Origin of the sequence: Terrirhizobium terrae, from assembly GCF_030323265.1 — a bacterium.
In the GTDB taxonomy this organism is placed as follows: Bacteria; Pseudomonadota; Alphaproteobacteria; order Rhizobiales; family Rhizobiaceae; genus Neorhizobium.
Window position 1 is genome coordinate 170815 of the sequence record NZ_CP104991.1, and the last position, 115343, is coordinate 286157.

The following is a 115343-nucleotide window of genomic DNA, read 5'->3' on the forward strand; positions in this document are numbered from 1 at the left end:
TTGAGCCAGACGAGAAGACGCTCGGTCGTTTCAGCAAGGCGTTCATGATGAAGATTGCGGCCGCCTTTGGCGAAGCTTCTAGAAATTCAGGCCGCCGGATAAACAGAATGGATTGAATCGCTAGATTCGATTTTCGCGGGTTCACTACCCACCACCATTCCGGCTAGTGTTGGAGCAGCCACGCCCACCGATGACGGTTTTGCTCTTGAAAGGAATCGAACCTCTGCCCCCGTGAATTTTCTAGGGAGCTGTTACTTCGCTAAAATGAACTATCCTGGCCAAACCTAGCGTGCCTCAGCCTCGCGCAGCGACAGGAAAACCACCACAGCAAGGATGCCGATCGCGGTTGCGACTGCGATCAGAACAGTCCCGTGCGCATCGACGAAAGACGTCCTCGCGGCATTGGCGATCTGCATGCCAAGATCCCCAGTAGCGCTCTTTGCGGCAGTCATCGCCTCCCCGATCGAGTTGGCCGAAGCCTCCGGAGCACCCGGCGGTGTAATGAACGAGCTCCGATAGATCGAGTTCACCAGAACCCCGAAGATAGTCACTCCGAGACCGCCGCCCAGTTCGTATCCGGTGCTTTCGATCGCACCCGCTGCGCCCGCCTTCTCTTCCGGAGCGCTGCCCATGATGGCAATCGACGACGCCAGCAGCCCCACGCCAAGCTGCAAAGCCCAGGATCGCAGAAGGGTTGGCACCAGAACGCCCGGATCCTTGAGGTCGAACATGGCAAGCGCAGCAAGCGCCGCGGCAGCCACGACGAACGAGCCGGACGCAACTAACCTCAGGACAAACCATGTCGCCAACTTGCCACCGATCGGACCACCGACTGCTGCTGCAATGACGAGTGGCAACATGAACAGACCAGCCTCCAACGGCGATTTTCCGAGGACGAACTGAAGCTCCTGCGCCAGCACCAGCTCGAACCCTGCCAAGGACCCACTAGCCACAAATGCCATCATGAAGCCGACGGCAATCGCAGGCTTGCGAAGCAGCTCGAGATCCAGCATCGGATGCTCCGACGCGTTCTGGATCCTTGCGAACCATAGGAGCAGCAGCGCTCCCAAGAGGAGTGGGCTGATGGCGCCGATGTCTAGACCGGACTTGAACACGGTTTTGATGCCGTAGACAGTGAGCATCAGTCCCGCGATGACGATGACAGCTTGGCCCGGCTTCCACACCGCTGCAGGATTTCCGGAACGTTCCGGCACCAAAAACCAGACGATGGGAATGACGAGCGTCATCACCGGGATGTTCACGAGGAAAACCGAACCCCACCAGAAGTGTTCGAGCAGCAATCCTCCGGCCAGCGGGCCGATGGCGGCACCAGCCATGCCGACGACACTCCAGATGCCGAGAGCCGTCGCACGCTCCGCATCATCGGCGAACGCCTGACGGATCACCGCCAGCACTCATGGCATGATCATGGCCGATCCCACGCCAAGGGCCGCGCGTGCGGCGATCAGCGCGCTGACGGACGGCGAGTAGGCGGCAGCAAGGGACGCGATGGAAAATATGCCGAGGCCCAGCAGCAGAATCCGGCGCTATCCGATCTTGTCTGCGAGCGTGCCCATCGGAACGAGCAGACCCGCCATCACCAGCGGATAGATGTCGATGATCCACAGAACCTCGGTTCCTGACGCACCGAGCGCCAGGGTCAGCGAGGGAACTGCAATGTGCAGGATTGTCATATCCACGACGACAGGCGGGAACGCCAGCATGGCCGCCACGAGGATCAGCCAGGGATTACGGGACGTCGCTCGCCTTCACGCTTGGCGTGGTGCCGCTGGCAATCGCGACCGGGCCGAGCGCTGCCAGCCAGAACGCCATCGGCACTGCGGTGCTCGGCGGCATGATCTCGGCGACGGTCCTAGCAGTGTTCTTCGTCCCGGCCTTCTTCGTCTTCGTGCTCAAGCTGCTGCGCACGAAGCGTCCGGTCGAGGACGACGCCGCTTAAGTCCGCACAGCCCGCCCATCCTTGACCGGATGGGCGGAAGCCCGACACCCCGTTCTCTGTTTCAGGAAATACCCATGCGCCTCGAACCGCGTAAACGAGCCATCGTTGCAGTCCTCTCCCTCACAATGCTCTCCGGCTGCGTTGTTGGCCCCGACTACCAGACCCCCGGATCAGTCTTGCCAGCATCCTGGTCATCCCGCCAAGGGAAAGAGGCGGAGAAGCCAGCCCAACTGAGCCATTGGTGGCGCAACCTGAACGATCCGCTCCTAAATTCCTATGTGGATCGGGCGATGGGGGCGAACCTCAGGGTTCAGGCGGCGATGGCAAGGGTGACGGAAGCCCGCGCGCAGCTCCGCCAGGATGAAGGGGGCCTGCTGCCCACGCTTGGGAGTTCCTCCTCGGTCCAGCGATCCAAGGTGGCGGAGCAAAGTGCTGCTGTCGGTGACAATCCGGCAACGCAGTGGCGCAGCGGCTTCGATGCCGGATGGGAGATCGATCTGTTCGGCGGCAGGCGCAGATCAGTAGAGGCGGCCCGCTACGGCCTCGATGCATCGCAGGAGGATCTGCGCAACACGATGCTCGTGCTGATCGGCGATGTGGCGTCGAACTACGTCCAGGTCAGAGGTTCGCAGGCGCAGCTCGCCCTCGCGCGCCGAACGGGAAGATCCCAGCGAGACACCGCGGCGTTGACGAGAGCGAAGGCGGACGCGGGCACCGCGACCGTTGCGGAAGTCGCACGATCGGAGGCATTGGCAGCAAGCACCGAAGCGCAGATCCCCGCCATCGAGATCAACAGGTCTGCTGCCATCCATCGTCTCGGCGTGCTGCTCGGCTTGCCGCCAGCGTCACTGGCGCTTGAACTCGAGAAAAGTAGACCGATCCCGCGCCCGAAGCTGCCGATGCCCGTCGGGATCCCGGCGGATTCCATACTTGCACGACCCGATGTGCGCATGGCCGAACGGCAACTCGCCCAGTCGACGGCAAGGATCGGAGTTGCGGAGGCCGCGCGGTATCCATCCCTCAGTCTCACGGGCAACATCGCGTCCCAGGCGCTCTCGCTCGGCGATCTCGCAGAGAAGTCGACGATGTCGTGGGCGATAGGACCGGCACTCACGATCCCTCTCTTCCGAGGCGGACAGCTTAAGACGGCTGTCGAGGTCTCTCGTGCCCGGCGGGATGCGTCTGCTGCTGCCTACCAGACGGCGGTGCTCACGGCGATGGAGGATGTCGAGAATGCGATCGTTTCCCTGAACCAGAACCGCATCCGTGGCGCCAAGCTGACCCAGGCGGTCTCGTCCTACTGGACCGCGTATCAGGCATCGCGCGTCCAGTACGAGAGCGGCACGCTGGACTATCTCAACCTGCTGGATACGCAGAGAGCTCAGTACGATGCCGAAGCATCACTGATCGACAGCCAGATTGCGCTGACGAAGGCTTACATATCCCTCAACAAGGCGTTGGGCGGCGGCTGGTCGGGTCAACGCGCAGGCGTAAAGGTGGCGAGTAACGAGGCGTCGCCTGCTACAATAGAGGCGTCACGATAGCCGGTTGTTGATGCGTTCAGGCCTTGGCCGGACCATCTGCCCGGCGACACTCTGCCGTGACGTGTAGAATGGAGCAAAAGCGCCGGCCACGTTTAGCTCTTGAACCATGTTTTTTCGGCATTGGTAGCGACGTCGTCCAACGTCGCATCTAATTGCTCGAGCCATCGCCGAAGGAGCTAAAGCGTCATGCTCGCTATCCTGGAAGCACTCGGTTCGCAATGCCACGTTACACGGGCATGAGTAGGCAAGAGATATTTTTCCAGCCTCCGCATCTACTAAAATGCTTATCGAAAACGGTCGGTACAAAAATCGGCATTATGCTCACAATTTGCATGCTGTTGACTTATTGATACGTAGCAGTAGTTTACTGATACGTATCAATAAAGGACTGAGATGCGCGGGCGGAGAATTACCCAAAGGGAAGTTGCAGAGCTTGCAGGCGTTGCCCAAGCAACAGTGTCGCTCGTTCTGAACGGTGGGCGAGACAAGGTATCTGTCGACACTGCCGAACGGGTGGAGAAAGCAATCACAGAGCTTGGCTATCAGCCAAATCGCTTCGCTCAGGCCCTTCGCACACAGCGCAGCCATGTGATCGCCTGTGTCGTGCCTGATCTCGCCAATCCGTTCTATCCTTCGCTCGTCGTTGCCGTGCAGCGTGTGGTTCGCGCTGCGGGATATGAAGTCATAACCATCGACACCGAAGGAAAATTGAGTAACGAGAGGCAGGTCGTCGCCGCGGCAAAGCAAGGCCGGTTCGATGGAATTGTTGGTGTATTCTTCAATCTCGGCGCGAAGGAGCTTGCTCCGCTTGGAAAGTCGGGAGTTCCGGTTGTTCGGATCGAAGTCAGTCGCAAGGCTGGCGGTTCGCTGCCAATTGATGATCTGTTCATAGACAATGAAGCGGCGGCGCGGGCGCTAACAGAACACCTGTTGCACATCGGTCATCGCGCAGTGGCGATGATCGCAGCACCCGGTGGCCCGCAACAGGTCCGGCTGAGAGGCTATTTGAGCGCGATGGCCACCATCGACGCGGCTCCGATCGTGCTGGAGGCCCCTCATTTCACGGTCGAAGGAGGCCGCAAGGCGGCCGACAACCTGATTGCAAGCGGCAAAACCGTGACCGCGATCGTTGCCGCCAATGACCTTATGGCGATCGGCGTGATGCAGAGCCTGATCTCACACGGCCTATCGATACCCAGGGATATTTCCGTGGCCGGCTTCGACGACATCCTCGCCTCCGCGCTCGTGACGCCAGCCTTGACGACAGTGGCCCAGTTCCAGGACCAGATCGGAGCGCGGGCCGCAGAACGACTGCTGGCGCGCCTGGCCGACGGGAAGACGGACCCGGGCCGCGCCGAGGAGATGCCATACGAGCTCATCATCCGGGCTTCGGTGGCGTCGCCGCCGCATAGGCAGGAACAACATCATTCGACTAGGGAGAGAAGTCTATGACCAAGAACCGGCTTTTGATCGCCACCGTCCTGCTCGTTGGCACGGCTCAGGCGGCAGTGTCTCAGGAACGCGTATCCTGGTGGTATGAGCAAGCAACGCCCGATCAGCAAAAACTCATCCAGCAGAACATCATCGAGCCATATAACAAGGCCAATCCGGATTATGCATTGAGCGTCGATTACCGCGGCAGCGAGTTGGACAAGCAGTTGCGCGTCGCCATGCTGTCCGGCAACGGCCCCGATGTCGTCTATACTGCGGGGCCGAGCTATGTTGCGCCGATGGCCCAGTCCGGCCAGTTAATGGCGCTCGACGACTATGCGGCGAAATACAAGTGGCAGGACCGCATCCTCCCGGTCTTCCTGAAGATGGGAGAATATGACGGCAAGCTCTACGCCCTGCCGAAGACCTACGAGACCGTCGGCCTGTTCTACAACAAGACGCTGTTCGAAAAAACGGCTGGCAGGCACCGAAGACGCTCGACGAACTCGAAAAGGTCGCCGACGCGATGCTGGCGGCCGGGGTCACGCCGTTTGCGGCCGGCAATGCCGATTGGCGCGGTGCCAACGAATGGTTCGTGACCCTGGCGCTCAATTCGGTCGCAGGCCCCGAAAACCTCAACAAGGCACTCCGCGGCGAGATGCCCTGGACGGCCGAACCCTTCGTGCAGGCGATCGATCGTCTGAATGGCTGGTGGCAGAAGGGCTATTTCGGCAAGAACTATTTCTCGCTGACCAGCAGCGAACAGGCGGCAGACATGATGGCATCTGGCCGGGCCGGCATGATGCCGACCGGCACATGGCAATTTCAGAATGTGGCCACCTATGGCAAGAAGGCAGGTTCCGAAGCGGGCTTCGTCGGCTTCCCGAGCGCCAGCGGCGATCCGGTCTTCCCGCTCGGTGTCGGCTCGACCTTCTCGATCGCCACACGCGCCAAAAATGCGGACGGCGCGGCTTCCGTCATCAACTACGTCTTCTCGCCGGAAATCTACGGCTCGATGAACTCGGCCTGGCAGGGTGAATGGAACGTGCCGCTCAAGGACATTTCCAACGTCAAGATGACGAGCGAGGTGGCACCGCTCTTCACGGAGACCATGCAGACATTGTCGGCCGCCGTGAACGAGGGCAACTATGGCTACACGACCTGGACCTTCCTGCCGCCGGCGACGGACAGCTACGTGATCAACGGCATTGAGGAGGTCTGGCTGAAGAAGGCCACGACGCAGGATTTCCTCACCAAGCTTGACGCTTCCTTCCAGAAGGAAATGAAGGCCGGAAAGGCGCCCGCCGTCCCGGCCCGCTAACCTCGATTGCAGATTGCGGACCGCTTTCCGGTCGCACGCTTTCACCCTCCGCCGTCGACCGGCGGGGGACAAGGACCGGTCGGTCTCGAAAGGTTAACCTCATGCATCGCCTCTACGTCTTGCCGACATTGGTCATCAATGTCGTCATCATTGCCATACCGGCGCTCTTGACCGTGATGCTCGCGTTTTTCGAGTGGGACGGCATCAGCGATCCGATCTTTGTCGGTCTCGACAATTTCCGTGCGCTCTGGGACGACAGCGTCTTCTGGACCGCTCTGACCAACAACATCATCTGGACGATCATCTTTTTGATCGTCCCGATCACGATGGGCCTCTTGGCGGCGACGATGATGCTCGTCGCCCGGCGCAGCTCAAATTTCTTCCAGGTCATCTATTTCCTGCCCGTCATCATTGCGACCGCAATCACCGGCCGTGTCTGGCAGGGCATGATCTATTCGCCCGTGACGGGCGTGACCGGCCTCTTGCAGAGATACGGTATCGATATCGCCAATCCCCTGACGGAAACCTCGAGCGCACTCTACGGCATTGCAGTCGTCGATCTCTGGCACTGGTGGGGTTTTCTTTGCGTCATCTTCTTTGCCGCACTGCGGCAGGTGCCGGCCGAGCAGATCGAGGCCGCCCGCGTCGAGGGGGCAACTTTCCTGCAGACGATCCGCTACGTGCTTCTGCCCGGCATCATGCCGACGATCACGCTAATGATGATCATGACGGTGATCTGGTCATTCCTGGTCTTCGACTTCGTTTACATCCTCACCCAGGGCGGCCCTGCCTACTCCTCCGAAGTCCTGTCGACCTTCGCCTATCGATCCGCCTTCTATGACCTGGCGGTCGGCAAGGCAGCGGCGATCTCTGTCGTTATCAGCCTGTTCGGTCTGGCCGCAACCGTCTTCTACATCCGTGCCCAGGCCAAGGAGTTCGACCAATGAACATGTCCGAAAGCCGCGTAACACGGTGGCTGGTTCACTTCACGCTTGCAGTGCTTTTGATCATCACACTCTTCCCGATCGCGCTTATGGTGTTGAATTCGATTAAGCCGTCGGCAGAGATCGTGCAGAACCCGCTAGCCTGGCCGTCGCAACTGCGCTGGGATAATTTCTCTCGTGCTTGGAGCGACGCCAATTTCGGGCGCACGCTTTTGAACTCCGCCGTCCTCACGGCAATGACGATCGTGCTCGTCTGCACGACGGGCTCGCTGACCGCCTATGTTTTGGCGCGACGCAAGATCAAGACGTGGAAAATCCTGACATTCTATCTTCTGGCCAGCACCACCGCGCCGATCCAGCTGTTTCTCTTCCCACTTTACTTTGGGTTCGCCCGGTTCGGTTTGATCAACAATCCAATTGCCGTCTCCTTTATCTACACGGCGGTGTACTCCCCTTCGCGATCATGCTTTTGCGCACCTATTTCCTGGCCGTACCGAAGGAACTGGAAGAAGCTGCCCTGATCGACGGTGCCACGCACTGGCAGGTCTTCACCAAGGTCTTCCTTCCCATTGTCTCGCCCGGGATCCTGACGGTCGCGCTGATCATCGGGCTCTATTCGTGGAACGAGTTCCTGATCGCCACGACCTTCCTGCAGGGACAGGAGCAGCTGACCGCGGTCGTGTCCTTCTTCCTTCTCTCCGGCCAGTACTCGTCCGACTGGGGTGTGATCATGGCCGCCGCACTCATCATCATCCTTCCGATCGTCATTCTCTTCGTTCTTCTGCAGCGCCGCTTCATTGACGGCATGGCCGGCGGTTCGGTGAAGGGCTAACAAGGAGTATCGCATGTCCATTCCCGCAGACTACAACAACCGCGTCTATGCAGGCGTCCTCGGCAAGCTGATTGGCGTTTATCTCGGCCGCCCGTTCGAGAACTGGCGCTACAAGGACATTCTCGAAAAGCTCGGTCCCATCACCTATTACGTTCACGACCGGCTGGGTGATCCGCTCGTCGTCACCGACGACGACGTCGCCGGAACCTTCACCTTCCCCCGCGCGCTCGACGACTACGGTATTTCTCCGGATCTGTCGGCGGAGGATATCGGCAAGGCCTGGATGAATTACATCATCGAGGAGCGCTCGATCCTCTGGTGGGGAGGCGCCGGCAACTCCACTGAGCATACCGCCTGGCTCAATCTCGCGCGTGGCATCCCTGCCCCGGCGTCCGGCTCGATCGAGACCAACGGCGCAACTGTCGCCGAACAGATCGGCGCACAGATCTTCATCGACGGCTGGGCACTTGTCTCCCCGGCAACCCGGCACAGGCAGCCAAGCTCGCGCGGGCCGCAGGCTCCGTCAGCCATGACGGCGAGGCGGTCCACGCAGCAGTCCTGTGGGCCGCGATGGAAGCCGAAGCATTTCTCAGCAAGGACGTCGACCATCTGCTCGATACCGGCCTTGCCCATATCCCCAAGGACAGCCTGATTGCCAAACTGATCGCCGATATCCGTAAGTGGACGTCCGGCAACGAGGACTGGGAAGCAACGCGTCAGAAGATCGAGGACAATTACGGATACGACAAATATCCGGGCAATTGCCATGTTGTACCGAACCACGCACTGATGATCATGGCGCTCCTGCACGCCCCGCACGATTTCCAGCGCGGCCAAATGATCGTCAACACCTCTGGCTGGGACACCGACTGCAATGCCGGCAATCTCGGCTGCCTTCACGGCATCATGCTCGGACTGGACGGACTTGATGCCGGTCCGGACTGGCGTGGCCCCGTCGCCGACCGGATGTATATCTCGTCTGCCGACGGCGGCCGCTCGGTCAATGATGCCGTCGATACCGCGCTCTGGCTCGCCAACCTCGGCCGCAAGCTGGCCGGTGTTACCGCGGAGCCTGCTCCGAAGAACGGTGCCAAGTTCCACTTCTCGCTGCCGGGCGCCGTCCAGGGCTTTCGCGCGCAACCCGGCCAGATTGCGCTCGATGGTCTGACGGTAACCGGCACCGGCAAGGCGCTGGCACTCGATTTCCGCGCACTGGCGCCTGGTCGCGAAGCGGCGGCGACCACGCCGGTCTTCACGCCACTCGACGTCCTGAAAATGCGGACCTACGATCTGATGGCGAGCCCGCGCATCCATGCCGGCCAGACACTGCGCGCCTCTGTCAGCGCCGAGGCCGGCAATAGCGGGTCAGTCGAGGCAAAGCTTCGCATCCGCCATTACGATAGCAACGACAAGCTCGTTGACATCGACATGCCGACCGGAAAACTGCTTTCGGCGGGCGAGACCGCAACGCTCGAATGGATCGTTCCAGAAACCGGCTTTCAGCCTATCGCCGAGGTCGGCGTTGTCCTGTCGGCCGCTGACGGTCGCGCCAACGGCCGCGTTCTCGTCGATTCGCTGACCTGGGACGGATGCCCGGACGTGACCTTCCGGCGGCCGGAGGGTGCGGGCGACTTCTGGCGTCGCGCCTGGGTCTCCAATGTCCATTTCTTCTCCAAGCATTTTCCGCAGGACATCCGCATCAGCCAGAACCGCGGTTCGGGCCTGATCCTCCAGGGCACACGCGACTGGACGGACTATGCCGTCGAAGCCGACCTGATGCTACATCTCGGCGATTTCGGTGGCCTCGTGCTGCGCGCGGAAGGACAGCGCCGCTATTATGCCGCCCGCCTCACCCGCAAGGGCGAACTGCAGATCGTAAGGCGTCGGGATCAGACGGAAGAGATCCTCGCATCGGCAGCGCTCGATATCCCGTTTGAGACCGCCTTCACCATGGTCGCATCGGCCAAGGGTGAACAGATCACCGTCAAGGTCGGCGATCTCACGCTCGAGGCGCAGGACGGCATGTTTGCCGGAGGTTCGGCGGGCATGGAAATTCACGAGGGCGCCTTGTCCTCCACACGCATCCGCATCCGGGCAGTTTGAGGAGACGATCATGGCCAGTGTTACAATCGACAAGGTCGTCAAGAAATACGGCAGCCTGCAGGTGGTCCACAGCATCGACGCCGAGATCGCCGACGGCGAATTCGTCGTGCTTGTCGGCCCGTCGGGCTGCGGCAAGTCGACCCTGCTGAGGATGATTGCAGGGCTCGAAGAGATCTCCGGCGGCAGAATTTCGATCGGCGATCGCGTGGTCAACGACCTGCCGCCGAAGAGCCGCGATATCTCCATGGTCTTCCAGAACTACGCGCTTTATCCGCATATGACGGTGGAGGAAAACATGGCCTTTTCGCTGACGCTTGCCGGCGCCAGTAAGGAGGAAAAGGCGAAGAAGGTTCGCCAAGCCGCCGAGATTCTCGGTCTCGTTCCGCTTCTCGACCGCAAGCCGAAGGCGCTTTCGGGCGGCCAACGGCAGCGTGTCGCGATGGGACGTTCAATCGTCCGCAATCCCCAGGTCTTCCTGTTCGACGAGCCACTTTCCAATCTTGATGCGAAGCTGCGGGTTCAGATGCGTGGTGAGATAAAGTCGCTCCATCGTAGGCTCCGCACGACCATGATCTATGTCACCCATGACCAGATCGAAGCCATGACGATGGCGGACCGGATCGTCGTCATGCAGAGCGGCATCATCGAGCAGGTCGGTACGCCGTTGGAGCTTTATGACCGGCCGGCAAATGCATTCGTGGCGCAGTTCATCGGATCCCCCGCAATGAACCTGTTTTCCACGGTGGTCAGGGGAACGGATCTGGTCCTTGAGGATGGGAGTGCAATCGGCTTATCGCCCCCGACGGCGGCGCGCGACGGTCAGGAAATCCTTGTCGGCAAACGACCGGAAGAAATCGATGTTGCAACAGGGAGCGGGCTTCAGGCGACCGTCGAGAACATCGAGCCAACCGGATCGGAAACGTTCGTCGAGATGTCGGTCAACGGTCAGATGATTTCCGTCGTACTTCGTGCCCGTCCCACTTTCGACGTTGGGAACCGTCTATCTCTATCGCTGGCTCGCGGTGCAACACATTTCTTCGAAAAGGATAACGGCAAGCGAATTGGGTGAAGAGAAACGGATAAGGGCGCGATGTCGTCTTCGACGGGATCTACGCCGACCGCCTGCCTTTTCCGCTGACATTATACGCTTTGGCCGGACCAGCATGTCCATCGGCGCGTCCGCCGGCTGGCCAAAGGTTAACTGCGAGACTTTAGCACGGCGCCCCTCTGCGCTTCATGAAGAAATCGAACGCCGCGCCGTTGCCGGCATCTCAATGCTCGTGCCGTAGGAACCGCTTCATTTTCCCATACTATCAACTATGGTCTTGAACGGAAACAAGCCGCGGCCCAGACGATGGCAAACATCCGGAAATGCACACTCTTCTTTGATTGGAATGGTTCGGTTACCCGCAGTGATATCCGCCGTCGACCGGCAAGGTAACTCCAGTCACGAAGGTTGCGGCAGGTGAACACAGAAAAAGGACGGGCCCGACCAAATCCTCGGTGGTTCCCCAACGCTTCAGCGCTGAACGATCCGCGATCTTCCTTTCGCTTTCGGCGACCGACCAGAGCGGCTTCGTCATTTCCGTCCTGTGATAACCGGGGCCGACGGCGTTAACGCGCACGCCGTCGCGGCCATATTTATGCGCAAGCGCACGTGTCAGTCCGACAATGCCGGTCTTGCTCGCGGTGTAGGAGGGCACGCTCTCATCGGCGAGATAGCTCAGCATCGAGGCAAAGTTAACGATGCAGCCGCCGCTTGCCTTCAGCAGGGGAAAGCCGCGCGCGACAGGCGCATGGCGCTGTTGAGATTGACGTCCATGACGTCGAGAAAGACCTCTTCCTCCCATTCGGCGTCGGGCCGGGCGATGCCCTGGCAATTGACCAGCACGTCGAGCTGATCGAGCCCGGCAAAGAAGCGAGATACCGCTTCACCATCGCGAACATCAAGTTGCTCGAAGCGAAGGCCCTTAGGAACCTCTCCCGAGGCCGCTGCCTGCAGCCTGTTCTGCGAACTGCCTGTGGCGATCACCTCAGCGCCGGCTTTTGCAAACCCCTCCGCGACGCTGAGCCCGATTCCGCTCGTGCCGCCGGAAACAACCACGGTCCTGCCGTGCAAAAATGGTCCGAACGCCGAAATCTCCTGCATGGTTTCCTCCCCTCATGCTTTCAGATCAGTACCTTCAAGGCAGCGACGACCATTGCTTCCGTCACCGTAATGGGCTCGTTGTGAATGATTTCGCCGGGCCGGCAGGCGCGTTTTGCGACGATCGCGAGTTTTGCCTCGGAAGCATCGACGATGCCGATATCGGCGAGCCGGGTCGGCAGGCGCACCGACAGGCAGAAGTCGCGGACCTTTCGGAATTCCTCATCCTGCCCGTGAAGCTTCAGGCCTGCCAGAACACCGATTGCGACCTTTTCCCCGTGCAGATGGTGGTGAACATCCTCGAGTTCGCAAAGGCCATGATGGATCGCATGCGCTGCCGCCACGCCGCCGGATTCAAAGCCGATCCCCGAAAGAAGAATATTCGCTTCGACGATCCGCTCCAGCGCAGGGCTCGCCTCTCCCGCATCGCAATCCGCCAGTGCGGCTGCGCCGAATTCGAAAATCGTGTCCCGGCAAGCCCTCGCGACTTCGAAGGCAAGGCTGACACCCGGCATTTTCATGCAGTTGAACGCACCGCTGCGGCGGCAGGAATCCGCCTCGTAGAATGTCGCCAACGCATCGCCTATTCCGGCCGCGAGAAAACGGGCTGGGGCCTTGGCGATCAGGGCCGTATCGACCAGGACAAGATCGGGGTTTCTTGGCAGGAACGTGTCATAGGCGACGGTACCGTCATCGTTGTAGACGACGGCAAGCGCGCTGCAGGGCGCATCCGATGCCGCAATCGTCGGAAAGATGATGACCGGCAGGCCGAGATCGCGGGCCGCGGCCTTTGCCGTGTCGAGCGCCTTGCCGCCGCCAACACCGATGATGACCTCGGCTGCGCCATCGCGCGCCGAGGCGGAGAGTGCGGCGATCTGGCTCTCGGAGCATTCGCCGCCATGGCGGATCAACCGGGCCTCGACATGTCCTTCAAGCGCTGCAGAAAGAGTAGCTTCCAACATGTCGTAGATACCGCGATCGACGAGAACCGCGGCGCGATGGCCGAAACCGGCGGCCTCCGCACCCAGCATCCCGATTGCGCCCGCCGCCTGGATATAACGCCCGGGAAAACGGGCGCCGCGGGCGGTGCCGGCCAAAGCGTTTACCAGCATACATATCCTCCGTCAGCAAGCACGATCGAGCCGGTCATCAGGCTGGATGCTTCGCTGGCAAGGAAAAGGATGACGGAGGCCACCTCGTCGGTGCGGCCGAGCCTGTTCATCGGCGTGCCGCCGACCCAGTGGCGGTACATTTCCGGGTCGTCGTAGACGTATTTGTTCATTTCGGTGTCGATATAGGTCGGCGCCACGGAATTGACGCGCACGCCCCGCGCACCCCATTCGGCCGCAAGCGACTTCGTTAGGTGATGAACGGCGGCCTTGGAGGCGTTGTAATTTGCCTGTTCCTGTGGTCGGTTGACGATGAAGCCGGACATGGATCCGACATTGACGATGCTGCCGCCCCCTGTTCCAGCATGGTCTTGCCGAAGGCGCGGCAGCACCAGAACACGCCGTTCAGGTTGACGTCGATCACCTTGTTCCAGACCTCGTCCGCCATGGTTTCGGCCGGATGATTGCTGATGGCGATGCCGGCATTGTTGACGAGGACATCGACACGGCCGTGGCGAGCGAGGATGGCGTCGTGGACGGTTTTCACGCCTTCGACATCGGTAACGTCGAGCAGTTCGCCCTCGACCTTGAAACCCTTGGCTTTAAGTTCGCCGACGGCCTTTTCCAGCAGTTCGGCATTCATGTCGGTCAGCACGACCGTCGCGCCGGCCTCGCAAAGGGCTTCGACAGCGGCATAGCCGATGCCTCTTGCCGCTCCCGTCACGACGGCGATCTTGTCGGTCAGCTTGAATCTATCGAGATACATGGACAATTTCCTTTGCGGGTGTTTTCGGCGCCGTGGCGAGGCAAGCGCTCAATGTCGGCATCAGATCATGCGGGTCGGCGAGGATTGCGTCGGCCGGAAAGACGAGGTCTTCGCGGCCCGGCTCCGGCCAGGCAATCACGGTCATGCCCGCGGCAAGGCCGGCAACGGCGCCGGGAACGCTGTCTTCCACGACGATGCAATCCGCAGGATCAAGCCCGAGCAGGTAGACGGCGCGGAGATAGGGCTCCGCATGCGGCTTGCCGTTGCGCACGTCGTTGCGCGTAACGGAGACCAGGCCGGGCCGCTGCAGGTCGATGGCGCGCAGGTTCGCATCGACCAGAATGCGGTCCGAATTCGAGACGATCGCGTGGGGAATACCGTCGCGCTTCAGGGCAGCGATCACAGCCTCGGCCGATGGCCGCCATGATAGCGAGGCGGCCATTTCCAGATAGGTCGTATTTTTGGCGGCGGCATGGTCAGTGAAGGAAAGCGCAAGCCCCAGCCTGTCGCACAGCAGCGCATGGCATGCTTCGCCGGTCATGCCGGTGATCTCTTCCGAAAGCCCGTCCGGCACCGTATGGCCGTGGTTTCGAAGCACCGCCACCATGGCGGCAAAATGGGTCGGCTCGCTGTCGACAAGCGTCCCGTCCATATCAAAGAGTACGGCACGCGTCGTCATTGCGGCAGCCTGTCGAGGTCGTCGTAAAGCGTCTGGCTGTGCTGATAGAGCTTTTCGAAGAAGGTCTGCATGGGACGATAGGTATCCGCCCATGCCGGATCGGGCCGGATCTCCTCATCATAGGCGACATAGGCATCGGCCGCCGCCTGCAGATCGGAAAACCGCCCCGTGGCCGTCGCTGCCATGATGCCGCAGCCCACAAGTCCGCATTCGGCTTCCCGCGGCACGAGGATCGGGATGTCGTAGACACTCGCCTTGATCTTCAGCCAGAGTTTAGTCTTCGCGCCGCCGCCCGAGGCAATCACGCGCTCCAGCGGTGCGCCTGAAATCCTGTCTAGAATGTTGATATGCCGCTTCACCGCGAAGGCGACGCCTTCGAGGATCGACCGGTGCATATGCGCAAGGCCATGGCCGGCGCCGATCCCGAAATATTGCGCCCGGGCGTTGCGGTGGTCTCCCAGCCGTTCGCCGGTGAGATAGGGCATGAAGAACAGCCGTTCGGACCCGGCCGGCGCTTCGGCCGCCTTTGCAACGATATCCTCGTAGGAAAACTGCTTGTCATGGAAGGCGCGGCGCGCCCAGCGCATGGCATCGCCGCCGGATTCCAGCAGCATGAAGGCACCCCAATTGCCCTCGACGGTGCCGACATTGCAGACGGAGGGATCAAGCAGGGGCTGGCTGGCGATCGCTGTGATGATGGCGGATGTGCCCATCACTTCCGACCCGACGCCCGGCCGGCAGACGCCGGAGCCGAGAAGTGCGACCGGATAATCGGCACCGCCGACCAGAACCGGCGTGCCTTCCAGAAGGCCGGTCTCCACGGCAGCCTGTGCCGTAACCGAGCCCAGGATCTCCACCGGATTGCGCAGCGGAGCGAGTTTTTCACGATCCAGGCCAAGCAGCGCGACCATCTTTTGCGACCAGTCGCCGGTGCGGGGATCCATGAGAAAACTTGCCCCGCCGTCACCGCGGTCCATAGCGATCTCGCCGGTCAGGCGCAGATTGATGAAATCCTTCGGCATCAGCACGGCTGCGGTGTTGCGATAGGCAGAAGGATCATTGTCGCGCAGCCATTGCAGCTTGAAACCCGGCCAGGCCGGGGTCGGCGGATTGGCGCAGTCCGCAAGATAGCTTTCGGGACGGTTTTCCGCTTCGAAGGCCGTTACATGGTCGACTGTGCGCTTGTCGTTCCAGAGTGGTACCGTCTCGCGCACCAGTTCGCCACGATCGTCGACCAGAACCGTTCCGTGCATTTGGCCGCAGGCGGCGACAGCCGCAATCCGGCTTGCTGCATCCGGCAGTTCGGCAAGCACCGAGCGCGTTGCGGCGGCAACGCCCGCCCACCAATCCCGCGGCCGCTGTTCCGACCATCCGAACTGGGGAACGATCTGGTCATGTTCGCGGCTGGTGACGGCAAGGATCTTGCCGTGTGTATCGAGCAGCGCCGCCCGGACGCTGCCCGTCCCGACATCGATTGCGAGAAAGAGGTCTTTTGACATGTCTTTGCTTTGGATTGCGGCTTACTTGCGGAACCAGTTCGAGGCGTATTGCAGCAGCATGGCACCGATGATGATGCATCCCATGAACACCTGCTGGTGATAACCGGGCACGCGCGCCAAGTTCATCATATTCGCGATAATCCCGAGCACAAGCACGCCGATGAAGGTGTTGACCACACCGCCGCGGCCGCCCATCAGACTGGCACCGCCAATCACCACGGCCGCAATCGCATCGAGTTCGGCGCCGACACCGATATTGGCCGAGCCGATGCCCGTGCGGCTGGTGGAGACGATACCGGCCGCTGCCGCAAGTACGCCGGAGATGACATAGACCGAGGTCGTGTAGAAGGCGACCGGAATGCCGGACAGGCGGACAGCCTCGACATTCGAACCGATCGCCTTCACCAGCCGGCCGAAGCGGGTCAGCGACAAGACGATGCCGGCGACTACGAAGACCGCCGCCATCAGCCAGACCGGATAGGGCAGACCGGCAAACGACATCGATCCAAAGTTGACGATCATCATGCCGGCATCACCCATCTGGATCGGCTGCCCCGACGAGACGGTGAGCGACAAGCCGCGGGCAACCGTCATCATCGCCAAAGTCGTGACGAAAGGCGGCAGTTTCAGAAATGCCACAAGGATGCCCGAGACGAGCCCGCAGGCACCGCCGGCCAGAAGTGCTGCGCCAATCGACATCCCGGTCCCATATTGCTGGATGAGGATGGCGCAGATGACGCTGCCGAGTGCAGCGATAGAGCCGACAGACAGGTCGATCCCTCGGGTGAGGATGACAAAGAGCAGGCCCATCGCCATCAGACTGGTGCCGGCACTCTGGCGCAGCACGTTGATAAGGTTCCGCTGGGTCAGGAAAACGTCCGACATCAGCGTTGCGACGATCAGGAGCGCGATCAGGATCGCGACCGTGCCGTAGCGGTGCAACAGGTTGCCGATGTTCAGCGAATGCGAGCGGGGTGCGGTTTCTGTGATATCTGTCACGGCATTACCCAATCATGGTGTCGGAGCGGTCTCAGGCCTGGTCACGGAATTGACCATTGCGAGCCGCAGCAGGTTTTCTTCGGTATAATCGTCCGGCTGAAGCGATCCGGTCAGCTGTCCCTCGCGCATGACGAGAATGCGGTCGCACAAGCCGAACAGTTCCAGGTGCTCGGAGGAGATGACCAGGATCGCGCGGCCCTCGGCGGCAAGCGACTTGATCAGCGAGTAGATCTCCGACTTGGCGCCGACATCGACGCCGCGCGTCGGTTCGTCGAAAATCAGGACGTCGCCATCGGCATGAAACCACTTGGCGAGCACGACCTTCTGCTGGTTGCCGCCGGAGAGGCTGGAGGCCGGGTCGTCGAGGCTGCCGGCCTTGAGACGAAGGCGGGATGCGAGCTTTTCGACCGTGGATTTTTCGGCCGAACGCCGGACAAAGCCGAACATGTTGACGAGAGGAGAGAGCCGCGCCATCGTCGCGTTGACGCGGATCGGGAAGTCGAGAACGAGGCCCTGTTCCTTGCGGCTTTCCGGCACGAGACCGATGCCTGCCCTGATGGCGTCACGCGGGCTCTTCATCTTCACCTCGCGGCCGCGGATGAAGATTTTTCCGGATCGCGCCTTTTCCGCCCCGAAAATCATGCGTACGAGTTCTGTCCGGCCGGCCCCGACAAGACCGCCAAGCCCGACGATCTCGCCGGCGCGCAGGCTGAGCGAGGCGCCCTTGATGCGGTTTCCATCCGAAAGTTCGTCGATCCGGATGGCTTCGTCGCCAACCGCGCGCTCGACATCCTCGCCGAACAGCGCCTTCAGCGAACGGCCGACCATCATGCGGATCACGTCGTTGATCTCGACATCCGTGCGCTGGACGGTCGCAACCGATGCGCCGTCCTTCATCACCGTGATGCGATCGGCGATGCGAAAAACCTCATCGAGACGGTGGGAGATATAGATGATCCCGACGCCGCGTTCGCGAAGCGTCGCAATGATCTTAAGCAGCCGTTCGGCATCCTGCGTCGAAAGCACGGCGGTCGGCTCGTCGAACACCATCACGCTGGCATTGTGGGAGAGTGCCTTGGCAATCTCGACCACCTGCTGATGGGCCACAGACAGATCGGAAACAGTGGCCGACGGCGATATGGAGAAGCCGAGGCTGTTGATCAGTTCCTTTGCCCGGCGATTGAGGTCCCGCCACGAGATCAGCGAGGGGATTTCGGCGAGAAAGATGTTTTCGGCGACGGTCAGATCGGTTGCCAGCGCCATTTCCTGATGGATTATGGCGATACCCTTGCCGAGCGCATCCATCGGGCCGCGAAACTGCCGGCGCTCGCCAGATACCACGACCGTACCGGCATCCGGCACGTGTTCGCCGCCGAGAACGCGCATGAGCGTCGATTTGCCGGCGCCGTTTTCTCCGAGCAGCGCATGAACCTCACCGGGGCGCAGGGTGAAGTCCACGCCCTGAAGAGCCCGGACGCCACCGAAGGATTTGCGGATACCGCTGAGTACTACCAAATTTTTCATAGCCGAATTCTGATCCCTGTACCGTCGGCATCTCTCATGTGCCGACAGGACATCGCGGCAGGGAGAAAGCCCTCCGCTCAGTGACAAGGATGCGGCCGGCCTCGTTCGACGCCGGCCGCGCGGGACGATGGTGCTTAAAACACCGCATCCTTCTTCAGATACTGCTCGACGTTATCCTTGGTGATGGCCATCGGCGTCGTATAGGTGATCTTGGACATCCCCTCCGGAAGCTCGCCATCGACAGCCTTCTTGGCGAGGTCGACAGCCGTCGCGGCGACGATCGCTGGATCGTTCAGACCAGTCGCACCATACTTGCCATCCTTGATGGCCTGGAGCGCTTCCTTCTGACCATCAGCAGCGGCCAGCAGCAAAACGTCTTTCGTGTCACCAAGCGCCTTTTCCGCGCCGAGGACCATTGAGTCGTTTTCACCGAGAACGACATTAATATCGGGATTGGCCGTAAGAAGGTCTTCCATCGCCTTCAGGCCCCCTTCATTCGTCCAGGCACCCCAGCCCTGGCCGACGACCTCGAAACGCGCGCGGCCTTCATTGCGAAGCTGACCTTCGAGCAGGCCGGCCAGCACACCGAGGCGCCGTTCCTGGCCGACTTCATTGCCCTTGTCGCCGGAGATCAACCCAATCTTCAGATCCTTGCCTTTGGTGGCATTGGCCAACCACTGGCCGACGAGCAAACCGTTCTGCGTATTCGAGGACTGAACGAGCGTCACAAAATTGGCCTGCGGATCGATCGTGGAATCGATGACGAAGACATGCACGCCGGCTGCCGTTGCGGAATTGACCGCCGGTACAAGCCCCTTGCTGTCGCGCGGATTTATGATGAGAGCATCGATCCCCTGCGCCACCATGTCCTCGACATCGGCAACCTGTTTGTTGAGGTCATTCTGGCCATCGACGGAGATTACTTCGCAACCGAGTTCTTCGGCCTTCTTCTTAGCCGAAACTTCCTGGGCAGCGAAATACGGCGCGTCCAACGTCTTCATTGAAATGCCGATCTTGCAATCGGCGGCCTGGGCCGCGGTCATTGCCACCAACGAACCTGCGGCGGCCAGTGCGAGCCGCAATGCGGCAGTTTTCACAGTCTTCATAATCTCTCCTCCTTAGGGCGAATCTGAGCTCCCACGACCCTTCTGGGTCCGCCATTTCTCAAAAGCCATATGTAGCGTAATTACATAAAAACCATCCGTCAACGTTATTTTCCTACGTAAAACGGAAATTTGATGCTGCAACGCAGCGATAAATAGGACTTGCACGTCTCATTATATCATTTTATGTAGTTTTACTACCGATTGGAGGAGATCTGCATGTTACGAGAGCCTGTTACGAGCGTCGTGGACGCAATCGCCGGGGGATGAGCGGCAATACGGGCCGTTACGAGAAGCGCTTGAGCGACCTGACGGGTCTTTATGCGGATGCCGATGCCCATGAGGCGCTTGTCAGATCCACTGGCGATCCGGTCGTCTACGACGTGGAAGACTTCAAGCCCGGCACCCATAGCGGCGATCTGATCTACGGCGTCACCCGCATGAATCCGGGCCGCATCGGCCGCGAATATTTTATGACCCGCGGTCACATACATGCGAAGGCCGACAGGCCGGAGATCTATTACGGCCAGAAAGGCCGCGGCCTGATGCAGCTCGAATCGCCCGAAGGGAGACGCGCATCGTCGAGATCGGCCCGCAGACGATTTGTTATGTCCCACCATTCTGGATCCACCGCTCGATCAATGTCGGCACCGAGGATCTGGTCATGGTCTTCGCCTACCCGTCCGACAGCGGCCAGGACTACGGCATCATCGAGAACTCGAACGGCATGCGCCATCGCGTCTACGCGACCGACACGGGCGGCTGGGAACTGGTCGAAAATACAGCCTACACGCCGCGCAGCAGCGAAACCGCCCGCGGCCTGATGAAGACCTATGCCTGATCAGGGCAAAAGACAGGAGTTTCCATGAAAGATCCAATCGACATCATCGCCGGGCTTGGCGTGGTCCCGGTCATTGCCATTGAGCGTGCAAGCGATGCGGTTCCGCTGGCCGATGCGCTTCTTGAGGGCGGCCTGCCGGTTGCCGAAATCACCTTCCGCACCGAGGCCGCCGCCGATGTGCTCGCCGCCATGCGCGATGCACGTCCTGAACTCTGCATCGGTGCCGGCACAATTCTCGAAAAACCGAACCTCGACCGCGCAATCGCTTCCGGCGCCCGTTTCGGCCTCGCGCCCGGCTACGATCCTGATATCGTCGATGCGGCGAAGGCCGCAAACCTTCCCTTCTGCCCCGGCATCATGACGCCCTCCGACCTGACGCTTGCAGCGGCCCGCGGTGTCCGTCTTGCGAAATTCTTCCCGGCCGGGCTTGCCGGTGGCCCGAAGGCACTTTCCGGCATTTCGGCGCCGTTTGCGCATCGCGGCATCCGCTTCATTCCGACCGGTGGCGTTACCGAGTCGACGATCGGCGACTGGCTTGCCATCCGCCAGGTCGTTGCCGTCGGCGGAACCTGGATCGCCAAGACCGAAGACATTCGCGACGGCCGTTTTGCCGAGATCGCCAAGAATGCCAAGGCGGCGGTGAAGGTAGCCCACGAAGCGCTGGAGAAACGCCAGTGAGCTCCTATCAGCCGGCCACTCAGCCCACGCTCTATTTCATCGGCGTGACCACGGGCAAAAGTTCGATCATGAAGGTGTTTCCCGCCTGGGCCGAATATCTCGGCCTCAAGGGTGCGGTAATCAAGGGCATCGATTTCAAGCTGCATGACGATCCCGCCGCCTATCGCAGGGCAGTGGAATTCATACGCGATGATCCGCTTTCGCTCGGCGCGCTTGTCACCACCCACAAGATCGACCTGTTTCACGCCTGCCGCGACCTGTTCGATGTGATCGACCAGCATGCGCTGCTGATGGACGAGACGAGCTGTATCTCGAAGCGAAACGGCAAACTGATCTGCCACGCCAAGGACCCGATCTCGTCGGGTCTTGCCATCGACGGTTTTCTCGGCGAAAACTATTTTGCCGAGCACGATGCCGACCTGTTCTCGATGGGCGCGGGCGGCTCGACCATTGCCATCACATGGCATCTGATGCGCAGCAGTCGTGGAAAAAACGTACCGGGCCGGATCGTCGTCACCAATCGCAGCCGGCACAGGCTGGATGAGATCAGGCGCATCCACGCCCAGATCGAGACCGACGTGTCGGTCGAATATCTTCTGGCCGAGACGGCGGAAGCCAATGATGCCGTTCTGAAGACGCTGAAGCCCGGATCGCTGGTGATCAATGCCACCGGCCTCGGCAAGGATGCACCCGGATCGCCGCTGACCGATGCGGCTCAGTTTCCGCAAAAATCCGTCGTCTGGGACCTGAATTACCGCGGCGATCTCGTCTTCCTCGATCAGGCCCGCCGGCAGGAAGCGGAGAAATCGCTGCAGGTGGAGGATGGCTGGACCTATTTCCTGCATGGCTGGACGCAGGTGATCTCCGAGGTTTTCGACGTGGCGATCCCGACCTCCGGTCCGGCTTTCGACGAGATTTCCAGGATCGCTCTTCAGGCTGCGGGGAGATAGGACATGAACCAGCGCATTCTCGTAACCCCTCGCTCGCTCACCGCGGAACCGCATCCCGAAGTCGAGCGCCTTCGGGATCTCGGCTTCGAGATCGTCTATTCCACAGCCGGCGCCATGCCGACCGAGCAGGAACTGATGACACTCGTTCCCGATTGCGTCGGCTGGCTGGCGGGTGTCGAGCCGGTGACGCCAAAGATTATCGCCGTTGCGGAAAAGCTGAAAGTGATCAGCCGCAACGGCGTCGGCGTCGACAATTTGCCGATCGAGACCCTCAACCAGCGCGGCGTGCAGATCATGCTCGCCGAGGGCGCCAATTCGCTCGGTGTCGCCGAACTGACCATCGGCCTGATTTTTAGCGCCATGCGGTCCATCCCGCTCGCCGATGCCGGCATCAAGTCCGGCGGATGGCCGCGCGTGCGGGGCATGGAAGTGCGCGGCCGCACCATCGGTGTCATCGGCTGCGGAGCGATCGGCCGCGAGGTCGCGCGCATGGCGATTGCGCTCGGCGCCAATGTCATCGCCTTCGATCCGGTAAGGCCAAACCTCGACCTACCCTCCGCATCCTTCACCTATGCCGAGGTCGACGAGATCGTTGCGCAAGCGGACATTCTGTCCCTGCATTGCCCGCTTCCCCGTGACGGCAGCGCGCTTCTGACCGAAGAGCGGTTGGCAATTTGCAAACAGGGCCAGGTGATCATCAACACGGCCCGTTCGAAGCTGATCGACGAGGCCGCCCTGATCGAGGCGCTGGAGGATGGCCGCGTCGGCGCCTATGCGACGGATGTCTTCGATGAGGAGCCGCCGGCATCGTTGACGCTCGCCGCCCATCCCCACGTCATCGCAACGAGCCATATCGGCGGCTTCACCACCGAAAGCGTCGAGCGCGCCACGCGTATTGCCGCCGACAATCTCCTGACCGCATTAGGGGCATGACGATGGCAGGCCGGCTGGTCGAGACCGTATTCGATGGCCCCTTGGCGGAGCGGCTTTCCGGGCCCGCTGCCGATGGTGTCCGCTTCTACTGGCTCGGCCAGGCCGGTTTCGTTCTCGAAATGGACGGCCGGCGGCTTGTCATCGACCCCTATCTCTCGAATTCACTGGCGGAAAAATATCGCGGCACCGCACGTCCGCATATCCGAATGATGCCGCCGCCAATCCTGCCGGAAAGTCTTGGCCGGGTGGACCTCGTTCTCTCCACCCACGCCCATACCGACCATATGGATCCCGGCACGCTGCCGCCTTTGCTGAAAGCCAATCCGCAGGCAAGGCTCGCGGCGCCCCGTGCCGCCCTCGCCCAAGCGCTGGCCCGTTCCGGTGTTGCGGAAGAACGACTGGTCCTTATCGATGCCGGCCAGACGATCGAGCCTTTCCCCGGCCTTTCGATCACGGCAACTCGCGCAGCCCATGAAACGCTGGAAACGGACAGTGAAGGTCACCATCGGTTTCTCGGCTATGTTTTCGAGGCCGCTGGCATTCGCATCTGGCATTCGGGCGATTGCGTCCCCTTCGACGGCCTCATTGAGGAAGTCGCTCCCTACGCACCCAATATGGCGCTTCTGCCGGTCAATGGGCGCAGGCCTGAACTGTCGGACAATGGCGTGCCGGGCAATTTCACGGTTGCCGAAGCCATATCGATCGCCGACGCCATCGGTGCCCCCCATCTTGTCGCGCATCATTACGGCCTCTTCGATTTCAATACCGAAAGCCCGGCAAATATCGATGCCGCCGCAGCCTCAAGTCAAACGACGGATCTTTTCCGTGCGAAGGTCGGCATATGCTACGAATGGCACGGCGCGTGATGTCAGGCGGCCGGTTCCATTTTCACGACACCGGATTTAGCTTATGAACGGGCCGGCACAGAAGGCAGAACCCGATGGATACTGAAGTCATACGCAATAGCGGCCGCAACATTATCGAGGTCATCAGGACGATGCGACCGGAGCTTCGCAAGTCCGACCGCAAGGTCGCCGATATCGTGCTCGACGATCCGCGCCGCATCATGAACGCGACGGTCGGTGAGACCGCGCAGCTGGCGGATGTCAGCCAGCCGACCGTATTGCGCTTCACCACTGCGATCGGCTGCAGCGGCTTTCAGGACTTCAAGATCAAGCTTGCCCAGAGCCTCGCCTTTGGCACGCCGGCGACCCATTCGGTCCTGCTCGACACGGATGAGCCCGAAATCGTTGCCGAGAAGATTTTCGATTATACGATGACCAGTCTCGACTGGGCGCGCTCGCGGCTGAACAAGGAGGCGCTCCACAAGGCGATCGATATTCTTGCGGCGGCAAGAGCGATTGTTTTCTTCGGCTTCGGAGCGTCTGGCATCGTTGCACGCGATGCGCAGCAGAAATTTCCGCTGTTTGGTGTGCCCTGCGTGGCGGAGCTCGATTCTCACCAGCAGCTGATGGTCGCCTCGATGATGAAGCCAGGCGATGTGGCCTTCGTCATTTCCAACACGGGCACGACGCGCTCAATAATCGAGATTGCCCGGATCGCCCACGAGAATGGTGCGACCGTGATCTGTCTGACCGGTTCGGATTCGCCGCTCACCCATTATTGTGACGTCTCCCTGATCGTCGAGACGCTCGAGAACACGAATATGTACACGCCAACGATCTCTCGGATTGCGGCCTTGGTCGTCATCGACATTCTCTCAACAAGCGTCGCGATGCGTCGACCGGCGGATGATCAGGCTCGCATACATCAGATGAAGCGACAGCTCAGTGACATGCGTAAGATGCAACCGATTTGACCTGCTTACACAGTTCAACCGGGTTTTGAGGTCTTGATCGGGTTCGGACTTGTGTCCAGTTGTGCCCCCCGATCACTAAGTTGCTTTAAAGAACCGAGGTTCGCATACAAGACCTACATCGGCTCGGGGTTACGTGGTCAGCACAAACACTATCTAATCTCGTCTCTCCCAAGAGGGCCACGTTCCTGTATATCTCCGATTTCAAAATCTCCGCAGCCTTGATGATTCCTGGCGCGCCACCGACGGCTGCGGCATGTAGAAACGGTCGGCCCACAAAGGCGAAGTTCGCGCCAAGAGCAAGAGCCTTGATCACGTCGGTCCCACGGCGAAACCCGCCATCGATCATCAGCGGCACGCGTCCATCGAGACGATTGTGAATCTGTTGCAAGACCTGAAGCGGAGCGGCTGTTCCATCAAGTTGGCGTCCCCCGTGATTTGAGACGATGACGCCGTTTGCGCCGATGTCCACAGCCATCACCGCGTCGTCGGGATGCATGATGCCCTTGACTACAAGGTTGCCCTGCCACCGCTTGCGAATCCGTTCGAGGTGGCTCCAATTCAGATGATCCTTGCGCCCGAAGTCCCGCATGACACTGGATGAGACAATCGGCGCCCCACGGGTCGCGTATGAATTTTCGAAATGAGGGATGCCGTGTTTAATTATCGTGCGAAGGAAGGTGCCAAGAGTCCATCGCGGATGGGATATCCCCTGCCATGCCAAGCGAAGGCTCGGTCGAAGTGGCGTCGAGAAACCTGCACGGATATTGTTCTCGCGATTTGCCAGCGCTGCCGTGTCGACGGTAAGAACCAGTGTCGTGAACCCCGCGGCGGCCACGCGATCGACCAGAGCATCGATCTTGTCATGCTCGCCCGGCAAATAGGCCTGGAACCATGTCCGCGGCGCCACTGCGGCCACCTCTTCCATGCGGATGAGTGATGAGCCACTCATGATCATGGGGATACCGCTCTGAGCGGCTGCCGTCGCGAGCGCGATGTCGCCGCGATAGGCCATCAAGGCGCTGATCCCCATCGGGGCAATCCCAAATGGCGCCTCATATGTTTCGCCGAATAATTTGGTCTTGATGCTGCGGGCGGAGACATCGCGTAGAACGCGCGGCACGAACGCGTAGGCGTTGAATGCTTCGCGGTTATGACGCAGCGATGCATTCGTCTCGCTTGCCCCGGCTATGTATCCGAAGAGTGGCCCGGGCAGATGCCGGCGTGCGGCTTCCTCGAAGTCATCAAGGCACAAGATGTTGGCAAGGCGGCGCGCCGACCCTTTTGACATAGAGGTCTTCCAGCGTTTCTCAATCTACTAGGAACTACCGGCGCGGCGGCTGTTCCGCGCCGGGGTGACTTGCAGGGATGGTCTAGTCTTCGCTCGCCTCGAAGGCCTCCTTGCGGCCCTTGCGGATTGCCGGAAGGATGAGTGTCAAAAGCATGCCAGCAGTAATCAGCAGAAGCACAGCACTAATCGGGCGTTCGACGAACACGAGCGGATCGCCCTGCGAGAGGAGGAGCGCGCGACGCAGGTTGGTTTCGAGAAGCGGGCCAAGCACGAAGCCCAAGAGAAGCGGCCCCGCCTCGCAGCGCGCCTTGCGCAGCACATAGCCCAGAACACCGAACAGGATCACTAGGGCGACGTCGAAGCCGCGATTGTTGACGCTATAGACGCCAATGCAGCAAAACAGCAGGATCGCCGGATAGAGAAGCCGGTAAGGCACTTTCAACAGACGCACCCAGACGCCGATGAGCGGCAGGTTGATCACCAGCAGCATCGCATTGCCGATCCACATCGATGCGACAAGCCCCCAGAACAGCTCCGGCTGGTTTTGGATGACGGACGGGCCTGGCGTGATGCCGTGGATCGTCATGGCTCCGAGCATCATCGCCATGATCGAGTTGGATGGAATGCCGAGCGTCAGGAGTGGAATGAACGAGGACTGAGCGCCCGCGTTGTTTGCCGCTTCCGGTCCTGCAACACCTGCGATCGCACCGTGGCCGAACTTCTCCGGCGTTTTGGAAATTTTTTCTCGACCGAATAAGCGCTGAACGCGCTCAGCGTCGCGCCGCCGCCCGGCAAGACACCGAGGATCGTGCCAACGCCCGTGCCTCGCAATACGGCGCCCCAGCTCTCCTTAAACTCCTGCTTGGTCGGCCACAACCGACCGATCGTGCTTTGCAGAACGCCGCGTGCCTCCTTGAACTCGAGATTGCTGGCGATTTCGGCAACTCCAAAGAGACCGACGGCAATGACGACAAAATCAATGCCATCATAGAGTTCGGTCGAACCGAAGGTCAGGCGCGTCGAGCCGCTGTTGACGTCGATGCCGACCATGCCGAGGACAAGGCCGAGGCACACCATGCCGATCGCCTTGATCACGGAGCCATGCGCCAGGATGGTTGCGGCAAGCAGGCCGAAGATGCAAAGCGAAACATATTCCGCTGGCCCGAACGACAGCGCAAAGGATGACAGCGTCGGACCTGCAAAAGCCAGGCCGATTGTTGCAACGGTGCCAGCGAAGAAAGACCCGAGTGCCGCGATCGCCAATGCCGCTCCCGCCCGCCCTTTTCGCGCCATCTGATAGCCATCGATTGCGGTCACCACGGCGGACGCCTCACCGGGCAGATTGACCAGAATTGCCGTCGTCGATCCGCCATACTGTGCACCATAGAAAATGCCCGCGAGCATGATCAGAGCGCCGAGCGGAGGCAGAAAGAATGTGACCGGCAGAAGGATAGCAACCGTTGCCGTCGGACCGATCCCCGGCAAAACGCCGATCAGCGTGCCGAGCAATGCGCCAATAAAACAGAACAACAGGTTGGTCGGCGTAAAGGCTTCGGAGAAGCCCAGCATGAGGACATCGAGAAATGCCATTGGATTTCCTCCCGGGCTCGATCAGAACGGCCAGACCGGCATTTGAACGCCGAGGCCATAGATGAAGACGAGCGCACCAAAGATCGTCAGCAGAAGCGTGGAGATGGCGATCTCGCGCCAGCGAGATTCCTGATCCGCGAGGCTGCCGATGACGAGGAGCCAGATTGTCGAGACGACAAAGCCGAGCGTCTCCGACATGAAGGCGAAACCGGCGATCGCAGCCACCAAAATGAGTAGCGGCTTAATGTTGGAATCCCCGATCGGTTCGTATGCTTTCGCAAATGCCTTGATGAGGACGTAGCCGCCGATGGCGATCAGCATGCCGCAGATGACATCAGGTAAGAAACCCGCCCCCATCATCGCTGCAGAGCCGAACCGGAGGTCGCGCCCGGCCCAAAGGCCAAGCGCTCCCAGTCCGATCATTACCGCCCCCGCCAGAATATCGGGAACGTCCCGTTTCATGTTGGAGGAGCCACTCATCACTGCACCCAGGGTGTTTCGTTCCAGATCTTCTGGAAGCGGGCCAGTCGGTCGGGCATCTGTTTTTCCCAATCCGGACCGGACAGATAAGCGAGCGGAAGCGCAAGCTGCTTGGCCTGCTTCTGGAACTCGGGGTTATCGAGCACCTTTTTCATCGCCTCGCCAAACTTCTGGGTGATCTCGTCGGGCAGTTCGCGCGGAGCGGCGATACCGCGTTCCGAGGCCATCTCGACGTCGAACCCCTGCTCCTTGGCGGTCGGAACATCGGGAAGCTGGGGCGAGCGCTCCATGCCGAAATGCGTGATCATCCTGAGACCCGAATGGTCGTTTCCGGCAAACTCGCTGACATTGAGGCCGCCACCACTGACCTGCGAACCCAGGATCGCTGTGCGGGTTTCGCCGGCACCACTGAAGGGGATATGCGTATAGGTCGTGCCTGTGCCTGAGCCGAGAAGAATGATGGCGAGATGGTCATCCGTCCCGACACCGGAGGATCCGTAGGAGATGCCGCCCGGATTGGCCTTGGCCGCCTCGACGAAATCCTTCAGGGTTTTGATCTCGGAAGCCGCCGGGACGACGATGGCTGTCGGGTCGTCGACGATACGAACGATCGGCTTGATCGTCTTCGGATCATAGCCAAGCTTGCGCTGAACCTGCATTGACAGGTAGCCGGGCGTGTTGATGTAGGAAAACGTATAGCCGTCCGGCTTTGCTTTCGAGAGCGCCGTGTAGGCGATTTCGCCCGATGCGCCCGGACGGTTCTCGATGACGATGTCGGCTCCGAGCTCCTTTTCCAGGAACGGCTCGATGGCGCGTGCCATGACATCGGTGCTGCCGCCTGGCGCGAATGCCACAATCATCTGGATCGGGCGGTCGTTCGGCCATTCGGCATGTGCATAAGAAGCCGACGCCGCGAATGCCGCGGCGGCCATTGAGAGCTTGATCCTGCGATAGTCCATGTCCAATCCTCCGTTGGAATGGCGGGCCCGGTTCCCGCCTTATGGTCCGGGGTCTCCTCCCATGGCGACGGAAAGTTTCCGCGCGGCCACCTGAAGAATTTCGAGATTTTTCTTGATCGCCTCGTCCGAGAAGCGCGCCGGGGGACCGGTCAGTGCCAGTGATCCGAAGAGTGCATCGCCATCGCGAAAGATCGGTACTGCGAGACTGGCGACCTGCGGATCACGTTCGCCCGAGGTGGCAAAGTAGCCAGCCTTACGGATGTCATCGTAGATTGCGCCGGAGCGACCGGCGAAGGCCAGAATGACGCGGCCCGGCGCGCCCCGTTCCAGTGGATAGGTGCTACCGACACGCGCCGAATGACGGATCGCCTGATGGGAATCGTGGCGGAACAGACATACCCGTTCGTCACCCTCGCGGACGTACACCGCGGCGCTTTCACCAGTCTTCTCAACGAGGTCCGCAAGCAGCGGTTCGATGATGTCGGAGGCCCGGAACGTCGACTGATAGATGTTGCCGAGCTTCATCAGCTTCGGCCCGAGACGCCAACTGGCATCGTCGTTACGGACAAGCAGCCCGGATTTGGCGAGCGATCTGGCAATGCGGAGAACCGTGGACTTATCGAGCTCGACGCGGCGCGCAAGCTCACCGAGCGGCAGCGAAAAATCGCGGTCGGTAAAAGCTTCCAGCAAAGATGCGGCGCGCTCTACGGCAGCAACACCGGCTGAATTTCCAGGCATGATTTCCTCCCAAAAAGGTGACGTACGTTGTACATAGTACAACACCTTTTCAATTAGTACAATACGCGATAAATGACGTTCGTCAACAGGGCGCGCCCTGTCTGACGTTCGTGTCGATGCAAATGCAGGAGGAGCATATGAGCGCGGCAATCCAAACCGGTAAGGGCCGGTCCGCACGAGTGATGATCACAGGAGCCGAGCTCGTCGAGGAAGCGAGGCACTTGCTCGCCGCCCACGATGTTGAGGCAATTTACGCTCCCGCCTATTCCACGCCTGAAGATCTGGCCGCAATTGCTCGAGACAAAGAGGTCGATGCAATCCTCGTACGCCAGGGCCAAATCAATCGCCTGGTCATATCTTCTTCACCCCGCCTGAAGGTGATCGCCAAGCACGGTAGCGGTGTCGACAATATCGACCTTTCAGCCGCAACCGATCGACATGTCCCTGTCTTGCGTGCCCTGGCCGCCAACGCCCAGTCGGTCGCCGAACTGGCGATCAGCCTGACCGTCTCCCTGATGAAGGATGTCGTGCCGCTCGACACGGCGGTGAAGGGTGGCGGGTGGCCCAAGACCAAATATGTCGGCCGCGATCTGGCTGGCGCGGTATTCGGCGTCATCGGCTTTGGTGAAATTGGCCAGCGCGCCGCCGGGCTCGCGCGCGGCCTTGGGATGCAGGTGATTGCCTACGATCCGTTTGCCAATGATACGGCAGAGGTTTCGGTCAATCGCGATCTCGACGTCATCTTGAAGGCTGCCGACATTGTCAGCCTCCACTGCCCGCTTATGCCGCAGACGCATCATCTGATCAACGCAGAACGATTGTCGCTGATGAAGCCAACGGCTTTTCTCGTCAATACGGCGCGCGGTGCAGTCGTCGATGAGGCAGCACTCATTCATGCCTTGAGGGCGCAGACGATTGCGGGAGCTGCGCTCGACAGTTTTGAGGTCGAACCACCTACTGCGGACAACCCACTGTGGTCGCTGCCGAATGTGATTGCCACGCCACATGTTGGAGGCGCGAGCCGCTCCGCCCTGCGCAATATGTCGGTTCAGAGCGCCCAGCATATCATCGACGTTCTCGAAGGCCGCGCCTTCGACAATCAGGCGCTCGCCAATCGCGAGCTCATTGCAGCCGCTTGATCGGCAAGAATTTCAGAAGGAGGAATGGAATGATTGGTTTTCGTATTTGCAAGCGCGAGCGGAAGGTTGAAGTAAAATGGGTAGAGGCGTTCCGTACGCTTCCTGTCGCCAATGTGAGCGACGTCATGAGCCGCATGACGGCAGGCGGTGCAGCGCTGCGTCCCTACTACACTGGAGGCGCGATGGTTGGGCCTGCCATTACCGTCAAGGCAAGGCCCGGTGACAACCTCATGGTCCACAAGGCGTTGGATATCGCAGAGCCCGGCGACATCGTCGTCGTCGACGCAGGCGGTGACCTTTCGAACGCGATCATCGGCGAACTGATGGTCGCGCACGCTGCCCAGCGTGGTCTTGGCGGGATCGTCATCCATGGTGCAATTCGCGATAGCGCCGAACTTCTGGCCGGCTCGTTCCCGGTCTTCGCCACCGGCGTTACTCATCGTGGTCCTTACAAAGACGGTCCAGGCGAGGTGAACGTTCCCATTTCCATCGCAGGCATGGTGATCAACCCGGGTGATCTCGTCTGCGGTGATGCCGACGGACTGCTCAGCATTGCCATCGATGACGTAGCGGCGATCCATGCTGCGGCCACGAAGAAGCACGAGGCTGAGACGAAGCAAATGGCGAACATCATGGCAGGAGCCAACGACAGAGGTTGGGTCGATGCAACATTGGCAAAGCTTGGTTGTGAAGGTCTCTAAAGGGACGAGCGGTCGCTCCGGCGGCCGCTTCTGCTCTCGAACCATGAACCGATTTAATATGCGTCCACAGCCGGCGGCATCTCACCACCCGACTTGATCAAAATTGACCTAAACCACTGATGCCCACGGTCCCGGTGGGTCCGATCATGCCAGACCAAGATCTTGGAAAAACTCGCGACGGGAATAGGCGGTTCCATGGTTACAAGACCGGGATCACGTTTTGCCAGCCGACTTGGAACCACAGCGATAAGGCCGGTTGTTTTCAAAACATCAACGAGAGCGAGGAAGCGTGTGACCGATAAGACAACGCGGCGCTTCCTCCCGACCTTCGCTAACGCGACATCCGTTACACCGCGAAAGCGCTCACCGGAAAACGAAACCACCGCCTGATCAGGTGCGCAAAAGCCATCGAGCGAAATCGCTTGGCTGCTCGCATCCGGATGGCGCTATCTCATCGCACAGACGTAGGTCTCGTTGAATAAATGCGCAGAATGTAAATCCTGCGGCGCGGTCTCAGGTGTAACCAGACCCAGATCGATTTCACCCCTTTGGAACCGCTCTTGTTCGTGGCCATCTCCAACTGAAGAGATCGCGACCCTTTGCCCGGAGCCACGGATCGGGCTGGGTTTATGTTGGCTCGGTCGAAACCGGCTTCAAGGAACGCGATGCGGCCTACCCCAGAACGACACTTGATAAACTGAAGACGAAAAGCCTGTCCTGCCACTCAAGGGCAAAAATCTCGTCTTTGCGCAGCCGACCCTGATCACCGAAATCGAGTTTCGCGGCTGGACCGATGATGGCAACTTGCGCCACGCATCTTACAAAGGTCTTCGCGAGGTTCAGGACAATGCGGCGGTCTTCGACATCAATGAAAAGCCGTGAAACGAAAAAGCCTGCCGCGGGAGGAGGTGCGGCAGGCTTTTCGAAAGATCTGAACAGCGACTGGGAGGAGGATGCCGCCATTCTGTCAGGTGCCCTTGGGAGGAGGAGTAGGTCACCTGAATGACGAAGCTTCGCGGGAGGAGGATGCGTCGCTTCGTTGGAAGTCTTCTACCCCATCCCGCCGTGCTTCGAATATAACCAATACCACAGCACAGCCATGCCAAAATCGCATATCCGCTTGGACGCCATCAGGTCGCCGCCGGCCAGTCGTTGGCCGGCTCTTCGATTTCGCTTGGCTCATCGGCCGGATCGGGATCTTCATGATAGGCCCGCCGCATGTCTTGCAGCTCCGTTTCCATCGCCGCAATCACGTCCGGCGCCTTTGATCCCGAAGTCACATAATGATCGACAAGCTGTTCGAGTTTGAGGCGAAGGTCGCCGGCGATGCTGGTCATGGTTTCACCCTCAGTCCTTCGCAGGGCGATGATCGCCCTTATCACCCTCGCCGGGCTTGGCCACAGACTTCGCCTTTTGCCGCCTGTCGGCGGAGAGTGAGCGACCGACATCGACGCTTTCCTTAAACTGGCCCTTGTCGTCACGGCGGACGTAGCGCTTGTCGGTTCCGGTATCGATCAGTTCTCGCTTGGACATCTGCCTTCTCCTCGGTTGCGGTAAACGAACAACTCGCGCGCGGCCGAAAAGATGCATCGAATCCAGACGCTTGATTTGAATCTCATGGTTGCAGTGGAAAACTGAATCAAGCCATTGAAAATGATTCATTTTTCGAGTCGGAACTGAGTCGCGAATGACGCAGTTGAATCGCATAAGTTGCGTCTTGTGCGAGGAGTTCGATATGGCCGGTCAGCGCGCTCAATGGAAAGGCTTCATCAAGTTTGGCGAAGTGACGTGTGGGGTAGCGCTATACACGGCCGCTTCAACTTCGGACCGGATCACCTTCAACACGATCAATAAAGCCACTGGAAACCGAGTTAATCGCGTCTTCATCGATAGCGACACGGAGGAAACCGTGCCGAAGGAAGCCCAGACCAAGGGTTTTGAGGTCGAGAGTGGCCAATACATCATCATCGATCCCGATGAGGTGGCAGCCACTATTCCGGAGAGCAACAAGACACTGGTGATTGAGGCCTTCATTCCCTGCTCAGACGTGGACGATGTCTATTTCGACAAGCCGTATTACCTCACGCCCGACAAAATGGGAACGGATGCTTTTGCTGCTCTGAGGGACGGCATGCGCAGATCGAAAGTTGCAGCGATCGCCCGAACTGTCCTGTTTCGGCGGATGCGCACCGTTCTCATCCGCCCACACGGCAAGGGGCTGATCGCCACTACGCTGAACTACGACTATGAGGTCCGCTCATCGAAAAAGCCTTCGAGGACATGCCGAAGATCAAGACCCAGAGCGAGATGCTGGATCTCGCCAAGCACATCATTTCTACGAAGAAAGGCGACTTCGATCCCGCGGCCTTCGACGATCGGTACGAGGCAGCGCTCGCCGAACTGGTGAAGGCCAAGATCGAGGGTAAGGCTCTGCCGAAGCGCAAGAAGGTCGAGGTCTCCAAGCCGAACGACCTTCTGGCAGCGCTGCGCGAGAGCGCCGGCCTCGGCAAATCCGCCGACGACAAACCGAAACGCACTGCGGCCAACGCCAACAAGGGTGGTGGCAGGCAGCGCGCCGCGCGCGGGGCGGCATCGAAGACTGCCTCTTCGAAAGCTGCCTCGCAGCGCAAGGCAGGGTGAGGGAACAAGATCATGGCACTCCGTCCGTATTGGAAAGGCTACCTGAAACTCTCGCTTGTAACCTGCCCGGTCTCAATGATGCCGGCCACGTCGGAATCGGAAAAGGTTCGGTTCCATACGCTGAACAGGGAGACCGGCAATCGTGTCGTTTCCCAATACATCGACTCATTGACCGGAAAGCCGGTGAAAGACGAGAATGAAGCCAAGGGCTACGCACGCGGCGAAAACGATTACGTGATCCTCACCGATGACGATCTCGATGCGGTGGCGCTAGATACAGTCAAGACAATCGATATCGAGAAGTTCGCACCGTCTGATAGCATCGAGTGGGTTTTTCTCGAAAAACCCCATTATCTGATGCCGGACGATCCCGTCGGGCACGAAGCCTTTGCCGTCATCCGCGATGCGATGAAGGCCGACAAGGTCGTCGGCATCTCGAAACTTGTCATCGGTCGCCGGGAGCGCGCGGTGGTGCTCGAGCCGCGCGACGATGGCATCGTCCTGTGGTCGCTGCGCTTCGGCGACGAAGTGCGGCCGGAAGAAAATTACTTCGAGGAGATTGAGGCGGAGGCCGACAAGGACCTCGTTCCGCTCGTGCAGAAGCTGATCAAACAGAAGACGGCTCGCTGGTCACCGGATATGGTCAGCGACCCGATCCAGGAAAGCCTGTTGAAACTAATTGCCCAGAAGAAAAAGCAGCTGAAGCCTAGGAAGGCGGCGAAGGGCAAAAAGGCGGAAGCTGGTCCTGCCTCGAATGTCGTCAATATCATGGATGCTCTGCGCAAGAGCGTCGAGGCAGATCTCAAGAAAAAGAAGGCAGGCTGACATGCGGGAGGAAACCGAGATCTGGCTGTGTGAGCCTGCGCCATTCCTCTATTTCGAAAACGGCCAAATCGCCGTTACCGATGGGTCCTCCGTCTGGCTGGTGATCGTCACATGCGAGGCAATGAAGGCCACCGCGGCTCCTCCGGAGAAATCGCTGCGGCGGCTCGTACGTCACGCCGAGTTCTACTGCGACCTGGCGGCGTCCGCTATCCGGCGGGGTGAGGATATGGATGGAAAGGTCTGGGTACGGGAAAGCGACGTCCTTGCCGCGAAAAGCGCTGGAGGGACTTTCGATCGGTCGACCCGAGCACAGGGGCGCATGTGACGAAGCGTGAACCGTTTCCGCACACACCGGACGGTCGTTACATGGTCGTGCGAGGGCGGCTGTGGAGGTTGAGCAATCCGAACCTCAATCAAGACGAACGACAGGTGCTCGTCTCGGAGCTTATGAATGCGCGCAGGGCGGTCAAAGACGCAAAAGACGATACAGAGGCAAAAGCTGCTGCCCGAAGTCACGTTGATGCCGCGAAAACGGCGTGAGGCGAGCGCGGTCCGGTGTGGTGGACGGATGGCGCACCTGACTACAATCGCAAACTCGCAAAGAAAACGCCCTACCGAGAATGGTTCGAAGCATTGCACGCTTAGTCATTAGGGATTCTGACCCACCTGAGGGGTTGGCTGGTGCCGCCAAGTTCTCAGGTTCGCCTTGTGCGGGCGCCGAAACGGTCGATGTTGTGCGAGGATTGGTGGCTGGGCCAATGAGATAACTTCCTAAAATGGCCGCGATCGCAACAGTCACCGCGATTGCCACAAGTCGTAAAACTCTTCTGTTCGTCCGGCTAACGTCCGTCATACGGCTTCCTCTCCTCTACCTCATCCGGTTGCCCCGGGGTGCGATTACCCTCCTAGTGATGGCTCGACTGCCTCGGCGCCCGCATCGTCTCCTGAGGGCCGCCCTTCAGACGTGTTCTTTGGGGACTTATCTTTACTGTCTTGCCTCTGCAGGTCGCGCTCAATCGTCTCACGCGAACCTTCGGCAGGATCCTGTTCGGGGTGGCCTTTTGGCTCGGTCATATCAAATCTCCTCTGTCCGTGACGAACCAGATCAAAGGTTGAAATGTTCCGCGCGAACCGCCTCAGTGCTTGCATTCTTCCAGTATCTTGACCGAAGGCGAGCAAGCCACATGTCTTAGGTATGAATCGTATAGCCGCGCCCAAGACTGACAAGCACCCGGATCGTTTTCTGCAATGTCAGGAAGCGATGGCTGGAGCATTCGTCGATGTGGCCATGGCAGCTGTCGAAGCTGGCGGGAAACCGGAGAAGTTGCCGCGGCCATGGTCGAGCTTGCCGATCATTTGATGCTAGGGTTGATTGCGAACCGCGACGTCGATCGCGACCTCTCGATCCTCAGGAGACGATGATCCGATGTGCGGCAGATTTACGTTCGAGCATGAGTGGCCAGCCTTTCTGGATCTGTACGACCTAGACCTCGCCCAGGAGCGCGGACGCAACACCCAGCCTCGATATGACATTTCCCCGACGCAGGATGTTCTGATCGTTCATAACGACGTCAAGGGCAAACAGGTAGCACAGAACGCGCGATGGTGGCTGGTGCCATTTTGGGCGAAGGAGCTGCCCAAGGGTGCGATGTTCAATGCCCGCATCGAGACGATCGGAACATCGCCGGCGTTTCGAGATGCGTTTAAATCTAAGCGATGCCTGATGCCGGCCGATGGGTTCTACGAATGGACCGTCAATCAGGATGACGGCAAGAAAGATCCATGGCTCATCACCCAGCCCGGCGGCAGCCCTTCTCTTTTGCCGGACCTTGGGCCGCATAACGAGAAACTCGGCATCACAAGTTGTACCATAATCACCATGCCCGCGGCAGAACCGATGACCCGGCTGCACGACAGGCAGCCCGCAATTCTCGATCCGGCGGCCTATAAGGAGTGGCTCGAGCCATCAACAAGTGGCGCGCGCAAAGGAGCTCCTCGAGAAACAGAATATTGACGGCGTATTTGAGTATCATCGGGTCTCGCGAGACGTGAACTCGTCGAGGTTCGCCGGGAAACCGGAGATCAACCCACTGTAGACGTAGGTTCGCCGGATGAGTGCAGGTGGCTTCAAGAGGTTGAGGATCGCGGCGGACAGGTTAGGTGCTCGCCTGGCGCTTCGTTGCCCGCATCGAGAAATCGAAAAAACCGATGCGTTCACCGTCTCCGTCGTGTCCAATGTCACGCCGCGACCTCGTAAAACGAACCCAGCTAAAGCGGAAATGTTCCACCGTCTCTTACTGGCTCTCTTGGCTGGCTGGTTCGACATCGCTCGGCGTCATATCCTCGGATGTTTGCGGACTTCCGACATGGGCCACAAGTTCGCGGGGATCGAAATATGCCCTAAAGGACGTTATCCGATCGTCTGCAAATTCGAGAACGCTGACACCGCTATAGGAAACGGCCTGCCCCCGAAGTGTTCCGTCGCTTCGCCATTCCAACATCGCGCTGCTATCGCCTTCCGCGAGGTTGACGAACTCGGAAGATATTTTCTCGAACGGCGCACGATATGCCGTCCAGAAAGCTTTCGCAGCTCCGCCATCTTCTGCGTCATGAACTGCCAGTGGATTTGATAGAACCGCGTTGTCAGAAAAGAGCGCGGTAATGCCATTGACGTCCGATGTTTCCTCAAGCTGATGAAGCGCGGTGATGAAGTCGTCTGCGAGCTTGCCCATGTGTTTCCCTTCCTGTGTCTGACACGAGAACAGGACCAAGCTCTCATTGTTCCAGCGTCAGTGGGCGCCAGCGGGCCGTTGGTGTGCTTGACAGCGCGCTACAACCGCTTAGGTTCACCAGGCCTGGACGTGGCTCTTGCCTTCCGAGGCTCTCATTGGACTGGTTGCTTTGGGAGGAGCATCCAGTCCAATGAAATCATTTGCGTCGATGTATTTGGACGTTTTGTTTCAGTGGAAATTCCTGCTCTTCACCTTCAGCGTATCGATGTGAAGATCCGGCACGAAAATATCGCGAACCTTGTTTGGTTTCGGCCGATCCCGGGCATCCCCACCGCCCGGTGAACCATGGGCGAATTCATCCCCCTCCCCGTTGAATTCTTGAACTCCACATCGCGATCAGCCAGTGCCGACAGATCTCCGGACAAGTCCTCGAGCTGCCTTGCAATCAGATGAACGACCTCGCCCTCGCGCTGGATCTTGCCGTGGATCGCCATCATGCTGGCACCGAGCACGACCCGTCGTCGCTTTTCGAACAGGCTTGGCCACACGACGATATTGGCGATGCCAGTCTCATCCTCGATGGTGATGAACATCACGCCTTTGGCGCTGCCCGGTTTCTGACGGACCAGCACGAGACCGGCGGTGCAGACGAAACTCTTGTCGCGGGCATTCATTGCGTCAGCGCAGGTGACGATCCGGCGAGCCGAGAGATCCCTGCGGAGGAAGGATATCGGGTGGTCCCTGAGCGTCAGCCCGACATGGGCATAATCCTCGACGACGTTGTGACCTTCCGTCATTTGCCTCAATGTGACCTCCGGTTCCTGCTGCTCGGCCACGGCCCTCTCCTCTCGGCTGGCGGCCGCCGCAAACAGCGGAAGCGGCTCGTCACGAAGGGCCTTGATCGCCCAGAGCGCATCACGCCTTTCCAAGCCAAACGCCGGACGGAACGCGTCGGCCTCGGCGAGCTGGACAAGCGCCTCGGCCGGCACCTCTGATCGCCGCCAGACATCATCGACGCTTTCGAACGGCTGCTCCATCCGCGCGGCGACGATCCTTGCGGCATCCGCAACCGCGAGGCCGGCAACTTGCCGCATCCCGAGTCGGATGGCGTGCCGGTCAGTGCCTGGAATTTCCTCAAGCGTGCAGTCCCATCGCGAATGCTGCACAGAGATCGGACGAACCTCGACGCCATGTTTGCGGGCATCGCCGATGATCTGTGCCGGCGCGTAAAAGCCCATGGGAAGCGAGTTCATCAGCGCGGCCGCGAAGGCATCCGGAAAGTGGCATTTGATGAAGCAGGAGGCATAGGCGATGAGGGCGAACGAGGCTGCATGGCTCTCCGGGAAGCCGTAGGAGCCAAAGCCTTCCAGCTGCTTGAACGTCCTCTCGGCGAATTCGCGCGTGTAACCGTTATTGATCATGCCGTCGATCAGCTTGGCCTGGAACCGGGAGACGCCCCCGGTGAACTTGAACGTCGCCATCGACTTGCGCAGCTGGTCGGCTTCGCCCGCCGTAAACCCGGCGCAGACCATCGCGACCTTCATTGCCGATTCCTGAAACAGTGGCACGCCCAAGGTCTTGCCAAGGACGGCTTCGAGCTCAGGCGTCGGATATTCGACCGGTTCCTTGCCCTCACGGCGTCGAAGATAGGGGTGAACCATGTCCCCTGGATTGGCCCGGGCCGGACGATCGCCACCTGAACGACGAGGTCGTAGAAGGTTCTGGGCTTCAGGCGCGGCAGCATCGACATTTGCGCCCGGCTCTCGACCTGGAACGTCCCGAGCGTATCGGCCTTGCGGATCATCGCATATGTGGCGCTATCCTCCTGCTTGACCCTGGCGAGATCGAGATCCTCTCCCTTATGCTCCCGGATCAGGTCGAACGCCTTCTGCATACAGGTCAGCATGCCGAGCGCCAGCACGTCGACCTTCATCATTTTCAAGGCTTCGACATCGTCCTTGTCCCATTCGATCACCTGGCGATCTTCCATGGCTGCCGGCTCGATCGGCACGAGGTCGTCGAGGCGCGAGCGCGTCAGCACGAAGCCGCCGACATGCTGACCAAGGTGCCGTGGCGCCCCCATCAGCTCGCGGGCAAGCCGAAGCGTCATCACAAGGCGGTAATCGTCCGGATTTAGGTTCAGCTCGCGGACATTGCGCTCGGTAATCTCTTCCGACCATGACCACAGACCCGACGAAAGGGCCTTGGTGACATCCTCGGGCAAGCCCATGGCCTTGCCGACATCTTTGATGGCGCCTTTCGCCCGGTAGCGGGTGACGGTGCAGACCAGCGCTGCGCGGTCGCGGCCATAGGTCTTGTATATCCACTGGATGACTTCCTCGCGCCGCTGGTGCTCGAAATCGACATCGATGTCCGGCGGCTCGTTGCGCTCCTTGGAAACGAAACGCTCAAACAGCAGGTCGTTGGTCTCCGGATCGATCGACGTAATGCCAAGGATGTAGCAGATCGCGGAATTCGCAGCCGATCCTCGCCCCTGACAGAGGATGCCCTGGCTGCGAGCGAAGTGGACAATGCTGTAGACCGTCAGGAAATACGGCGCATAGTCCATTTCCTTGATCAGATCGAGCTCGTGCCTGACCGACCGTAGCACCTTTTGCGGCAATCCTTCCGGATATCGGATCGGAATACAGTCACGGACGCATTGCTCCAGCGACTGCTGAGCATCCAACCCGTCGATCAGGGCCTCCTCGGGATATTCGTAGGTCAGCTCTTCCAGCGAGAATTTGCACTGCTCGACGATTTCCATCGTCCGGGCCAGTGCTTCCGGGTAACGTGAAAACAGGCGCTCCATTTCTTCCGGTGGCTTCAGGTAGCGGTCGGCGTGTCGTTCGCGGTCGAAACCCACATCATCGATCGTCGTGTTGTTGCGGATGCAGGTGACGATATCCTGAAGCTGCCGCCGGGACGGCTCGTGGAAAAGCACATCATTGGTGACGACGGTCTTTACCTTAAGCCTTGCCGCCATATTCGACAGTTCGTGCAGCCGCATCTGGTCGTTCGGCCGACGGCGCAGGCTGAGAGCCAAATAGGCGCGCCTGCCGAAAATCTCCGAGACCTTGCGCATTTGAACGGCGCAGACATCATCGGGAAGATCGGGCACGAGAATGCCGATCATGCCTTCGCAATAAAGAGGAAGATCCTCGACATGGAGGATGCAGTTGTCCTTGCCACCCCTGCCCTTGCCCAGCGTGATCAATCGCGTCAGCCGGGAATAGGCAGCCTTGTCGGTCGGGTAGACGAGAACCGACATGCCGTCCTGCAAATCCAGGCGGCATCCGACGACAAGACGCAAGCCCGTGTCCCGGGAAGCTTCAAGAGCACGGACGATCCCGGCAAGGGAATTTCGGTCGACGACGCCGAGAGCCTCGATGCCGAGCGCCTTGGCGGTCTCGAACAACTCATGCGCGGAAGATGCGCCTCTCAGGAAGCTGAAATGGGTCGTGACCTGGAGCTCGGCGTATCTCATGCGAAGATCCCGTGCATAAACCACTTGTGCGATCCCGTTTCCGGATCGACGCCGTCGCCGGACCGAAAGATCCAGAAGCGCTCGCCGTCATCGTTCTCGATCACGAAATAGTCCCGAACCGCTTCGAGCTCATTTGGCCGCCTCCACCATTCGCCGAACACGCGCTCCGGTCCGTCGGCGCGTTTCACGCGATGACGCTTTCCTCGCCACGTAATCGTCGCCGGTGGATAGTCTGGCATCATCGCGATCGCCTGGATCAGCTCAGGTCGGTCGAACAGGCGCACCGGTCGCCGCCAGTGACTGACCCAGCTTGCATCGATATCCTCCGCCACTGCGGAGATCCGACAGAGGCTGCGTTCGGGTACGTCCGAGACGTAGGGTGCCATCCGGTACACACGTTGCCCACGGTTCGCGAACACGTCGATCAGCGGCGTGATATCGCTGTTTTCCTCCTCGACCAGCGACGACGCTCTCTGCTCCTCCGCCAAAGGTTCGGCCGATACAGCGACCAAGACCAGCTTCTCGATGCCGAAGCCGGGGTCGATCTTTTCGGTCCGATCCCTGAAGAGCTTGGTCAGCCAAGCCACGTCGCGAGCGGGCCTGGCCGTTCCCGCACGGATTGCCTGGATCGTATTGTCGACCTTGTGGACGATCAGGTCCGTGCGGCGAGCACCAAGCCCTCGCCTCTCCAGTTCAGCGACCAACTGCACGACCAGCCGGCCAACATATTTGTTGATGGTCTCAGCCGCCCCTATCGGTTCCTGGAAGGAGCGCGAGACCTCGACGAGGTCCGCGGTACGGATAGGATCGATCGGGTCCGACATTCGCCCGAACATCTGATCGAGCCGTCGGCCGACTTCGGGTCCGAAGCGCAGCGCCAGAGGCGCTCTGGGTGTGGCCGACAGCTCGCCGATTGTCTGAAAGCCGAGAACACGCAGATCAGCGATGACCTTTTCCGGCAGCCTGAGCAAAGAGATCGGCAGCTTCTCGACGGCCCGGACGATCTCGCCGCGGGGCACGATGACCGTGTCTCGTTTGATGGCTCGCACGCAGGCGTGCGCGGCACCCCAGGTGTCGGCAATCACCACCCTTGCCGTGAGTTTACGGGCGCGAAACATGTTCACGATGCCGGTGATCATCGGCAACTCGCCACCCTGAAGATGGTCGGCACCTTCCGTATCGAGGACGAGACCATCGGTTCCGTCGACGGCGACGATCGGTGAATAGTGCCCAAGCGCCCAGAGGCCGAGCCGGTCGAGTGCCCGTGCATCAGCCACAGGGTCGGCCTTGACAAGCATCAACCCTTTGAAGATTGCCTGCGCTTTTGCCGCCGGCATGCCAACGCGAACCCCGATCTTCTTTGCCTGGGCATCGGCGGCCGATACCCAGCGTTTCGATCCGCTCCTGGCGATGACAGCAATCGGCTGGTCATCCGGTATCGCGGGATCGTCCCGCCTGATCCGATCGGTCGGCAGATCCGGTAGAAAGATGGATACGACCCTTGTCATCACACGCTCCGACGTAAAACTCAGCACACTCGCCCGCACGCGATCTCATTAATTCCAGAAACCATCTTGGCCGCCCGATCCCGGGAACCGGAAGCGCCTCTGATGGCAAGACACTCACCCGCCAGCGCGTCATCGCCGCCGTCGGCTGACCGAAATCATTCGCTTCGGTTTGCCGGCGCCAACGCCGCACAACGAGAGCGATGGTCCCGGTTCGCTCCGCCACAAGTTGAAGGCGCCGGCTGACGACCATCGGCAGCCTGACCATCTCGCCGACGACCGCTCCAAGACCGCCATAAGACAGCGCCTCCTCCATGCTCGCAGCGACATCCTCCTCCTTGTCGCTTTCGACAAAGATCACCCGCTTGGGATGAAGCCCGGCCTGAGCCAGTGCCGGAAAGAACAGATCTGGCCGGGTTAGACACCAGACGATCTGGCCCTTGGTGCGGGCGGCAATGCCGGCTGCAAACAATGCTGCTGCAGCTCCATCGACCGTTCCCGATCCACCGCCGGCGAACTCGTGGAGAGCCCCGTGCGCCAAGCCACCGCCCGGCAAGATTGCGTCGATTTCTGCCACGCCGAATGGCAGGCAGCCGGCCTTCTTGGCGCCTTCCCCTTCGATCGAAGAGATGCGCTCGCGCAGATCTGCCAGGACTTGGGCGCGGACAGCCGACATCGGTCGCGGAATCCTTCCGGTTCGCGTTGATTGGAAACAAGGCGACGTCATGCCGCCAGAACAGTTGATGTTCTGTATCTGTTCCGTTAGAGCGAAAGAGTCAAGCGGCTCAAAAATAGGAATAGAGTCTCATAATTTTAGCGATCTCGCGGATTCTCGTTGGGAATCAGCTTGCTAGAAACAGAGACGAGCGGACCGGTAGCTTAAAGAAAATTTTGGGAGGCTCGCTCCCCTGTGAACACGAGGCTTGAAAACGCGTGAATCGGAAAGAAAATGGAGCTCTCGACCTCAGCGCGACCCTCCGTCAGGTGAAGGCGCCTTTAATTACCGTCGAGTGCCGCGCGTGCGGGCGCACCGACACACTTGAACGAAAAATGCTCGTTCGAAAGCACGGAGCAGGGATGACGTTCGCGAGGCTGCGGCGCATGGCGGCGATGGGCTGTGATCGCCTGATCAGCCAAGAGGGAGATCAGTGCCAAACTAGGTTTCCATGCCTTGAACCGATGGTGCCTCCCATGCCGGCCGATTCTCGAACCTGAAGCTCTGTTCGGCTTTTGATTGCGCACGCCCGCTTGTAGCCTATCGAAACACTCGCGATAATCCGTGCCCATTCATCGATCAGCAGGCTCCTATGGACTCGGTAGACCAACTCTCGCGCGAACGTTCTCAGCTCTCCGGCCGCTACACCGACAACGGCACTACCGTCATCGTGGAAATCTTCAGACCCTCAGGCAGTGCCGCTTGGCGTATGGAAGTAACGAGCCTAGAGGAGCAGGCCACAGACTGGAATGAAACATTCGCTTCCGATCAGGAAGCTTGGGACGAGTTCATCTATGTTGTCAACACCGAGGGCATCTCAGTGTTTCTCTAGCCTCGCCGACATCTTTGGGAATTGCTGAGTTGACAATCGACAATGAAAAACGACGGATGCTCTTCGAGCGGGCCCGCCAGAAAGCGTTGGCCAGAGGAATGCCGATTGACGAGGATCCCAAGTTTCTGACTTCGGTAGAACTTTGGATACTTGGCGAGATCGAGATGTCAGACCTCCGATCCCGCTACAACGCTCTCGTCACGCAGCGGGCAAGATGGAGTAGATCCCTGCGGCAGGCTCATAGCGCGCAGGTTGATGCGACCGACCCACAGGCTGGTCTCTTGATCGAGACACAGGGAGGGGACGGCATCGTGAGAGATGCCGACTGATATCGCCATCTCTGCCAACCTGCTCCATCTCACTGGGCAACTGGCCAAAACAGATTCAGCTGTACGGCTCGGACAATGCTCTCAGCAGTGAAAGCCGTTACATTCCACCGATTTCAGCGCTCGTGTCACGGCGAAGGTGCGGCGGCACATCCGCAAGTTCGGCGAGCTTGCCGTTCTGTTTCAAAAACACTAGAAGGTTCTCGCGAACTGCGTCGATCGGCCAATGGCCGCCCGCCGCCTCGCGGCAGTATCTAAGAAGGGTGTCGTAGGCGAGATGTCGTCTTTCTTGCGGCCACTCGTCGAGGAAATCGAAGACATCATCCAGGCCGGTGATCTCCTGAACGAAATACCGGCGCTGCGCGTAGAGCGGTTTGTCGAACAGAGCAAGCATCTTTCTACCTCCTTTTGCGCCCGCTTGCTGAGCCGGCCCCAGGTAGGGCCGGCCACACGGGGTCGACATCAGCCATTCAAGCCCCGAAAGCTATGAGGAATGGGCGTGATGTCGACACGACCGAGAGTTCGGTTAAGCGACCTGACGGTCGGTCTCCAACCGCAGCGGCTCATTCGTGGCTGAAGCAAGGCCAATCTCGATCTTCCGCGGCTTCATCGCCTCTGGCACTTCGCGCTTGAGACTGATGGTCAGCAGACCGTTTTTCAGGTCGGCGCCCTCCACCCTCACATGGTCTGCAAGTTCAAACGTGCGCTCAAAGGAACGACCAGCGATGCCGCGGTGTAGATATTCGCCCTGCAACTCTTCAGCTTTGCCGCCTTTGATAATAAGGACGTTGCGTTCCTGTGTGATGTCCAGGTCACCGTCGCCAAATCCGGCCACCGCCATCGTGATGCGATAGTCGTCCTCACCGGTCTTGACGATGTCGTAGGCGGGCCAGGTGTCGATTGCGCTGAGACGCTGCGTATTGCTGAGCAGATTGAAGACTCGGTCGAAGCCGATGCTCGAGCGATAAAGGGGTGCAAAGTCAAGTTCAGTTCTCACAACCATATCCTCCGTAAAGCAACATGGAAGGAAGCAGAATCCACCGCTTCCCACATCCGCCGACCCCGCACTGGGCGGCCGGCGCCGAACGATTTGGTTTCTAGAATTTCGCTGTTCAAGACCCTCTCCAGAAATTTTTCTAACGATATGGGGCATGTCTTGCGGCGAACATTTGGACACCTATCTCGGTGCCCGGATATGGCCTCGGGAGTACAGGCATGGATGACTACATCACCGGCAAGCATATGGAAAGTGACATCGAACTGTTGCCGCCCGAGCGAATGTGCGAAGACGAAACCGTCGTTTGCGTCTGCTGTCGCCACAGGCGTCCAAAATCCGCGATGGACGAAGACGGATGTGGCATCTGCGATGAATGTCTGGCGCCTTAGGTGCGGCTGCTAGCGCGCGCGGGTTGGGACGATCGTAACGCTCTCAACTTGAAGCCCATCATCCGACCTCAAGCGATGCCGCACTGGCGTTCGTCGTCTGTCGCCAGCCTATCCATCAACAGGAAAAGATCTTCCTCAACATTGGAAGCTAAACCAACTTCGATTTCAGGTATTGCAAGCAGCGTGCGGGCGACGAGGTCGGCGCGAACAGCTTTGCTCCCGCTATACAACGTCGCGCGATCTTCGAGGACTTCCTGCAAATTTCGACTGGGAAAGCGGCTCATATCGCATCCCTCCTTATGCAGGCGGGAGCACATAGTAACTCTCAGCCGTCACCGCCTACGATATCGGTTGGTGACAGTGTCACTACACTACGCTCTTCTCGCTATGGGTCCAGCATGCGTGTCGCCACCCCTGTATTTCTCGCTCTATGAGGGAGGTGACACAGCATGCAAGACGCCGTCGCAGGCCTATCAGCCGCGCATTGGGCGAACTGAGAACTACTCGGCCATGCGGAGGATAATCTTGCCTCGCGCGCACCCGCTTTCGGACCGCTCCAGCGCCTGCTTGACGTCCGCGAACGGGAACACGCTGTCGACCTGCGGCACGACCTTGCCGGCCTCGACCAGTTGCGTAATGGCTTCCAAAGCCATTGCACTTGGCACAGTAAATGATCGTTCCACCCGGACACCAAAGCGTTCGGCCTCGTCTTCAGGAAAAGCTACGATCGTCACCATCATGCCGTTTTTCTTCAGCGTGCGGAACGCCCGCTGAAACGTCTCCCCGCCCACCGTATCGAACACGATATCCATGTTTTGCGCGATCTGCTCAAAAGTCTGGGTTTTGTAGTCAATGAACTCGTCGGCACCCAGCTGGCGGACAAGCTCCTCGTTGCGCCCGGACGCCATCGCGGTGACATGAGCGCCCGTCGCCTTGGCGAATTGCACAGCAAGTGAGCCGACGCTGCCCGAGCCGTTGGTGATGAACAAACGCTGCCCAGATGCGAGACCAGCCTTGTCGTAGAGAGCTTGCCATGCTGTTGTGCCGGCCAGCGGCAGCGCCGCCGCTTTTTCCATATCGAGGTTCGAGGGAATGCGTGCCGCGTTCTCGGCTTTCACGATGACATACTCGGCGAAAGCGCCGGTATGAACCATGCCGTAGATAGCTTCCCCCACCTCAAAGCCGGTGACACCGGAGCCCAGCGTTTCGATCGTCCCGACGAATTCACCGCCGAGATGGATCGGCAAGGTCATCCCCATCCGCTGGCCCGCGCCGCCACGGATTTTCCAGTCGATCGGGTTCACGCCTGCGGCATGGACTTTGACAAGTCCGTCAGCGATCACGAACTGGGCGCCGCATTGCTCTCTCGAACGCCTTAGTCGGCTCAACCCTCCTGTCGATAGTAGTGCCTGAAAGGATACCTATTGACCGGTGACGCGGTAAGCTCCTCGCTGCTTAGGCCTTGGTCATGGTTTGCACATGGTCCGGTGTTAGCTGACTACCACCCAAGCCGGGCGGAAATCTTGCTGGATGCATCTTTGAGCAAAACGATAAAGCGATCCACATCGCTCCTTTGTGTGCGGAATGCCGGTGCGCCAACGTTCACTGCGGCAATGACAGAGCCATCAAAGGCCAGAACCGGCACTGATACAGAGACGAGTTGCTCGCTTACCTCTCCAAAACTCACGCAAAAACCTTGACGCCTGATCTTTTCAAGCTCGACGATCAGCTTGTTTCGGTCCGTGATAGTCTGCTTGGTGAGTTTCGGAAGAACCTCCGGAATCATTTGTTGCTGAACCTGCGGCTGGAGATAGGCGAGAAGCACCTTATAAGAGCCAGCGGTAAGCGGCCTCCGACGACCAATCATCGCCTGCACTCGCAGATCGCGCATTGGCTCGAACTTGGCGATGCAAAGTGATTCGCCATTGTCAATGATGCGCAGTTGGGTGGTTTCGTTCGCTTTCTGCCCGAGTTCTTCCAGGATCGGATTGGCAATGCGCACCAGATCGACCTGGGTCGATGCGGCCGTGCCGAGTACGATCGCTGTTGTGCCGAGACGATAGCTCCCGGTATCGCTCTTTCGGATGAGGCCGCGCCGTTCCATTGTGCGTAACATGCGCAAAATTCTTGGTTTGGTCTCGCCGATATTAAGCGCAATCTCCGTCAGCCTTATGTCAGGATTTTTGGCAACATCGAGCAGTACGTCTATACAGACGTCAACAGCCTGTACGATATTGTTTTTTTCTGTTGAATTATCGTCCACCTGGCGAACTTTCTTGTCCTGACATTGGAGCGGAAATAGGCATGAAGCCTGTTACGACTAACGTAACACTCCAGATTTCTGTTTGACAGCCCCGTTTGGCAGCCTTTACCAATTTCGGTCAGGAGTGGATGGGAACCCACTCGTCCGACCCCCGCACGAGGTCGGCGAAAGAACGCTAAACTGGGATTGAGAAAATGGCCGCAAATATATTGAAGCGGGCAGCGATCACGCTGCTCGGCACGATTGCTATTCCTGCAATGCTCGCGGCGCAGGAAGCGCCGCTGACGATCGGCATGTCGACGACGCCGACCACGCTGGACCCGCACGAGGACAGCTCGGCGCCGAACAACGCCACCTCGCGCCACATCTGGGACAGCCTGATCAACCTCACAGGCACGTCTTCCAACGCGCCGGAACTGGCCACCGAATGGAAGGCCGTCGATCCGACCCATTGGGAATTCAAGCTGCGCGAGGGCGTCAAATTCCACGACGGCAGCGAGTTCAATGCCGATGATGTCATCGCTTCGTTGCTGCGTGCCCGAGACAAGCCGAGCCAGGGCTTTGCCTCCTACACCCGAAACATCGCCAACGCCACGGCCAAGGACCCGCTGACGGTCGTCATCGAGACGAAGGTGCCGGATCCGCTCCTGCTCAATTCCGTCAGCCGCATCCGCATCATCAGCGCCGACTGTAAGGACGCTCCAGTTACGGATTTCGACAACGGCAAGTGTGCGATCGGTACCGGCGCCTATTCCTTCGTTTCCTATCAGCCGGGCAGCAACCTGACGGTGAAGCGCAACGACAGCTATTTCGCAGGTCCGTCGCACTGGTCGAACGTCACCCTTCGCTTCCTGCCCGATGACGGCGCGCGTCTAGCATCGCTTCTCTCCAACGAGATCGACATCATCGAAACCCTGCCGGCCGACGGCATGGCGCGCGTTGAATCGAGCGATAGCCTGCAGATCGTCAATGGCCAGTCTTCACGCTTCGTCTACATGGGCATGGACGTCAGCCGCGACGTGTCGCCCTTCGTCAAGGCGGCCGATGGCTCGGATCTCGACAAGAACCCGCTAAAGGACCTGCGCGTCCGCAAGGCGATGCTGATGTCGATCAACCGCCCGGCGATCGTCGATCGCGTCATGCAGAAGAACGGTACCGTCGCCGACCAGTTCGTTGCCGAAGGGTACGCCGGTCATTCCGACAAGGTGGAAGCCGTCAAATACGATCCGGCGGCAGCCAAGGCGCTTCTCGCGGAAGCCGGTTACCCGGATGGCTTCAGCCTCACCCTGCACGGCCCGTCCGGCCGCTACGTCAAGGACGCGGAAGTGCTGCAGGCCGTCGGCCAGATGTTCACCCGCATTGGCATCAAGACGAAGGTCGAGGTCATGCCGTGGTCGATGTATTCGGAGGCCTATTCGAAGGGCACCTATAGCGTCTATCTCGGCTCCTGGGGCGTCAATACCGGCGAAACGACCAATCCGACGGTCGCCCTCGTGGCCAGCCGCGACGAGAAGAAGGGCACCGGTCGCTACAATGGCGGCGGCGTCTCCGATCCGAAGATCGACGAGGTTCTCGCCAAGGCCAGCTCGACGCTAGACGAAGCCGAGCGCACGCCACTGCTTCAGGAACTCTCGACGCAGACCTTCGACAACCTCTGGCTTCTTCCGATGCATTACGAAAACGTCGTGCTCGGCGCCAAGAAGACTGTGTCCTACACGCCGCGCGGCGACAAGTACACGCTCGCCTACGAAGTAAAGCCGGCCAAGTAATATTCGATACCGGGGCTGCGCGATTGCAGCCCCTCCCCATTTCCCCAGGAGAAATTCATGCAGGAACTCGAAACGGGCGAAGCCATCGCTCGGGCGAAGGCCATCTATGACTATGGCCACACGGCGATCTTCGCCTCCAAGGTCGATCCCCGTCTTCACATGGTTCTTTATGTTCCGCCGACCGCTGCCGACGGCCGCAAGCTTGATCTGCTCGTCGCGGTTCACGGTACCGGCCGCACGTCCGCCCTCGACTTCCGCGACGGCTTTGCCGAATTCGGCCTTTACAATGACTGCGCCATCCTGTGTCCGATCTTCCCGGTCGGCGTTCTGGGTGACGGCGCGCGCTCCGGCTACAAATTCCTCGAGGAAGGCGACATCCGGTACGATCAGGTCGTGATCGCCATGGTCGAGGAAATGGCCGAGAAATACCAGCAGGACTGGTCGAAATTCGCCATCTTTGGCTTCTCGGGCGGCGGTCATTTCAGCCACCGTTTCGCAATCCTGCACCCGGAAAAGCTCTGGGCTGCCTCGATCGGCGCGCCGGGCTCCGTCACCCTGCTCGATCCGAACCGCGACTGGTGGGTCGGCATCCGTGATCTGGAAGCTCGCTTCGGCAAGCCGTTCCAGCCGCAGGAACTGGCGAGAATTCCAGTTCAGATGGTCGTCGGCGATGCCGATCTGGAAACCTGGGAAATCACCCACAAGCCTGGTGGCAAATACTATATGGAAGGCGCAAACGACGCGGGCAATACCCGCCCCGAGCGCCTTGCCACACTCGCGAAGTCGTTCCGTGATGCGGGCGTCAATGTCACGTTTGATGCCGTCAAGGGCGTCTCCCACGACAGGGTGAAGGTGCTCGGCCACGTCAAGGCCTTCCTTGCCAAGGTACTCAAGGACCGCCGCGCCAAATGACGAATGCAACGATTGTAGCCCCCAGCCGGAAGCCGTCGAAGCCGGTGCCGAAGTCCTCGAACGCGGTGGCAACGCCATCGATGCGGCGCTTGCCTGCGCCTTCGTCCAGGGCGTCGTCGATCCGCAGATGGCCGGTATCGGTGGCTTTGGCTCGATGCACGCCTACATGCCGAAGAAAGGCGTGCACGAGATCCTCGAATTCTATGCCCGGGCTTCGCTCAAGGCGACGCCGGACATGTGGCTCGACAAGATCAAGCACCAGAGCCGCGATGGTTTCGGCTATGTGCTGGAAGGCAACATCTCGGACATCGGTTACCACGCCGTCTGCACGCCGGGATCGCTAAAGGGCTACGAGACGGCCTTGCGCGACTACGGCACGTTCGACTGGGCCGACCTCATCAAGCCGGCCGTTCGCCTCGCCCGTAACGGCTTCATGATCCGCAACCACATGCACTGGTACTGGGCCAAGGACCAGTCGGGCGACGGTTTTGCCAACACGCTCGACAAGCTGCGCTTTTCGAAGACCGGCCGCCATGTGTATTTCCACGAGGACGGAACACTCAGGAATGTCGGCGAACTGCTCGTCAACAAGGATATGGGCGACACGCTCGAGCGTATCGCGCAAAGCGGCGGGTCCGACATCTTCTATCATGGCGAACTGGCCGAGCAGATCGCTGCCGACTTCAAGGCCAATGGCGGCCTGATCGATCGGGAAGATCTGGCGAAATACGAACTGTCGCGCGTTGCTCCCGTCTGGGGCGAATATCGCGGCAACCGCATCGCCACCTCCTCCTCCGGGCTCAGGCTTTCCGATGCTGGAATTCCTCCACATCATGGAACAGTTCGATGTCGGTGCCATGCGGCATTCCAGCGCCGAGCATGTTCGCATCCTTTTCGAAGCCATGAAGCGCATGACGATCGACAAGGATGCCCATATGGGCGACCCGACCTATGTCGACGTCCCCTACGCGGAGCTCCTGTCGAGGGAACATGCCGAAATGCACGCGCTTGCGATCAAGGCGGGCGAGATCGCCAATGTCGATCGGCTCGATCGTTCGCAGCGCGAAACTACGCATATCTCGGTCATTGACAAGGATGGCAACGCCGTCGCGATGACCCATACGCTCGGCAGCCCGTCCGGTGCGATCACCGACGGCCTGGGCTTCATGTATAACGGCACGATGAGCCGCTTCAATCCGGTCCCCGGCAAACCGGGCTCCATCGCACCCGGCAAGCGCCGGCCGAGCTCTGCGGCGCCGACGATCGTGTTCAGGGATGGCAAGCCCAACATCGTAATTGGCGCGCCCGGCGGCAGTTATATCGCGCCTGCGGTCGCCCAGTGCCTGATGAACATGATCGACTTCGACATGTCCGTGCTCGAAGCGGTCTCGGCGCCAAGGATAGTCGGCGTGTCGAATACGATCGACATCTGCAACCGCATCCGCCACTCTGTCGAAGACGAGTTGAAGGCGCAGGGCTACAATGTAGCACGGTCGCCGCAGACTTATGCCTTCGCGGCGGTTCATGCGATCAAGATCGACAACGGCATCTCCAAGGGTGCCGCCGATCCGCAACGCGACGGAATGGCGATCTCCGTCGCTTAGGGAAAGGTTCCATGGTTACTTCCATCATCAGGCGCTTGATACAGGCTCTGTTCGTCATCGTGGCGATGACGATCATCGTCTTTATCGGCGTGAGCGTGATCGGCAATCCGGTCGATATCCTCATCAATCCAGATGCCAACCAGGCGGAACGCGCTCTGGTCATTGCCCATTACGGGCTCGACCAGCCGTTGTGGAAGCAGTATTTGCTGTTTCTGCAGGGGTTGCTGCAGGGGATTTCGGCAACAGCTTCGTCTATGGCCGCCCGGCGCTCGGCCTCATCCTCGAGCGCCTTCCGGCAACGCTGGAGCTGGCTATCACCGCGCTCGGGATCGCGATCGTTTTCGGCCTGCCGCTCGGCCTTTACGCCGGGCTCTATCCAAATCGCGTATCGTCCAAACTGATCATGTCCGGCTCGATCCTCGGTTTCTCGCTGCCGACATTCTGGGTGGGCCTTATGCTGATCATGGTGTTTTCGGTCGAGCTCGGCTGGCTGCCGACCAACGGCCGCGGCCCGACCCTCGAATTGTTCGGCGCCCAATGGTCGTTTCTCACCGGCGAAGGTCTCAGGCATCTCCTGCTTCCTGCCTTCAATCTCGCACTGTTCAAGACCTCTCTCATCATGCGGCTCACCCGGGCCGGCGTGCAGGAGGTCCTGCCCCAGGATTATGTCAAGTTCGCCCGCGCCAAGGGCCTGCGGGAGCGCCGGGTGATCGCAGTGCATGTGCTAAAAAACCTGATGATCCCGGTCGTTACCATTATCGGCCTGGAATTCTGCTCGCTGATCGCCTTCTCCGTCGTGACCGAGAGCATTTTCGCATGGCCGGGCATGGGCAAGCTCATCATTGACTCCATCAACGTTCTCGATCGCCCCGTCATCGTCGCCTACCTGATGATGATGGTCGTACTCTTCGTCGTACTGAACTTCATCATCGACATCTGTTACACCATCCTGGATCCACGGATCCGGCTTGACGCAAAGGCTTGATTCATGGCTGAACCAAATGCGCAAGATAGCAGCGTTCCGGATGCCGGTCCCGGCCGCCTTGCCAAGGGCATTTCGGAATTCTTCCGCTCACCTGCCGCCGCCATCGGCTTAGTCACTCTGATCGTCATCTGTTGCTTGGCGCTGCTGGCGCCCTGGATTTCGCCGCAGAATCCCTATGACCTGATGCAGCTCGACATCATGGACGGACGTCTGCCTCCGGGCTCGGAATCGATGACCGGCCTCGTCTATCACCTCGGCACCGACAGCCAGGGGCGCGACATCCTTTCCGGCATCCTCTACGGCCTGCGAACCTCGCTGTTGGTCGGCGTGCTTTCGGCCTTCGCGGCCGCGATCATCGGCACCACCGCCGGCCTGTTCGCCGCCTATATGGGCAAGCGCACCGAGACGGTGATCATGCGGCTCGTTGACCTGCAGCTCTCCTTTCCGACCATCCTTATGGCGCTGATGATGCTCGCCATTCTCGGCAAAGGCGTCACCAATGTCGTCATCGCACTGATCATCGCCGAATGGGCGACCTATGCCCGCACCGTCCGCGGCACGGCGCTGGTCGAGCGAGAGAAGGAATATGTCGAGGCGGCGCGCATGCTGCGGCTTCCCGGCTGGCGCATCCTGTTCAAGCATCTTTTGCCGAACTGTCTGGCGCCCGTCATCGTCATCGCGACCATGCAGGTGGCGCGGGCGATCGGGCTGGAAGCAACGCTTTCCTTTCTCGGGCTCGGCGCATCCGTCACGGAACCGTCCCTCGGCATGCTGATCTCGACCGGCTACCAGTATCTTCTGACCGGCCTCTACTGGATCAGCTTCTTCCCCGGCATCGCGCTTCTGGTCACGATCGTGGCGATCAATCTCGTCGGTGACCGGCTCCGCGATGTCCTCAATCCGAGGAACATGTCATGACCGCCCTGCTCAAAATAGAAAATCTCGTCACCGAATTCGGCGGCAGTAAAGGGCAGCCGGGACTGCGGGCCGTCAATGACATCTCCTTTACGGTCGAGCGCGGCAAGGTGCTCGGTCTCGTCGGCGAATCCGGATCGGGCAAGTCGGTGACCGGATTCTCGATCATGCGGCTGCTCGAAAAGCCGGGACGCATCGCCGGCGGCCGGGTAATCTTCGACGGCACCGACATCTCGAACTGCTCCGACGAGAAGATGCGGCAGCTGCGCGGCAAGCGTATCGCCATGGTCTTCCAGGACCCGATGATGACGCTCAACCCGGTGCTGACCATCGGTACCCAGATGGTCGAAGCTGTCCGGGCGCATGACAGCGTGTCCAAGGACGTAGCCCGCCAGAGATCTCGCGATGCGCTTGCCATCGTCGGCATTCCGAGCCCCGAGGAGCGGCTGGCCGCCTATCCGCACCAGTTTTCCGGCGGCATGCGCCAGCGCGTCGCGATCGCCATCGCGCTTCTGCACAGACCGGACCTCATCATCGCCGACGAGCCGACGACGGCACTCGACGTGACGATCCAGAGCCAGATCATCTCGGAATTCCAGAAGCTCACCGAGGAATCCAACACCGCAGTGATCTGGATCACCCACGATCTCGCGATTGTTTCGAGGCTCGCGGACGATATCGCCGTCATGTATGCCGGCCGCCTGGTCGAAACCGGCCCGGTTACCAAGGTGCTGAGCGACCCGCATCATCCCTATACCGCCGGGCTGATCGCATCGGTTCCGTCGCAGAACCGGCGCGGCGAGCCGTTGCGCCAGATCCGCGGCATGACGCCCGCGATCAATCGGCTGCCCCAGGGCTGCAGCTTCCGCACGCGGTGCGATCGCGCGACGGACGGCTGTCTCGTCATGCCCGCCCTCATGCCGGAAGACGACCGCTCCCTCCGCTGCATCCATCCCGTAACGAAAGAGACCGTATGATGACGGTGACAAACGCGCCCATGATCGAAGGCTCCCCGGTCCAGACGCCGTCGACCGGAACCCTCTCATCGAAGCACGAAATGTCTCACAGCGTTTCGGTCCAAAGCCGGATCTCGCGGCCAAGATCGCACTCAAGCTCAGGCTCGCAAAGCCCGCGCCTATCGTGCACGCGCTGGATGACGTCAGCCTGGCCATCCGCAGCGGCGAGGTCGTGGGCCTCGTCGGCGAGAGCGGTTGCGGTAAGTCGACACTCGGCCGCGTCATCGCCGGGATCAACGCCCCGAGCGACGGCAAAGTTTTCTGGAAGGGTGTCGACCGGAACGCTATGTCGGGCAGCGAGCGACACGAACTCGGTCTCGCAACCCAGATGATTTTCCAGAACCCGATGGCCGCGCTCAACCCGCGCATGACCGTCGAGGAACTGCTCTGGGAAGCCCCCAAGGCTCATGGCTTGGCCCGCTCGGCCGAGCGCAACGCCTATGTGGACAAATACCTGCTGCTCGCCGGCTTCGACCCGGCGATGAAGAAGCGCTATCCGCATCAGTTTTCAGGCGGCCAGCGGCAACGCGTCAACATTGCCCGGGCGCTCGCGGTGCAGCCGAAATTCCTGGTCTGTGATGAAAGCGTCGCAGCACTCGACGTGTCCATCCAGGCGCAGGTGATCAACCTGTTCATGGAACTGCGCGACAAGCTGGATCTCACCTATCTGTTCGTTAGTCACGATCTCGGCGTCGTCGAGCACATCTCCGACCGCGTCGCCATCATGTATCTCGGGCGGATTGTCGAAGAGGCGCCCGTCGAGGAAATCTTCAAGCGGGCAAATCACCCTTACACGCAGGCTCTCCTCTCGGAGGTTCCGCGGATCGAGTCCGGGAAGCGGCGCTTCAAGCCGGTTGAAGGCGAGCTGCCGAGCCCGCTCAACCCACCGAAGGGCTGCCACTTCCACCCCCGCTGCCCATTCGCGATGGATCGCTGTCGCATCGAGGTGCCGGTGAAGAAGCAGGTCGCGCCGGGCCACCTCTCGGCATGTCATCTAAACGATCAATGTCTGACGGATTAAAACCAAAGGCCTATTCGGCATTGCGCTCTTGATGCAATGTGAACCCAAGGTGCACACAAGCAATTCAGACAATGGATCTTCGAAGCTGTCCCTAGTTGAACTGACTTCCCCAGATCTCATTATCAAGGTCATGAGGCTGATGTCAGCCTCACCGGCCATTTGGCAGCTTGCTGCGCCGCTCGACGTAATTGACCAGCCGGACCATTGGCCAGAGAAACGCGAGGTAGATCATGGCCGCGCCGATCAAGGGCGTAGGGCTGGCAAAGAACGCCTGCGCATCATTGGCCTCCTTCAACAGTTCCGGCAGGGCCACCGCAGAGGCAAGCGATGTATCCTTGAACATCGACACGCAATTGCTGGTGGTCGGTGGGATGACGAGCTTGATCGCCTGCGGCAGAACGACCTTGCGCAGCGTCGTGACGAAGGACAGGCCGAGCGCATGCGCGGCCTCGAACTGCCCCTTGGGTATGCTCTCGATGCCGCTGCGGAAGACCTCCGCCGAATAGGCCGACATGACGAGGGTAAAGGCGAGTGTCGCCGAAAACCCCGCCGACAGGCGTACGCCGATGAATGGCAACGCGTAGTAGATCAGGATCAGGACAACCAGCAGCGGCACCGCGCGAAAAATGTCGATGAAGCCGATGGTGAGCCAGCGGACCGGCCGGGGAGCGTAGAGCCGCAGGAGACTGATGAACATGCCTATTGGAATGCCGAGGCAGATGGCCAGGACCCCGAGCAGCAGGGTGTTGATGACGCCACGAAGCAGCGCCGGAAAGGCGTCGACGAAGACGTCGATATTGAAGAATGTATCGATGAGGGTCATGGGCGTCCGGAGGAATCGTGAAGTCGGAGTGTCGGAACGGGCCGGCAGAGCGATCCTCCACCGGCCCGGTTGACGTTGGCACTTGCGTGCCTTTGTCAGCCCTTCGGCACTTCCGCTTCGAGCACCGTGGATGACTGCTTCGGTGCGTCGGTGCCGAACCACTTCTTGTGGATGGCCTGCATGCTGCCGTCCTTCTTCATGGCGGTCAGCGCCTCGTTGATTTTAACGAGATAGGGCGAGTTCTTGGCCATCATCATGCCGTATTGTTCGCCCGACTTGATGCGCTCCACCACGCGCATGCCCTTCATCTTAGTGAAGGCATATTCCATGTTCGGAACGTCACTGGTAATACCATCGACGCGTCCGGCAGAAAGGTCCAGCAACGCATCCTGCGGACTGTTGTAGCTCTTCACCTCGGCAAAGCCGTACTTGTCCTTGTTGTCCACCAACCACTTGTGGCTGGTTGAACCCGAATGCGAGCCGACGACCTTGCCCTTGAGGTCCGCGAGACTGTTGATTGCGCCGTTATCCTTCGCCGCAATCCCCATGGCGGAGTCGTAATAAGGTTGGGTGAAGGCCTGCGAGACGAGGCGTTCCTTGGTGATGGTGATCGATGAGATCGCAACGTCGATACGGCCAGAACTGGTGGCCGGGAAAAGCGGCTGGAAGTCATAGCCTACGATATCGACCGCCATGCCGACGCGTTTCGCCGCCTCGGTGACGATGTCGACTTCGAAGCCTTCGAAAACGCCGCTGGCGTTCTTGGCTTCGAATGGAGGATTGTTCGGGTAGGAGCCGACATTAAGCACGCCTTCGGCGTGAGCAATGAAAGGCATGGCGACGATGCCGGCCGCGGCCGATGCGATGAGAATGCTGCGACGTGTGAAGTCCATTTTGTTTCCCTCTGGTTGGCCCGGTTTGGCTCCTCCCTTCCGACCGGTTCTATCTTCCGCCCGTCTTCCCGAACGGGCGTCATTGCTTCATTCCAGACACCCTCGATCCAGCGGACAATCGTGGATCATAGGCAATCGCGCATCAGTTCCTGAGCGTTTCGACAACCCTCCCGATTGCCGTGTCCAGTGCATTCAGTCCGAAGTCGATCTCCTCTTCCGTTGACGTGATCGGCGGCGCCAAGCGCATGACGCCGGATGTGTAAGCACCGGTGATGTTGGCTGAAAGGCCGAGGTCCAGCGCGACCTGTGTGACCTTCTGGGAAATGGCCGTACCGGTCTGGCCTGCAAGCGGAAGAAATTCCATGCCGAGCAGCAATCCACGGCCACGAACGTCCCCGATGCATTCGTGATGCTGCATGAGGTTCTGCAGGCCCTTCTTCAGGCGGGTACCCAGCACCGCCGCTCGCTCGACCAGTCTATCGCGCTGAATGATCTGAAGCACCTTGAGGGCTACGGAAGCAGGCAGTGGATCGTTGACATGCGTCGTCGCGAACATGAAGCCGCGGCTGTAGGCGGTCTCCGCGATCTCATCCGACGTGGAGACCGACGACATCGCCATGCCCGCGCCAAGCGTCTTCGACAGCAGCAGAATGTCCGGCACCACCTTGTCGCGCTCGAAGGCAAACATCTCGCCGGTGCGCCCGAGACTCGTCTGGGCCTCGTCGACGATCAGCAGCATGCCGCGGCGTTCGCAATGAGCCTTCAAGGCGGCAAGGTAGCCGACAGGAAGGTCGAGGACGCCGCCCGTGCTCAGGATCGGCTCGGCAACGAAGGCTGCTAGATTTCCAGTCGACTGGCGGTCGAGGAGTTCGAAACTGTCGTCAAGCTCCTGCTGCCATGTCACGCCGGGAAAGCGCGGGCGGAACAGATTGGGCGCGGGGATGGCAAAGGCGCCGGGCATCAGTGGCCCGTGACCGCGCCTCCCGATCGAATAGGTGGCCGACGCCGCCGCACCCGTCGATCCGTGATAGGACTGGGCGAAACCCACCACTTCCCACTTGCCGGTCACGACCTTGGCCAGACGGATTGCCGCCTCGACCGATTCACCGCCGGTCGAGAGGAACATCGAGCGCGGCAGTTCCGGCACGAGATCCGCCAGCGCCTCGGCCAGATCCACGACCGGCTTCGACAGCATCATGCTGAGCAGGTGGTCGAGCCGGCTGGAGGCCTCGTGGATGGTCGCCACGAGTTCCGGGTGGGCATGGCCGAGCACGGAGCTCATCTGTCCGGAGGTGAAGTCGAGGATACGGCGGCCCGAAGCGTCATATAGCCAAGATCCCTCGGCGCGCTCCGGTATGAAGGGCGTGAAATCGCCACCCAGCCCCATGTAGCGCAGCAGGTACTTGTCGGCCTTGATCACAGTTTGCTCATCGGCATTCATTGATGAAATGAACTCTCTTGTTCGTGTTGCTCCCCGACGACAAGCGCGTCTTCGAGATCCGTTTTCGAGAGATTAATGCGAGCGCGAGGCATGAAAAGCGAAAAGACTTTGCCCCAATCGAAGAGAAAAATTCATCATTGGAAAAGCGATCCGGCGCTGGTCACAATATGTCAGCCGGTCAACGCACCGAGCGCTACCGTTGCGGCGGAAACATATCCAATCTGGTCAGTTGCCAAGCTCTGCGGCGCTCATCAGCCAATCGATGACGGCATCGACTGTCGCGCTCGGCCTTTTCGTCGACGGCGTGAAGATCCAGTAGCCCAGGCCCGGACGTTCGAGCTGCGGAAACGGCGCAACAAGCGTGCCGGCCCTTACCTCTCGCTCCACCAGGATACTGCTTTCCAGCACGATACCCAGGCCATCCGCGGCAGCCTGTATGGCGAGATAGGACGGGTCCAGCTGGATCCTGTTGACCGGATTCATGTCGAGCTGGACACCTTGCAGGTTCAGCCACTCCTCCCACGACATATGGTTGTGAAACGTGCTGATCAGTGTCTGGCCGAGGAGCGCCTGCGGGGTTTTGAGCGAATGGGCCGCCATCAGGCTTGGCGCACAGAAGGGCTGGAAGGTCTCGCTGATCATGAAGGAGGCGCGGTCCTTCCACATATCGTCGCCATAGACGATTTGGATATCGGCCGGCGCATCTGCCAGCGGTTCCCAAGGCAATCTCTCGCCCTGAAGGTATGAACCCTGAGCGTTCAGCCGGATATCCAGCCCCGGTCGGAGGGCCAGCAGATCCGCCAGCCGGGGCAGGATCCAGGAATGGGCGAAGGACGGAGGAGCTTCGATCCTGACGACATCCAGAGCGCTTCCGTTCTGCCCGCGCGCCCTCATGTCGCTTGTGGCCGCACGCAGCCAGCGTATACTGTGGCGGACCGACCGGGCGTATTCCGCGCCCTCCGGCGTCAGCGTGACACCGCGTCCCACCCGGTCGAAAAGCTGCACGCCGAGGATTGCCTCGAGCAGCCGGATTTGATGGCTGACGGCGGAGGGTGTCAGGTTCAGTTCCTCCGCAGCCGCATGAAAGCTTTCCGCTCGCGCCGCGGCCTCGAAAACAGAAATCCCACGCAACGGCAGTACCCGTTCAGTCATGTATCCTCACGGTCACCTGCCAAACCCAACAGAAAAAAGAATGGGCGAAATCACTCGCCGCGACAAGGCACTACTCAAGCGCCACACGAACTTTCGATTTTCGGCGATGCGGAGCCGGCAGTGCGGCATGAATGGCGCCCTCGCTATCCTGCGAAGCGCCCCGCAGATCGGTAGACCGTCGGATCCGGGATCGGCACGGCCTTCATCAGCGCCCTGGTATAGTCTTCGCGCGGGTTCTCGAAGATCTCGCGGCGCGTGCCCGCCTCGACGATCTGGCCGCCGCGCATGATGGCGACCTTGTGCGACATCCGCTCTATGACGGCCATGTCGTGGGAGATGAAGAGATAGGCGAGGCCCATCGTCTCCTGCAGTTCGAGCATCAGGTCCAACACCTGCGCGCGCACCGACACGTCGAGTGCCGCAACGCTCTCGTCGGCGACGATGAGTTTCGGTTCGAGCGCAAGCGCGCGGGCGATACAGATGCGCTGGCGCTGGCCGCCGGAAAATTCATGCGGATAGCGTGTCGCCGCATCCGGCGTCAGCCCGACCCGTCGCAAGAGATCCGCAACCCGTTCGCGCCGTTCGGCGGGCGTACCGATGCCGTGAATGGTCAAAGGCTCGGCAACCGCCTTGCCGACCGACATGCGCGGATCGAGGGACGCATAGGGATCCTGAAAGATCATCTGCGCCGAGCGGCGGACGGGCCTCAACTCGTGGTGAGACAGGCGGGAAATGTCATAGCCGTCGATCTGCACCGAGCCGGAGAAGGGAATGAGGCCCAGCACCGCCTTGCCCGTCGTCGATTTTCCAGAGCCGCTTTCGCCGACCAGCCCCACCGTCTCGCCCGGCATGATCTCGAAGGAAATGTCTCGGACGGTCGCGGTTGGCGCCTGCCAGCGAAACAACATGCCCGTACCATGGCCGTAACTGACGCTGAGATCGCGGACATTGAGGATCGGCGCGGTCGCCCTCTCCTTCGGCTGTGGCGCCTCTTTCGAAACCCTGGGCGGACCGTCGGTGCCCACAAAAGCGCCGAGACGTGGCACGGCTGCAAGCAGCCGGCGCGTATAGAGTTCTGACGGGCTGCTGAACAGATCGAGCGAATTGCGCTGCTCGACGATGCGGCCATTCTGCATGATCGCCACGCGATCGGCCATTTCGGCCACGACACCCATGTCATGGGTAATCATGACGATCGAGGTTCCGAACTCCCCTTCAACTCACGCATCAGGTTGAGGATTTGGGCCTGTACGGTCACGTCGAGCGCGGTGGTCGGCTCGTCGGCGATCAGCACTTTCGGCCGGCAGGAGAGCGCCATGGCGATCATGACGCGCTGGCGCATGCCGCCCGAAAGCTCGTGCGGATATTGCTTCAGGCGTCGCGCGGGATCGGCGATATGCACCGCCTCCAGCATTTGTCGAGCGACAGTCTCTGCATTATCCGCCTGCTGATGCTCGCGGATCGCCTCGGTCAGCTGGGCGCCGATGCTCATAACCGGATTGAGCGACGTCATCGGCTCCTGGAAGATCATGGCGATCTCGCCACCGCGGATATGCCGCATCTGGCTGTTGGAAAGCCGTGTCAGTTCCCGATCGCCCAGGATGACATTGCCGGACGTGACCCGCAGCGAAGCTTTTGGCAAAAGCCTCATGATCGAGAGTGATGTCACCGACTTGCCCGACCCGCTTTCGCCGGCAAGGCAGAGCGTCTCCCCTGCCCTGAGCTCGAAGCTGATATCGTTGAGAACCCGCTTCAGCCCTTCTGGCGTGCGCGCATCGACGCAGAGGTTTTCGACCCGCAGCACCGGCTTGTCCCGGCTTTCCGCCTCCGTCATGAAAGCACGATCCGGGGAAATAGAAGGAAACCACCCAGTTCGGCATGTCGACGATCTCGCTGATCCGCAGGTCCCCGCAGACCGAGCAGAGCATATAGGCGTCGACCGCACTATAACCGTGCTCGGCCGTCAAGAGATCGATCATCCGTATGACGGCGTCGCGTGCGCCGGTCATCAGGTCCGGGCCTACGCCGGTCGTCACCTCATAACCCATGCCGTCGAGATGGCGCGTGACCGGCTCGGTGATGGTGAAGCGCGGCGTCTTCAAATTGGCGCCTTTCACGAGATCGAGCGTCAGTTCGACATTCATCTGGCTTTCGATCGCCGTGCCGCAGACCTCGCCATCGCCCTGGGCTGCATGCGTATCGCCGACGGAAAACAGCGCGCCTTCCACCTCGATCGGCAGATAGAGCGTCACCCCGGTCGTAAGGTCGCGGATGTCCATATTGCCACCAACCTGGCGGGGCGGGACGACCGAGTGCAGGCCGGGTTCGGCCGGAGCAACGCCAATCGTGCCGGTGAACGGTTTCAGCGGCACCTTGCCGCCCGGCCCGAAGGCCGATGGCGCCATGGAGACGCTGTCATATGTCCAGACATGCAGGGCCGGATCCTTGAACTGATCGGCCAGCAGGCCGAAACCAGGAATATTCGCAGTCCAGCCGACGCCAGAAGGATGGAACTTGCGGATCGTCACCTTCAAGGCATCACCCGGCTTTGCGCCTTCGACATAAACAGGCCCGGAGACCGGGTTGATCTTGCCGAAATCGAGATTGGCAAGCGTCGCAAGCGTCGCGTCGGCCCCGATCTGGCCACCGGACGAGATCCATGCATTCGAAGAGAATGGTCTCGCCCGGCTTTGCCGTCAGCGCCGGGGAAAGTCGCGGTTCCAGCCGAAATTATGCTGGGCGCTGTGAATGGTGTGATTGCAGATGCTGCACATGGCATGTCTCCGGAAAGTTGCACCTTCCCGGCGGATTGCCGGGAAGGCGGGATCCCTCTTGGCGCTACTTCACGAAGATCGCGTCATAGTTGATGACGCGGGTCGGATCGATATAGACGTTGTCTTCACCGCCCATGCGCAGCGATTTGGCGACGACCCGGCGCTCGTTGGTGACGGGGATCCATGGCGCATCGTTCATAGCGTCGGTGAAGATCTTCTTCCACGCTTCCACACGCTCTGCCGACTTTGCCGGATCGGACATGGAATCGGCCGCCGTAGCGCGCTTGTCGAGTTCCTCGTTGCAGTACCACGACCAGTTCCAGCCGCCCTGCACGGCGCCGGCGCAGCCGAGGATTGGGCCGTAAAAATTGGAAGGATCCGGGAAATCGGCGATCCAGGCCATGCCGCCGGACCAGATCATCGGGGCTTCGCCCTCGGTGCCGCCGGCAGCGATCACGTTGCCCTGCGCCAGCGCGCAGATCTCGGCCTTGATGCCGATGGCCGCCAGATCCTGCTGGATCGCCTGCGCGATACGCGGCTGCGGGTCGGTGTTGGTGGCGTAGAGGACGGTCGCGAAGCCGTCCGCCAGTCCTGCCTCGGCAAGCAATGCCTTCGCCTTGTCGACATCATAGGCAAAGCCCGGATAGTCCTTGTCGTAACCCGGCATCAGCGGCGGCAGCACTTCCTTGGCGGGCGTGGCGCGGCCGTTGAGGATGCGGACGATACGCTCCTTGTTGATCGCATGGTTGACCGCTTGGCGCACCTTCAAGTCGTCAAAGGGCTTTACCTTGGTGTTCAGCGTCACGTAGCCGGTATGAAGCTGCTCGCCGTCGACGATCATCTGCGCGCCATCGGCCGAGTTCTTGATCTCCAGGAATTTTGCCGGCGGAATGCCGTCGCCGGCGATATCGACCTCGCCTTTCTGCAGGCGCAGCAGCGCGACGAGCGGCTCCTGGCCGACTTCGACGGTAACACTGTCGATCTTCGGCATGTCCTTGACATAGTAGCTCGGGTTCTTTTCGAAGACGAGCTTCTGGCCGATCACCCAGTCCTTGAGGGCGAAGGTGCCAGAGCCGACCGGGTGCTTGCCGAAGTCGCCGGCAGCTGCCTCGACGGCCTCCTTCGGCACGACGGAGGCAAAATTGATCGCCAGCACATGCAGGAAGGTCGCGTCCGGCCTCGAAAGCTTGAAGACGACGGTGCCGTCATCTGGCGTCTCGATGCCCGAAAGGCCGGTCGCCTTGCCGCCGGTCAGGTCCTCGAAACCGTTGATCGCGCCGAAGAAGCCGGCACCCGGCCCCTGCGTCTTCGGGTCGATCGCCCGCTCGATCGAATATTTGACGTCGGAAGCCACCACGTCGCGGCCGTTCGAGAATTTCACGCCCTTGCGCAGTTTGAAGGTGTAGCTGAGGCCGTCGGGTGCCACTTCGAAGCTTTCGGCAAGAGAGGGCACGAGGTTGGCCGTGCCCGGCTCGTAATCCATCAGGCGCGAATAGAGGCTCTTGATCATCGACCAGTTGACCCAGTCATAACCGATGGCCGGGTCGAGCGTGACGATGTCGTCCTTGTAGGTCACGACGATATCCTTGCCCTCGGCCATTGCGGCGAAAGGTGCAAGCATGATCGTCGCGGCAGTCGTCGTTCCAAGTAACCAGCTCTTGAGCATTATAAGTTCCCCTTTTGGCTTTGGTCAGGATGTTCGGATGCGCGGATCGATGAAGGGTGCGGTGACATCGGCAATGAGATTGCCGGTGACGATGGCGAGTGCGGATGTCAGCGTCACGCCCATGATGATCGGGATGTCGACCTGCTGGATGGCTTGCCAGGCAAGCTGTCCGATGCCCGGCCAGCCATAGACGGCCTCGACCACGACCACGCCACCCATGAACTGGCCGATATCGATGCCGATCATCGCGACGATTGGCAGGATGGCGTTGGGAAGCGCGTGGCGGAAGATGATCCGGCGCGACGAGAGCCCCTTGGCGCGGGCCGTGCGCACATAGTCCTGGTTCAGGACGTCGATCATCGCCGAACGGACCATGCGTGCATACCATCCGGCGCCCAGCACGCCGAGAGTCATGGCCGGCAGGACGACATGGGCAAAGCTTCCGTAGCCGCTCATCGGAAACCAGCCGAGCGTCACGGCAAAGACGTAGAGCAGCAGCAGCGCCACGACGAATTGCGGTGCCGAGACGCCGACGAAGGACGCCATCATCACCACGCGGTCGACGGTCCCGCCGCGCTTTATGGCGGCGATCGTGCCGAATGTGATGCCGAGCACGACCTCGACGGCGATCCCCGCCGCCATCAGCGTCAGCGTGGCCGGCAGGCGCGCGACGATCAGTGTCCAGACCTCCGTCTTCTGGGCGTAGGATCGCCCGAGATCGCCCTGCAGCAGTCCGGAAAGATAGGTCCAGAACTGGACGAGAAGCGGCTGGTCGAGCCCGAGCTCGTGGCGGATGGAGGCGACCGTCTGCGCGGTGGCGCTGCGGCCCGCGATCATCCGCGCAGGATCGGCCGGCAGCGCGTAGAGCAGGACGAAGGTGATGGCGGCGACACCGATGAGGATCAGGAACGCCTGTCCGAGCCGGCGAAGAAGCGTGAAGCCCATCAGCCCCTCCCCGCTGCGTCGGATCGAGGATGTCGCGCAGGGCATCACCGACGAGATTAAAGGCGAGTGCCGTGAGCAGGATGACCATGCCGGGGAAGAAGACAAGCCAGGGCGCCGCCTGAAAATAGCTCTGGCTTTCGAAGATGATGTTGCCCCAGGACGGCTCGGGCGGCTGCACGCCGATGCCGAGGAAGGACAAGGTCGCTTCGAGCAGAACGGTCGTCGCGATGCCAAGCGTTCCCCAGACGATCGCCGTCGGCACCAGATGCGGCAGGATATGCAGGAACAGGATGCGGCCGTGGCCGGCGCCGAGTGAACGTTCGGCCATGATGAAATCCCGTTCGACGAGGCCGCGCGTCTCGGTATAGACGATGCGCGCCACTTGCACCCAGTTGACCAGCGCGATCACCATCGCGACGATCCAGAGACTGGGCCTCAGCAGCGCTGCCAGCACGATGGCGAGCAGCAGAGCCGGGAATGCCATCATCAGGTCGGTGAAGCGCATCAGAATATTACCCGCCAGACCGCGCAGGTAGCCCGCGACGATGCCGATGAACAGGCCGATCGTCACTGCGATGCCGTTGGCGACGAGACCGATGATCAGAGACGTGCGCGCACCATAAAGCATGCGCGAAAGGAGGTCGCGGCCAAGCGTATCGGTGCCAAGCAGGAACTGCCCGCCGGGCGGCATCGGGGCGCCTTCCAGCGTCAGGCCGTCGAACATCTGCTCGTCGGGGCTGAAAGGCGCGATCAGCGGCGCGGCGAGCGCCAGCACGGCGACCGCGACGACGACGAGCAGCCCGAAGACCGCCGTCGGCTGGCGTAGAAGCGAACGGACGATGCCCATCAGCCGACCTCCGGCAGGGCTTCCGCCCCGCCGAGCAGCATTGCAGCAACCTGTTCCATCGTCAGCCGGCGCTGCATGGCGCAGCCGCGCAAGGCCGCATAAGCCTCATCCTCGGTGAGCCCTCGCGCGCCACGCAGCTTTTCGACCGCCGCATGAACGAGAGGCCGCATGCGGACACGCTCCTCGAGATGGCGCAGCTTGTCGCTCGCGGCGCGGCGTTCCTCGTGGATCGACACGGCCATGACGAGCGCAGGAAAGATGGCGGAGGAGGCGACCGGTTTCGGAATGATCGCGCCTGCGCCCTTGTCCATCGCCCAGGCGATGCGGCCGGGCGCTTCGGAACCGAGCAGGGCGACCAGCGGCTTGCCCGACATGCCGTCCGTCTGTGGCAGTAGATCGTCCCACCCCTGGTCCGCGTCGACCAGGACGAGATCGGCCTCGGCCCAGGTGGAAAGTGGCTCCCAGCGGCGCGTCGCCCGGATGCCGAGCAGGCCGAACTGGCGCTCCAGCCTTTCGATATTGCTGTCCTCGCGATGCAGGATCACGGCCTGCCAGCCGGTGAAATTCGGCGTCCGGCTCATGACACTATCCTCAGCTTGGCGGGCATGGAAGTGCCGCGCGTAGTGAGATAGGGGTCGGCGGCAAGCGCAGGACGGGAGGCGATAACATCGAAGCCGTTGTCGTCGTTGATGCGGCCGAGGTGAAACGGCAGGGCGGCGTGATTGGTGCGTCTGTCTATCTCAAGCGAGCCCAACAGCGAGGGCCACTTGCGGCCATGCACCTCGCGGCGGACCGCCCCGGGCTCGTCGCTGCCGGCCGCCAGGATCGCAGAAACGCAGAGATCGACGGCCACATAGGCGCTGGCAAAGACGCTGGAAATGCGCCGGTCATGGCCATAGCGCAAGGCGGCACGGGACTTGAAGTCGTGGTTCTCTGGCGTATCGAGCGTGCCGAAATACGAGGCCGCGCAGAGCTGGCCGGTCGCCGATCCCTTGGCGATCAGGTCGAGTTCGCATTCCATCAGGTCGCAGCTGACCACCGGGCAGTTTTCCGGGCGGAAGAACGGATCCGCCTCGCCGAGCGCCTTTATCGCCTCAAGGAAGGCGTAGCTGGAAGGGCCGATGAGATTGTTGAGGACGAAACTCGGGCGCCGCTCGGCGATCTCCGAAATGATCCGCTCCACCGCGGTCTCCTCCAGCGGCAGGTAGCGTTCGCCCAATATCTCGCCGCCGGCATTGGCGATCAGCTCGCGCGCAAGCCGGTTCATCTCCCAGCCCCAGACGTAATTGGCGCCGGTGAGATAGGGCCGCGCGCCAAAACGGGGGATGAGATACTCGAAGGCGGGAATCAGATGCTGGTTCGGGCAGCCGCCGATATAGATGACGCTTTCATTGGCCTCGAACCCCTCATATGGGCACATGTACCAGAGCAGGCCGTCATGCTTCTCGACCAGAGGAATGACCTCCTTGCGGGCCGCGGACGTGATCGTGCCGACGATATGGCGGCAGTCGGCGCGCAACATCTGCTGCGCCCCGTCCAGATAGCCCTGCAGGCTGGCATGCGGCTCGTAGAGGACCGGTTCGATGACGCGTCCCGTCCGCTTAGCATTGTCCTCGATGGCCAGCATCGCGCCATCGCGGGCGTCCACGCCCATCGCTCCATAAGGCCCGGTCGTGGAGTAGAGGACACCGATTTTCAGCGCGTCGTTCATGATAGCCCAAATGCAAAAGCCCCATGACGCAACTCCCGCCGATCAGCGGGGCGTCATGGGGCGAAACTGCCCAGCGACATCGAAGTCATGTGAAGCGCGGATCGAAACCTGCCTAATCCGCGGGCTTGATTAAAATACAGACAATAGCCGCAAGTCAAGGGGGAAGTGTCTCGTTCTCCAATGATGTTGACATCAATGCAACAGCGTGCCGATTGCGATCATGAACGGCTCATCGGCGTCCCACCGACATGAGCCTTAGCCCCGGACAATTCCACGCCTCGCTGGCGCAAAAATTGTGGAGCACATCATCGTTATGCTCTTGATGAGATCAGAACCGCTAACCTGGTAGATTTCTATTTAGCCCAGTCACATTGGACAATTAGTCGGGAACATCTCAGTGAGTTAGACCGTCCAGTCTTCGACGCGCAAGCCTGCCACGCGATCAAACTCGCGGCGGTTGTTCGTGACGACGATCAATCCGCGTGACCGAGCGTGTCCAGCTATAAGTTGATCAAATGGACCAATGGGCGTTCCGTTTCGTGCAAGTTCAGCACGCAGCTGGCCAGTATGGACCGCCGCTATCTCGTCATAAGATAGCGCTTCCAGGCGGGCGGCAGAATCCCTCAACGATGGCCAAGTTGCGTTCCGGGCTAGCCGACTTCTCTGCTCCATATATCAGTTCCATCAGGCTGACTGAACTAATACAAAGCTGACCGTGGTGGCGATTGAACGCATCTCGCAAGTGCTCTGGTTTGTTCTTGATGGTGAAGATGCAGATGTTGGTGTCCAACATGTATTTCAACATCAGAATGCCTCACGCTCTTGCAACGCAGGCTGATAACGTTCGCTCATGAAGTCGGACGTTGCAGCGGCGCCGTCAAACCAGCTATCCCAGACCTCGCCGGCAGGGGCTATAATTCGAGTACGCCCAACCGCGACGATATCGACACGCTTCACATCATCCGGAAGTGCGACTGCTTTAGGAAGCCGGATAGCCTGGCTACGATTACTCCGGAATACCGCACCCTGCTCCATGACATACTCCTCTGACATCTACAGATGGGATATGCCGGAAGCTAATGCGCGGCTAAGGATATGTCAATGGGATATACATCCACATTCGACAGGCCTCTGTTGAGCTCTTGATGAAGATCGAACCTTTGGCCCAGTTATTTGTCATGAACTGAGAGGCAGGGGATCGGTACCTTCGCTTAGAATTGCAAGGTATCGTCGATAGCTGAACACGCGGCCACGCTTGCGGCCGGTGACCTCATCAACAATGCCCAATCGCTCCAGATCGGCTAGTGCTGCGTTGACCGTAGGTGCGGACAGACCTGTTATCTGAACAATCTGGTTCGCCGTGTGAAACGGGTTTTGCTGAAAAAGCTCGTGAATGCGAAGGGCAGACCCTGCTCTATCGCTCTCCATCGTGATCCGCTCCCGATCTTCCTTGAAGAGATCGACGATCTGAGTGGCAGCCTCAAATGCCTGATTGGCAGTGTCGGCGACGCCGGCGAGGAAAAAGTCTAGCCAGGCTTCCCAGTTTCCATTCTCGCGGACCTCCTGTAGCAACCGATAATACTCTCTCCGATGAGACTTCAGATAGAGGCTGAGATAGAGCAGCGGCTTCCGCAGAACGCCGTTCATGCACAGATAAAGGGTTACAAGCAGGCGGCCGATACGACCATTACCATCGAGAAATGGATGGATCGTCTCGAACTGCACATGCAGCAGGCCAGCTTTGATGAGTGCCGGTAACCGAGATTGGTCTTCATGCATAAAGCGCTCGAACTCATCCAGGCAACCGGCCATTTCAGTGACGGGTGGCGGCACAAAGAGTGCGGTACCGGGGCGCGTGCCACCGATCCAATTTTGCGAGCGGCGGAACTCTCCTGGATCCTTTGTGCCTCCTCGCCCACTCTGCAGGAGCCGGGCATGCATCTCGCGGATCAGACGCAATGACATGGGCAGCGTTTCCAGCCGCTCCAAACCATACATCATGGCGTCTACATAGTTGGAAACTTCACGGATATCATCAACCGGCTGCCCCGCCTGGGCTTCAGTCTCAAACCGCAAGAGATCGGAAAGCGTCGACTGCGTGCCTTCAATCTGCGAGGAAAGAACAGCTTCCTTTCTAACATACATATAAAGAAACAGCTCCTGTCGCGGTAGCAGCATTGTGATACCATCCAGGCGTCCCAGCGCGCGTTCTGCCAGGCTGAGACGCTCGAGCAACGAGAGCACATCAATCGCGGGCTCGGGCGGCAATGGTGGGGGCACGAATGCCCCCACTGTTTCATTGGCAGCGATCGTCTCGACGAAACGACCCAGGCGATGTTTGGACTTGGAATCAGACATGACCGATTATCGGCCTCACCCATTATTTAAGCAAGACGCACTTCGTTTAAATAAGCGATAGACTTAAATAAGCACGCTTAATTAACGCGAGCACATCGAATTCCCGAGCACTGAGCCAGAGTGATTTGCGTAGGGGCATGAATGCAACAATTACGCAGCGTTTGAATTGCCATGCCCGATACATCCATTCTTAACGCTCGCCCCCTATTTCCGCTCGCCCTCGGCATTGTCGCCGAGAGAAACGGAATGATTATGACCAACGACATTTCATCACGCCATTTTCAGCGAAAAATATCCCAATTCTGCGAGGTAGGTATCGCGCCGATTGTATCCAGGCGGGTACTGGAGAACGTCCGGCCCTTCCTGGTCAGCTTGATTATCTACCGGAAATCGCCCCCGCTCCTGAATGGCCATATCGACTGGACGACGATCAGTCAGGCATGCGGGATTGAGCCGATTTGACGGCAGAACTGAAAAAGCAGCTGCAGCCGGGCTTGGATGCAATCATCCGGTGGCTCGGTGCAACACCAGCAATCGAAGAGAGACGGCCGCCAATGCCAATGGTTCGCCTGTACAAGATGGCGCCCGCCAAAAAAGCAGCCTCCGCAACCTCAGCCAGGAAGCCTCAACGTGCGACCGCGAATGGCAACTCTGCCCCGTCTGCATCTGCGCCACGTGGGCCCGCTCCAAAACAGATCAGCCCTTTCCCGGAACCACTATTCGACGCAACAGAAGATCCGGCGGACTTTCAGGATGCACTGGTCTATCATATGCGTCGGTTTGGCGACACCTATTGGCAGCTTTATCGCGCCGTTGTTCATCTGAACGAGACCTTCGACAATAAGACATTGCTATCCTGGATCCAGGGTGAGCGCGTGCCCCGATCTGTTGCCAGTTTCACTATCCTTCAGCGCATCGAGCGACGCTATCGACTTTCGGCGGGTTATTTCAAGGAGAAGCTGCCGCATTAGGCACGCTCGCTTTATGGTCACGATCTCGGTGACATCAGCCCGGCTGAGCGTCGAAGGATTTCATTGCATCTGCCCGAGGACTTCAACAGCCTGCCCTTTTCTAAGCGCGAGGAGATCCTCGCCGGGTGATCATTTCCGGCTCTACGGAATATCGCCGCTATCAGGCGGCAGCCAGCAAGCAGCGTTATGCCATACGTTTTCCCGGCGTCACTTATGGCGGCAGCTCTCTTTCCGCTCGATCGTTGGCCTCCGCGGCCGGTGTCAATCAGACCCTCGCGGCAGAACTTGATGATCCTGATCTGCTCTCCGGCATTGTCGACGCGCCGCCGAGGCTTGCAATGGAAATGGCTGATCTCATCCGCTTCAAGACTTCGACACTGACGGCTATTGGCTTTCAGCGGAATGGCGTCTGGGGTGAAGAAACGGCCTCACAGAAGATCAAGCACCTCGGTCTGATGTTTGGTGCGCTGGCTGCCTCGCCAAACGGTGCCGTGAAGGGTTTCGGCGTGCCAGTCAGCCAATTGAGCTTCGGCCTTCTCGTCTTCCCCGGTGTTTGGGATTGGTATCTACAGTGGCGGGAACAGCGGCGTGGTTTCTACACCAAATGGGAAGAGGACATGTTGATGGTCGCCCAAGCCCTATCTCGCGTGGACGTCGGCTGGATCCGGCAGCACCCGGAACTCCTTCGAAATGTCAGGCCCATCGCGGGTTTGATCGAGCAGGAAGAAATCGATTTCGCGGCTCGCGATTGGCATGGCGCTTGCGATGCGTTTCATCGGCATGCCGCTAACCGATTCAAGGAAATCCAACGCGTCATGCGTGTTCACCGCGACCCGTTTGAGCCGATCATGTGTGCCCTCGAGGCCGAGAGCCCCTTGGCGGAATATCGTAAGGTTACGGACGAGATCCTTGAGCGGATGCCTGATGAAAGCCGATACCCGCGGCCGGCGGCCGAATCCGTCAGGTCCTTCCTCCTCCTCCGGCTTGGCCTCCATCTCGGGCTAAGGCAAAAGAACCTTCGCCAACTCCGCGTCTGCCCGCGCGGACATTATCCGACATCAGAGCGCCGGCTTGAAGACATGAAATGCGGCGAGTTACGGTGGAGCGATCGCGACCATGGGTGGGAGATCCTTATCCCATCGGTCGCATTCAAAAACTCTGGCTCCTCCTTCTTCGGACAGAAGCCGTTCAGGCTGATCCTGCCCGACCTGCTCGATCTCTACAAATACCTCGACGCTTACATCGACCGTCATCGTGGTGTTCTGCTCGGCGGAGCCAAAGATCCCGGAACCCTGTTCGTAAAGACGGTCAAGACCACCAGCCTCGATGCGGCCTACAATTCGACGACGTTCTACGAGGCTTGGCGGACGGTCATCCAACGCTATGGCATCTATAATCCTTATACCGGACGGGGTGCGATCAAGGGCTTGCTGCCTCATGGTCCGCATAACCTGCGGGACATTCTCGCGACGCATATTCTGAAGCAGACAGGATCATACGAGCAGGCGAGTTACGCTATTCAGGACACGCCCGATGTTGTGCAACAGCACTACGGTCGCTTCCTGCCGCAAGATAAGGCCGCGCTGGCGGCCAAGATCCTCAATCAGGTTTGGGAAGCTGCATAAAATCGAATGATGCTCGCCTCGGATGTTGGCTCAGCTTACGTCCGAGCCGAGCTCGTCGTTTCGGTCTTGAAGGGACTCGAACCGCAGACCTCGTTGATGCAGCCTTCGCTCATCGAGAACGAGTGCTTTTGAAAACAGATACTTGCTAAAGATTATCGTGATTGCCAGCCGCCACCTCACGCAGCTTGGAATTGCTGATGATGATGGCCCCGGCCGCCCGAGGGCGTGCCAGACCTGAGGTTACACTCGATTTTGGTCGGATCGCCCCTTGCAAGAAATCTTGATTCAGCATCAATGGCTTGGCCTGCAACGCACGTAGGTGGGTACATTTTTTACCCTTCCATTGTTGCTTTCTTAACAGGATTGCTCCATATCGTTGCTTAACAACACCCGCCACGCCTCGGACGGAACCTCGGTTCCGAAACTGCGCACCCCGGCGGGTTTTTTGTTTTATAGCTATTCGAATCCGCCTATGAAATAGCATGAAGTTCGAAAAGCCCTCCGTCTCCATCCCCGACCAAATCGCCTTGCTGGAAGCAAGGGGAATGGCTGTGCCAGATTACGCTCAAGCTGCCCATTGCCTCCAGCATATAAGCTATTATCGGCTACGGGCCTACTGGTTGCCATTCGAGGACGCGCCACAGGCTGGTGGTGGGCATGGGTTTCAAGCTGGAACCTCCTTCGACCAAGTCTTGGAGCTCTACATTTTTGATAGGCGGCTGCGCCTCCTCGTGATGGATGCGATCGAAAGGATTGAAGTATCCTTGCGAGGCAGCTGGGCACATCACCTTGCCATGAAATACGGGCCCCACGGCTATCTCGATCCTGGTCTCTATCATCGGCCCGATCGATATGCCCAAGCCTTCGCCAAATTGATCGAGGATCTGGCAAGGTCGAAAGATACCTTCATACTTCACTACAGGAACAAATACGACGATCCAGAGCACCCACCGATCTGGATGACAGCTGAAGTGATATCGTTGGGGCAACTCTCGATGTGGTATAATAATCTCAAGAGCCGGCCGGATCGACAGGCGATCGCCAAGATTTACGGGTTGGATGAATCGGTTTTGGTATCGCTCGCCCATCACCTGACATACATCCGCAACATCTGTGCCCATCACGGCCGACTTTGGAACAAGCAGGTGACGGTCAAGATGATTGTGCCGACGTCTCCTGCAAGCTTAATGCTGGCTATGAATGGAAATGCGCAGGGGCGGGTCTACAATACCATTGCAGTTCTCGGCTATCTCATGGATATCGTTGCACCGAACAACCAATGGCGCGAACAGGTTGCAGGACTGATGGATTCATGTCCGCTGGCAGACCACGCTGCGATGGGCTTCCCGGCCAATTGGAAGAATCTCCCTGCTTGGAATTGACTAGCTAGGAGTGTCGGATAGCCATTCTAACAATGGCCCGGTCTTTGAGTGTGCTCTTGATGGGAATCCAACGTTCGACCTCGCGGAAAGACCAAGTTAGCTTTTCGAGCAAGGCTCTGGTCATTTCTTCGCGCCTTGAAGGGCGCGAAGAAGCCGAATCGTGGCGTCGGCAACGGCATCAGCCGCTCTGTAGGGCGTGCCGCCGATGACGTCGTAAGCCGCTCGCTCAAACAGCGAGAAATCCCCCATCCACACTCAGAACCGCACCATTGACCATGGCCGTGTCGGACGAGAGCAAGGTGGCGATGGTGCGAGCTACTTCGTCCACCTCGGCGAAACGGCCAACCGGATGACGCACCAACATCGGCTCGGATTTCGCCGGATCACTCCATGCGGCGAGCGCCAGTTCCGTCAGGGTAATCGTCGGCGCCACCGCGTTGACGCGGATGCCATGCGGTCCGAATTCCTTTGCAAGCACGCGGGTCGCACCTTCAAGCCCAGCCTTGGAGGCGGCATAGCACAGGTGTTCTGTGAAGCCGCGATGACCGGCGATCGAGGTGATGTTGACGATCGCGCCACTACCACCGGCCGCCACGCGCGCTCGACCGAATTCCTGGCAGGTGATGAGCGCTGCCCGCAGATTAATGCCCATCACGGTTTCGTACCCGGCCTCGGTCATGTCGAAGGTCGATTCCAGTACGTTGGTCCCGGCGCTGTTGATGAGGAAATCGGCTGTGCCTGCTTCCGCCATCGCCCGACGTGTCGCGGCGGGGTCGGACAGATCGACGGCGACCGAGCGACCGCGGATTTCCCCGCGCAGGCTGTCGAGATCCGCCACTGTCCGGCTGAGGGCGATGACCTCTGCCCCTCGTTCGGCCATGATCCTGGCACAGGCCCGGCCAATGCCCTTACCCGCGCCGGTGATGATGACGGATTTTCCCGAGAACTGCATGTATGTTTCCTCCTGTTATCTCTAGAGCGGCCCAGGTTCAGGCTGAACCTGCAGCGAGCAACGGCTCGAGGTCGCCGCGGATCTCTCTCGCGAGCTTCTGTGTGGCGAGGAACGCCTTGTAGCGGGCCTCGTGAAGCGCGTGGACGACTTCGCCAGCGGGCTCACTGCGCCCGGCAACCGAAGACATGGCCGGCATCGCGGTGCGCAGGTCCGGATAGATCCCCGCCGCGACAGCTGCCAACATCGCCGAGCCGAGAAGCACTGGTTCCGGGCAGGCTGTCACTTCGACCGGGATGCCGGTTGCATCCGCAAGGATCTGGCGCGTTAACGGATGCGTGCCGGCCCCTCCGGACACCGAAATGGACGAGATCGATACCCCGCTTGCCGCTTGGGTGTCGATGATCTGGCGCAGGCCGTAGCCGAGGCCGCAAAGCCCCGCGAGATAGAGCGCCACGAGACTGTCCATTCCGCTTTCCATGCCAAGGCCCATAATGACCGCCCGCGATGACGGATCGGCAAAGGGGGCACGATTGCCGAGGAATTCCGGTACGACCTGTATCTGCCCCGCCAGGTGTACGGCATCCGACGCATTGCCGGCCACGTCCAGCGCATGTCCGGCCAGCCATTGCGGCAGGCCCTTGCCCTGTGCCCTCGCCTCTTCGGCGGCCTTGGCAGCATGGGGATGCAGGCTCAGCAATTGATCGATCGCCGCCCCGGCTGCAGACTGCCCACCTTCGTTCAGCCACATGCCGGGTACCATTGCGGAATAGTACGGCCCCCAGACGCCGGGGACGAAGCTTGGTTCAGCCGTTGTCGTCATGGTGCAGGAGGACGTGCCGAAGACATATCCCAGGCAGGAGGACGCATCCTCCGACCCGCCGCGCGCGGCGACCGTGCCGATTCCGCCGGCATGGGCGTCTATCAGCCCGGCAGCAACCGCGATGCCGGGGCGCAGGCCCATCGCGTCTGCAGCCTCTTTGGCGAGGCCACTTCCGAGCGGCGTGCCGGGATGGACGATCCTCTGGCCGATGCGGCGAAAACCCTCGTCGGCGAGATCGCAAAGACCGATCGTGCGGAAATAGCTTTCGTCCCAGCGGTCTTCGTGCGCGAGATAGGTCCATTTGCAGGTGACGGTGCAGGATGATCGCTCAAGGGCGCCCGTCGACTTCCAGGTCAGGAAGTCCGTCAGGTCGAAGAAGTGCTGTGCACCTGCATAACCCTGTGGTCGGTTCTCCTTCAGCCACAGGAGTTTCGGTGTTTCCATTTCCGGCGAGATGATGCCGCCGACATAGGAGAGGACAGAGTGCCCAGTGGCGTTGATCCGCCGCGCCTGTTCAATCGCACGGTGGTCCATCCACACGATAATGTCGCGCTCGGGATGATCGGCATCACCGACACCGGCCGAGGCACCCTGGACAACCAGCGAGCAGGTGGCATCGAAGCCGAGGCCGGCGACGGATGCTGAGTCGATGGCGGCAACGGCTATGGCATCGCGAATAGAGGCGCATACCGCTTCCCATATCTGTGTGCTTGATTGCTCTACGTGGCCGTGGTCATCGCGAAAGATGGTGATGTCGTGCTTGGCCGAGGCAAGCATTGTGCCTTTTACATCGAACACACCGACCCGCGCCGAGCCCGTGCCCACATCGACGCCGATAAAATAGCTGTCCATACCATCCTCCACTCTACTGCGGTCGTCGCGCCATCCATCCAGATAGCGCGACGCTTATCTTCAATGCGATCTCAGACGCGATCGAAATTGGTCGGCAGCACCAGCATATCGCGGATCGTCACGTTGCGATTGCGGGTGAGCATGTATTCCACCGCATCAGCGACTTCAGCCGGCTCGATGATGCTGCCGGACTCTTTGCCTTGCGCAGGTTTTCCTCCGGCCAATCAGCCAGAAGAGCCGAAAGCACGGGACCGGGCGACACCTGGCCGACGCGCACGCCATGCGGGATCATCTGCCGGCGCATGGTCTGCACGAAGCACGTCACCGCCCATTTCGAGCCGGCATAAACCGGTTCCCAGTAGGTGGGGAAATGGCCGGCAATCGAGCTGGTGACGATGATGTCGCCGGTCTTGCGCTCGATCATATGCGGGGCGACGGCATGGACGTTCTTCATCACGGCATTGATGTTGAGATTGAGCATGCGGTCGATTTCCTCGGCCGTCGTCTCGGTCAGGTCGCCGCCGATATAGGTGCCGGCATTGCAATAGAGAATGTCGATATGATCAACCTTCTTGAGGATTTCCGGTATCATCGCGGCGCAGCTTTCGGCATCGAGCAGGTTGGTGACCTGCGCGATTGCCTTGTCACCGAGCTTGGCCACCAGATCAATTAGCGCCTTCTCGTTCCAGTCGACCATGACGACCGTGCAGCCGCTGGCCAAGAGCCTTTCCGTGGTCGCAAGGCCTATGCCCGAGGCGGCGCCGGTAATGACGGCAATCTTGCCTTCGAGTGATTGAGCCATGTCTTTCTCCTGTGGGTTTGAAAATGGATAGAGGGATAGGTCAGCGCCATTCGCGGGCGATGTAGATGGCGAGCAGAATGATGAAGCCGCGGATGATGTCCTGGAGGTAGGGGTTGATGCCCATCAGGTTCAGGCCGTTGTTGAGGATGCCGAGCAGGATGGCGCCGATCAGCGTACCGAGGATGAGGCCGCGGCCGCCGGCGATCGCCGTCCCGCCGAGCACGACGGCTGCAATGGCGTCCAGCTCGAACCCGACACCGGCATTCGGCTGGCCCGACATCAGCCGGCCGGTCAGGATGATGGCCGCAAGACCTGCCGTTAGGCCGGAAATGACATAGACCGCGATCTTTATACGGCCGGTCTTGACGCCAGACAGCTTTGCAGCCGTCTCGTTGCCACCGATCGCATAGACATGGCGGCCGAAGGCTGTTCGCTCGAGAAGTATCCAGGCGAGCGCATAGATGATGACCATTGCTATGACGGGAACCGGAATGATGCCGATGCGACCGACGCCGAACCAAGAGATCCAGGAGGGCAGGCCCGAGATGGGATAGCCGCCGGAATAGATGAGGCCGGCGCCGCGGGCGATGCCCATCGTTGCGAGCGTGACGATGATGGCCGGCATGCGGCCGAAGGCCACCAGCAGCCCGTTAAACAAGCCAAGCCCGACGGCGATGCCGACACCGGCGAGAAGAGCCGCCCAGCCCGGCATGCCGAAATTCACCATCAGCCCGGCCGCCATCGTCCCGGCCAGCGCCATCAGCGCGCCGACGGAAAGATCGATGCCGCCGGTCAGGATGACGAAGGTCATGCCGACGGCGAGGATGGCGATGATCGAGACCTGTCTGAGCACATTGAGGATGTTCGAAACGGAAAAGAAATTGTCCGACGCGAAACCCATCAGGGTCGAGACGGCGATCAGGCCGGCCAATGGCAGTGCCAGAGGCGAGTGGATGAGCGATTTCCAGAACGGTGCGGCGGTCGGCTCCGCCTTGCCACCGGTGATAGCGTCCGCTTCATGCGACATGTTTTGTCCTCCCGGTTGTTGCATGGGTCATGATCTGTTCGGAGGTGATCGCATCGCCTTCGACAGTTGCGACGATCCCTCCTGAACGGAACACGCAGACCCGGTCGGACATGCCGATGACTTCCGGCAGTTCCGACGAAATCATGATGATGGAATAGCCCCGGGCGGTGAAATTTCGCATGAGCTGATAGATTTCCGCCTTGGCGCCGACATCGATGCCGCGGGTCGGTTCATCGAAGATGAGCACCTTCATCGTGTGGTTGATCCAGCGGGCGATCACGACCTTCTGCTGATTGCCGCCTGACAACGTATCGACCCGCGCATGTGGGCTCGGCGCCTTGACGCGTACATGCTGCATCGCCTTCCGAGTGTCCTCAAGCTCGCGGGCGCGGTTGATGAAGAAATGGCCGAGAAGATACTTGCCGTAATTGTTGAGCGAGACATTCTGCAGGATCGGGAAACTGGTGATCAGTCCCTGTTCCTTGCGGCTCTCGGGCAGGAGGCCGATGCCGGCGGCCAGCGCTTCCGAAGGGTCGGCAAAGCGTATTTCGGTGCCGTTCATGCGCAATTTGCAGCGCGCGGCGGGATAGGCGCCGAGCATGGCGAGCGCGGTTTCCGTACGGCCGGAGCCGACAAGGCCGGCAAAGCCGAGGATTTCCCCGGCGCGCAGGGCGAAGCTCGACACCGGCCCACCCTTGGCAAGCTGTACTTCTTCGACGTCGAGCACTGTCGCGGCTCCGGCGGGGATGAGCGGCTTTTCGGGAAAGTTGTTCTCGATCCGCCGGCCGACCATCATTTCGACAAGCCGTGCCTGATCGACGTCGCTGACGGCGCAGGAAGCGACATATTCGCCATCGCGCAGGATGGTGATCCGGTCGCAGATCTCGAAAATCTCTTCCAGGTGATGCGAAATGAAGATGATCGCCACGCCCTTTGCGCGCAGCCCGCGCATCACATGGAACAGGTGTTCCACCTCAGCCGGCGTCAGTGTCGCGGTTGGTTCGTCGAGCACGAGAATGCGGGCATCGAGCGCCAGCGCCTTGGCGATCTCTACGAATTGCTGCTCGGCGACGGACAGCATGCGGATCGGCACGTCGAGCTTTATCGATATGCCGAGCTGCCGCATGATCTCGGCAGCTCGCTTGCACATGGCGGAACGCTTCATGAAGCCGAGCCCGTTCGACAACTCGCGTGCGAGGAACATGTTCTCGACTGCGTTGAGATAAGGAACGAGCGAGAATTCCTGGAAGACGACGCCGACGCCGGCATCGATCGCTTCATTGTAGTCACCGAAATGGCGGATCTGTCCGTCGATCCGGACCTCCCCTTCGCTGGGTTTTATCAGCCCGCAAAGAATTTTCATCAGCGTCGATTTTCCGGCGCCGTTCTCGCCGAGAAGTGCGTGGACCTCGCCTGCGTTTACGGTGAGGTCCACGCCATGCAGAACCTCAATCTGGCCGAAGCTTTTCTTGATGCCTCTGAGCTCAAGCATCCGTTCCTCCCGTTGTCGATCTGGAAAAATAACCCCCGCCCTTTCGGGCGAGGGCGCTCGGGAGGCGCTTACCAACTGAAGTCGGCAGCGTTTTCGGCCGTTACGGGACGAACGTCGATCGGCACTTCCTTCGGCACGACACGGGCGCCCCATTTCTGGGCCAGTGCCATGGCGAGGCCAACGCGCACCTGGTCGCGCGGGAACTGCGCGGTGGTCTGGATGAACGGCGTGCCGTCGGCGATGGCCTTGACGGCTTCCGGCGCACCGTCGACCGAGGTCAGCTTCACATCGCGGCCGGAGCCCTGGATGGCGGCAAGAGCACCCATGGCGCCGCCGTCATTGACCGAGAAGATGCCCTTCAGGTTGGGGCGCGACTGAAGCATGTTTTCCACGACGCCAAGCGCGATCGAACGGTCTTGGCGGCCGTTCTGCGTATCGACCAGCTTGATCCCGGCGAATTCGGCAAGCGCCTCCTTGCAGCCTTCGACGCGCTGCAGGATCGGAACCACAGGAATGCCGTCGAGGATCGCAACCTCGCCTTCGCCGTTCAGTGCTTCGCCCAGCGCCTTGCATGACTGGTAACCGGCATCCTTGTTCTTCGACCCCACGAATGTGTCGACGGGACCGTTGGCATTCGCATCGACGGCGACGACGATGACATCCTGTGCCTTGGCGGCATTGACCGCGGCCTCCACGCCGGCGGAATCCGTCGGGTTGAGAAGCAGGATATCGATATCCTGCTGCAGCATGTCCTCGACGTCGGAGATCTGCTTGGCGACGTCGTGGGCGGCATCGGTGACAACGACCTCGGCACCGAGAGATTTCGCGGCCTCGTCAAGCGCTTCCTTCATCGAGACGAAATAGGGGTTGTTCATTTCCTGGAACGTCATGCCGATCTTCAGCTTGCCTTCCTGCGCCAAGGCAGAGCTTGCGGTCAGCACGGCGACGGCGATCGACAATGCGGTCAATGTCTTCTTCATCTCAGTCTTCCTCCCTGTGGACGGCGACAGGCAAAGCCTGCCCGTTTCCGGAAAGCACCATGCTTTCCGAATTGTTTTCCCCGAGCGGGGGTCTTCGATTGTCTCGTCTATTCGGCGGCTTTGAAGGCTCCGTTCGCCGCAAAAGTTGCACGGAATTGCGAGGGCGACATTCCCTTGAGTTTCTGGAAGTGCCGGTTGAAATTGGAGAGGTTGGAGAAGCCGGTTTCGTAACAGATTTCGGCGATCTTGACCTCGGGGCGGGTGGTCAGCGCCAGGCAGGCGAGATCCACCCGAAGCTGGTTCTTGTAGCGAACGAGGGTCGTACCTGTATGGCGTTTGAAAGCGCGCGAGAATGAACTGGGACTTTGGCCTACCAGACCTGCCAGATTGCGCTCGTCGATATCGTCGGTCAGATGTTCGCGAAGATGGGCTATGGCGCGGTTGATGCCGCTTTCATTGATATTCGTAAGGTCAAGCTCGTAGCTGAGGCTGGCCAGAACCTCGGGATCCGGGGCTGTCGCGAGAACGTCAAGTATTTCCCAGAACAGCGACAGACGTTTCAATCCGCGCGCCTCGATCAGTTGCTGGATCAATGGTCGCACCGCATCGCTGGTCGCCATATCGAAAAGCAGGCCGCGATGACTGCGCTCAAGCAAAGGGGCAATCGCCTCCATCTCCGCCATGGCGGCCACGCTGTCGGCTATGAAATCTTGGGAAAACTGGATCACCAGCGAGCGTGCCGGGACGACCTCGTCCGGTTCGATTTCGGAGATCCAGTTCTGCGGCAGGTTGGGGCCGGTCATGATCAACTGGCCGGGTTCAAAACGGCCGATGTGGTCGCCGATGTAGAAGCGCCCAGAGGTCGCTACGACAAGATGGATTTCGAATTCCGGATGATAGTGCCACCGCACGGTTCGGAACGGATAGCCATGGGTCCAAGCAGCGAAGGATCTGCCCTTGCGAATATGGACCAGTTCCAGGTCGGGTTGCACAGCGTCTCCTCCTCCGAGCGCACTATCAGCGGCAAAAATCTGCAAACCTCCAATGTTGCAAATTTCATCGCTATGGCATTAGATAAGCACTGATTTTTGGGAGTTTCCACATCATGGCATCAATTAAACTGATACTTTTTTGACGCCTTCAGGGTGCCGAGTGTTCCTGCTTAATTGGTATCGGACAAGCCGCGCCAATCTTCGGGTAACCCGACACAGATGCCGGATTGGTGATGCCACCGATTAGCCCTAACAGGAGATCGTAAAAAGCGGCGGCCGGGGACGCATGATCTCGACTGTCGATCACATGCTTCCCCAGCCGCCGCTTTTGCGAACTGGCCAGATTTCCCTAAGCCTCGGCGTTGCCCATAAGGATCTGCAGCTTGACGTCAGACGGGTTGCCGGCAGCAGCCCTTTCAAAGGCCTCGATGCTTTTGGCGAAATCGAAGGTCTCGGTAATCAGCGGGTTCAGGTCCACCTTGCCGGATGCAATCAGCTGCAGCGCGCGGTCGAAGATATTGGCATAGCGGAAGACCGTTTCGATGCGGATTTCCTTAGCAATCACGCCGGCCACATCGAATGATACCTTTTCCACCGGCAGACCAACCATGACGATCGCCCCACCCGGGCGGACGAGGTCAAATATTCCGTCATAGGCTTTCGGGCTGCCGCTGGCTTCGAACACCACATCTGCCCCCCAGCCGTCGGTTTCCCTGGCGATAACCTCCGAGAAGCTCTCTTCTCCGACATTGATTGGCGTGATGCCGGGATACTGTGCCGCGATGGCGAGTTTTGGCGCGCTGAAATCCGAGATGAAAACGCGGCTGCAGCCGCCGGCGAGTGCCGCAAGCGCCACCATGATACCGATCGGGCCGCTTCCGATTACCGCGGCGACATCACCGGGGGCGATGCGCGCGCGTGCGGCGGCCTGCATGCCGATGGCGAAAGGCTCAACCATCGCTCCTTCCGCGAAGGAGACGTTATCGGGAAGTTTGTAGGTAAATGCGGCCGGATGAACGACATAGGGCGTAAGGACGCCATGAATTGGGGGCGTCGCCCAGAAACGGACGCTGGGGTCGACGTTATAGATGCCAAGCTTGGACGCACGCGACGAAAGGTCCGGTATGCCCGGCTCCATGCAGACCCTGTCGCCGACCTTGAAGCCCGAAACGGCCGAGCCGACCTCAACCACGGTTCCCGCGGCCTCATGGCCCAGAACCATCGGTTCGCGCAGCACATAGGGCCCGATTGCGCCATGCGTGTAGTAATGCACGTCGCTGCCGCAGACGCCAACCGTATGAATTTCGATCTTGAGTTCCGAGGGGTCGACCTCGAGCGGGAGGTCGATCTCTCTGAGGGCAAGAACGCCTTTTTCTTCAAGTACCAGGGCTTTCATAGGATGTTCCTCCTGCTCGATAGGCGCCGTTTTGCCGCGCCGCGGTGACGCCAAATCCAGCGCCTCAATCGTCGTAGGAATAACGACCGAATTGAAAAAGAAAAGTGCTCTTCAGCAAGATTTGCAGCATGCCAATGCTCATTATCGCTCCGTCTGCCATAATTGCAGAGGCTTTCTGCGAGCGCCGGCAGTCAACTTAGAGAATTGATATTAAATAATAAAATGGAACGATCCCCCAATCGTGATGAGCAATATATCTGACCGATAGATGCTGTGTTGACATTTGTCGAAAACTGACTGACAGTTGTCATATGCACATCACTGGAGGGTGATGGTTGTCGAAGTGGCCGATCAATTGTCCATCCGGACAGTCCGGTCGTCGGAGGAAATCTACGTGGAATATCTGCTCGAGGTGGAAGGTCTGAAGAAGACCTTCGGCGGCGTTGCCGCATTGCGCGATGGGCGCTTCAAATTGGCGCCTGGCTCCGTGCATGCGCTGTGCGGCGGCAATGGCGCCGGCAAGTCGACCTTTCTCAAAATCCTGATGGGCATTCACCAGCGCGATGCCGGCTCCATTCGCCGGCGCGGTCAGGAAGTAGAGTTCTCCAAGCCCGCGGACGCGCTAGCCTCGGGCATAGCCATCATCGAGCAGGAATTGAGCCCGGTCCCGCACATGACCGTGGCGGAAAATATCTATCTCGGCCGCGAACCGTCCGGCCGTTTCGGCGGCGTCGATTTCAAAACGATGAACCAGAATGCACAGAAGCTTCTGGACCAGCTGGAGTTCGGCATCCGTCCCAACCAGTTCATGATGAACCTCTCGGTAGCTGAGATGCAGCTGGTCGAGATCGCCAAGGCGCTCAGTCATGATGCGGAAGTGATCTTCATGGACGAGCCGACTTCGGCGATCGGCGAAAAGGAAGCGCAGCAGCTCTTCAAGACCATTGAACGCCTCAAGGCCGCGGGCAAAGGCATCGTCTATGTTTCCCACCGTTTGTCGGAGATCTTCCAGATCGCTGACGCCTATACGGTGTTCCGCGACGGTTCTTATGTCGGCAGCGGCAACCTCGCCGATATCGATCGCCCCAGCCTGATCAAGATGATCGTCGGCCGGGAACTCAGCGAGGAATACATCAAGACCAACACTCCGACCGAAACCGACGGGTTGAAGGTCAGCGGATTGACCTCGGCCGGCAAGATCGACGACATCTCGTTTTCGGCTCGCAAAGGCGAGATCTTCGGCATCTATGGCCTCATGGGCTCCGGCCGCTCCGAGATCTTCAACTGCATTTTCGGACTCGACCGCATCGATAGCGGCGAGATCAGGATCGACGGCAAACAGATCAAGGTGAGCAAGCCGGCGGACGCGATGGAAGAAGGCCTCGCCTTCGTCACCGAGGATCGCAAGCTGACGGGCCTTAATCTCTCCGACAGTGTCAGAGGCAATATCGCGCTCGCCAGCCTGCCGGAACTCAGCCCGAACCTGATCATGAGCCGCCGTAGCGAGCAGGCTGCCAGCAAGCAGATGATCGAGAGATTTGCCATCAAGGCTGCGCGCGACACGATGTCGGTCTCGGGCCTGTCAGGCGGGAACCAACAGAAGGTCGTGCTGGGCAAGTGGTTCCTGCGCAAGCCCAAGGTGCTGTTGCTCGACGAGCCCACGCGCGGTGTCGATGTCGGCGCCAAGCGGGAAATCTACCGCATCATCTGCGAATTCGCCGAGGCCGGTGGAACCGTGGTGATGATTTCATCGGAAATCGACGAGGTGCTCGGCATGTCCGATCGCATCCTCGTCATGCGCAATGGCCGTTCCACGGGCATTTATCCGCGCTCTGAAACCAACGCACAAGCGCTCGTGCATCTTTCGACATGATCGGATTTGACGCCCGTTTTTCTACACGAGATCGGCATGGGAAGAGGTAAGAACAGTGTCCGCCACAGAAAATAAGCCGGCAACCGCCTGGTTCGGTTCGGATAACCGCAGATTGCTCATTCAGGAATACGGCATCTTTCTCGCCTTCCTGCTGCTGGCATTTATCCTCTCGGTATCGAACGAATACTTCCTGACCGCCGGCAACATTTCGAACGTCCTGCTGCAGACCTCCATCAACGGAGTATTGGCGATCGGCATGACCTTCGTCATCCTGACGCGCGGCATCGATCTTTCGGTCGGCTCCGTCGTGGCACTTGCAGGCATCGTCAGCGCCAGCCTCGCAACCACATCGGCGACCGCCGGTGTCGCAGGCGGCCCCTACCCTGCCGTGATCGCATTCGTGACCGGAGTTCTCGTCGGTCTTGCCTGCGGCATGGTCGTCGGCCTGATCGTCTCGCGCTTCTCCGTTCCAGCCTTCGTTGCCACGCTCGGCATGCTGTCGGCGGCGCGTGGCCTGACGCTGATCTACGGCGGCGGCAGGCCGGTTCCGGCACTCATTCCGGACTTCCGCTGGCTCGGTACCGGCAACATTCTCGGCGTGCCGATGCCGGTCGTGGTGCTCGCAATCGTGTTCGCCGTCTCCTGGTGGGTGCTCAATCGCACGCGCTTCGGCCGCTACATTTATGCCGTCGGCGGTAATCCGCATGCAGCCGTGACTTCGGGCATCAACGTCACCCGTATCAAGTTCCTCGTCTACTGCATCTCCGGAGCGCTCGCAGGACTTGCCGGCATGATCCTCGCCGCGCGCACGGCTCCGGCCTGCCACAGGCCGGCGTGGCTTACGAGCTTGATGCGATTGCAGCTGTCGTTATCGGTGGCACCAGCCTCTCGGGCGGCGTTGGACGTGTCACTGGAACGCTGATCGGCGCTTTGATCATCGGCGTCATGAATAACGGCCTCGATCTGCTCGGCATCGAATCCTACTACCAGCAGGTCCTGAAAGGCGCCCTGATCGTCGGCGCCGTCATGCTGGACCAGAAACGCAATCAGGGTCTCTGACCCGAAATCCATTCGGATCACTGATCGGTCCGACATGTACCGCGCGTCAAAACGGCGACCGGACATCCCGAGGAGGAGAAGATAATGAAGAAACTTTTGCTTGCTCTCGTCGCCACTGCGGCGATGATTTCTGCGCCGGCCATGGCCCAGGAAAAGAAATTGAAGATCGGTGCCACGACCTATGGTCTCAATGCCGAGTTCATGCAGATCTGGTCTGCCGCGCTGAAGCAGCATCCGGCCGTCAAGAACGGTAAGGTTGACGTCACCATATTCGACGGGCGTTACGACGCGCTGGTCCAGCAGGAACAGTTCAACACGATGATCACGCAGAAGTTCGACGCGATCATTTTCGTACCGATGGACATCGAAGCCGGCGCGACTGCCGTTCAGATGGCACATGACGCCGGCATCCCGGTCGTCGGCTCCAATGCCCGCGTCAACTCCGACCTCCTGACATCCTATGTCGGCTCGAACGACGTGGAGGCTGGCCAGCTCGAAGCCAAGGCCGTTCTGGACAAGATGGGCTGCAAGGGCAATGTCGTCATTATCGAGGGTCCGATCGGCCAGTCCGGCCAAATTCAGCGTCTCGAAGGCAACGAGAAGGCGCTGGAAGCATGCCCGGACGTCAAGGTTCTGGAAAAGCAGACCGGCAACTGGTCGCGCGCCGAAGCTCAGACACTGATGGAAAACTGGCTGACAGCGCATCCGGGCCAGATCAACGGGATCATCGGTCAGAACGACGAAATGGCCCTCGGCGCGATTGAGGCCATCAAGGCTGCCGGTCTCAAGGTCGAAGACTTCGCGATTGCCGGCGTCGACGGCGTGACCGATGCGATCAACGCGGTCAAGCGCGGCGAAATGGCTTCGATCCTTCAGGATGCCAATGCACAGGCGCAGGGCGCCCTCGATGTCGCCATCAAGGCCGCCAACAAGGATTATCAGCCTGAATCGGAAATCTGGACCCAGTATCCGGACATGAAGTGGGCCGATGGCGCCGAGAAGGACTATCTCGTGCCATGGACCCCGGTCACTGCAGAAAACGCCGACAAGCTTCTTGAATCCCGCAAGTAATTCACTCTGCTTCCGATCCAAGGAAGGGGCGGTCATCGCCGCCCTTTCCGCTTCCGTCGCAAAGGCTTGAAGACATGACTGATACTGCCCCCCAGATCGACCTCAACTTCCCCTCACCGGCAAGATTGCCGTCGTCACGGGTGCTGCTTCCGGCATCGGCGCGGCAATCTGCGACGCGCTGACCGAAAAGGGCGCGACCGTCGCGGTGCTCGACCTTAACCCCGAACTGGCGCAGGCCAAGGCGGTCGCGCTCGGAGGGGCGGCGAAATCCTTCGTCTGCGACGTCTCGCAGCCGGCCTCGGTCAACAAGGCGATCGCCGATGTCATCGCCGCCTTCGGCCGGATCGACATCGCGGTCAATAGCGCGGGCGTCGTCTTCCTCGCTCCTGCCGAAGACCTGCCGCTCGACTACTGGGACAAGACGATCGACATCAACCTCAAGGGCACCTTCCTCGTCTCCCAGGCGGTCGGTAAGGCGATGATCGCGGCCGGCAACGGCGGCAAGATCATCAATCTCGGCTCGCAGGCGGGAACCGTCGCCATCGAGGAGCACGTCGCCTATTGCGCGTCGAAATTCGGCGTTATCGGCATGTCGAAGACATTCGCGGCCGAATGGGGCAAGCACGGCATTTGCGTCAACACCATTTCGCCGACCGTCGTGCTGACGGAACTCGGCAAGAAGGCCTGGGCCGGTGAGAAGGGCGAGAACGCCAAGAAGCGTATCCCGACCGGCCGTTTCGCCTACCCGCAGGAAATCGCAGCCGCCGCCGTCTTCCTGGCTTCCAGCGGCGCGGACATGATCAACGGCGCCGATCTGCTGATCGACGGCGGCTACACCATTCTCTGAGGACATCCCATGCAGCGGTTCGTCAATAATCCTGATCTCGTCGTCGAAGATACGGTCAAAGGCTTTGTCAAAGCCCATCCCGATATCGTCCGGCTTGCAGAAAATCCCCGCGTCGTCGTCGCGAAGAATGCGCCCATCAACGGCAAGGTCGGCATTGTGACCGGTGGCGGTTCGGGTCATGAGCCGGCCTTCATGGGCTATACCGGCAAGAACATGCTGGACGCAGTCGCGGTCGGTGAACTGTTCTCGTCGCCCACAGCCAAAAGCTTCCACGATGCATTCCGCGAAGCCAATGGCGGCGCAGGTGTTCTATGCCTCTACGGCAATTATGCCGGCGACAATATGAATGTGAAGATGGCGACCAAGCTCGCCGCCAAGGAGGGGATCGAAGTTGCGACCGTTGTCGCCAACGACGACGTCTGCTCCGCACCCTTGTCCGAGCGCGAAAAGCGCCGTGGCGTGGCGGGCGAGATCTTCATGTGGAAGATCGGCAGCGCCCGCGCAACCCAAGGCGGAAGCCTGGAGGAAGTCCGCGCCGTTGCGCAGAAGGCGATCGACAGCTGCCGCTCCATCGGCGTCGGCCTCGGTCCCTGCACACTGCCGGCGGTGGGACATCCGAATTTCCAGATCGAACCCGGCACGATGGAAGTCGGCATCGGCCATCATGGCGAGCCCGGCGTGCGCGTGGAGCCGCTGAAGACGGCGGAAGAGGTTGCACGCGACATGGTGAAGATCGTCCTCGACGATCACGACCTGCCGAGCGGCACGGAGGTGGCCGTCCTTGTATCGGGTCTCGGCGCGACGCCGCTCAACGAACTTTATATTCTGAACGACACGATCGAGACCGAGATCACGAAGCGCGGTCTGAAGGTCTACAAGACCTATATCGGCAACTACTTCACATCACTGGAAATGGTCGGGGCGACCCTGACCGTCATGGCGCTCGACGACGAAACCAAGCCGCTTCTCGATCTTGAGACGCGTTGCACCATGCTGCTGTAAGGAGTGCGCGATGCAGACTTTCAACAATGCTTCCGCCGGCGATATTGTGTCCTCGCTTGCCGAACGCATCATCGAGAACCGCGCCTATCTGAGTGAGATTGACGGCAAGATCGGAGACGGCGATCACGGCGTCAACATGGCCAAAGGTTTCGGCATGGCGGCCGAGCGGCTGAAGGGCCAGGACGTATCGCTGGCGAACGCCTTTGATACGCTTGGTACCGTGCTCATGACCGAGATCGGCGGTTCGATGGGACCTCTCTACGGTGTGATGTTCACTGAATTTGCCGAAACGATCGAAGGCAAGGATGTCATCGATGCGGCCCTCTTTTCGAAGATGCTGCGTGCGGGTCTGTCCGGCATACAGTCGATCGGCTCTGCCAAAGTGGGCGACAAGACGCTGATCGACGCATTCGTTCCGGCAACGGAAGCGTTCGATGAAGCGACAGCCGGTGGCAAGCCTTTCGCTGAGGCTCTTGCCGCCATGGCCGACGCTGCCGAGAAGGGACGCGATCTCGACCATCGACCTCGTCGCCAGGATCGGCCGGGCCAGCCGCCTTGGCGAACGCTCGCTTGGTATTCTCGATGCGGGGGCAACGTCCTGCGCCTTGATTCTCAAGCAAATCGCGACAGGCGTGAGCGGCAAGCTGCAGGCCGCCTGACTGAACCGAACTTCTCCCAAGGCGATGCGGCCTGTCCATATGGGCAGGCCGCGGACCGCATGCTTGAAATATGTAGCCAATGGCGACATCTTTCCGGGACATCCGGAAAGCTTGAATACCTCGGCCCGGAATTGACAGTCGGGAGCTCGTTTCGGATTGGCGCCAATGAAAACCCAGCCGCTCGGTAAGGCGAATGCCGGCAAGAATGATGTCGAGCATGCTCCAGAAGGCATGCCTCTGCGATACGGCGACGACCCTCTCGTCTGGGCCTGTTGGCTCTACTACGAGGATGGTCTGACACAGGGCGATATAGCCTCTGTCATGGGCGTTTCCCGCGCCACAGTTAACAGCTATCTCGCCGAAGCCCGCGAACGCGGCATCGTCAACATCGCCATAGAGCCCGCAAGGCTTGCGTCGCTGACCATCGCGCAGGAATTGAAGCGGCATTTCGGACTTGTCGACTGTCTCGTCGTTCCCAGCGAGGAAACGGGGAAACCGCTGATCGACCGGATCGGTGCAGCCGGCGCCCAAGCCCTGCACAGGCTTATAAAGTCGGGCGATACGGTGGCCGTCTCCTGGGGACGTACGATGCTGTCCATAGGCGAGGCTGCAAGCGTTTCAGGCCTGCAGGACGTGACCGTCATTCAGGCGGCGGGGGCACGCGTGCGAGCTTCACCTACACGCCGGAGCTTTGCGCAGCGGCCGTCGCCGGAGCCGTCGGCGGCAGGCTTGTCAATATATCCGCGCCCGCGATCGTATCTTCTCGAATGGTGCGAGACGCATTGCTTGAGGAGCCATTGATTGCCGATCAGCTCGCCGTGCTCTCCGGTGCCAACAAGGCACTGTTTGGCATTTCTTCGCTGCGACCCAACTCGACCATCCATACGAGTGGCTTTTTTGAGGAAGTGTCGCTGCAGGACTATCTCGCAAAGGGAGCCGTCGGCGCAGTATCCGGTCGGTTCATCGACGGCCAGGGGCGCCCGGTCGCCGGCCCGCTGGATGAACGCATCATCGCCATGTCCCTCGATATGCTGAAGTCCGTAGATCTGCGCATTGCGGCCGCAGGCGGCTTCGACAAGGTGCCGGCAATTCTCGCCGCATTGCGTGGCGGCTTCGTCAACGTGCTGATCACGGATGCTGCGACCGGACGCGGCATTCTGAATGCGGATGGCGTGACCGTGGTCGACCAGAAGCTGGCGCAACGTCCTCGGTCGGAGAATATGAGGTTCGAAGGAACGCGCTCTCGCAGTCGGGTGAAGAAATTTCTCAACGACCCCGATCATGTGGTCGAGGAGATGCTCGATGGGGTCGTAAGGGCGCACCACAAGTATCTTGCGCCTGTCAATAAATCCAATCGGGCATTGATTGCGAAGGATGGCCCGAGGCCCGGCAAAGTTGGTCTCGTTATCGGCGGTGGTTCCGGCCACGAGCCCTGTTTTCTCGGCTATGTTGGCAAGGGGCTTGCAGACGCGGCTGCCGTCGGCAATATTTTTCCTCCCCTCCCCCATGCCGATCCTGCAATGTGCAAAGGCAGCTTCGGGAGACGCCGGCGTCCTTTTCGTCTACGGAAACTATGCAGGCGACGTGATGAATTTCGAGATGGCTGCCGAGATGGCGGAGGCCGAGGGTATAGCCGTACGCACGGTGTTGACGACCGATGATGTCGCGTCGTCATCGGCAGAAGACCGCGACGGGCGGCGAGGTGTCGCCGGCAACTTCTTCACATTCAAGATCGCCGGTGCAGCCTGTGATCGCGGCCTTTCCCTCGATGCGTGCGAGACAGTTACGCGCAAGGCCAACGCCCGCACCTTTACACTCGGCGTGGCGCTCGAAGCCGGCTCCATGCCGCAGACTCGTCGCCCGAGTTTCGAGATAGGTGAGGAAGAGATGGAATTCGGCATGGGCATCCATGGCGAACGTGGCGTCAGCCGCGAGAGGATTGTGAATGCAGACGCGATCGCCGACAAGATTCTCGACCGCATCTTCCATGAAATGGGCGCCGTTTCAGGTAATCGGGTCGCCGTGCTGGTAAATTCCTTCGGCGCAACTCCGTTGATGGAACTCTATATTATGTTCAGGCGGGTCGAGCAGAGGCTGAACGCAAAGGGAATTGAGATCGAGGCGAACTGGATAGGTCACTACTGTACGTCACTGGACATGGTCGGCGCCTCGATCTCCATCATGCACTTGGATCATGAGTTGACCGAGCTTCTCCATCATCGCTGCGATACTGCAGCCTTGAAGATAGGATAAGGCAGGTCTGTAATGTCAGGGTGCCATAGTGGGAGGGTAATGGTGCACGAAAATGAAGCTCGCTTGCTGAGCCGAATGTTTAACAAGATTTCGGATGCTATGGCCAAGGAGAAGGATTACCTGACCGAGCTCGATGAGGCGATCGGGGACGCCGATCATGGCATCACGATGTCTCTTGGCTTCAGCGCTGTTGCGAGCGAACTGTCGCGCAGTGATCTAGACAGCATGACCGCTGCCGAAGTAATGGCCGCCGCCGCGGCTACATTTCTTGATGCTGTGGGCGCGTCCACGGGTCCTCTTTACGCGACCGGCTTCATCAATGCGGCCGATAAGATGGATGTGGAACGACCTCTTGATGCGGCCGGTCAGGTGGCAATGCTAAGAGCAATCACCTTCGGTATTCAGCAGCGTGGCAAAGGACTACGCGGCGACAAGACCATGCTGGATGCATGGATGCCCGCGGCCGACGCAGCAGAGGCGAAATCGGGAGAGCCCGGCCAGATCTGGTCCGCCGCCTGCGAAGCAGGTGAATTGGGTGTGAGGGCCACACAATCTATGATAGCGCTTCGCGGTCGCGCCGCGAGATTGGGCGAACGCTCGCTTGGACATATCGATCCGGGCGCAGCTTCCGCAGTCGTCATCCTCAAGGCGATGCGCGAAACCTTTGACGGAAAGGTCTAGTTAGCCACTCAAGCTTAAGAATATCCACCAACATGTATGAAATTGGTGTGGGGCCAAGCGATACGTCAAGGGAGAAGCATCGATGATATCGCAGCCCGACCAGGGCTCTTGACCGGAATCGAACCGCTGTAGCCTATGAAGCTGAGTCGTGGTCTAAGCGTTGCCCGCGGATGTTTAAAGAAGAGTTTTTTCGGCATCTCGATTCTCTGTCGGTGATCTTCTGAACTCCGTCAACAATCGTCGGCAACACCACGCTTTGCGCACTTCGTAAAGTCACGCTGCAAGCGCTTCTAGATGCCCCAAGGAAAGCAGCCTTCACTTACTCGGACTTCGACAGTCTAACCGAGCCGCGATGATTAAGCATTGGGAAGATGTTCCCTCCTCTTCGCAGCGGGACCGAGCCAGCTTGCGAGCGGACACATCAACTCCCACGCTCTACGGCCGTCAAAGGAGGGTAGCCGCCCCGCAAAATTGACCAGTTCAGTACGTCTAGCGTTGGTTGTTGGCTCCGTCGAATTCCCACGCCAATTCGGCGCCATAATCGGCAAGAAGGGCGAGGATGCCCAGGCCCGAACCGCTGGCGTTGAATACGGCATTTGCCTCGATCTGCTGGATGAGGAGTTCGCCCGGATCAGCAGACAGTATGTCGGTCAGGAGATTCTGAAACCGTGTGAACGTTTCGGAATGCCGGCTTATCGTCAAAATTCGCAAGCGAGACGATGCGTCCATCGACATCCTAGAGAGCGAAATGACGAGCCGAAGCGCCGAGCGCGATGGTATTGGATAGGGTTTTGGGCATGCCTACCTCCGATGACACTGGAGATCAACAGAATTTATAAATCTAGTTATTTATAGATTATACCGTTGCGTTTTGACGATGTGAGCGAGCTGATTATCGCACCGGGCTGCAAAACCTGAGGCCATCTTCCCCGGTATGCCATTCAACCCGGAGGGAGCAGATGTCTACGACGCGCCCTTCCGCCTCGAACATCTGGAGGGGCAGCCATTCTTCCAGCACTCGCTGAATCGTCGAGACCTGAAGCTATTTAATCACGTGAGTTCTGACTACCGCCTCGAACAGCGGCCCGATACATCTTGTGAGCCAGCCGTGCCCACATGCGCGATGTAGATGAGGATCATGTCCTGCAACTAGATCTTTCTTATCCGGCTACTCAACTCCGATCTCGAAGTCCACGTCTTTGAGTCCTTGGCTCCGCTTAGACAGGCCGATCAACTCGGCCGCTTTGCGAACGTTACAATTGTGGTTCACGCTAACAGCGTGTAGAATGACACGGATACCGCCCCAATTTATAGGTTCATCTGAATTCGAGCCGCGGAATATTCCCCGCCCATGATGAAGACATCCCTCGATCATATGCCTCTTCGCAAGCAACGAGAGCTTGCTCGAGTTCTGGAAGTCCTGCACGAGGAGTTCGAGGACGCGCTGAAAGAAGGAACCGCCGAGTTCAAGAAACGCGGCAGGATCGTGAAGATCGTCCTGTTCGGGTCGTACGCCAAGGGTGGTTGGGTCGATGAACCATTCACGATGAAGGGCTATCGTTCCGACTTCGATCTGCTGGTCATCGTCAACAATCGCAAGCTCTGCGATTTCGCCGAGTACTGGCACAAGGCAGCCGACCGGCTGAGCCGAGATCAAGCGATCGAGACACCAGTCAGCTTTATCGTGCATTCCAGGCGCGAGGTGAACACGTACCTCAAGGAAGGCCAGTACTTCTTCTCCGATATCCGGAAGGAAGGCATCACCCTTTATGAACTCGATGATGAGCCGCTCGCGGAGCCGGGGCTTCTCATGCCCAACGATCGTCTCCGTGTCGCGAACGAGCATTTCCATCAAAGATATGCGGAGGCTGCAACTATATATGAGACAGCAGTTTTCCAGCTCAGCAAATCAAAAAATGACGGGAACGCCTGGAGAAATTGGGCCGCTTTCAGCCTCCATCAGTCACTTGAACAGGCCTATTCCTGCGTGCTGCTGACCCTGACTAACTACGCCCCGCCGTCGCACAACATCAAGTTTCTCCGGTCCCTCGCGGAGGAACAGGACCGACGCCTGGCAGATGCCTTCCCTCGCGATCAGCATCGCGAACGCGCCTGGTATAACACCCTGAACGAAGCCTATGTGAAAGCCCGTTACTCCAAGCACTTCGAGATTTCCGAGGAAGCACTAGCATGGCTGATTGAGCGAAGCGCTACCCTTCAGCAAGTCGTGAAGGTTGTATGCGAGGAGCATCTGGCTCGGCTCGAGAAGATCGCGGCGTAATCGCGAGGCGGCCCAGGATTGAACGCAGGTTCAGCTGACGCTCTTAAAAGGGTCTGAACCATCGGCATGCTAATGTTTGAAGGTATTCTCACGATGCCATTGAAGAAATTGGGGATGTGGGCGCTCGTGAGTACCTGCTGGCACGATCGCCCTTCCTGTCCTGTTGACGAGACCCTCGATACTGTCGCGATCGTTTGCATGACGTGAGACAAGAATTTCGAGATCGTTCGACAAGCCGATAAGCCCGCGATCGAACATCCAGTGCGCCGTTCCCGACAAGGCGATGCCGTTCGACAAAATGTCCGGACCATTCGCTTCGACCGGGCGAATGTGGGCAGCATCGACCTCGGCCCGGCCGCCGCCGCCGTTGATCAGCTTCAGGCCCGTTATCGCGCATCGCTTGTCGTAGGCCTGCAAAATCAGCCGACGGAACAGGCGATCACGAACGATACGTGATGAGAGCTGCACGACACGGGCCCTCTCCTGTTCGAACATAAAGAGAGCCTGCGCACTGTCCGAAAACCCATCCGGCTGCGACATCACAACCGCTTCCCCGGATCGCGGCAATTCAGGTCGATCTTCCGCTAGTCCGATTGAGAGAATGCGGTTGAAATCCGCTGCTGAGATAGGCCTCACTGCGGCCTGCGCCCGTCCTGAAATTCGTCCCTGGTCATTCAGCACGCCCCGTTCAATCACGCCGTCTGGTCCCCTGAAGGGAACGGCATTGACGAAATCGAGATAGCTGCCGGCTTCGATCAAAGCCAGATACATTCCAGGTGCTTTGGGATCCGGAATCACCTGTGAGACTTTGGCCACCGCGAAATATCCACGCGTCGCCGCCACCTTTCGGGGCTCGTAATAGATGATCCAGTCTCTGACGCAGGCCTGGACACGCCCAAGATACTGGCTCGGAAACTGATATTGCTCAGCCGGGCTGTCGTCGTAGATCGAGATCTGTGCGGTGACTGAAAACCCCGAATCCCATACTCGATCTCTACCATGATGACTGTGTTTCAAACCAGGGAGATCGGTCATTACGCATGCCCCCAAGCGCGTCGTGCTTTACGCGCGTTATTCAACAGATCAACAAAACCCCGCCTCGATCGAAACGCAGCTCGACCTCGGAAAGGACTTCGTCCTGCGACAAGGCTGGCATTTGGCCGACACTTTCGTGGATGCTGGTATCAGCGGCTCGTCTTTTGATACGAGGCCGGGCCTGCAAGCTGCCTTGGTCAGATCGAGTGCTGGAGCATATGACGTTTTTCTCTGCCTCACGCTTGATCGCCCGTCCCGCGATCTGGAGCACAGCGCCCGTATCCTCAAGATCCTGCAGTTTCATGATGTCGAGCTCTGGACGGTTCACGGTGGTGCCTCGGTGTCATCGATGGAACTGGGGCTACGGGCGGTGCTCAGTCAGGAAATGCTCGAACAGGTTCGTTATCGGACGCGCGAGGGTATGAAGACCGTCGCCAAGCATGGAAGGGTTCCCAGAGGCATCTGCTACGGTTACAGGATAAGGCGGGAATTCGACGGAAACGGCGAGCCCGTACGCGGGCTGCGATCCATCGACACCGACGAAGCGGCCACCATCGTCTGGATTTTCGAGCGATATGCCGATGGCCTAAGTCCGGTGAAGATTGCCGACGAACTCAACGCACGCGGAGTACCCGGCCCACGCGGTCGTCCGTGGCAAGGTACCGCGATCCGGGGTCATCGTAATCGTGGCAGCGGCATTCTGAACAATCAGGCCTATATAGGGCGGATCGTCTTCAACCGCCTCGCCTATCGCAAAAATCCCGCAACCGAGCGTCGTGTCTCACGCGAGAATGCTGCCGAGCATCATGTCGTCCAAGAGGTGCCGTCACTCCGGATTATTAACGACGCCCTCTGGCAACGCGTGAAGATGCGCCAGGAAAACTGGCGGGCAGGCTAGGATAGAGTTTCGTCGCTGTGTCGGCGGATCCTCAGCTTGCACACGTGCCGAGGATCGGTGTGATCATCCTGATATGCGCATCCATACGCTCGAGTACCTTTGCCGGAACGACCTCGCGTTCCGGCAGCGACCACCAGCGTTCGTCCACACGTTCGACCGTGTCGACCACCGCCTTCATAACTGCGGCTTCCGGCAATCGTGCGCGATTGGCGAAAGCTTTCCATCGCTGCGCATTCAATGCTTTGAAAGGACGCTCGCCGGCGAGCGGCAGAGCCATGGCGTCCGCTGGGATGTACGGGATCGTCGAGAGAACGTCATAGACAGGTGCAAGATCCGGTTTGTCGCCATCACCTCGATAGATCAATGACCAGTTTTTCAGATGCATGTCGCCATTGCCCGTCATGGCAGCCAGAGCCAAACGGCGGACGAACTCGAGAGCGGCGGCGGACGACACCGCAACGTTCAAGGCCGCGGCAATGTCGTGATAAGCGGCACCTTCATACTTTCGGGAAGGATTGACGCCGAAGACCTGGGCGAAGTCCTCGATATGGACCCGCTCACCATTGGTGCCACGATCGAAGCGTTTGACGAGCAGAACTTTCCCATCCGACAGCGTCTCGAACTCTTTTGGAATTCCTTCGAACTCCGATTGCTCGACAAGTTCGCGTTCCGGTACCTCCATGCCGATTGCTTCTGCCAGAGCAAGATTGGCATATTCGTTTTCCGACACGCCGGGAAATGAAGTGGACGGAAACTTGGCGATATTGGAACCCTGCTCATCACCAAGCGGCAATGTCAGGCCGCCGCCCTTCCCCGTGTTCTTGATGACCGAGAGCTTCATCTGCACGCCGGCAAGCGAAAACCGTGCTTTCGGTTTGAGAACGGGTACATCTTCGAGATGAGCAACCGTTCGGTCGCTCGGCACGACGCGGACCGCACCTGGCAGGTCCAAACCGAGCGCGACGAGCAGGTCGAAGTCATTCCCGGCGCGAACGCTACCGGCGTGATGCTTTTCCATCGCCTCGCGCAATTTGTCCTCTGGGAGAAGATTGGCGAAGAACGCCGGCAAGGCTCTGGCAACAGGCTTCGGGTCTTTGCGCAAGCCTCCACTGGCTGCGCGAAAAGACAGGCTGAGAACGGGAAACCCGCCGGTTGCGCGATAGCTATCCTCGAAACTGAACGCGTTGAAATCACCCGGCGTTCTTACGATCGTGCCGACCTTCACGTCGTTCAGCAGCACGTCAAGCGACGAGACTGATCTCGGATTGGAGATAGCCTCAGTCACCACGTTCACCGTCTGGATTTGCAACGAATGCCGGGAGATCATCGAGATCGTCGTGCGGCCGCAGTAAAGCATCGACGGCCGGCACCATCGCCTGCGGGATGAACATCAGCTCGAGCCCGAGAGCTCGAGCGATGTTGATCAGGGTCGTCGTACGCGCGGAACTGCTTCCGGCCTCGATCTCGCGATAGCGGGGGCGTGATATGCCTGCCATGTCGGCGACCCGCTCTTGGGTCAATCGCTTGACCTTGCGCGTAGCCTTCAGCAACTGTCCGATATCCAGTAGTGCATGTGACTCGGAGCGTTCCATTTTTTCTTCCCCGTTCGCTCTTCCTGGGATTGGAACAATAGCAAAATCATCCTTGCAGTCAAATAAATGATACATATACGAATCATTACGAAATAAATGATCCATTTATGTATCATTTACAACATTCGTAGACGTCGGTGCAAGGCGTCCTCACCGTACATGCTTCGTTAAAGGCCGCCGCTTATTTCCGCTCGCCCTCGGCACTGGTGCCGACGAGAAATGGAATGAGCATGCCAAAACACGATCTTTCATCACGTCATTTACAACGAAAAATTTCGGAATTCTGCGAGGTGCGGATTGCACCGATATCCTCAAAGCGAGTGCTGGAGAATGTCCGCCCCTATCTGGTCAGCCTGATCATTTGACGCAAGCGGCCCCCTGTCCTGAATGGCCGTCTCGACTGGACTGCGATCGGAGAGGCGTGCGGGATCGAAGACGAAATGACGGCAGACCTGAAGAAGCAGCTGCGGCCGGCACTGGATGCGATCATGCGATGGCTGAAGGTGCCGCCGGTTGCAGATGACATTCCGCCGGCAAAGCTGCGTACGCATGCTAGCAAGGTTGAGCCGGTCAAACAGCCCACGGCTGCATCCTCGACCAGACAGCCGCAACGCGCCGCGACTGACGGCGTGTTTGTCCGGAATAAATCCACACAGCGCGGACCTGCCCCGAAGCCGATCAGCCCGTTTCCCGATGCCTTGTTCGAAGCGACCGACGACCCGGCGAGGTTTCAGGATGCGCTCATTTATCATATGCGCCGGTTTGGAGACAGCTATTGGCAGCTCTACCGCGCTGTGGTGCGCCTGACAGAGACTTTCGACAGCAAAACGCTTCTGTTATGGATCCAAGGCGAGCGTGTGCCGCGATCGGTTGCAAGTTTCGACATCCTGCGCCGCATTGAAACACGCTACCGACTTTCGGAAGGATACTTCAAGGCAAAGCTGCCGCATCAGGCCCGTTCGCTATACGGTCATGACCTCGGCGATATCAGTCCCGCCGAGCGGCGGCGGATTTCCCTACACCTGCCAGATGATTTCAGTAGCCTGCCTTTGACCAAGCGGGAAGAAATCCTCGACTGGGTGCGACGGGTTATCGTATCCGGCTCCACCGAGTATCGCCGTTACCAGGCCGCAAGGAGCAAGGAGCAAGGAGCGTTATGCGATCCGTTTTCCCGGCGTGACATATGGCGGCGGTTCGCTGTCACCTCGATCTCTAACCTCCGTCGCCAATGCCAACCAGAATATCGTCGAAGAACTCGACGATCCGGATCTGCTGTCTGGCGTCGTCGATGCGCCGCCACGGCTGGCCATGGAAATGGCCGATCTCATACGGTTCAAGACCTCAACGCTGACGGCGATCGGCTTCCAGCGAAATGGCGTCTGGGGAGAGGAGACCGCATCGCAGAAGATCGAACATCTCGGCCTGATGTTTGGCGCACTCGCTGCCTCCCCTTCCGGCATCGTTAAAGGCCGCGGCGTTCCGCTAAGCCAGTTGAGCTTTGGCCTGTTAGTCTTCCCGGGTGTTTGGGACTGGTACCTGCAATGGCGCGAGCAACGGCGTGGCTTTTACACGAAGTGGGAAGAGGATATGCTGATGGTGGCACAGGCCCTCACGCGCGTGGACGTAGGCTGGATCCGGCAACATCCCGAGCTATTGAAAAATGTCAGGCCGATCGATGGTCTGATCGAACAGGACGAGATCGAATTCGCGAGCCGCGACTGGAACGGCGCCTGCGATGCGTTTCACCGGCATGCAGCAAACCGTTCGAAGGAAATCCAACGGGTAGCGCGCGTCCATCGCGATCCATTCGAGCCGATCATGTGTGTCCTTGAGGCAGAGAGCCCACTGGCGGAATATCGCAAGATCACCGACGAGATCCTGAAACGCATGCCCGACGAGGATCGCTATCCGAGGCCTGCCGCGGAAGCCGTCCGATCGTTCCTGTTGCTGCGCCTTGGTTTACATCTAGGACTTAGACAGAAGAACCTGCGCCAACTTCGCGTCTGCCCTCGTGGTCATTTCCCGACATCGGAGCGGCGGCTCGAGGACCTGAAATGCGGTGAGTTGCGCTGGAGCGATCGCGACGGCGGCTGGGAAGTACTGATCCCCTCGGTCGCGTTCAAAAATTCTGGCTCGTCGTTTTTCGGGCAAAAGCCGTTCCGCCTGATCCTGCCGGATCTTCTCGATCTCTATAAATATCTTGAGGCTTATATCAACAAGCATCGCGGCGTGCTGCTCGGCAGTGCCAAGGATCCAGGCACGCTGTTCGTCAAGACAGTGAAGACCACCAGCATCGACGCCGCCTACGACTCCACGAAATTCTACGAGGCCTGGCGAACGGTGATACAGCGATACGGGATCTACAACCCCTACACGGGGCGCGGCGCTATCAAGGGGTTGTTGCCACATGGCCCGCATAATCTGAGAGATATCCTGGCGACACATATCCTGAAGCAGACCGGCTCATACGAGCAGGCGAGCTACGCCATCCAGGATACGCCAGACGTTGTGCAGCAGCACTACGGTCGCTTCCTGCCGCAGGATAAGGCTGCACTTGCAGCGAAGATTCTCAATCAGGTTTGGGAAGCCGCTTAGGTGGCGAGGTCTACAATGCATTGACGAGGCGAGCGCCGAATGCGGAAATAATTTCCGCACTCGGCCACTAGCTCTGTTCACGGGTCTTGAATAGATATGAACCTTCGACCATCTGCGGCAGATCGATTTCAAACGGATACATTCTCATTGCAGTTGGCAGTATCTCTCGAAATCAACTATTTCACCGAGCCGATACGTATGCCTCAAGCGCTGCCGAGATGAAGGACTCCTTCGCAACGTCAGCCGGTATCGTTTGTTCAATCAACCATAATAGATTGCTATACGCTTCCCATCGACCTCCTGGACCGTAAAATCGCAGTCGTATATCGCCTTCAGTGTCTCCGGCCGCATCACCTCACGCGTCGGCCCCTGCAGCAGAACCTTTCCGTTGCGCATGGCAACGATATGGTCGGAATAGCAGGAGGCGAAATTGATGTCGTGCAGGACGACCACCGCCGTCTTGGCAAGCTGGCCTGCCGCCTGCCGCATCATCTTCATCATTGCCACCGCATGGCGAATGTCGAGATTGTTCAACGGCTCGTCGAACAGCATGTAGTCGGTGTCCTGGCACAGGACCATGGCCACATAGGCGCGCTGACGCTGGCCGCCGGACAATTCGTCGAGAAACCGGTCTGCCAGATCCTCCAGGTCGAGATAGGCGAGCGCGCGGTCGATATGGCGCGCATCGTCGACCGTCAGCCGCCCCTTGCTATAGGGATAACGCCCGAAGGAGACGAGGTCGCGCACCGTCAGTCGGGCGGACATATGGTTGTCCTGGCGCAGCATGGAGAGGCGCTTGGCCAAAACATCGCCGGGCGTCGAAACAACATCCAGGCCGTCAACGCGAGATCTGCCCCCTGTCCATCGGAAGAAGCCGTGCGATCATCGACAGCAAGGTCGATTTGCCGGCGCCGTTGGCACCGATGATCGAGGTCACGCCTCCCTTCGGCAGCTTGAGGCTCACACCATCTACGACGACCGCCTCGCCGTAGGATTTGGAAACGTCCGAGATCTCGATCATCGCGCGGTCCCTCTGAGGATGAACAGGATAAAAACAGACCGCCGGCGAATTCGATGACGATCGATAGCGCCGTGTCGAACGCAAGCAGGCGCTCAAGAAGGGTCTGCCCGCCGGCGAGGCAGATGACTGCGATCAGCACTGCTGCCGGCAGCAGGTGGCGGTGCTTGCCCGACGGCACGAGGATATAGGCGAGATTGGCGACAAGCAGGCCGAAGAAGGTGACCGGTCCGACCAGGGCGGTCGAGACCGATACAAGGACCGTAACTATGGCGAGAATGACGAGCGTCATTCTCTGATGGTCGACGCCGAGCATGATCGCAGTCTCGCGGCCGAGAGACATCACGTCGAGAACATGGAAGATGCGCCAACCGAGAGCACAGACGCAGGCGATCAGCAGCCCCGAAACCCCGAGCAATTCTGCATCCACCGTGTTGAAGCTGGCAAACAACCGGTCCTGCAGGACGACGAATTCGTTCGGGTCGATGATGCGCGGGAGGAACCCGGCAAGGCTGCGGAAGAGCACGCCGAAGACGATACCGATCAGCATCAGCAGGTGCAGTCCGCGCACAGAGCCGGAAAACAGGAAGCGGTAAAGAACGAGCGAAAACGCCACCATGATCGAGACTTCCAGCCCATACATCAATCGCGGATCAATGGCGGAAACGGTTGCCGAGCCCAGTGTGAAAACCATCACGGTCTGCAGCAGCACATAAAGCGCGTCGAAGCCCATGATCGACGGCGTCAGGATGCGGTTGTTGGTGATCGTCTGGAAGAGCACGGTCGAGATGGCAATGGCGAAAGCGACGATCAGCAGGGCGGCGAGCTTGATGCCACGAAACGCCAGGATGAAGCTCCAGCTGCCACGCGCGCCAAGCGTCATGAAGGCCACCATGGCGGCAAGCGCCAGACAGGCGAGCAGGATCAGCACGAAGCCGGGAGATCTGGCTGATCGGCGCAGGAGGCTATCCGACACGGGAACGCCTCCGCAGGAGCAAATAGAGGAAGAACAGGCTGCCGATCACGCCGAGCACGTTGCCGACCGGGATCTCGAACGGCGCATTGACGATGCGGCCGATGACGTCGCAGGCCAGAACCAGCAGCGCACCACTGAGCGCGATCCACGGCAGCGTTCGTCTCAGATTGTCGCCCAGCGCCATGCTGACGAGATTGGGCACGATCAGGCCGACGAAGGGCACCACCCCGGCCGTTACCACCACCGAGGCCGTTACCATCGAGACGATGACAAGGCCGAGGGTGACGATGCGCCGATAGTTGAGGCCGAGATGGGTCGAGAATTCCTCGCTTATCCCGGCAAGGGTAAAGCGGTCTGCGGCGATGTAAGCTGCAATTGTCAGGCCGGCGGCAACCCACAGAACTTCGTACCTGCCGCGCAGCACGGCGGAAAAGTCACCGCTTGTCCAGGCGCCCATCGATTGCATCATGTCGTATCGGTAGGCGAAGAAGGCCGTTACGGCGCTGATGACGCCGCCGAGCATGATGCCGACGAGAGGCACCATCAATACAGAACGCAGCGGGATCTGTCGCAAAATGGCTAGGAACAGGGCGGTCCCGCCAAGCGCAAAAGCCCCGGCGACCAGCATCTTGCCCATGACCGGCAATTCTGGCGTCAGCAGCAGAACGGCAAGCATCCCCAGCCCGGCAGACTCCACCGTCCCGGCCGTAGACGGTTCGACGAACTTGTTGCGTGCCAGCATCTGCATGATCGTGCCGGAGACAGCCATTCCTGCGCCTGCCAGAATGAGCGCAAGGGTTCGCGGCAACCGGCTTGCCGAAATCACCATCACCGCTATGGCAATGTCAGCGCCGCCGCAGCCTGCATCGGCATTCAGACCTCCGGCATGAGCAGGATGCTTGGAGAGCTGCGCGATCACTATGGTGATCAGATCCTGATCCGCACGGGCAAAGCCATGCGCCCGACACCCTTCGCGGAGGATTTGCGGCTAAGATTGCGAGCATGGGCCAACGAAGCGGACATGCTTCTCGATCGCCCCCTTGAGCCCCCGCAACCAGTGATCGCTAGCCATGAAGGAAAGGATTGGCGCCGGGCATCGCTGCTGCCACGCGCACCGCTTTCAGTGACCAAGGACGAACCGCTCACAGCCGCGCCGACGCCCATCGGGATTGCCCATAAACTGGCTGCGATCGGCGACAATGCCGAGCCGCATCGGCGTCTTGCCCGCCATATCGCGCATGTCGCGCCAGGCCCCGGCCACGGCCGTCCGCTGACCGAGGAAGAAGCAGAGGATGCCTTCGGCATTCTACTGCGCGGCGAAGCTGATCCACTACAAGTCGGCGCTTTCCTCATCGCCATCCAGCATCGTAGTGCATCGGTGGCCGAATTAGCCGGCTTCGTCGCAGCGATCCGCTGGCATGTTTCCATAGCACTGCCGGCCTCTCTGCAGCCTGAACTCGACTGGCCTGCCTATCTTTCACCGAAATGGCGCGAGCCGCCATGGTTCATCCATGCCGCACGCCTTGTGGCCATGGCTGGGCACCGCATTCTCATACATGGTCATTTTGGCCAAGGCGCGGAGAGCGGCAAGCTGGAAGCTGCGGCGGAGGATGCCGGCATTCCAGTTTGCTTGATAGCGGATGACCTGAGCGATGCCTACACTCGGCACAACATCGCCTTCATGCCGCTCGGCGCGCTCTCACCGCAGGTACAAGCCCTGCTGGAACTCTATCCGCTGTTCGAGATGAGAACAGCGCTGAAAAACGCCGTCAACCTGATCAATCCGCTGGCGGCGCCGGTGACCGTCCTTGGCGCGGCGCAGGGCTCCCGCCGGGATCTCTATCGCAACGTCGCCGGCCTGTTGAAGATGCGTGAGCTTGCCGTGGTCGGCACCAACCGCGACTTTGCCCAGGTGCCGGCTGGCCGGCAGACAAAGCTGATGCGCCTCGTTGCCGGCTGTGAGCTAGACACTCACCTGCCTGCCCGCCGGCTCGAAATGAGCCCTGCGCCGACGTTGATGACCCAGCGTGAGTACTGGAACGCCTTATGGTCAGGCGCTGTTAGAGACCAGGAGGCGGAAGATGTTGTCCTGCATACCGCAGCGGCTGCTCTGCTCGCCCTCGCCCGCGACGCGGCAATGCCGTTCGACGACGCTTTGGAACAGGCGCGTCAACTGTGGCTGCAGCGCCGCCGCTGAAGCCACACTGCTTCTTTAAAAAGGCCGCCACATGACCGTGGCGGCCTTTTCGGCTATCGGCGCCGGATCTCCGATCAGAATTTTCCGGTCATCGATACGACGAAGGTCCGGCCGTTTTCCTTGAAGTTGGACTCGGCATTCGGCTGAGAGTCGAAGACGTTGTTCACCCCTGCCCTGAAGGTGAAGTTCTCATTGAAGTCGTATTTCGTCGACAGGCCGACGGTCGAATAGGGACTGACATTCTGCGCAGTCAACGTTTCCGGCTCCTGCACGTAGTCGACCTGCTTGCCGTACCAGTCGAGTGACGCGGTAAAGCTCAGATCTTCCCTCGCCTGCCAGGTGATTTCCGAATGCAGGGCATATTCGGGATCTGCCGAAAGCGGCATGCCCGTTTCGAGGTTCTTCGATTCGATCAAATAGGTGAACGAGTTCGTCCAGCTCAGCGTCTCGTGCAGCGGTACGGTCAGACCGCCCTCGATGCCCTGGCTACGGGCGCGATCGACATTGATCTGCTGCACATATTTGCGACCATCCGGCAGGATCAGCGAGGCGACGCGCGCTGAGGTGATCTTGTCCTTGATGTCATTGTAGAAGTAGGTGAGGCTACCTTGCCATGCGCCGTCGTCAAAGTAGAAGCCGGCTTCGTAGCTATCGCTGGTTTCCGGCTGCAGATCGGGATTGCCGACCATTTCGCAGGGACCGCCGACGGCACCGCATCCGCGTCCGCGCGAGGTCGTGACCCAATTGGGATCGAGTTGGCGCAGGTTCGGAGCCTTGAATGCCTGCGCCCAGCCCGCCTTGAAGGTCAGCGCGTCGGTCACGTCATAACCGAGATAGGCCCGTGGGCTGAAATGCGACCCGAACTTCTCGTGATAGTCATAACGCAGACCGGCCGTCAGCCGCAAACGATCGGTGAACTCGATCTGGTCCTCGCCGAATACCGCGCCGGTGAATACATCAGCCGACGGGGAACCGGACCTGCCGGTCACGGAATTTTCTCGCCCGAGATTGGCGGGATCATCCAGCTTTTCGTAGCGCAGCTCGCTGCCGACAATAATGTTGTGGGTCCAGAAATATTCGAACGGATTGAAGGTAAACTTGTTGTCCAAAAGGGTTTTGTAGGATGTGATATCGACATCCGAGACGCGGTTGCGGTTGGTCGCTTCCTCGTAGGACAGGACGGTGTTGGACCTCCCAAGGTCGAATTCGCCCTCGTGGGAGAGCGAAAGGGTTTTGCGTGTGATCTCGGTTTCGCTTTCGTCGACTTCCCCATCCGCCAGATAGGGTTCATAGCGCTCGCGCCCGTAACCGGCTTCGAGATCGAACGTTTGGTCGTCACTCGGCGTGAACGTCAGCTTCCCATTGATGTTGATATCCTCGGAGCCGTCCGGAACCTGAAGCTCGCTCCCATCGCCGGGCTCGTCGTTGTCCTTCTTGCTCCAGCTGTCATATGCGGAGAAGCTTAGCGTGTCCTGGATCACAGGCCCGCTTAAGTATCCACTCAGACGGCGCGTGATGCCGGTTTCATCACTATCTGGAAGCAGGATCTCGCTCGTTATGGAGCCCGTCCAGCGATCGCTGTTTTTCTTGGTGATGATATTGACGACGCCGCCGAGTGCGTCAGAGCCGTAGAGCGTGGACATCGGGCCGCGAACGACCTCAATACGCTCGATCGCCTCCAGCGGCACCCAGTCAAGGTCACCGTTATAGTGGCGCAGCGTGGTGGCAGCTGCGTTGACGCGCTTGCCGTCAATCAGGATCAGCGTATAGCCCTTGCCGAGGCCGCGCATGCTGATGCCGCGTGTCCCGTCGCTTCCGAAGCCGACATTAACGCCGGGCACGGTTCGGATCGCTTCCGAAACATCGGCGATTGCCTTCTTCTTCAGTTGGTCTTCGGAGAGGACCGAGATGCTTGCTGGGGCCGTGCGAATGTCCTGCTCATAGCCGCCGGCCGTGATGACGATTGCCTCCAACGTGGTAGCATCTTCCGCTTCGGAGATTTCCTGCGCGGTAGCGGCAGAGGTGAAAACGGTGCTGATCAGCAAGGCATTCAGCAGTCGGCTTCGGACGCTCGAAGCCAACGGGTCCGGGTGTTCTTCATAATTGCCCCTCAAACATGAATACTCCGGTCCACTTATTGTGGCAGGTTGAAGAGGGTCAATCGCTCTGATTTGGAATCGCTCTAAATTGCGGATTTCAGTAATTTTGAAAGTTTCTGGGCAGCGGCGCTGATATCCAATAAGAAGCCGCCGAAGGCAAACGGAGTTCTAAGGTGTTGAACGGATGTAAACCTACAACCTGCTATTCGGACTTCATCCGGCGGATTGCCGCAGTGAAGCTCAAACGAGCCGGGAGACGTGCGCTGCAACGGGGAAGTTGCGGCGCTATTTGTTTGGTGGTAATAATTACTACCAAACAAAGTGGAGGCATCTATGCCCAATGTTGAAAAAGTCAGCGTCTCGATGACCCCGCAACACGCAGAGCTGTTGCGCGATGCCGTTAATAGCGGCGCGTATGCCAGCGGGAGCGAAGTTGTACGCGAAGCCATGCGTGACTGGTCAGCCAAGTGGATGCAGAAGCGCGACGATATCGCTAAGCTACGTGCGATGTGGGAAGAAGGCAAAGCGAGCGGACCTGCCGTCGAAGTGGATTTTGATGCAGTGTTTGAGGAAGCTCGGCAGGAAGTAAAGTCTCCCGCTCCTCATGCCCGCTAAGCTACTCTGGACGCCGAAGGCGCGTGCCGACATTAAGAAAATTTACGTTGAGATAATTCGCGAACAGCCTCTCAGCGCGGAGCGATACTTTGCCAATTTTCGTAGCAAGGCAGAAATGCTCATCGCGCATCCGCGTTTGGGCGAGCGTCACCCGGAGGTATTCCGTACCGCTCGGATATTGGTCGAAGCGCCCTATGTCATACTTTACGAGACAAGGCCCGACTCCGACGACGGCCCTGTTCATGCAGTTGAGATCGTGCGAGTAGTGGACGGTCGGCGCGACCTGTCCGCTCTGTTTTGAGAGCCAAAGGGCTGCGATTAAGCTGTAAGCAAGGTCACGCGGTCTTGAACCATAATGGACCGCGACTAGGCTGTAGATCCGCTAAGGTACTAAAAACAAACCTACTCACATCAGCGTGATTTAGATGCAAAAACTGAGTTTCGGATCTCGGCTTAGAATACGGTTGAGTCTTATAAACGTCTCAGAGCCGTTCCCGACGTCGGATCTAAGGAGCCGCTAAATAGTGTAAGGTGTCGCGCGGAAGCGGTGAATGGCACGGTCGGGCTGTGATCTGAAATGTTGCCGCTGGAGAGACATGATCAGAAGAACAGCAGCGAAGCGATGAGCGCAGGCGTCATCACCACGGCGCCGACCTTGATAAACGCCCAGGCAGTTATGTCGATCCCTTCCCGACGAAGAGCGCTGAGCCACAATATTGTCGCAAGCGAGCCCGTAATCGACAGGTTGGGGCCAAGATCGACCCCGATTAGAACGGCCCCTGCCATCGCGTCGTTGGCTTGAGAGGCATGGACAACACTGCCGGCAACAAGTCCAGCCGGCAGATTGTTGACGAGGTTTGAAGCGAGCGCAACGACTGCTCCCGCAACCACCGTCCCTGATGCCGGATATCCCAACGCGACACTGGATAAAAGTGATGCGAGCCACTCGACCAGACCGAACTTCTCAAGTGCCTCGACAATCACGAACAGCCCGGCGACAAGCGGCAGAATGCTCCAGGAAATATCTCGCAGAAGCATTTGCGGCCCTTTACGTTCAAGCAGAAGGACCAGAGCTGTAGACAGGAGACCCGCGGCGAAGGTCGGCAGCTCGAGATCCCAACCAAGCACGGAGGATCCGATCATGACGATCGCAACCGCCACCAAAGCAATCCCAGTCAGGCGTGCGCCGGCCCCGAGGGCAATGGGCTCAGCGCTTACGAGAGTGTCGGCGGCAAGCGCCGAGCGCTGAGTCCAGTAGAGGGCGACAAAGGTCACCACAATCGCCGCGGTAGAAGGAAGAGCAAACATCGACAGCCAGCGTGTGAGTGGCGGCATGGTGCCGTTGCTGAAGATGACGAGATTTGCCGGATTGGAGATCGGCAGAACGAAACTGGCTGCGTTGGCGATGAAGGCGCAAATCAGAAGATAGGGCAGAGGGTCTTTGACCTTTGCGGCCCGGCAAGCCGCGTATACAGCGGGCGTCAATACGACGGCGGTCGCATCGTTGGACAGGAAGACGGTGGTCACGAAACCGACGGCATAGATCAGGACGAACAGGCGCCTCGGCGACCCGCGGGCGTGGGAGGTTGCGACGGACGCGAGCCAATCGAACAGCCCTTGCTGACGAGCAAGCTCCGACAGCATCATCATGCCGATGAGGAAGAGATAGACGTCGAACCCCTGGCAACACCGGACCACGCGTCGGAGTAGCCTATCGAGCCGACGGAAAGCAGAAGCAGCGCGCCACCGACTGCCCAGATTGCCTCCGGCCACCGATAGGGCCGCGTTACGACGCAGAGCACTGTTAGCGCCAAAATTCCCCAGGTCAGGATCATGATCATTTGCTCCGCGTCTCAGTAATGCGGCTGGTTGACTAGGACCACCGAGGGGGTGAGGGCTCAGTTACCGTCCTTCGCCGGCGGAGCAATGCTTTTATGGGCGGCAGCAAATGCTGCAAGAGCCAAGATTGCAACACCGCCATGCACCCAGTAGGCTAGACCATACCCCCGATATTCGTCAGCCATCCGGCGGCGACATTGCTGAGCGACGCCCCGACACCCTGAACCGTCATCACCGCGGCAAGCCCGACATTGAAGCGACCCGTTCCGGACAGGATACGCTCGGCCGCGATCGGCGTAGCGATGCCGATCAGCCCTGCGCCGACGCCGTCGAGGATCTGAACGGGATAGATGGACGCGAAGCCAGTGAACAATCCAGCAATCAACCCACGTACCGGCAGGGCCATCAGGGCGATCACGAAGACTGTGGCAAGTCCGAAGCGCCGGATCAGCAGGGGCGCCGCCAGCGCCATGGCAATCATCGACACCTGAGAAATGCCGGTGATAATAGCCGTCGTCCTGAACGGCGTGCCGAGCTGGATTGAGAAGTCCTGGGCAATCAGCCGGCTCATCGGAGCATTGCCGAAGTGGAAGATCATCAGCGTCACAGCCAGGAGGATAAGTCCTTTGCTGCCAGCGAGGACCGAAAACCCCGATGGTCCCGCTAAGCCGTCATCATGCCCGAGCCCGCGCGCCACCTTATGGTCGATCTCATCAGGATCGATCGCCGCGACGGCGGCAATCGCTGCTACCGCGGTCACGATCATCAGCCCAATGATCCCATTGATGCCGAAGGCCATGGTCACAAAATAGATGCCTGCAAGAGAGAAGACGTTGCCGACATGGTTCCAGAACTCGTTTCGCGAAACCTGACGGGAGAACGCTTTCTCGCCGACGAGCCCAAGCGTCAGGCCCATCAGTGCGGGCCCGACGATCGCTCCGACTACGGCGGTCGCGGACTGTCCGCCGAATACCGACCAGTTGTTTGGCGTAAACAACGTCCAAAGCGCCGCCCCGGTAACGAGCACGACCGGGATGACGATCAAAGCGCGCTTGTGACGCGATGAATCGATCCAGGCGCCGAACAGGGGCGTCGCGATCATCCCGAGCACGCCACCGATCGTCGCCAGCATTCCAAGGGTCATCGGAGACCATCCGCGGGTGGCAAGAAAGCCATCGAGAAATGGCCCCAACCCGTCGCGCGCGTCTGCAAGAAAGAAATTCAAAACGGCGAGCGCGACAAGCGAGCGGCCGGCAAGGTGGGGATATCGAGAGCGCTGCATGCCGGCCTCCGAAAGGAAGGATATGTGTGGAATTACGCGATGGCCGCCGTAAACGACGGATCGGAGGGACGGGTTCCAAGCCCCGGCCCACCCCGACATCAATTGACCTGATTAAGGTTTGGGGTGCTTCAGCATCTCGAGCGGCCCGCGATGTGGGGGCTTGCCTGCAGGTCCGAGCGCCTCGGTGCGTCCATCCTCATGAACGAGGTAGCTGCCACGCAGGAATCGGTCATCGAAGCGGCCCTGTACGGTGACCATTTCGCTTGAAGCGACAAGTTTACCGCCCTCGCCCTCCGCCCCGGTCTCGATAGCGCGCGGCCGGTGTCGTCCTGCACAATGGACTTGTTGCCGAAGATCTCGGCAACCTTGCCTTTAATCGTGACCAGGCTGTCATCCGCTATCGTGGAGATCGCGACTGGCGTCATAGGCGCCATCTCGACGCTCGGTTTCACCAGCTTCGTGGCGCCGGCGCCACCGGCCAGGCCGACGATGAGCGCGAGCGCCGCCAGTCCAAATGCAGCGGCATGTTTGCGCCCACGCTTGGGACGATGGCGCCGATGCGGTTCGGTCGGATCAACGGTGGCGAAAGCTTTTAGATAGCCTTCGCCAAGTTGGAGTGAAAGCTTCGGACGTGACCGACATTCTGATCACGCACATCCATACCGACCACACAGGAGGACTCGTAGAGGGTGGAAAGCCGGTATTCGCTAACGCTGTGGTGCATGTGGGTGAACCGGATCTCGTTTTTTCTCAATCCTGCAAACGCCCTTAAGACCGGGTATGCGGAGAAATAATTCGATGAAGCAAGAGAGACAATCCGTCTCTACCGGGCATTGGGGAAAGTGAAGTCGTTCCGCGATGGTGATTAGGTGTTGCCTGGTGTCTCGGCGTCTATTCATCCCGGGCACACCCCGGGCAGCGCATTTTTCACCGTCACTAGCCAAGACCAGTCGATCACTTTCATCGGTGATATGATCCATGTCGCAGCGCCCCACCTTCCCTTTCCTGGTATCGGCCGAATACGCGCGGAAGGAGATCGTGCTTTCTCTTGGCATCCGCTCGAAAACCGCAACCGCGCCGGCCGGTAGGCATTACCGATCGCGAACCCGTACGTGCGAACAGAGAAATCACCCCTCGGCTCCTTAGCTAGGGAAACCACATCACCATCTCTTTCGCTCTGCGCGGATAGACTTTGGACAAGCACAAGCGACAGATAGATGACTGAACTGGGGGCGTCTTCCCTCCTTCTCCCACATGTGTCCACTATCTCTGGAGCGGAAGGCGCTCTCCCGCGCGCACTGCTGCCTGCAGCCGATTACCCAATGGAGCCAGCGGGCAAACATAGCGAGACGAATAGGCGCATGACGGAAAGTAAGAGAAATTAAAATCCAGCGTGAGCGATCCGTCAGGCTGGACGTTTCCAAGATCCGCCCCCTTGATCGTATCAAGAAGATATCGGCCCCCACCATAAGTCTCTGTACCCGAGGTAGCATCGGTAAAGGGTAAGAAAACGCCACCGCCGTAACCCTCTATCCAATAGAGGGTTAGTTCGCCTCCCAAACGCGTATCAAGTCCCTCAGTGCGAGCGAACGCTCTAATCGACACCTCTCCGTCCGCACCGGTTGCGATGGTGAGACGTTCAGGCTTCGCTGAAGCCAGCCGTGTCGCGATACGAAGTGCAGGATCATATGCAAAGGTTGTCGGCCCTGCATAGACTTCGCGATCCTCCAGTTCGATGGGTGACTGAGGATGGGTCCGAAACAGCGTAGTACGTGTATCGCACCATACCTGCCACGCCGCGCTTGCGTCCGCATTAGAACGCACTTCGTGATAAAGATCGGCAATCTTCTGACGCCATTGCCATAGTTGCTCAGCTTCACTCATTCCACTTTCTTCCTTCAAAAGTTAGTTTTACGGTCAACTCGGATAGCCGTCTCTGCGGCGTTCACGGGCGGTCAGCAGTCTCAGCCAGCGGATCGCCGCTCAGCAGATAATTTGCCAAGGCCGAGACATCCTCTCCGAGCGAGCGATCTTCCTGCAAGGCAGGCGCCATGCTTCGGATCATGTCATGGGTCCTGCGGGTGCCCGCCCCGCAGCGATGCCCCTGCCGCAGATCGACGGCCTGGGCCGCCGCCGCCATTTCGCAGGCGATCAGCAGCCGCCAGGAGGTCAGCATCTCGCCGAGCTTGCGGACGGTGAGCAGTGACTGCGTCGCATGATCCTCGACGCCTTCGGAGACGGGGAGAAAGTCCAGCATGACGGGGTTCGCCCCGTGGCGGATCGAGGCCTTCAGGGCGGTCACGGTCTTCTGCATCGGCACGAAGCCGGCAGACGGACCGCCGACCGGCGAAAGATAACGAGGCAGGCCATTGCGACCGGGACCGGTCAACTGGATGAAGCGTGCGGCCGAAGCTGCAGCCGCCTGTGCCAAGGCGAGCCCGAGGTTTTCGAACGCCAGGGAAAGTGCCGGCGTATGGAAATTGCCGGTCGAGAGAACCCTCCTCTCCTCGACGATAACCAGTGGATTGTCGGCAGCGGAATTGAGCTCAAGCTCCACCGCA

The 115343-nt window shown here is 59.6% G+C and carries 79 protein-coding genes and 34 pseudogenes (2 of these 113 only partly in view); 51 read left to right on the forward strand and 62 right to left on the reverse strand.

Annotation, left to right across the window (positions count from 1 at the left end; genetic code table 11):
• Nucleotides 1-116, forward strand: the end of a protein-coding gene (locus tag N7E02_RS04585) for a hypothetical protein (RefSeq protein ID WP_286578891.1). It extends 307 nt beyond the left edge of the window; only the last 116 of its 423 coding nucleotides appear in the window; the start codon falls outside the window, past its left edge; it ends in the stop codon at nucleotides 114-116.
• A gap of 168 nt (nucleotides 117-284) precedes the next feature.
• Here the strand turns inward: N7E02_RS04585 and N7E02_RS04590 are convergent.
• Nucleotides 285-1724 (reverse strand): annotated as a pseudogene (locus N7E02_RS04590) (MFS transporter).
• Nucleotides 1725-1756: 32 nt separating this feature from the next.
• Here N7E02_RS04590 and N7E02_RS04595 point away from each other — a divergent pair.
• The 8 genes and pseudogenes from N7E02_RS04595 to N7E02_RS04635 all read left to right on the forward strand — a co-directional run.
• Nucleotides 1757-1960: pseudogene (locus N7E02_RS04595) on the forward strand (efflux RND transporter permease subunit); the annotation flags it as partial.
• Between the two features lie 74 nt (nucleotides 1961-2034).
• Nucleotides 2035-3504: an efflux transporter outer membrane subunit gene (locus N7E02_RS04600; RefSeq protein ID WP_286578892.1), complete on the forward strand. Its 1470-nt coding sequence runs from the start codon at nucleotides 2035-2037 to the stop codon at nucleotides 3502-3504.
• 456 nt (nucleotides 3505-3960) lie between these two features.
• On the forward strand, nucleotides 3961-4956 hold the full coding sequence (locus N7E02_RS04605; protein WP_286578893.1) for a LacI family DNA-binding transcriptional regulator: 996 nt from the start codon (nucleotides 3961-3963) through the stop codon (nucleotides 4954-4956).
• A pseudogene (locus N7E02_RS29455) lies at nucleotides 4953-6256 on the forward strand (ABC transporter substrate-binding protein). Before N7E02_RS04605 ends, N7E02_RS29455 begins: the two are co-directional and overlap by 4 nt.
• 101 nt (nucleotides 6257-6357) lie before the next feature.
• Nucleotides 6358-7203 carry a carbohydrate ABC transporter permease gene (locus N7E02_RS04620; protein ID WP_286578896.1) on the forward strand — a complete coding sequence of 282 codons (846 nt, stop codon included), beginning with the start codon at nucleotides 6358-6360 and terminating at the stop codon, nucleotides 7201-7203.
• A pseudogene (locus tag N7E02_RS04625) lies at nucleotides 7200-8032 on the forward strand (carbohydrate ABC transporter permease). Before N7E02_RS04620 ends, N7E02_RS04625 begins: the two are co-directional and overlap by 4 nt.
• A gap of 13 nt (nucleotides 8033-8045) precedes the next feature.
• Nucleotides 8046-10135: pseudogene (locus N7E02_RS04630) on the forward strand (ADP-ribosylglycohydrolase family protein).
• A 10-nt stretch (nucleotides 10136-10145) separates the two neighbouring features.
• Complete coding sequence (locus N7E02_RS04635; RefSeq protein ID WP_286578897.1) at nucleotides 10146-11204, forward strand: ABC transporter ATP-binding protein; 1059 nt, start codon at nucleotides 10146-10148, stop codon at nucleotides 11202-11204.
• A 334-nt stretch (nucleotides 11205-11538) separates the two neighbouring features.
• Here the strand turns inward: N7E02_RS04635 and N7E02_RS04640 are convergent.
• From N7E02_RS04640 to N7E02_RS04675, 9 genes and pseudogenes are all read right to left on the reverse strand, one after another.
• A pseudogene (locus tag N7E02_RS04640) lies at nucleotides 11539-12284 on the reverse strand (SDR family NAD(P)-dependent oxidoreductase).
• 20 nt (nucleotides 12285-12304) lie between these two features.
• The gene (locus N7E02_RS04645) at nucleotides 12305-13393 is read right to left on the reverse strand and encodes a glycerol dehydrogenase (RefSeq protein ID WP_286578898.1); all 1089 of its coding nucleotides are present in this window, start codon (nucleotides 13391-13393) and stop codon (nucleotides 12305-12307) included.
• Nucleotides 13384-14156 (reverse strand): annotated as a pseudogene (locus N7E02_RS04650) (SDR family NAD(P)-dependent oxidoreductase). Before N7E02_RS04650 ends, N7E02_RS04645 begins: the two are co-directional and overlap by 10 nt.
• Nucleotides 14143-14835 (reverse strand): HAD family hydrolase, encoded by a 693-nt coding sequence (locus tag N7E02_RS04655; RefSeq protein WP_286578899.1) that lies wholly within the window; start codon nucleotides 14833-14835, stop codon nucleotides 14143-14145. The pseudogene N7E02_RS04650 and the gene N7E02_RS04655 overlap by 14 nt, the downstream one beginning before the upstream one ends.
• The gene (locus N7E02_RS04660) at nucleotides 14832-16334 is read right to left on the reverse strand and encodes a xylulokinase (protein ID WP_286578900.1); all 1503 of its coding nucleotides are present in this window, start codon (nucleotides 16332-16334) and stop codon (nucleotides 14832-14834) included. The genes N7E02_RS04655 and N7E02_RS04660 overlap by 4 nt, the downstream gene beginning before the upstream one ends.
• 21 nt (nucleotides 16335-16355) lie before the next feature.
• Complete coding sequence (locus tag N7E02_RS04665) at nucleotides 16356-17333, reverse strand: ABC transporter permease (RefSeq protein WP_374730627.1); 978 nt, start codon at nucleotides 17331-17333, stop codon at nucleotides 16356-16358.
• Nucleotides 17334-17345: 12 nt separating this feature from the next.
• Entirely contained in the window at nucleotides 17346-18383 is a 1038-nt protein-coding gene (locus N7E02_RS04670) for a sugar ABC transporter ATP-binding protein (RefSeq protein WP_445344458.1), read from the reverse strand.
• A 36-nt stretch (nucleotides 18384-18419) separates the two neighbouring features.
• Nucleotides 18420-18782 (reverse strand): annotated as a pseudogene (locus N7E02_RS30165) (ATP-binding cassette domain-containing protein); the annotation flags it as partial.
• 209 nt (nucleotides 18783-18991) lie between these two features.
• Complete coding sequence (locus tag N7E02_RS04675; protein ID WP_374730631.1) at nucleotides 18992-19954, reverse strand: substrate-binding domain-containing protein; 963 nt, start codon at nucleotides 19952-19954, stop codon at nucleotides 18992-18994.
• 272 nt (nucleotides 19955-20226) lie between these two features.
• On the opposite strand from N7E02_RS04675, the pseudogene N7E02_RS04680 reads away from it, so the two are divergent.
• From N7E02_RS04680 to N7E02_RS04705, 6 genes and pseudogenes are all read left to right on the forward strand, one after another.
• Nucleotides 20227-20801, forward strand: a pseudogene (locus N7E02_RS04680) (glucose-6-phosphate isomerase family protein).
• Nucleotides 20802-20825: 24 nt separating this feature from the next.
• Nucleotides 20826-21479, forward strand: a complete 654-nt coding sequence (gene eda, locus N7E02_RS04685) for a bifunctional 4-hydroxy-2-oxoglutarate aldolase/2-dehydro-3-deoxy-phosphogluconate aldolase (protein ID WP_286578902.1) — start codon at nucleotides 20826-20828, stop codon at nucleotides 21477-21479.
• Complete coding sequence (locus N7E02_RS04690; protein ID WP_286578903.1) at nucleotides 21476-22429, forward strand: shikimate dehydrogenase family protein; 954 nt, start codon at nucleotides 21476-21478, stop codon at nucleotides 22427-22429. The genes eda and N7E02_RS04690 overlap by 4 nt, the downstream gene beginning before the upstream one ends.
• A 3-nt stretch (nucleotides 22430-22432) precedes the next feature.
• Nucleotides 22433-23362: a phosphoglycerate dehydrogenase gene (locus tag N7E02_RS04695; RefSeq protein ID WP_286578904.1), complete on the forward strand. Its 930-nt coding sequence runs from the start codon at nucleotides 22433-22435 to the stop codon at nucleotides 23360-23362.
• A complete protein-coding gene (locus N7E02_RS04700) occupies nucleotides 23359-24228 on the forward strand; it encodes an MBL fold metallo-hydrolase (RefSeq protein ID WP_286578905.1) in 870 nt (289 codons plus the stop codon). Before N7E02_RS04695 ends, N7E02_RS04700 begins: the two co-directional genes overlap by 4 nt.
• 74 nt (nucleotides 24229-24302) lie before the next feature.
• Nucleotides 24303-25181 carry an SIS domain-containing protein gene (locus tag N7E02_RS04705; RefSeq protein ID WP_286578906.1) on the forward strand — a complete coding sequence of 293 codons (879 nt, stop codon included), beginning with the start codon at nucleotides 24303-24305 and terminating at the stop codon, nucleotides 25179-25181.
• Between the two features lie 85 nt (nucleotides 25182-25266).
• Here the strand turns inward: N7E02_RS04705 and N7E02_RS04710 are convergent, their stop codons facing one another.
• The 5 genes and pseudogenes from N7E02_RS04710 to N7E02_RS04730 all read right to left on the reverse strand — a co-directional run bounded on the left by N7E02_RS04710 (nucleotide 25267) and on the right by N7E02_RS04730 (nucleotide 30236).
• Nucleotides 25267-26469 (reverse strand): alpha-hydroxy acid oxidase, encoded by a 1203-nt coding sequence (locus N7E02_RS04710; RefSeq protein WP_286578907.1) that lies wholly within the window; start codon nucleotides 26467-26469, stop codon nucleotides 25267-25269.
• 82 nt (nucleotides 26470-26551) lie between these two features.
• Nucleotides 26552-28059: pseudogene (locus N7E02_RS04715) on the reverse strand (tripartite tricarboxylate transporter permease).
• Nucleotides 28060-28080: 21 nt separating this feature from the next.
• Nucleotides 28081-28539, reverse strand: coding sequence for a tripartite tricarboxylate transporter TctB family protein (locus N7E02_RS04720; RefSeq protein WP_286578908.1), 459 nt, complete (start codon nucleotides 28537-28539; stop codon nucleotides 28081-28083).
• Nucleotides 28539-29498, reverse strand: coding sequence for a tripartite tricarboxylate transporter substrate binding protein (locus N7E02_RS04725; protein ID WP_286578909.1), 960 nt, complete (start codon nucleotides 29496-29498; stop codon nucleotides 28539-28541). Before N7E02_RS04725 ends, N7E02_RS04720 begins: the two co-directional genes overlap by 1 nt.
• A gap of 39 nt (nucleotides 29499-29537) precedes the next feature.
• Nucleotides 29538-30236, reverse strand: a complete 699-nt coding sequence (locus N7E02_RS04730; RefSeq protein ID WP_286578910.1) for an IclR family transcriptional regulator — start codon at nucleotides 30234-30236, stop codon at nucleotides 29538-29540.
• Between the two features lie 137 nt (nucleotides 30237-30373).
• On the opposite strand from N7E02_RS04730, the gene N7E02_RS04735 reads away from it, so the two are divergent.
• Both N7E02_RS04735 and N7E02_RS04740 read left to right on the forward strand, forming a co-directional pair.
• Nucleotides 30374-31375, forward strand: coding sequence for a hydroxyacid dehydrogenase (locus N7E02_RS04735; protein WP_286578911.1), 1002 nt, complete (start codon nucleotides 30374-30376; stop codon nucleotides 31373-31375).
• Nucleotides 31376-31404: 29 nt separating this feature from the next.
• Entirely contained in the window at nucleotides 31405-32076 is a 672-nt protein-coding gene (locus N7E02_RS04740) for an RraA family protein (RefSeq protein ID WP_286579079.1), read from the forward strand.
• Between the two features lie 53 nt (nucleotides 32077-32129).
• On the opposite strand, the gene N7E02_RS29460 is transcribed toward N7E02_RS04740, so the two are convergent.
• Nucleotides 32130-32459, reverse strand: coding sequence for a LysR substrate-binding domain-containing protein (locus N7E02_RS29460; RefSeq protein WP_353622809.1), 330 nt, complete (start codon nucleotides 32457-32459; stop codon nucleotides 32130-32132).
• A gap of 230 nt (nucleotides 32460-32689) precedes the next feature.
• Here N7E02_RS29460 and N7E02_RS04745 point away from each other — a divergent pair.
• Nucleotides 32690-32958 (forward strand): annotated as a pseudogene (locus N7E02_RS04745) (ATP dependent DNA ligase); the annotation flags it as partial.
• Between the two features lie 248 nt (nucleotides 32959-33206).
• Here N7E02_RS04745 and N7E02_RS04750 read toward each other — a convergent pair.
• Complete coding sequence (locus N7E02_RS04750; RefSeq protein ID WP_286578912.1) at nucleotides 33207-33413, reverse strand: hypothetical protein; 207 nt, start codon at nucleotides 33411-33413, stop codon at nucleotides 33207-33209.
• A 10-nt stretch (nucleotides 33414-33423) separates the two neighbouring features.
• On the reverse strand, nucleotides 33424-33609 hold the full coding sequence (locus tag N7E02_RS04755) for a hypothetical protein (protein ID WP_286578913.1): 186 nt from the start codon (nucleotides 33607-33609) through the stop codon (nucleotides 33424-33426).
• A gap of 202 nt (nucleotides 33610-33811) precedes the next feature.
• On the opposite strand from N7E02_RS04755, the pseudogene ku (N7E02_RS04760) reads away from it, so the two are divergent.
• The 5 genes and pseudogenes from ku (N7E02_RS04760) to N7E02_RS04780 all read left to right on the forward strand — a co-directional run bounded on the left by ku (N7E02_RS04760) (nucleotide 33812) and on the right by N7E02_RS04780 (nucleotide 37555).
• Nucleotides 33812-34716: pseudogene (gene ku, locus N7E02_RS04760) on the forward strand (non-homologous end joining protein Ku).
• 12 nt (nucleotides 34717-34728) lie between these two features.
• The gene (gene ku / locus N7E02_RS04765; protein ID WP_286578914.1) at nucleotides 34729-35541 is read left to right on the forward strand and encodes a non-homologous end joining protein Ku; all 813 of its coding nucleotides are present in this window, start codon (nucleotides 34729-34731) and stop codon (nucleotides 35539-35541) included.
• A 1-nt stretch (nucleotide 35542) separates the two neighbouring features.
• The gene (locus N7E02_RS04770) at nucleotides 35543-35866 is read left to right on the forward strand and encodes a hypothetical protein (protein ID WP_286578915.1); all 324 of its coding nucleotides are present in this window, start codon (nucleotides 35543-35545) and stop codon (nucleotides 35864-35866) included.
• 41 nt (nucleotides 35867-35907) lie between these two features.
• A pseudogene (locus N7E02_RS04775) lies at nucleotides 35908-36186 on the forward strand (hypothetical protein).
• A 781-nt stretch (nucleotides 36187-36967) separates the two neighbouring features.
• Complete coding sequence (locus N7E02_RS04780) at nucleotides 36968-37555, forward strand: SOS response-associated peptidase (protein WP_286578916.1); 588 nt, start codon at nucleotides 36968-36970, stop codon at nucleotides 37553-37555.
• Nucleotides 37556-37835: 280 nt separating this feature from the next.
• Here the strand turns inward: N7E02_RS04780 and N7E02_RS04785 are convergent, their stop codons facing one another.
• The 4 genes and pseudogenes from N7E02_RS04785 to N7E02_RS04800 form a co-directional block, all read right to left on the reverse strand.
• Complete coding sequence (locus tag N7E02_RS04785; RefSeq protein WP_286578917.1) at nucleotides 37836-38273, reverse strand: nuclear transport factor 2 family protein; 438 nt, start codon at nucleotides 38271-38273, stop codon at nucleotides 37836-37838.
• Nucleotides 38274-38501: 228 nt separating this feature from the next.
• Nucleotides 38502-41760: pseudogene (locus N7E02_RS04790) on the reverse strand (error-prone DNA polymerase).
• Nucleotides 41757-43268 carry a Y-family DNA polymerase gene (locus tag N7E02_RS04795; protein ID WP_286578918.1) on the reverse strand — a complete coding sequence of 504 codons (1512 nt, stop codon included), beginning with the start codon at nucleotides 43266-43268 and terminating at the stop codon, nucleotides 41757-41759. The pseudogene N7E02_RS04790 and the gene N7E02_RS04795 overlap by 4 nt, the downstream one beginning before the upstream one ends.
• Entirely contained in the window at nucleotides 43189-43941 is a 753-nt protein-coding gene (locus tag N7E02_RS04800) for an ImuA family protein (protein WP_286578919.1), read from the reverse strand. Before N7E02_RS04800 ends, N7E02_RS04795 begins: the two co-directional genes overlap by 80 nt.
• 631 nt (nucleotides 43942-44572) lie before the next feature.
• Here N7E02_RS04800 and N7E02_RS04810 point away from each other — a divergent pair.
• A complete protein-coding gene (locus N7E02_RS04810) occupies nucleotides 44573-44812 on the forward strand; it encodes a hypothetical protein (RefSeq protein WP_286578921.1) in 240 nt (79 codons plus the stop codon).
• A gap of 29 nt (nucleotides 44813-44841) precedes the next feature.
• On the forward strand, nucleotides 44842-45141 hold the full coding sequence (locus N7E02_RS04815; protein WP_286578922.1) for a hypothetical protein: 300 nt from the start codon (nucleotides 44842-44844) through the stop codon (nucleotides 45139-45141).
• Between the two features lie 97 nt (nucleotides 45142-45238).
• On the opposite strand, the gene N7E02_RS04820 is transcribed toward N7E02_RS04815, so the two are convergent.
• Both N7E02_RS04820 and N7E02_RS04825 read right to left on the reverse strand, forming a co-directional pair.
• Nucleotides 45239-45532 carry a DUF982 domain-containing protein gene (locus N7E02_RS04820; RefSeq protein WP_286578923.1) on the reverse strand — a complete coding sequence of 98 codons (294 nt, stop codon included), beginning with the start codon at nucleotides 45530-45532 and terminating at the stop codon, nucleotides 45239-45241.
• A gap of 132 nt (nucleotides 45533-45664) precedes the next feature.
• Nucleotides 45665-46135, reverse strand: coding sequence for an Hsp20 family protein (locus N7E02_RS04825; protein WP_286578924.1), 471 nt, complete (start codon nucleotides 46133-46135; stop codon nucleotides 45665-45667).
• A 218-nt stretch (nucleotides 46136-46353) separates the two neighbouring features.
• On the opposite strand from N7E02_RS04825, the gene N7E02_RS04830 reads away from it, so the two are divergent.
• The gene (locus N7E02_RS04830; protein ID WP_286578925.1) at nucleotides 46354-46524 is read left to right on the forward strand and encodes a hypothetical protein; all 171 of its coding nucleotides are present in this window, start codon (nucleotides 46354-46356) and stop codon (nucleotides 46522-46524) included.
• 68 nt (nucleotides 46525-46592) lie between these two features.
• On the opposite strand, the gene N7E02_RS04835 is transcribed toward N7E02_RS04830, so the two are convergent.
• From N7E02_RS04835 to N7E02_RS04845, 3 genes are all read right to left on the reverse strand, one after another.
• Complete coding sequence (locus N7E02_RS04835; RefSeq protein ID WP_286578926.1) at nucleotides 46593-46808, reverse strand: hypothetical protein; 216 nt, start codon at nucleotides 46806-46808, stop codon at nucleotides 46593-46595.
• 216 nt (nucleotides 46809-47024) lie between these two features.
• Nucleotides 47025-47867 carry an NADP-dependent oxidoreductase gene (locus tag N7E02_RS04840; RefSeq protein ID WP_286578927.1) on the reverse strand — a complete coding sequence of 281 codons (843 nt, stop codon included), beginning with the start codon at nucleotides 47865-47867 and terminating at the stop codon, nucleotides 47025-47027.
• A gap of 155 nt (nucleotides 47868-48022) precedes the next feature.
• Complete coding sequence (locus tag N7E02_RS04845) at nucleotides 48023-48787, reverse strand: IclR family transcriptional regulator (protein ID WP_286578928.1); 765 nt, start codon at nucleotides 48785-48787, stop codon at nucleotides 48023-48025.
• 194 nt (nucleotides 48788-48981) lie between these two features.
• Between N7E02_RS04845 and N7E02_RS04850 the strand changes: the two genes are divergently transcribed.
• From N7E02_RS04850 to N7E02_RS04880, 7 genes and pseudogenes are all read left to right on the forward strand, one after another.
• Complete coding sequence (locus tag N7E02_RS04850; protein WP_286578929.1) at nucleotides 48982-50556, forward strand: ABC transporter substrate-binding protein; 1575 nt, start codon at nucleotides 48982-48984, stop codon at nucleotides 50554-50556.
• A gap of 57 nt (nucleotides 50557-50613) precedes the next feature.
• Nucleotides 50614-51468: an alpha/beta hydrolase gene (locus N7E02_RS04855; protein ID WP_286578930.1), complete on the forward strand. Its 855-nt coding sequence runs from the start codon at nucleotides 50614-50616 to the stop codon at nucleotides 51466-51468.
• Nucleotides 51465-53072, forward strand: a pseudogene (gene ggt / locus N7E02_RS04860) (gamma-glutamyltransferase). The gene N7E02_RS04855 and the pseudogene ggt overlap by 4 nt, the downstream one beginning before the upstream one ends.
• Nucleotides 53073-53083: 11 nt before the next feature.
• A pseudogene (locus N7E02_RS04865) lies at nucleotides 53084-54057 on the forward strand (ABC transporter permease).
• A 3-nt stretch (nucleotides 54058-54060) separates the two neighbouring features.
• Nucleotides 54061-54975: an ABC transporter permease gene (locus N7E02_RS04870; RefSeq protein ID WP_286578931.1), complete on the forward strand. Its 915-nt coding sequence runs from the start codon at nucleotides 54061-54063 to the stop codon at nucleotides 54973-54975.
• Nucleotides 54972-55949, forward strand: coding sequence for an ABC transporter ATP-binding protein (locus tag N7E02_RS04875; RefSeq protein WP_286578932.1), 978 nt, complete (start codon nucleotides 54972-54974; stop codon nucleotides 55947-55949). Before N7E02_RS04870 ends, N7E02_RS04875 begins: the two co-directional genes overlap by 4 nt.
• Before the next feature lie 67 nt (nucleotides 55950-56016).
• On the forward strand, nucleotides 56017-57009 hold the full coding sequence (locus N7E02_RS04880) for an ABC transporter ATP-binding protein (RefSeq protein WP_286579080.1): 993 nt from the start codon (nucleotides 56017-56019) through the stop codon (nucleotides 57007-57009).
• Nucleotides 57010-57157: 148 nt separating this feature from the next.
• On the opposite strand, the gene N7E02_RS04885 is transcribed toward N7E02_RS04880, so the two are convergent.
• The 14 genes and pseudogenes from N7E02_RS04885 to N7E02_RS04950 form a co-directional block, all read right to left on the reverse strand.
• Entirely contained in the window at nucleotides 57158-57832 is a 675-nt protein-coding gene (locus tag N7E02_RS04885; RefSeq protein WP_286578933.1) for an amino acid ABC transporter permease, read from the reverse strand.
• Nucleotides 57833-57927: 95 nt separating this feature from the next.
• Nucleotides 57928-58725, reverse strand: coding sequence for a substrate-binding periplasmic protein (locus N7E02_RS04890; RefSeq protein WP_286578934.1), 798 nt, complete (start codon nucleotides 58723-58725; stop codon nucleotides 57928-57930).
• Nucleotides 58726-58867: 142 nt separating this feature from the next.
• Nucleotides 58868-60166 carry an aspartate aminotransferase family protein gene (locus tag N7E02_RS04895; RefSeq protein ID WP_286578935.1) on the reverse strand — a complete coding sequence of 433 codons (1299 nt, stop codon included), beginning with the start codon at nucleotides 60164-60166 and terminating at the stop codon, nucleotides 58868-58870.
• Between the two features lie 225 nt (nucleotides 60167-60391).
• A complete protein-coding gene (locus tag N7E02_RS04900; protein ID WP_286578936.1) occupies nucleotides 60392-61318 on the reverse strand; it encodes a LysR substrate-binding domain-containing protein in 927 nt (308 codons plus the stop codon).
• 143 nt (nucleotides 61319-61461) lie between these two features.
• Nucleotides 61462-63152 (reverse strand): annotated as a pseudogene (locus N7E02_RS04905) (ABC transporter ATP-binding protein).
• A gap of 1 nt (nucleotide 63153) precedes the next feature.
• A pseudogene (locus tag N7E02_RS04910) lies at nucleotides 63154-64092 on the reverse strand (acetamidase/formamidase family protein); the annotation flags it as partial.
• A gap of 64 nt (nucleotides 64093-64156) precedes the next feature.
• Nucleotides 64157-65758: an ABC transporter substrate-binding protein gene (locus N7E02_RS04915; RefSeq protein ID WP_286578937.1), complete on the reverse strand. Its 1602-nt coding sequence runs from the start codon at nucleotides 65756-65758 to the stop codon at nucleotides 64157-64159.
• 24 nt (nucleotides 65759-65782) lie between these two features.
• Nucleotides 65783-66703: an ABC transporter permease gene (locus tag N7E02_RS04920; protein WP_286578938.1), complete on the reverse strand. Its 921-nt coding sequence runs from the start codon at nucleotides 66701-66703 to the stop codon at nucleotides 65783-65785.
• Nucleotides 66704-66710: 7 nt separating this feature from the next.
• Nucleotides 66711-67550 (reverse strand): annotated as a pseudogene (locus tag N7E02_RS04925) (ABC transporter permease); the annotation flags it as partial.
• Nucleotides 67550-68131 carry an ANTAR domain-containing response regulator gene (locus N7E02_RS04930; RefSeq protein WP_286578939.1) on the reverse strand — a complete coding sequence of 194 codons (582 nt, stop codon included), beginning with the start codon at nucleotides 68129-68131 and terminating at the stop codon, nucleotides 67550-67552. The gene N7E02_RS04930 and the pseudogene N7E02_RS04925, both read right to left, overlap by 1 nt.
• Nucleotides 68128-69261 carry a transporter substrate-binding protein gene (locus N7E02_RS04935; RefSeq protein WP_286578940.1) on the reverse strand — a complete coding sequence of 378 codons (1134 nt, stop codon included), beginning with the start codon at nucleotides 69259-69261 and terminating at the stop codon, nucleotides 68128-68130. Before N7E02_RS04935 ends, N7E02_RS04930 begins: the two co-directional genes overlap by 4 nt.
• Before the next feature lie 402 nt (nucleotides 69262-69663).
• Nucleotides 69664-70066, reverse strand: a pseudogene (gene vapC, locus N7E02_RS04940) (type II toxin-antitoxin system tRNA(fMet)-specific endonuclease VapC).
• Nucleotides 70066-70296: a type II toxin-antitoxin system VapB family antitoxin gene (gene vapB / locus N7E02_RS04945; protein WP_286578941.1), complete on the reverse strand. Its 231-nt coding sequence runs from the start codon at nucleotides 70294-70296 to the stop codon at nucleotides 70066-70068. The pseudogene vapC and the gene vapB overlap by 1 nt, the downstream one beginning before the upstream one ends.
• Nucleotides 70297-70437: 141 nt before the next feature.
• Complete coding sequence (locus N7E02_RS04950) at nucleotides 70438-71619, reverse strand: Fic family protein (protein WP_286578942.1); 1182 nt, start codon at nucleotides 71617-71619, stop codon at nucleotides 70438-70440.
• Nucleotides 71620-71865: 246 nt separating this feature from the next.
• On the opposite strand from N7E02_RS04950, the pseudogene N7E02_RS04955 reads away from it, so the two are divergent.
• Both N7E02_RS04955 and N7E02_RS04960 read left to right on the forward strand, forming a co-directional pair.
• Nucleotides 71866-74215, forward strand: a pseudogene (locus N7E02_RS04955) (hypothetical protein).
• Between the two features lie 482 nt (nucleotides 74216-74697).
• Entirely contained in the window at nucleotides 74698-75597 is a 900-nt protein-coding gene (locus N7E02_RS04960; RefSeq protein ID WP_286578943.1) for an Abi family protein, read from the forward strand.
• A gap of 226 nt (nucleotides 75598-75823) precedes the next feature.
• Here N7E02_RS04960 and N7E02_RS04965 read toward each other — a convergent pair whose 3' ends face one another.
• The 8 genes and pseudogenes from N7E02_RS04965 to N7E02_RS05000 form a co-directional block, all read right to left on the reverse strand.
• The gene (locus tag N7E02_RS04965) at nucleotides 75824-76549 is read right to left on the reverse strand and encodes an SDR family oxidoreductase (protein ID WP_286578944.1); all 726 of its coding nucleotides are present in this window, start codon (nucleotides 76547-76549) and stop codon (nucleotides 75824-75826) included.
• A 37-nt stretch (nucleotides 76550-76586) separates the two neighbouring features.
• A complete protein-coding gene (locus N7E02_RS04970; RefSeq protein WP_286578945.1) occupies nucleotides 76587-78221 on the reverse strand; it encodes an FGGY-family carbohydrate kinase in 1635 nt (544 codons plus the stop codon).
• Between the two features lie 71 nt (nucleotides 78222-78292).
• A pseudogene (locus N7E02_RS04975) lies at nucleotides 78293-79023 on the reverse strand (SDR family oxidoreductase).
• A gap of 40 nt (nucleotides 79024-79063) precedes the next feature.
• Nucleotides 79064-80050, reverse strand: a complete 987-nt coding sequence (locus N7E02_RS04980) for an ABC transporter permease (RefSeq protein ID WP_286578946.1) — start codon at nucleotides 80048-80050, stop codon at nucleotides 79064-79066.
• The gene (locus N7E02_RS04985) at nucleotides 80040-81542 is read right to left on the reverse strand and encodes a sugar ABC transporter ATP-binding protein (RefSeq protein WP_286578947.1); all 1503 of its coding nucleotides are present in this window, start codon (nucleotides 81540-81542) and stop codon (nucleotides 80040-80042) included. Before N7E02_RS04985 ends, N7E02_RS04980 begins: the two co-directional genes overlap by 11 nt.
• A gap of 68 nt (nucleotides 81543-81610) precedes the next feature.
• Complete coding sequence (locus tag N7E02_RS04990) at nucleotides 81611-82522, reverse strand: ABC transporter substrate-binding protein (RefSeq protein WP_286578948.1); 912 nt, start codon at nucleotides 82520-82522, stop codon at nucleotides 81611-81613.
• A gap of 107 nt (nucleotides 82523-82629) precedes the next feature.
• Complete coding sequence (locus N7E02_RS04995) at nucleotides 82630-83514, reverse strand: helix-turn-helix domain-containing protein (protein WP_286578949.1); 885 nt, start codon at nucleotides 83512-83514, stop codon at nucleotides 82630-82632.
• A gap of 349 nt (nucleotides 83515-83863) precedes the next feature.
• The gene (locus N7E02_RS05000; protein WP_286578950.1) at nucleotides 83864-84910 is read right to left on the reverse strand and encodes an NAD(P)-dependent alcohol dehydrogenase; all 1047 of its coding nucleotides are present in this window, start codon (nucleotides 84908-84910) and stop codon (nucleotides 83864-83866) included.
• Nucleotides 84911-85304: 394 nt separating this feature from the next.
• Here N7E02_RS05000 and N7E02_RS05005 point away from each other — a divergent pair, with 394 nt between their 5' ends.
• The 9 genes and pseudogenes from N7E02_RS05005 (at nucleotide 85305) to dhaL (N7E02_RS05045) (ending at nucleotide 94355) form a co-directional block, all read left to right on the forward strand.
• Nucleotides 85305-86783 (forward strand): sugar ABC transporter ATP-binding protein, encoded by a 1479-nt coding sequence (locus tag N7E02_RS05005; RefSeq protein WP_286578951.1) that lies wholly within the window; start codon nucleotides 85305-85307, stop codon nucleotides 86781-86783.
• Nucleotides 86784-86838: 55 nt separating this feature from the next.
• Nucleotides 86839-87842 (forward strand): annotated as a pseudogene (locus N7E02_RS05010) (ABC transporter permease).
• Nucleotides 87843-87926: 84 nt separating this feature from the next.
• Nucleotides 87927-88913, forward strand: a complete 987-nt coding sequence (locus N7E02_RS05015) for a substrate-binding domain-containing protein (protein ID WP_286578952.1) — start codon at nucleotides 87927-87929, stop codon at nucleotides 88911-88913.
• Between the two features lie 74 nt (nucleotides 88914-88987).
• Nucleotides 88988-89760, forward strand: a pseudogene (locus N7E02_RS05020) (SDR family oxidoreductase).
• 9 nt (nucleotides 89761-89769) lie between these two features.
• Nucleotides 89770-90762 carry a dihydroxyacetone kinase subunit DhaK gene (locus N7E02_RS05025; protein ID WP_286578953.1) on the forward strand — a complete coding sequence of 331 codons (993 nt, stop codon included), beginning with the start codon at nucleotides 89770-89772 and terminating at the stop codon, nucleotides 90760-90762.
• 10 nt (nucleotides 90763-90772) lie between these two features.
• A pseudogene (gene dhaL / locus N7E02_RS05030) lies at nucleotides 90773-91421 on the forward strand (dihydroxyacetone kinase subunit DhaL).
• Nucleotides 91422-91742: 321 nt separating this feature from the next.
• Nucleotides 91743-92794 (forward strand): annotated as a pseudogene (locus N7E02_RS05035) (sugar-binding domain-containing protein); the annotation flags it as partial.
• Nucleotides 92795-92867: 73 nt separating this feature from the next.
• Nucleotides 92868-93674, forward strand: a complete 807-nt coding sequence (locus N7E02_RS05040; protein ID WP_286579081.1) for a dihydroxyacetone kinase subunit DhaK — start codon at nucleotides 92868-92870, stop codon at nucleotides 93672-93674.
• A 42-nt stretch (nucleotides 93675-93716) separates the two neighbouring features.
• Complete coding sequence (gene dhaL / locus N7E02_RS05045; protein WP_286579082.1) at nucleotides 93717-94355, forward strand: dihydroxyacetone kinase subunit DhaL; 639 nt, start codon at nucleotides 93717-93719, stop codon at nucleotides 94353-94355.
• Nucleotides 94356-94844: 489 nt separating this feature from the next.
• Here the strand turns inward: dhaL (N7E02_RS05045) and N7E02_RS05050 are convergent, their stop codons facing one another.
• Nucleotides 94845-95090, reverse strand: a complete 246-nt coding sequence (locus N7E02_RS05050; protein WP_286578954.1) for a hypothetical protein — start codon at nucleotides 95088-95090, stop codon at nucleotides 94845-94847.
• A 616-nt stretch (nucleotides 95091-95706) separates the two neighbouring features.
• Here N7E02_RS05050 and N7E02_RS05055 point away from each other — a divergent pair.
• Entirely contained in the window at nucleotides 95707-96636 is a 930-nt protein-coding gene (locus N7E02_RS05055; RefSeq protein WP_286578955.1) for a nucleotidyltransferase and HEPN domain-containing protein, read from the forward strand.
• 69 nt (nucleotides 96637-96705) lie between these two features.
• Here the strand turns inward: N7E02_RS05055 and N7E02_RS05060 are convergent.
• Nucleotides 96706-97621, reverse strand: a pseudogene (locus N7E02_RS05060) (HNH endonuclease).
• A gap of 72 nt (nucleotides 97622-97693) precedes the next feature.
• Between N7E02_RS05060 and N7E02_RS05065 the strand changes: the two are divergent.
• A complete protein-coding gene (locus N7E02_RS05065; RefSeq protein WP_286578956.1) occupies nucleotides 97694-98569 on the forward strand; it encodes a recombinase family protein in 876 nt (291 codons plus the stop codon).
• A 31-nt stretch (nucleotides 98570-98600) separates the two neighbouring features.
• Here the strand turns inward: N7E02_RS05065 and N7E02_RS05070 are convergent, their stop codons facing one another.
• The gene (locus N7E02_RS05070) at nucleotides 98601-99854 is read right to left on the reverse strand and encodes a type II toxin-antitoxin system HipA family toxin (RefSeq protein WP_286578957.1); all 1254 of its coding nucleotides are present in this window, start codon (nucleotides 99852-99854) and stop codon (nucleotides 98601-98603) included.
• Entirely contained in the window at nucleotides 99847-100161 is a 315-nt protein-coding gene (locus tag N7E02_RS05075) for a helix-turn-helix domain-containing protein (RefSeq protein ID WP_286579083.1), read from the reverse strand. Before N7E02_RS05075 ends, N7E02_RS05070 begins: the two co-directional genes overlap by 8 nt.
• A gap of 224 nt (nucleotides 100162-100385) precedes the next feature.
• On the opposite strand from N7E02_RS05075, the pseudogene N7E02_RS05080 reads away from it, so the two are divergent.
• Nucleotides 100386-102756, forward strand: a pseudogene (locus tag N7E02_RS05080) (hypothetical protein).
• A 261-nt stretch (nucleotides 102757-103017) separates the two neighbouring features.
• Here the strand turns inward: N7E02_RS05080 and N7E02_RS05085 are convergent.
• The 3 pseudogenes from N7E02_RS05085 to N7E02_RS05095 form a co-directional block, all read right to left on the reverse strand.
• Nucleotides 103018-103777, reverse strand: a pseudogene (locus tag N7E02_RS05085) (iron ABC transporter ATP-binding protein).
• Nucleotides 103774-104669, reverse strand: a pseudogene (locus N7E02_RS05090) (iron chelate uptake ABC transporter family permease subunit). Before N7E02_RS05090 ends, N7E02_RS05085 begins: the two co-directional pseudogenes overlap by 4 nt.
• 70 nt (nucleotides 104670-104739) lie before the next feature.
• A pseudogene (locus tag N7E02_RS05095) lies at nucleotides 104740-105612 on the reverse strand (ABC transporter permease); the annotation flags it as partial.
• 24 nt (nucleotides 105613-105636) lie between these two features.
• On the opposite strand from N7E02_RS05095, the gene N7E02_RS05100 reads away from it, so the two are divergent.
• A complete protein-coding gene (locus N7E02_RS05100; protein WP_286578958.1) occupies nucleotides 105637-106947 on the forward strand; it encodes a glycosyl transferase family protein in 1311 nt (436 codons plus the stop codon).
• Nucleotides 106948-107021: 74 nt separating this feature from the next.
• On the opposite strand, the gene N7E02_RS05105 is transcribed toward N7E02_RS05100, so the two are convergent.
• Complete coding sequence (locus N7E02_RS05105; RefSeq protein WP_286578959.1) at nucleotides 107022-108992, reverse strand: TonB-dependent receptor domain-containing protein; 1971 nt, start codon at nucleotides 108990-108992, stop codon at nucleotides 107022-107024.
• 387 nt (nucleotides 108993-109379) lie between these two features.
• On the opposite strand from N7E02_RS05105, the gene N7E02_RS05110 reads away from it, so the two are divergent.
• Together N7E02_RS05110 and N7E02_RS05115 are read left to right on the forward strand one after the other, a co-directional pair.
• Entirely contained in the window at nucleotides 109380-109661 is a 282-nt protein-coding gene (locus tag N7E02_RS05110) for a ribbon-helix-helix domain-containing protein (protein ID WP_286578960.1), read from the forward strand.
• A complete protein-coding gene (locus N7E02_RS05115; RefSeq protein WP_286578961.1) occupies nucleotides 109651-109962 on the forward strand; it encodes a type II toxin-antitoxin system RelE/ParE family toxin in 312 nt (103 codons plus the stop codon). Before N7E02_RS05110 ends, N7E02_RS05115 begins: the two co-directional genes overlap by 11 nt.
• A 299-nt stretch (nucleotides 109963-110261) precedes the next feature.
• On the opposite strand, the pseudogene N7E02_RS05120 reads toward N7E02_RS05115, so the two are convergent.
• From N7E02_RS05120 to N7E02_RS05130, 3 pseudogenes are all read right to left on the reverse strand, one after another.
• Nucleotides 110262-111496, reverse strand: a pseudogene (locus N7E02_RS05120) (arsenic transporter).
• Nucleotides 111497-111559: 63 nt separating this feature from the next.
• Nucleotides 111560-112782, reverse strand: a pseudogene (locus N7E02_RS05125) (MFS transporter).
• 111 nt (nucleotides 112783-112893) lie between these two features.
• Nucleotides 112894-113366, reverse strand: a pseudogene (locus N7E02_RS05130) (hypothetical protein); the annotation flags it as partial.
• Between N7E02_RS05130 and N7E02_RS05135 the strand changes: the two are divergent.
• A complete protein-coding gene (locus N7E02_RS05135; protein ID WP_286578962.1) occupies nucleotides 113297-113554 on the forward strand; it encodes an MBL fold metallo-hydrolase in 258 nt (85 codons plus the stop codon). The pseudogene N7E02_RS05130 and the gene N7E02_RS05135 overlap by 70 nt on opposite strands.
• 491 nt (nucleotides 113555-114045) lie before the next feature.
• On the opposite strand, the gene N7E02_RS05140 is transcribed toward N7E02_RS05135, so the two are convergent.
• Nucleotides 114046-114666, reverse strand: a complete 621-nt coding sequence (locus N7E02_RS05140; protein WP_286578963.1) for a DUF1684 domain-containing protein — start codon at nucleotides 114664-114666, stop codon at nucleotides 114046-114048.
• Nucleotides 114667-114727: 61 nt separating this feature from the next.
• Nucleotides 114728-115343, reverse strand: the end of a protein-coding gene (locus N7E02_RS05145; protein WP_286578964.1) for an HAL/PAL/TAL family ammonia-lyase. Its footprint extends 887 nt past the window's final position; 616 of the gene's 1503 nt are visible here — the last part of the coding sequence; the start codon falls outside the window, past its right edge; it ends in the stop codon at nucleotides 114728-114730.

Coding starts and splice junctions, on each gene's coding strand:
- N7E02_RS04655 (WP_286578899.1), bottom strand. CDS start 14,835: ATGACGACGCGTGCCGTACTCTTTGATATGGACGGGACGCTTGTCGAC.
- N7E02_RS04890 (WP_286578934.1), bottom strand. CDS start 58,725: ATGGACTTCACACGTCGCAGCATTCTCATCGCATCGGCCGCGGCCGGC.
- N7E02_RS05015 (WP_286578952.1), top strand. CDS start 87,927: ATGAAGAAACTTTTGCTTGCTCTCGTCGCCACTGCGGCGATGATTTCT.
- N7E02_RS04885 (WP_286578933.1), bottom strand. CDS start 57,832: ATGACCCTCATCGATACATTCTTCAATATCGACGTCTTCGTCGACGCC.
- N7E02_RS04990 (WP_286578948.1), bottom strand. CDS start 82,522: ATGAAGAAGACATTGACCGCATTGTCGATCGCCGTCGCCGTGCTGACC.
- N7E02_RS05025 (WP_286578953.1), top strand. CDS start 89,770: ATGCAGCGGTTCGTCAATAATCCTGATCTCGTCGTCGAAGATACGGTC.
- N7E02_RS04695 (WP_286578904.1), top strand. CDS start 22,433: ATGAACCAGCGCATTCTCGTAACCCCTCGCTCGCTCACCGCGGAACCG.
- N7E02_RS04960 (WP_286578943.1), top strand. CDS start 74,698: ATGAAGTTCGAAAAGCCCTCCGTCTCCATCCCCGACCAAATCGCCTTG.
- N7E02_RS04965 (WP_286578944.1), bottom strand. CDS start 76,549: ATGCAGTTCTCGGGAAAATCCGTCATCATCACCGGCGCGGGTAAGGGC.
- N7E02_RS04705 (WP_286578906.1), top strand. CDS start 24,303: ATGGATACTGAAGTCATACGCAATAGCGGCCGCAACATTATCGAGGTC.
- N7E02_RS04755 (WP_286578913.1), bottom strand. CDS start 33,609: ATGTCCAAGCGAGAACTGATCGATACCGGAACCGACAAGCGCTACGTC.
- N7E02_RS04870 (WP_286578931.1), top strand. CDS start 54,061: ATGGCTGAACCAAATGCGCAAGATAGCAGCGTTCCGGATGCCGGTCCC.
- N7E02_RS05140 (WP_286578963.1), bottom strand. CDS start 114,666: ATGAGTGAAGCTGAGCAACTATGGCAATGGCGTCAGAAGATTGCCGAT.
- N7E02_RS04920 (WP_286578938.1), bottom strand. CDS start 66,703: ATGGGCTTCACGCTTCTTCGCCGGCTCGGACAGGCGTTCCTGATCCTC.
- ku (WP_286578914.1), top strand. CDS start 34,729: ATGGCACTCCGTCCGTATTGGAAAGGCTACCTGAAACTCTCGCTTGTA.
- vapB (WP_286578941.1), bottom strand. CDS start 70,296: ATGGAGCAGGGTGCGGTATTCCGGAGTAATCGTAGCCAGGCTATCCGG.
- N7E02_RS04740 (WP_286579079.1), top strand. CDS start 31,405: ATGATTGGTTTTCGTATTTGCAAGCGCGAGCGGAAGGTTGAAGTAAAA.
- N7E02_RS04795 (WP_286578918.1), bottom strand. CDS start 43,268: ATGACAAGGGTCGTATCCATCTTTCTACCGGATCTGCCGACCGATCGG.
- N7E02_RS04820 (WP_286578923.1), bottom strand. CDS start 45,532: ATGCTTGCTCTGTTCGACAAACCGCTCTACGCGCAGCGCCGGTATTTC.
- N7E02_RS04810 (WP_286578921.1), top strand. CDS start 44,573: ATGGACTCGGTAGACCAACTCTCGCGCGAACGTTCTCAGCTCTCCGGC.
- N7E02_RS04930 (WP_286578939.1), bottom strand. CDS start 68,131: ATGAGCCGGACGCCGAATTTCACCGGCTGGCAGGCCGTGATCCTGCAT.
- N7E02_RS04770 (WP_286578915.1), top strand. CDS start 35,543: ATGCGGGAGGAAACCGAGATCTGGCTGTGTGAGCCTGCGCCATTCCTC.
- N7E02_RS05000 (WP_286578950.1), bottom strand. CDS start 84,910: ATGAAAGCCCTGGTACTTGAAGAAAAAGGCGTTCTTGCCCTCAGAGAG.
- N7E02_RS05050 (WP_286578954.1), bottom strand. CDS start 95,090: ATGTCGATGGACGCATCGTCTCGCTTGCGAATTTTGACGATAAGCCGG.
- N7E02_RS04895 (WP_286578935.1), bottom strand. CDS start 60,166: ATGAATGCCGATGAGCAAACTGTGATCAAGGCCGACAAGTACCTGCTG.
- N7E02_RS04950 (WP_286578942.1), bottom strand. CDS start 71,619: ATGTCTGATTCCAAGTCCAAACATCGCCTGGGTCGTTTCGTCGAGACG.
- N7E02_RS05040 (WP_286579081.1), top strand. CDS start 92,868: ATGTTGGCAAGGGGCTTGCAGACGCGGCTGCCGTCGGCAATATTTTTC.
- N7E02_RS05055 (WP_286578955.1), top strand. CDS start 95,707: ATGATGAAGACATCCCTCGATCATATGCCTCTTCGCAAGCAACGAGAG.
- N7E02_RS04985 (WP_286578947.1), bottom strand. CDS start 81,542: ATGCTTGAGCTCAGAGGCATCAAGAAAAGCTTCGGCCAGATTGAGGTT.
- N7E02_RS04785 (WP_286578917.1), bottom strand. CDS start 38,273: ATGGGCAAGCTCGCAGACGACTTCATCACCGCGCTTCATCAGCTTGAG.
- N7E02_RS04835 (WP_286578926.1), bottom strand. CDS start 46,808: ATGAGCCGCTTTCCCAGTCGAAATTTGCAGGAAGTCCTCGAAGATCGC.
- N7E02_RS04915 (WP_286578937.1), bottom strand. CDS start 65,758: ATGCTCAAGAGCTGGTTACTTGGAACGACGACTGCCGCGACGATCATG.
- N7E02_RS05075 (WP_286579083.1), bottom strand. CDS start 100,161: ATGGAACGCTCCGAGTCACATGCACTACTGGATATCGGACAGTTGCTG.
- N7E02_RS04725 (WP_286578909.1), bottom strand. CDS start 29,498: ATGGACTATCGCAGGATCAAGCTCTCAATGGCCGCCGCGGCATTCGCG.
- N7E02_RS04670 (WP_445344458.1), bottom strand. CDS start 18,383: ATGGTGTTCGACGAGCCGACCGCCGTGCTTTCGACGCAGGATGCCGAA.
- eda (WP_286578902.1), top strand. CDS start 20,826: ATGAAAGATCCAATCGACATCATCGCCGGGCTTGGCGTGGTCCCGGTC.
- N7E02_RS04730 (WP_286578910.1), bottom strand. CDS start 30,236: ATGCCTGGAAATTCAGCCGGTGTTGCTGCCGTAGAGCGCGCCGCATCT.
- N7E02_RS04855 (WP_286578930.1), top strand. CDS start 50,614: ATGCAGGAACTCGAAACGGGCGAAGCCATCGCTCGGGCGAAGGCCATC.
- N7E02_RS04710 (WP_286578907.1), bottom strand. CDS start 26,469: ATGTCAAAAGGGTCGGCGCGCCGCCTTGCCAACATCTTGTGCCTTGAT.
- N7E02_RS04980 (WP_286578946.1), bottom strand. CDS start 80,050: ATGTCGCATGAAGCGGACGCTATCACCGGTGGCAAGGCGGAGCCGACC.
- N7E02_RS04970 (WP_286578945.1), bottom strand. CDS start 78,221: ATGGACAGCTATTTTATCGGCGTCGATGTGGGCACGGGCTCGGCGCGG.
- N7E02_RS05110 (WP_286578960.1), top strand. CDS start 109,380: ATGCCCAATGTTGAAAAAGTCAGCGTCTCGATGACCCCGCAACACGCA.
- N7E02_RS04935 (WP_286578940.1), bottom strand. CDS start 69,261: ATGAACGACGCGCTGAAAATCGGTGTCCTCTACTCCACGACCGGGCCT.
- N7E02_RS04800 (WP_286578919.1), bottom strand. CDS start 43,941: ATGTCGGCTGTCCGCGCCCAAGTCCTGGCAGATCTGCGCGAGCGCATC.
- N7E02_RS04720 (WP_286578908.1), bottom strand. CDS start 28,539: ATGAGTGGCTCCTCCAACATGAAACGGGACGTTCCCGATATTCTGGCG.
- N7E02_RS05115 (WP_286578961.1), top strand. CDS start 109,651: ATGCCCGCTAAGCTACTCTGGACGCCGAAGGCGCGTGCCGACATTAAG.
- N7E02_RS04660 (WP_286578900.1), bottom strand. CDS start 16,334: ATGTCAAAAGACCTCTTTCTCGCAATCGATGTCGGGACGGGCAGCGTC.
- N7E02_RS04735 (WP_286578911.1), top strand. CDS start 30,374: ATGAGCGCGGCAATCCAAACCGGTAAGGGCCGGTCCGCACGAGTGATG.
- N7E02_RS04900 (WP_286578936.1), bottom strand. CDS start 61,318: ATGACTGAACGGGTACTGCCGTTGCGTGGGATTTCTGTTTTCGAGGCC.
- N7E02_RS05135 (WP_286578962.1), top strand. CDS start 113,297: ATGCAGCGGCATGTTTGCGCCCACGCTTGGGACGATGGCGCCGATGCG.
- N7E02_RS04635 (WP_286578897.1), top strand. CDS start 10,146: ATGGCCAGTGTTACAATCGACAAGGTCGTCAAGAAATACGGCAGCCTG.
- N7E02_RS04750 (WP_286578912.1), bottom strand. CDS start 33,413: ATGACCAGCATCGCCGGCGACCTTCGCCTCAAACTCGAACAGCTTGTC.
- N7E02_RS04600 (WP_286578892.1), top strand. CDS start 2,035: ATGCGCCTCGAACCGCGTAAACGAGCCATCGTTGCAGTCCTCTCCCTC.
- N7E02_RS04645 (WP_286578898.1), bottom strand. CDS start 13,393: ATGCTGGTAAACGCTTTGGCCGGCACCGCCCGCGGCGCCCGTTTTCCC.
- N7E02_RS04830 (WP_286578925.1), top strand. CDS start 46,354: ATGGATGACTACATCACCGGCAAGCATATGGAAAGTGACATCGAACTG.
- N7E02_RS05100 (WP_286578958.1), top strand. CDS start 105,637: ATGAGCAGGATGCTTGGAGAGCTGCGCGATCACTATGGTGATCAGATC.
- N7E02_RS04780 (WP_286578916.1), top strand. CDS start 36,968: ATGTGCGGCAGATTTACGTTCGAGCATGAGTGGCCAGCCTTTCTGGAT.
- N7E02_RS04700 (WP_286578905.1), top strand. CDS start 23,359: ATGACGATGGCAGGCCGGCTGGTCGAGACCGTATTCGATGGCCCCTTG.
- N7E02_RS04620 (WP_286578896.1), top strand. CDS start 6,358: ATGCATCGCCTCTACGTCTTGCCGACATTGGTCATCAATGTCGTCATC.
- N7E02_RS04875 (WP_286578932.1), top strand. CDS start 54,972: ATGACCGCCCTGCTCAAAATAGAAAATCTCGTCACCGAATTCGGCGGC.
- N7E02_RS04850 (WP_286578929.1), top strand. CDS start 48,982: ATGGCCGCAAATATATTGAAGCGGGCAGCGATCACGCTGCTCGGCACG.